79 protein-coding genes, 1 tRNA gene, 1 riboswitch and 1 other annotated feature (1 of these 82 running past the window's edge) are annotated in these 82,375 nt (G+C 38.3%); of the genes, 69 read left to right on the forward strand and 11 right to left on the reverse strand.

Annotated elements, in window-relative coordinates; all coding sequences use genetic code 11:
• On the reverse strand, positions 1-576 hold the 5' portion of the coding sequence (locus GH754_RS10765; RefSeq protein ID WP_153728714.1) for a pyridoxal-phosphate-dependent aminotransferase family protein. It extends 573 nt beyond the left edge of the window; only the first 576 of its 1,149 coding nucleotides appear in the window; it begins with the start codon at positions 574-576; its stop codon lies beyond the left edge, outside the window.
• 70 nt (positions 577-646) lie between these two features.
• Positions 647-877, reverse strand: a binding site (T-box leader).
• Between the two features lie 177 nt (positions 878-1,054).
• Between GH754_RS10765 and GH754_RS10770 the strand changes: the two genes are divergently transcribed.
• Positions 1,055-3,058, forward strand: a complete 2,004-nt coding sequence (locus GH754_RS10770; RefSeq protein ID WP_153728715.1) for a putative bifunctional diguanylate cyclase/phosphodiesterase — start codon at positions 1,055-1,057, stop codon at positions 3,056-3,058.
• Between the two features lie 42 nt (positions 3,059-3,100).
• On the opposite strand, the gene GH754_RS10775 is transcribed toward GH754_RS10770, so the two are convergent.
• Both GH754_RS10775 and GH754_RS10780 read right to left on the reverse strand, forming a co-directional pair.
• Positions 3,101-3,775, reverse strand: coding sequence for a DUF1129 family protein (locus GH754_RS10775; protein WP_153728716.1), 675 nt, complete (start codon positions 3,773-3,775; stop codon positions 3,101-3,103).
• On the reverse strand, positions 3,757-4,104 hold the full coding sequence (locus GH754_RS10780; RefSeq protein ID WP_153728717.1) for a PadR family transcriptional regulator: 348 nt from the start codon (positions 4,102-4,104) through the stop codon (positions 3,757-3,759). The genes GH754_RS10775 and GH754_RS10780 overlap by 19 nt, the downstream gene beginning before the upstream one ends.
• 192 nt (positions 4,105-4,296) lie before the next feature.
• Here GH754_RS10780 and GH754_RS10785 point away from each other — a divergent pair, with 192 nt between their 5' ends.
• The 4 genes from GH754_RS10785 to GH754_RS10800 all read left to right on the forward strand — a co-directional run bounded on the left by GH754_RS10785 (position 4,297) and on the right by GH754_RS10800 (position 7,969).
• Positions 4,297-4,800: a sigma-70 family RNA polymerase sigma factor gene (locus GH754_RS10785; protein WP_153728718.1), complete on the forward strand. Its 504-nt coding sequence runs from the start codon at positions 4,297-4,299 to the stop codon at positions 4,798-4,800.
• Entirely contained in the window at positions 4,797-5,972 is a 1,176-nt protein-coding gene (locus GH754_RS10790) for an anti-sigma factor (protein WP_153728719.1), read from the forward strand. Before GH754_RS10785 ends, GH754_RS10790 begins: the two co-directional genes overlap by 4 nt.
• A 117-nt stretch (positions 5,973-6,089) precedes the next feature.
• On the forward strand, positions 6,090-6,998 hold the full coding sequence (locus GH754_RS10795) for an ABC transporter ATP-binding protein (RefSeq protein WP_153728720.1): 909 nt from the start codon (positions 6,090-6,092) through the stop codon (positions 6,996-6,998).
• Entirely contained in the window at positions 6,998-7,969 is a 972-nt protein-coding gene (locus tag GH754_RS10800) for an ABC transporter permease (RefSeq protein ID WP_153728721.1), read from the forward strand. Before GH754_RS10795 ends, GH754_RS10800 begins: the two co-directional genes overlap by 1 nt.
• Before the next feature lie 52 nt (positions 7,970-8,021).
• On the opposite strand, the gene GH754_RS10805 is transcribed toward GH754_RS10800, so the two are convergent.
• Positions 8,022-8,177 (reverse strand): DUF1540 domain-containing protein, encoded by a 156-nt coding sequence (locus GH754_RS10805; protein WP_153728722.1) that lies wholly within the window; start codon positions 8,175-8,177, stop codon positions 8,022-8,024.
• A 224-nt stretch (positions 8,178-8,401) separates the two neighbouring features.
• Here GH754_RS10805 and GH754_RS10810 point away from each other — a divergent pair.
• The 19 genes from GH754_RS10810 to GH754_RS10900 all read left to right on the forward strand — a co-directional run bounded on the left by GH754_RS10810 (position 8,402) and on the right by GH754_RS10900 (position 29,436).
• Positions 8,402-8,475: transfer RNA gene (locus GH754_RS10810), tRNA-Gly, on the forward strand.
• Between the two features lie 155 nt (positions 8,476-8,630).
• Complete coding sequence (locus GH754_RS10815) at positions 8,631-10,334, forward strand: ABC-ATPase domain-containing protein (RefSeq protein ID WP_153728723.1); 1,704 nt, start codon at positions 8,631-8,633, stop codon at positions 10,332-10,334.
• Positions 10,335-10,443: 109 nt separating this feature from the next.
• Positions 10,444-11,589, forward strand: coding sequence for a tRNA epoxyqueuosine(34) reductase QueG (gene queG / locus GH754_RS10820; RefSeq protein ID WP_323741980.1), 1,146 nt, complete (start codon positions 10,444-10,446; stop codon positions 11,587-11,589).
• Between the two features lie 172 nt (positions 11,590-11,761).
• The gene (locus GH754_RS10825) at positions 11,762-12,289 is read left to right on the forward strand and encodes a methylated-DNA--[protein]-cysteine S-methyltransferase (RefSeq protein ID WP_153728725.1); all 528 of its coding nucleotides are present in this window, start codon (positions 11,762-11,764) and stop codon (positions 12,287-12,289) included.
• A 65-nt stretch (positions 12,290-12,354) separates the two neighbouring features.
• Complete coding sequence (locus tag GH754_RS10830) at positions 12,355-13,212, forward strand: amidase domain-containing protein (RefSeq protein WP_153728726.1); 858 nt, start codon at positions 12,355-12,357, stop codon at positions 13,210-13,212.
• Between the two features lie 47 nt (positions 13,213-13,259).
• Positions 13,260-13,733 carry a tRNA (uridine(34)/cytosine(34)/5-carboxymethylaminomethyluridine(34)-2'-O)-methyltransferase TrmL gene (trmL, locus tag GH754_RS10835; protein WP_153728727.1) on the forward strand — a complete coding sequence of 158 codons (474 nt, stop codon included), beginning with the start codon at positions 13,260-13,262 and terminating at the stop codon, positions 13,731-13,733.
• A gap of 370 nt (positions 13,734-14,103) precedes the next feature.
• On the forward strand, positions 14,104-15,018 hold the full coding sequence (locus GH754_RS10840; protein ID WP_153728728.1) for a ketopantoate reductase family protein: 915 nt from the start codon (positions 14,104-14,106) through the stop codon (positions 15,016-15,018).
• A gap of 380 nt (positions 15,019-15,398) precedes the next feature.
• Entirely contained in the window at positions 15,399-16,007 is a 609-nt protein-coding gene (locus GH754_RS10845) for an alpha/beta hydrolase (protein ID WP_323741971.1), read from the forward strand.
• A gap of 125 nt (positions 16,008-16,132) precedes the next feature.
• On the forward strand, positions 16,133-16,744 hold the full coding sequence (wrbA, locus tag GH754_RS10850; protein ID WP_153728729.1) for an NAD(P)H:quinone oxidoreductase: 612 nt from the start codon (positions 16,133-16,135) through the stop codon (positions 16,742-16,744).
• A gap of 178 nt (positions 16,745-16,922) precedes the next feature.
• Positions 16,923-18,818: a PrkA family serine protein kinase gene (locus GH754_RS10855; protein WP_153728730.1), complete on the forward strand. Its 1,896-nt coding sequence runs from the start codon at positions 16,923-16,925 to the stop codon at positions 18,816-18,818.
• A gap of 292 nt (positions 18,819-19,110) precedes the next feature.
• Positions 19,111-19,980 carry a transporter substrate-binding domain-containing protein gene (locus tag GH754_RS10860; RefSeq protein WP_228550230.1) on the forward strand — a complete coding sequence of 290 codons (870 nt, stop codon included), beginning with the start codon at positions 19,111-19,113 and terminating at the stop codon, positions 19,978-19,980.
• Positions 19,981-20,174: 194 nt separating this feature from the next.
• Positions 20,175-20,837 (forward strand): amino acid ABC transporter permease, encoded by a 663-nt coding sequence (locus tag GH754_RS10865; RefSeq protein WP_153728731.1) that lies wholly within the window; start codon positions 20,175-20,177, stop codon positions 20,835-20,837.
• Between the two features lies 1 nt (position 20,838).
• Positions 20,839-21,561: an amino acid ABC transporter ATP-binding protein gene (locus GH754_RS10870; protein ID WP_153728732.1), complete on the forward strand. Its 723-nt coding sequence runs from the start codon at positions 20,839-20,841 to the stop codon at positions 21,559-21,561.
• Between the two features lie 115 nt (positions 21,562-21,676).
• Positions 21,677-22,591, forward strand: coding sequence for a cation diffusion facilitator family transporter (locus tag GH754_RS10875; RefSeq protein WP_153728733.1), 915 nt, complete (start codon positions 21,677-21,679; stop codon positions 22,589-22,591).
• Positions 22,591-22,920: an ArsR/SmtB family transcription factor gene (locus GH754_RS10880; RefSeq protein ID WP_153728734.1), complete on the forward strand. Its 330-nt coding sequence runs from the start codon at positions 22,591-22,593 to the stop codon at positions 22,918-22,920. The genes GH754_RS10875 and GH754_RS10880 overlap by 1 nt, the downstream gene beginning before the upstream one ends.
• A gap of 315 nt (positions 22,921-23,235) precedes the next feature.
• Complete coding sequence (locus GH754_RS10885; protein ID WP_153728786.1) at positions 23,236-26,022, forward strand: 2-oxoglutarate dehydrogenase E1 component; 2,787 nt, start codon at positions 23,236-23,238, stop codon at positions 26,020-26,022.
• Positions 26,019-27,296 carry a 2-oxoglutarate dehydrogenase complex dihydrolipoyllysine-residue succinyltransferase gene (gene odhB, locus GH754_RS10890; protein ID WP_323741973.1) on the forward strand — a complete coding sequence of 426 codons (1,278 nt, stop codon included), beginning with the start codon at positions 26,019-26,021 and terminating at the stop codon, positions 27,294-27,296. The genes GH754_RS10885 and odhB overlap by 4 nt, the downstream gene beginning before the upstream one ends.
• A 449-nt stretch (positions 27,297-27,745) precedes the next feature.
• On the forward strand, positions 27,746-28,903 hold the full coding sequence (gene yhbH / locus GH754_RS10895) for a sporulation protein YhbH (protein ID WP_153728735.1): 1,158 nt from the start codon (positions 27,746-27,748) through the stop codon (positions 28,901-28,903).
• A 98-nt stretch (positions 28,904-29,001) separates the two neighbouring features.
• Positions 29,002-29,436 carry a DUF6376 family protein gene (locus GH754_RS10900; protein WP_153728736.1) on the forward strand — a complete coding sequence of 145 codons (435 nt, stop codon included), beginning with the start codon at positions 29,002-29,004 and terminating at the stop codon, positions 29,434-29,436.
• 42 nt (positions 29,437-29,478) lie between these two features.
• Here GH754_RS10900 and GH754_RS10905 read toward each other — a convergent pair whose 3' ends face one another.
• Positions 29,479-31,281 carry a M3 family oligoendopeptidase gene (locus GH754_RS10905; protein WP_153728737.1) on the reverse strand — a complete coding sequence of 601 codons (1,803 nt, stop codon included), beginning with the start codon at positions 31,279-31,281 and terminating at the stop codon, positions 29,479-29,481.
• A 190-nt stretch (positions 31,282-31,471) separates the two neighbouring features.
• Here GH754_RS10905 and safA point away from each other — a divergent pair, with 190 nt between their 5' ends.
• The 5 genes from safA (at position 31,472) to GH754_RS10930 (ending at position 36,624) form a co-directional block, all read left to right on the forward strand.
• A complete protein-coding gene (safA, locus tag GH754_RS10910) occupies positions 31,472-32,059 on the forward strand; it encodes a SafA/ExsA family spore coat assembly protein (RefSeq protein WP_153728787.1) in 588 nt (195 codons plus the stop codon).
• A 170-nt stretch (positions 32,060-32,229) separates the two neighbouring features.
• A complete protein-coding gene (locus tag GH754_RS10915) occupies positions 32,230-33,180 on the forward strand; it encodes an ABC transporter substrate-binding protein (protein WP_153728738.1) in 951 nt (316 codons plus the stop codon).
• Positions 33,181-33,335: 155 nt separating this feature from the next.
• On the forward strand, positions 33,336-34,313 hold the full coding sequence (locus GH754_RS10920; protein ID WP_153728788.1) for a FecCD family ABC transporter permease: 978 nt from the start codon (positions 33,336-33,338) through the stop codon (positions 34,311-34,313).
• Position 34,314: 1 nt separating this feature from the next.
• Positions 34,315-35,304, forward strand: a complete 990-nt coding sequence (locus GH754_RS10925; protein WP_153728739.1) for a FecCD family ABC transporter permease — start codon at positions 34,315-34,317, stop codon at positions 35,302-35,304.
• A gap of 123 nt (positions 35,305-35,427) precedes the next feature.
• Complete coding sequence (locus GH754_RS10930; RefSeq protein WP_323741976.1) at positions 35,428-36,624, forward strand: NupC/NupG family nucleoside CNT transporter; 1,197 nt, start codon at positions 35,428-35,430, stop codon at positions 36,622-36,624.
• Positions 36,625-36,654: 30 nt separating this feature from the next.
• On the opposite strand, the gene GH754_RS10935 is transcribed toward GH754_RS10930, so the two are convergent.
• Positions 36,655-38,016 carry an MATE family efflux transporter gene (locus GH754_RS10935; protein ID WP_153728740.1) on the reverse strand — a complete coding sequence of 454 codons (1,362 nt, stop codon included), beginning with the start codon at positions 38,014-38,016 and terminating at the stop codon, positions 36,655-36,657.
• A 123-nt stretch (positions 38,017-38,139) separates the two neighbouring features.
• Here GH754_RS10935 and GH754_RS10940 point away from each other — a divergent pair, with 123 nt between their 5' ends.
• The 19 genes from GH754_RS10940 to GH754_RS11030 all read left to right on the forward strand — a co-directional run bounded on the left by GH754_RS10940 (position 38,140) and on the right by GH754_RS11030 (position 62,582).
• On the forward strand, positions 38,140-39,207 hold the full coding sequence (locus tag GH754_RS10940; RefSeq protein ID WP_153728741.1) for an undecaprenyldiphospho-muramoylpentapeptide beta-N-acetylglucosaminyltransferase: 1,068 nt from the start codon (positions 38,140-38,142) through the stop codon (positions 39,205-39,207).
• A gap of 448 nt (positions 39,208-39,655) precedes the next feature.
• Positions 39,656-40,018 (forward strand): hypothetical protein, encoded by a 363-nt coding sequence (locus GH754_RS10945; RefSeq protein WP_153728742.1) that lies wholly within the window; start codon positions 39,656-39,658, stop codon positions 40,016-40,018.
• Between the two features lie 104 nt (positions 40,019-40,122).
• On the forward strand, positions 40,123-40,941 hold the full coding sequence (locus tag GH754_RS10950) for an aldo/keto reductase (RefSeq protein WP_153728743.1): 819 nt from the start codon (positions 40,123-40,125) through the stop codon (positions 40,939-40,941).
• Between the two features lie 484 nt (positions 40,942-41,425).
• Positions 41,426-41,800 (forward strand): DUF2294 domain-containing protein, encoded by a 375-nt coding sequence (locus tag GH754_RS10955; protein WP_153728744.1) that lies wholly within the window; start codon positions 41,426-41,428, stop codon positions 41,798-41,800.
• 329 nt (positions 41,801-42,129) lie between these two features.
• Entirely contained in the window at positions 42,130-43,659 is a 1,530-nt protein-coding gene (locus GH754_RS10960; RefSeq protein WP_153728745.1) for an NADH dehydrogenase subunit 5, read from the forward strand.
• A gap of 6 nt (positions 43,660-43,665) precedes the next feature.
• Positions 43,666-46,290 carry a DUF2309 domain-containing protein gene (locus GH754_RS10965; protein ID WP_153728746.1) on the forward strand — a complete coding sequence of 875 codons (2,625 nt, stop codon included), beginning with the start codon at positions 43,666-43,668 and terminating at the stop codon, positions 46,288-46,290.
• Positions 46,291-46,658: 368 nt separating this feature from the next.
• Positions 46,659-47,678, forward strand: a complete 1,020-nt coding sequence (locus GH754_RS10970) for a TIGR00341 family protein (RefSeq protein WP_153728747.1) — start codon at positions 46,659-46,661, stop codon at positions 47,676-47,678.
• A gap of 594 nt (positions 47,679-48,272) precedes the next feature.
• Entirely contained in the window at positions 48,273-50,015 is a 1,743-nt protein-coding gene (locus GH754_RS10975; protein ID WP_153728748.1) for an ABC transporter ATP-binding protein, read from the forward strand.
• Positions 50,015-51,772 (forward strand): ABC transporter ATP-binding protein, encoded by a 1,758-nt coding sequence (locus GH754_RS10980; protein WP_153728749.1) that lies wholly within the window; start codon positions 50,015-50,017, stop codon positions 51,770-51,772. The genes GH754_RS10975 and GH754_RS10980 overlap by 1 nt, the downstream gene beginning before the upstream one ends.
• A gap of 25 nt (positions 51,773-51,797) precedes the next feature.
• Complete coding sequence (locus tag GH754_RS10985; RefSeq protein ID WP_153728750.1) at positions 51,798-52,625, forward strand: S1C family serine protease; 828 nt, start codon at positions 51,798-51,800, stop codon at positions 52,623-52,625.
• 83 nt (positions 52,626-52,708) lie between these two features.
• A complete protein-coding gene (gene sigI / locus GH754_RS10990; RefSeq protein WP_153728751.1) occupies positions 52,709-53,455 on the forward strand; it encodes an RNA polymerase sigma factor SigI in 747 nt (248 codons plus the stop codon).
• Entirely contained in the window at positions 53,452-54,501 is a 1,050-nt protein-coding gene (locus GH754_RS10995; RefSeq protein WP_153728752.1) for an anti-sigma factor domain-containing protein, read from the forward strand. The genes sigI and GH754_RS10995 overlap by 4 nt, the downstream gene beginning before the upstream one ends.
• A gap of 132 nt (positions 54,502-54,633) precedes the next feature.
• The gene (locus GH754_RS11000; RefSeq protein WP_153728753.1) at positions 54,634-56,193 is read left to right on the forward strand and encodes a DUF6583 family protein; all 1,560 of its coding nucleotides are present in this window, start codon (positions 54,634-54,636) and stop codon (positions 56,191-56,193) included.
• 121 nt (positions 56,194-56,314) lie between these two features.
• Entirely contained in the window at positions 56,315-57,469 is a 1,155-nt protein-coding gene (locus GH754_RS11005; RefSeq protein WP_228550241.1) for an ABC transporter permease, read from the forward strand.
• On the forward strand, positions 57,441-58,490 hold the full coding sequence (locus tag GH754_RS11010) for an ABC transporter permease (RefSeq protein WP_153728755.1): 1,050 nt from the start codon (positions 57,441-57,443) through the stop codon (positions 58,488-58,490). Before GH754_RS11005 ends, GH754_RS11010 begins: the two co-directional genes overlap by 29 nt.
• Before the next feature lie 17 nt (positions 58,491-58,507).
• Positions 58,508-59,236, forward strand: coding sequence for an ABC transporter ATP-binding protein (locus GH754_RS11015; protein WP_153728756.1), 729 nt, complete (start codon positions 58,508-58,510; stop codon positions 59,234-59,236).
• Between the two features lie 124 nt (positions 59,237-59,360).
• A complete protein-coding gene (locus GH754_RS11020; RefSeq protein ID WP_153728757.1) occupies positions 59,361-60,083 on the forward strand; it encodes an SDR family oxidoreductase in 723 nt (240 codons plus the stop codon).
• Between the two features lie 376 nt (positions 60,084-60,459).
• Positions 60,460-61,920: a GAF domain-containing sensor histidine kinase gene (locus GH754_RS11025; protein WP_153728758.1), complete on the forward strand. Its 1,461-nt coding sequence runs from the start codon at positions 60,460-60,462 to the stop codon at positions 61,918-61,920.
• Between the two features lie 17 nt (positions 61,921-61,937).
• Positions 61,938-62,582, forward strand: coding sequence for a response regulator transcription factor (locus GH754_RS11030; RefSeq protein WP_153728759.1), 645 nt, complete (start codon positions 61,938-61,940; stop codon positions 62,580-62,582).
• 29 nt (positions 62,583-62,611) lie between these two features.
• On the opposite strand, the gene GH754_RS11035 is transcribed toward GH754_RS11030, so the two are convergent.
• A complete protein-coding gene (locus tag GH754_RS11035) occupies positions 62,612-62,845 on the reverse strand; it encodes a YhdB family protein (protein ID WP_323741977.1) in 234 nt (77 codons plus the stop codon).
• A 187-nt stretch (positions 62,846-63,032) separates the two neighbouring features.
• Between GH754_RS11035 and GH754_RS11040 the strand changes: the two genes are divergently transcribed.
• From GH754_RS11040 to GH754_RS11050, 3 genes are all read left to right on the forward strand, one after another.
• Positions 63,033-63,752: a YhcN/YlaJ family sporulation lipoprotein gene (locus GH754_RS11040; RefSeq protein ID WP_153728760.1), complete on the forward strand. Its 720-nt coding sequence runs from the start codon at positions 63,033-63,035 to the stop codon at positions 63,750-63,752.
• Between the two features lie 137 nt (positions 63,753-63,889).
• Entirely contained in the window at positions 63,890-64,177 is a 288-nt protein-coding gene (locus GH754_RS11045; RefSeq protein WP_323741978.1) for an MscL family protein, read from the forward strand.
• Between the two features lie 258 nt (positions 64,178-64,435).
• Positions 64,436-65,851, forward strand: coding sequence for a SpoVR family protein (locus tag GH754_RS11050; RefSeq protein WP_153728761.1), 1,416 nt, complete (start codon positions 64,436-64,438; stop codon positions 65,849-65,851).
• Between the two features lie 184 nt (positions 65,852-66,035).
• Here the strand turns inward: GH754_RS11050 and GH754_RS11055 are convergent, their stop codons facing one another.
• Positions 66,036-66,626, reverse strand: coding sequence for a guanylate kinase (locus GH754_RS11055; protein WP_153728762.1), 591 nt, complete (start codon positions 66,624-66,626; stop codon positions 66,036-66,038).
• A gap of 194 nt (positions 66,627-66,820) precedes the next feature.
• Here GH754_RS11055 and GH754_RS11060 point away from each other — a divergent pair, with 194 nt between their 5' ends.
• From GH754_RS11060 to GH754_RS11080, 6 genes are all read left to right on the forward strand, one after another.
• Complete coding sequence (locus GH754_RS11060) at positions 66,821-67,381, forward strand: nucleotidyltransferase domain-containing protein (protein WP_228550233.1); 561 nt, start codon at positions 66,821-66,823, stop codon at positions 67,379-67,381.
• On the forward strand, positions 67,339-67,599 hold the full coding sequence (locus GH754_RS19685) for a hypothetical protein (protein ID WP_228550234.1): 261 nt from the start codon (positions 67,339-67,341) through the stop codon (positions 67,597-67,599). Before GH754_RS11060 ends, GH754_RS19685 begins: the two co-directional genes overlap by 43 nt.
• Positions 67,600-67,649: 50 nt before the next feature.
• The gene (locus tag GH754_RS11065; protein WP_153728763.1) at positions 67,650-68,159 is read left to right on the forward strand and encodes a spore coat protein; all 510 of its coding nucleotides are present in this window, start codon (positions 67,650-67,652) and stop codon (positions 68,157-68,159) included.
• 200 nt (positions 68,160-68,359) lie between these two features.
• Positions 68,360-69,547 carry a D-alanyl-D-alanine carboxypeptidase family protein gene (locus GH754_RS11070; RefSeq protein WP_153728764.1) on the forward strand — a complete coding sequence of 396 codons (1,188 nt, stop codon included), beginning with the start codon at positions 68,360-68,362 and terminating at the stop codon, positions 69,545-69,547.
• 82 nt (positions 69,548-69,629) lie between these two features.
• A riboswitch (PreQ1 riboswitch) is annotated at positions 69,630-69,676 on the forward strand.
• A gap of 69 nt (positions 69,677-69,745) precedes the next feature.
• On the forward strand, positions 69,746-70,243 hold the full coding sequence (queF, locus tag GH754_RS11075; protein WP_153728765.1) for a preQ(1) synthase: 498 nt from the start codon (positions 69,746-69,748) through the stop codon (positions 70,241-70,243).
• Between the two features lie 46 nt (positions 70,244-70,289).
• Positions 70,290-70,919, forward strand: coding sequence for a queuosine precursor transporter (locus tag GH754_RS11080; protein WP_153728766.1), 630 nt, complete (start codon positions 70,290-70,292; stop codon positions 70,917-70,919).
• A gap of 189 nt (positions 70,920-71,108) precedes the next feature.
• Here GH754_RS11080 and GH754_RS11085 read toward each other — a convergent pair whose 3' ends face one another.
• Both GH754_RS11085 and GH754_RS11090 read right to left on the reverse strand, forming a co-directional pair.
• Positions 71,109-71,567 (reverse strand): hypothetical protein, encoded by a 459-nt coding sequence (locus GH754_RS11085; protein ID WP_153728767.1) that lies wholly within the window; start codon positions 71,565-71,567, stop codon positions 71,109-71,111.
• Positions 71,568-71,648: 81 nt separating this feature from the next.
• Positions 71,649-72,407: a hypothetical protein gene (locus tag GH754_RS11090; RefSeq protein WP_153728768.1), complete on the reverse strand. Its 759-nt coding sequence runs from the start codon at positions 72,405-72,407 to the stop codon at positions 71,649-71,651.
• Positions 72,408-72,550: 143 nt separating this feature from the next.
• On the opposite strand from GH754_RS11090, the gene GH754_RS11095 reads away from it, so the two are divergent.
• From GH754_RS11095 to GH754_RS11150, 12 genes are all read left to right on the forward strand, one after another.
• Complete coding sequence (locus GH754_RS11095) at positions 72,551-73,639, forward strand: NAD(P)-binding protein (protein WP_153728769.1); 1,089 nt, start codon at positions 72,551-72,553, stop codon at positions 73,637-73,639.
• Positions 73,640-73,728: 89 nt separating this feature from the next.
• Complete coding sequence (locus GH754_RS11100; protein WP_153728770.1) at positions 73,729-74,514, forward strand: CAP domain-containing protein; 786 nt, start codon at positions 73,729-73,731, stop codon at positions 74,512-74,514.
• 148 nt (positions 74,515-74,662) lie between these two features.
• Complete coding sequence (locus tag GH754_RS11105) at positions 74,663-74,857, forward strand: hypothetical protein (RefSeq protein ID WP_153728771.1); 195 nt, start codon at positions 74,663-74,665, stop codon at positions 74,855-74,857.
• 100 nt (positions 74,858-74,957) lie between these two features.
• Positions 74,958-76,187 (forward strand): hemolysin family protein, encoded by a 1,230-nt coding sequence (locus tag GH754_RS11110; RefSeq protein WP_153728772.1) that lies wholly within the window; start codon positions 74,958-74,960, stop codon positions 76,185-76,187.
• Positions 76,188-76,300: 113 nt separating this feature from the next.
• Positions 76,301-76,594: a GIY-YIG nuclease family protein gene (locus tag GH754_RS11115; RefSeq protein ID WP_153728773.1), complete on the forward strand. Its 294-nt coding sequence runs from the start codon at positions 76,301-76,303 to the stop codon at positions 76,592-76,594.
• Between the two features lie 30 nt (positions 76,595-76,624).
• Entirely contained in the window at positions 76,625-76,960 is a 336-nt protein-coding gene (locus tag GH754_RS11120; RefSeq protein WP_153728774.1) for a DMT family transporter, read from the forward strand.
• Positions 76,960-77,274 carry a DMT family transporter gene (locus tag GH754_RS11125; RefSeq protein ID WP_153728775.1) on the forward strand — a complete coding sequence of 105 codons (315 nt, stop codon included), beginning with the start codon at positions 76,960-76,962 and terminating at the stop codon, positions 77,272-77,274. The genes GH754_RS11120 and GH754_RS11125 overlap by 1 nt, the downstream gene beginning before the upstream one ends.
• Before the next feature lie 400 nt (positions 77,275-77,674).
• Complete coding sequence (locus tag GH754_RS11130) at positions 77,675-78,184, forward strand: DUF3231 family protein (protein ID WP_153728776.1); 510 nt, start codon at positions 77,675-77,677, stop codon at positions 78,182-78,184.
• Positions 78,185-78,333: 149 nt separating this feature from the next.
• Positions 78,334-78,606 (forward strand): YggT family protein, encoded by a 273-nt coding sequence (locus GH754_RS11135; protein ID WP_194841333.1) that lies wholly within the window; start codon positions 78,334-78,336, stop codon positions 78,604-78,606.
• Positions 78,607-78,736: 130 nt separating this feature from the next.
• A complete protein-coding gene (locus GH754_RS11140) occupies positions 78,737-79,549 on the forward strand; it encodes a bifunctional hydroxymethylpyrimidine kinase/phosphomethylpyrimidine kinase (protein ID WP_153728778.1) in 813 nt (270 codons plus the stop codon).
• Positions 79,550-79,680: 131 nt separating this feature from the next.
• Positions 79,681-80,004 carry a winged helix-turn-helix transcriptional regulator gene (locus tag GH754_RS11145; RefSeq protein WP_153728779.1) on the forward strand — a complete coding sequence of 108 codons (324 nt, stop codon included), beginning with the start codon at positions 79,681-79,683 and terminating at the stop codon, positions 80,002-80,004.
• Between the two features lie 145 nt (positions 80,005-80,149).
• Entirely contained in the window at positions 80,150-82,210 is a 2,061-nt protein-coding gene (locus GH754_RS11150) for a peptidoglycan D,D-transpeptidase FtsI family protein (RefSeq protein ID WP_228550235.1), read from the forward strand.
• 54 nt (positions 82,211-82,264) lie between these two features.
• Here the strand turns inward: GH754_RS11150 and GH754_RS11155 are convergent.
• The coding region (locus GH754_RS11155; protein WP_153728781.1) for an IS3 family transposase at positions 82,265-82,375 on the reverse strand (111 nt) is incomplete at its 5' end.

An 82,375-nucleotide genomic window follows, 5' to 3' on the forward strand; every position in this document is an offset into this window, starting at 1 on the left:
TTGTGATCCGGTGATCAGAACATCGACACCCCACTCATCCATTCGGCTTTCCACGCCGCCAATGCAGGAAACCCCATCGACAACAAGAAGGGCTTCAGATAATTGATGGACCACGCTTGCAATCTCTTTAATTGGATTCAGCACGCCTGTTGATGTTTCGCAAAATGTAGTGAAAACGACCTTAATGGATGGATGTTGTTTAAGGTATGCCTCGATTTGTTCGGGCTGCACGGCTTCTCCCCACGGGACATTGATGATATGTGTTTGAAGCTGATAGGCCTCGCAAATTTTGGTGAAACGATCGCCGAATGAGCCAGTTACTACTACAAGTACTTCGTCATTTGGCTGAGCGACATTTACAACAGCGGTCTCAAGTCCTGCTGTTCCACTTCCTGCAATGACCATTACATCTTGACCCGTTCCAAAAATCGGTTTTAGTCTGGGACGAATATTTTGAATTAAATCCTTCGCCTCTTGCCCCCGATGTCCGATCATCGTTTGGTTCATCGCACGCTGAACACTTGGTGGGATAGGGGTAGGACCGGGAATTCTTAAAAATTGTTGATCAGCTAACATGTACATTCACTCCTTTAATTGGTTGCTGGGAATTTTAGATTAAATATAAAAAAACCTCTCACCCCTTGGTAAAAGGGGCGAAAGGTTTACTTACGCGGTACCACCCTTGTTTGCTGCTTGCTAAGCTGCAAGAAGCCTTCATTGGTCTGTCATGCATAACGGGCATGTGCCGAACAGATCTACTTTAAATTCAACCTGTTACTCCGAAGTGCTATCCATTACAACCACCACTGGTTCGCACCAACCACCAGCTCTCTTAAAGTATGATTCGTAATAGACATATCTTCTTCAACGCGTTTATGTATTAACGTATTGAATAATTTTATCTTATGATATCAGACTTTAATTGAAAGTCAACCGTTTTTTAAAATAATTCTGTCAATAATTTATAACAAAATGGAGCGTTCTCCATAGTCACATGAAATGTTAGCTTTGCTGCATACTAACTGATATCAATTTTAAGATTAGGTGAATTCCGATGAAATATTTAAAGCAATGTTTGCGAGAAATGCCCACACATGCATGGTTTATAAGTGGTTTTATTTTATTTGCTATTCTTTGGCAGGACTTTATGGTGTACGGTTCTAAGGCTGAAGTGGTATGGATATTGGCGCTGCTTATTGTTATGGTATTTACCTACTATTCAGGTCTGCCAGGCCTTATTTTCTCATTTTTAAAGATTATTCTATTTTATGTGTTATGTGAAATAATTGAGTCATTTATGTTTCGTGAACAAAATAACTATTTAGACTTCTTATCTGTACCCATTATGATCCCCATCCTTATTTCTGTTGGATTTGGTTTGCTAACGTATTATTTAAAAGTTAATCAACGTCTGTTAAGGGATATTTTTGAAAGTGTAAATGTCTCTATTTGGTCGAAAAGTATGACGACAGGTAAGGTGATGATATCCGAAGGTCACTCCAAGGTGTTTGGCCGCTTGACAAAGGAATTTTTACAGAATAAAGGGATGTGGGAGAAATATATTCATCCTGAAGATTTACCAAAGTATCTTCATGAAAGGAAAGAGCTGGAGCAAGGAAAAGAAATGGCTCTAGAATACCGTGTTTTTAAACCGAATGGCGAACTCATTTGGATTGAGGAAAAGGCGAATCCCATTTGGAACGACCGGGGCGAGGTTGTGAAAATGAATGGAATTGTAACAGACATTACCAAAAGAAAGGAAGCAGAGGAGAAGCTAAATGAGCTGGCATATCAAGATGCTGTAACCGGATTGCCGAATCGCAAATGGTTTGGTCAGTATTTGGGGGGAGCTGTAGAACGATCGATAGAAAGAGGTACCAATATTGCTATTTTAATGATTGATTTTGATAATTTTAAAAATGTGAATGATACGCTCGGCCATAAGGTGGGGGATGAATTTTTAAAGGAAGCATCAGTACGAATTGTTCAGTGTCTTGCAGATAACCAAGTTCTTTCACGGCAGGGTGGAGATGAGTTCTTAGTTTTATTAGAGGACGTTTCAGAAGCAGAGGTTATAGAGGTTGCAAGTAAAATTACGCAAGCAATGAACGAGCCACTTCATTTGTCAGGAAACGAACTATTTGCAACGGTTAGTATTGGGATTAGTACAACATCAAGATGTGTTCAGAATCCGGATGTTTTACTGAGAAATGCAGATATAGCGATGTATCTTGCTAAGGAAAAGGGAAAAAATAATTTTCAGTTTTATAACGAGGAAATCAATCAAAAAATGTTGCGCAAAACCCAAATTCGAAATGGTCTATTTAAAGCAATGAACAATCATGAATATAGGCTAGTTTATCAACCCAAAGTGGATATTACTTCGGGTAAGGCTGTTGGGGTGGAGGCATTATTAAGGTGGAATCCTTCTTTTGGTTCGGTATCTCCAGGTGAGTTTATTCCGGTGCTCGAGGAAACCGGTATGATTGTCGAAGTAGGGGAGTGGGTATTGAGAGAGGCGTGTATCCAGTGCCGAAATTGGGAGGATAAAGGAATGCGTATTTCAGTAGCAGTAAATGTATCTGGTCGTCAACTAGTTGAAGAGGGATTTGTGGAGCTTGTTCAGAAGGCCCTAGAAGATTCGGGAATTGAACCTGAATTATTGGAAATTGAAATTACCGAAAGCATTATTTTTGATGTGACGGAAACAACAGAAATTGTAAATCAATTAAAAAGCCTAGGAGTGCGAATTGCGATTGATGACTTTGGCGTAGGATTTTCCTCTCTTAACGTCGTGAAGAACTTTAATTTTGATAACTTAAAAATTGATCAATCCTTTCTCAATGATGTGATGAAAAATGACAAAGCAGCCATTATTTTAACCTCGCTCATTGATATTGGAAAAAAGCTAGGAACACCAGTCGTGGTTGAAGGCGTTGAAACTGAGGAACAATATGAGTTTCTTAAGCCCCTAGGTGTCGTTGGGCAAGGATATTATTTCAGTAAACCTCAACCGCCAGAAAGAATAATGGAATTTAGTGCTGTGAGGGGTTCGTGACGCAACTCACATGAGTAAAGCAAGTGGCCTCCCCCACTTGCTTTATGAGATGATTCGGTATTTGTTGTTAATCCATTTGAGGAGAAGGATAATAAAGCCCCCTCCGATTAGAAATAAGTAATTTCCTTTTTCAATCTCATATCCAAAGTCAGGAATAAACTTAATACTAAAAATACTTAGAAAAAAGATTAAACCTATGCCTACGCCGATAAATACATTTTTTACTTTCGTGTATTTTTTATATACCGAACGTTTAAGCCATACAAAAAAACAAAAAATCATCAGCGCTGTGCTTAGCAAAAAGACCAACACCATAACAACACCTGTGCCAATATAGAAAGACGGATTAAAATCAGTGAACATTTCCAAAATGAAACTTGTTCCACCATATCCGAGTCCACTCCAACCAATGAGTTGGAGGATTAAAAAGCCAATAAAAATTGCCGCATTTTTGAAACCTTCCTTAGGTAATTGCTTCACCATTTCATCACAATAAGACTTTGAATCAGTTCCGAAAATTTCAACGGCGGTTTTGCCTTGTTTCTGGGCTTCTAGCAGATGGTCGAGTAGTTCCATTAACAATTCCTCTGTTTGTTGCTCGGAGAGTGAAATGTGGGTACGTAAATACAGCAGCATATCATCGTAATAAGTTTCATTCTCCTTAGTTAATTGCTTTCGCTTTTGATTATTTAACTCAATTAATTTTTTGGCGTCCATGACGGCTTCCCCCCTTGCAAAATTTCTTCAACAGGACCTTGAATATTTTTCCACTCATGTAAAAATTCCTCTAACGCTTCCTGCCCTTTGCTAGTCAAATAGTAATATTTTCGTTTAGGACCAGCTGGGGAAGGGCGCATTTCCCCTCTTATCAATTTTTCCTTTTGTAATCTTAATAGAATGGGGTAAATAGATCCCTCACTAACATCTTTGAGTCCAAATTGTTGTAATTTCATCGAAAGTTCATATCCATAAACTGTTTCACGAGCAATGATGGAAAGGATACACCCTTCTAAAATGCCTTTTAATAATTGACTTCTTAGCGACATGTTTTCAACCCCATGGCTATTTGGTATAACAAGATACCTAATTAAAATAGAACTATCTTGCCTGACAAGATAGATAATATTTAGTTTAAAGTAATTGTTAAAATTATGCAATATAAACATCGAAAAAACTCAAGATTTTCTGTAACAAAATGAAACCCCGAAACGTAGATAGGTGAGGAGAGGGGGGCGCAAATGTCAGCAGGCCAAAGTTTAGATGAAATCTATCAGTCTTATGTGCACGACGTTTATCGCTATTTGCTCTCCCTTTCTAGAGATACCTATTTAGCGGAGGACCTAGTGCAGGAAACATTTTTTAGGGCTTACTTGCACATTGAAGAGCTTCACGAAGAAAATCTGAAGCCTTGGTTATTTCGCGTGGCACACAACACATTTATCGACCATCATCGAAAAAACAAACGAAATATTGTTAAAGATAAACAATTTTTTCAGCAGATAAAAGGGAAAGCTTCGACTGAACATGAGGCCTTACAAAATCTTGAAATATGGGAGATCACCAACTTGCTAAACAATTTGTCAGAAAAACAACGGCATGCAGTATTATTAACAGATTTTCATGATCTGTCATATCAGGATGCAGCAACGATCATGAAAATCTCTATCTCTCATTTTAAAGTAGTACTTTTCAGAGGCAGGCAAGCACTCCGGGGATTAAAGGAAAGGAAGGATCAAACATGAGTGAGGATTTTAAGGGAAAACTTAAGGCATATATGGAAGGTACCCTGTCTGAGGAGGAGCACAAGGAAGTAGAAAAAGAGCTTGAAAAGATGGAAATTTATCAATCATACCTTGATGAACAGCTTGGAGAAAATAAGGAGCAACAGAATGAATTAAAAGATAAACAGAAGAAAAAGATTATTAGAAAAGGGAAATGGAAGGCTCGAATTAGCAATGCCTTGACAGCTCTTGGGATTCTAATTATTGTGGCTGTCTTGAGTAGTATAATCAATATGATTATTTATACCTGGGGAGAACCAGATAGAATGAGAGTATACAATGATGTGATCCAATCAACAATTGCGGTAACTCAACCAAATATACAGGCTAAGAGTGGTGGGTCTAACTCGGGTTTTTTCTTTCTTACCAATGAAAGAGAGTTGAGAAAAAGAATTGGTGATAAATATGAAAATGTTGGGCATTTTGAAATGAAATTTTTATATGGCCTCCCCTTCGCTCCAATCGTTGAACGAGAAAACTATAATCAGGGAATGTTTTTCTATCCGCCAACCGGTGAGAGTGTCGGGGATGACCCAGATTGGAACCGTTTAGAACATTTATCTGAGGGGACAGTGACTGAAGCATATTTATCACTGGATCAACTTTACTCAACTGGGGATCTTTTAGCTAAATTTAAAGACAAAAATCTTGAGCCAGTATGGATGGCGGCAGATACAGGTGTTGAGAAGCGAGAAATAGAAGAAATGGGAGCTGCGCCAACAGATCCGATTGGCTTTCCAACTATGCCGATGTGGCACCCAGAGGATATGGAAGTCACCTCAAGGACGGAAAAAGAAGGACCTTTCGGGGTCAAGGTGGGATCTGAAACAGGTACTTACCCTGAATTTGATATGTATGGGAGTGAGGATTTACGTAACGAAAACTTTATCCAAACGCTTGAAATTATGGCGGAACATGAGAGACTTGCTAACCAAGTGTACCGCTATTCTGATTTGGAGCTAGAAAAACGAATTGAGTATCTCAAGGAAAATGGGGTTCAACTATATGGTGTTGTCGTCACCGGGCCAACGAAGGAAATTTTGAAGCTAAAAGAAGAAGATTGGATAGCCAGTATGTCAATAGGTGAGGTCAGGTTGTGGGATTGGTTTAATGTAAAGGAACAACAAGAATAGTAGTAATCAACAAAATTTGACCAGATTTGTAAAGATTTAACTTAACACGACAATTTAGAAAATGGTTGTGTTAAGATGGTTTAAAGTTTAGAACTTTTATGAAATGCGGAGGTAACCATGGAACCAGTTTTAGAGCTAAAAAATTTAACGAAAAGACTTGGCAATAATAATGCGGTTGATGATTTATCTTTTACGGTCAACCCTGGTGAAGTATTTGGATTACTTGGTCCAAATGGAGCTGGTAAAACCACTACCATTCGTATGATTGTGGGGTTGATTTCCAAAACAAAAGGGGACGTCCTTATTAATGGCACAAACATGTATGAAGACTTTAAAAAAGCGATGTCTGATGTTGGAGCCATTGTAGAAAATCCTGAAATGTATAAGTTTTTATCAGGGTATCAAAACTTGCTTCATTTCGCTCGTATGTCCCAAACAGAGATTTCTAAAGAACGTATAAATGAGGTTGTTAAACAGGTTGAATTAGAAGAGAGCATCCATAAAAAAGTGAAAACCTATTCACTTGGGATGAGACAGCGTTTAGGGGTGGCTCAGGCCATTTTACACCGTCCATCTTTACTTATTTTAGACGAGCCGACAAACGGTCTTGATCCTCAAGGTATCCGTGACTTCCGTGATTACTTAAGAAATCTCACTAAAGAAGGTATTGCGGTTATGGTTTCTAGTCACCTTTTATCAGAAATGCAGCAAATGTGTGACCGAGTCGCAATCATTCAAGAAGGTAAGCTCATTAATATAAGCACAATTGATGAATTCTCGAATGAACCTAATGAGGGTACACTCGTTCATTTTGAAGTGGATGACGCTGAAAAGGCTCAAAATCTGCTTGCAGAACAGGGTAGTAAAATTGTAAAAGGTCAACTTCAAGTAATGACGAAAAAGGAAAACATACCTGCAATGAATGAAACGCTTGTTCAGGGAGGGGTCAAAATATACGGTATTACAAGTAAAAATCAATCGCTGGAAGATAAATTCCTGCAAATTACGAAGGCAGGTGAGAAATAATGCTATCCCTAATTAAAAATGAAAATATGAAAATATTTAGACGTATACGTACATGGATTATGATGGCAATCATGCTGGGGGCAGTTATTTTAGTCGCTGCGATTACCAATGGAGTTGCCAATCATGAAGAGGATTGGGAAACAAAGGTCGAAAATGAGATTCGGAATTATGAAGATATTATCCAAGAGGAACAAAAAATAGCAGAAGCAGAACCTAGAAACTCTATAGATTCAACTCGGGTCATTAATGATTTGGAGGGGGAAATTGATCGACTACAACGTTATTTAGATGAGGGCGTTAACCCATATGAAAATAATGTGTGGACCTTTGTAAATGAATCCACATTTTTAATTTCACTTATTTCCTTATTTGTGGTCATTGTGGCTGCTGACATGGTAGCAAGTGAATTTTCGTGGGGTACAATTAAGATGCTTATGATTCGCCCCTTTACTAGAGGTCAAATTTTACTTTCTAAATTCATGGCGATTATTATCTATCAAACCGTATTGCTAGCTCTGTTATTCATCCTTTCATGGATCATTGGCGGATTTGTGTTTGGTTTTGCTGGCTTTGATTATAAAACGATTGAGTTTACTACTAATGGTGATGCTGAATCTACAATTGAGAGCCTTGCAGCACTAAAAATCTACGGTCTAAGATTCTTGAGTCTTATGGTTGTGGCCTCCTTGGCCTTTATGATTTCAGCAGCCTTTCGTAGTAATACGATTGCGATTGGTGTGGGAGTATTTGTCCTACTATCTGGGAACATTTTCACCATGCTCCTCAGCCAATATGACTGGGGCAAATTTATCCTATTCCCGAATTTAAATTTGGCTCAGTATGTGGATGGAACCCAAATGTTAATGGAAGGATTATCTCTGTCCTTTTCACTGATCGTTGATGCGGTTTATTTTGTGATTTTTATGGTACTTGCTTGGTGGATTTTCAAGAAAAGAGATATTGCAGCCTAATTTTTAAAAACCTGAGCCCAAACGGACTCAGGTTTTTCTAACAGAGAGTTCTTTAATGCTCAGGCTCGAAGGTTTTACAATCGGTTTCCTGCTGATCAGATGCTTCTTGCCCATGATGACTGACTACATAGATGGCATCGGCTGTACATTTGTTGCCTTCTGCCCAATAGACGCAGTTTTTCACTTCACATAAAACATCTTGAGCCATGCTTAGCACCCCCTGTGGTTATAGATATTCCACTTTGGATTCAATAAAATTCCTAATCAGAGTGAATAATTTTAATGTGAATGGCGATAATGCAATTTTCCCGAACATTTCTTGGCATAAAATCATATTTTATGAATAAAATTTTTAAAAACTGTTGAACAGTTGTCCGTTAGTTGTTATAATTCTTTATATCAATTGAAAACAGTAATTTTTCGACAAAAAACGCGGGTGTAGTTTAGTGGTAAAACCTCAGCCTTCCAAGCTGATGTCGTGGGTTCGATTCCCATCACCCGCTCCATTTATAATTGTTACCAACGCAGTGTTTCGTCTGGCTTGCCACGAAGCATTGCGTTTTTTAATGTTGTTCATAAACCCACAACTCCATTTCTTGAAATTCATACCTGAGCCTAGTATTGTAAACATTGACAATACAATGATGAGGTGTTTTTTCGAATGCAGAAACTTCAGGCTCAGTTACGGGATATCGATGGAAAAGGATATAAAGGCTACAAATCCTTACAAGGTACGTATCAATTTCAAAGTTTTAAATTAGCGATTGATTACGTCCAGGGAGACCCCTTTGCATCTCCATCTAAAATAAGAATCATCGTTCCTGAACGACAATTTTCGATAAAAAAAGATTGGTACAAGAGCAAAATGAGAAAAATCTATACGGAGGACGTTATTGCCCGTCATGTGGGTCGTGCTATCCGTAAAAACAATGAATCCATAAGGGGATCAGGTAAAAGTGGATTATTAACAATTGACGCACCTGGGCAGGAAATTTTAGAACGTACGGCTGTCACAATCGATGGAGAACAGACTACCATATGTCTGTCGGTTGGTTTGCCAGCAAATGGGCGGAGAATTAACGGAAAAGAAGCAGAAAAGCTGTTCTTTAAAGTGTTACCGAATATCCTTACACAATCGCTTTTTGCGATGAAGGAAAAGGATATCGAGAGTTTTGTTCAGTTAGCTGATCAACAAGAAGTGATTCGAGAAAAAATGCGGGAGAACAATTGGGTTGCATTTGTTGCAGATGGAGCCATTTTGCCACGAGAAAGTGGAATCAGTAACCGCCCACTAAAGAAAGCAGTTCCTTTTAAAAGCCCGGAGGAAAACCGAGTATCGATTGACATTCCATACCGAGATGAGCCATTAACTGGTATGGCCTTATCAAAAGGCATCACCGTTATCGTTGGTGGTGGATATCACGGGAAAAGTACTCTGTTAAACGCGATAGAACGAGGCGTTTACCATCATGTGCAAGGAGATGGACGTGAGTATGTCCTCACAGATCCGGATGCTGTGAAGGTTAGAGCTGAGGATGGCCGGAAAGTTAGCCATGTAAATATTTCGCCCTTTATTAATAATCTTCCACATGGTGAAGATACCAACGAATTTAGTACGGAAAATGCCAGTGGAAGTACTTCACAGGCAACAAATGTAATGGAAGCATTAGAGGTAGGTGCGTCGACTCTTCTTATCGATGAGGATACAAGTGCAACCAACTTTATGATACGGGATCAACGTATGCAGGAGCTAGTTGTGAAGGAGAAAGAACCGATAACACCGTTTATTGATAAGATTACACGGCTTCGAGTCGAACACGATGTTTCAACGATTTTGGTTATGGGTGGCTCTGGGGACTATTTTGATGCCGCCGACCAAGTTATCATGCTGGATGAATATATTCCATTCAACGTAACAACAAAGGCAAAGGATATCGCTAGTCAGTTCCCGAGTCAGCGTAAGGATCTGAGTGAATCCTTTGGCGCGATTTCCAATCGTCGCTTTTTACCGTACAGCTTAGATACACGAAAAGGGAAAAAATCTAAGGTTCAAGCAAAGGGTTTATCTAAGATTATTATGGGAACAACGGATATAGATCTGCAGCAAGTAGAACAGCTTGTGGATACCTCCCAAACACGGATGATAGCCCAAATTATTCATTATTTGGAGCAAAAAGGCTGGTTGAAGTCAGAAACCTCTTTGACTGAGTTACTAAATCAGATTGAAAAACAAATTGATTCAAGAGGGCTTGCTTCATTCACTTCTAGACCGAATGAGCATCCAGGCGAGATCGCACGCCCAAGAAGATTCGAAATCGCCGCCACCCTCAACCGACTCAGAACCGCCCAAGTCCAAATCCTTTAACACTCTAAAGCAACGGGGGTCAGTCCCCAGTTGCTTTAAAGCAGTAAAGTGGGGGTTGTCTCAGCATGAATGATATAGGTGTTGTAAATTGTTATGGAAAGGAGGGGTTGTGATGTTTGCTGACCTTAAGCAACAGGTGATCGACCATAGTAAAGAAATTGGTATTGATAAAATTGGATTTGCGTCTGTAGATGTGTTTTCGACTTTGAAGGAGCGGCTAAAAACACAGCAGGCGTTAAATTACCAGTCTGGATTCGAAAAGGGTACAAATGAGGAACGTACAACCCCAACCAAGCTTATGCCAGAGGCGCAATCGATTATTTCCATTGCATTGGCCTATCCAACTAAGATTAAGGATGCCCCACGGAATACAAAGGAAGAGCGTCGTGGACAATTTTGTCGCGCCTCATGGGGAACAGACTATCACCACATTCTTCGTGATCGCCTTGAGAAACTGGGTGAATTTCTACAGGATCAGCATCCAGATGTGAAATACAAAATCATGGTGGATACTGGCGAGCTCGCCGATAAAGAGGTTGCAGCTCGTGCTGGACTCGGATACACAGGAAAAAATACAGTGTTAATCACACCAGAGTATGGCTCTTATGTCTATTTAGGCGAAATGATTACGAACATTCCGTTTGCGCCAGACCAACCTGTTGAAGAGGATTGTGGCGACTGTACACTTTGTCTCGACGTATGTCCAACTGGTGCTCTCGTTCAAGGCGGACAATTAAATGCCCAAAAATGTATTGCTTTTCTAACCCAAACGAAGGATTTCCTTCCTGATGAATTTCGAGAAAAAATCGGAAATCGTCTTTATGGTTGCGATACCTGTCAGGCAGTTTGTCCGAAAAACAAGGGCAAAAATTTTCATTTTCATACGGAGATGGAGCCAGATCCAGATGTTGTGAAGCCGAAATTAAAGCCAATCCTCAAAATCTCAAACCGAGAATTTAAAGAGAAGTTTGGTTTTATTGCTGGCTCTTGGCGTGGAAAAAAGCCGATTCAACGTAATGCAATTATTGCGCTTGCCAACTATAAGGATCAAACGGCAGTACAGGATTTAATTGAATTAATGAAAAAAGACCCACGTCCTGTGATTCGCGGAACTTCTGCATGGGCGCTAGGCAAAATTGGAGCGGATGAAGGTCGAAATGCGATTCTAGCCGCCCGAGAACACGAATCCGATGAATCTGTACTAGCAGAGATGGAAAAAGGGCTCTCTTTTTTTGATGAGCCGGTTCATAGTTAATGAAAATCAGCTGCTTAAGAAGGAAATAAGCAGCTGATTTTCATTTTAATCAAATTCACTCCCCTCAAATGATCACTCAGACTGAACTCAACTAAAAACACAACCCCATAGCCATTTCCCATCAATCTTTAGTAAAATAAAACCATAAATCAATAAGAGGGAGACTTATTAAATGATTGAAACCTTATACCAAAAGCAAATCCAAACCCCAGTCGGTCCAATGACTATCATTGGCAATCAAGACCACATTTACCGGATCGATTACGGAACCATCGATGACCTTCAGGCTGCCTATGAAACATGGACAAATAAGCATTTCACAACGGTAACCATACACCAAGCTTCCCCAACAGAATTAAATCACGTAGAGCATCAGCTTAACGAGTACTTTAATGGCGAACGTACGCTTTTTGATTTGTCCTTTCAACCACTAGGCACACCATTCCAAGCTAAAGTGTGGAAAGAGCTCTATGAAATTCCCTTTGGAGAAACACGCACCTATAAAGACCTTGCCATTCAAATCGACAAGCCAAAGGCGGTTAGAGCAATCGGGGGAGCGGTAAACAAAAATCCGTTATCCATTATCCTGCCGTGTCATCGTGTGATTGGTAGTAACGGAAAACTCGTTGGGTACAACGGGGGACTAGATAAAAAGCAATTTTTATTACAACACGAAAACATCGCAACACCGGCTCTATAGCCCAACTATTTTTTCATGCCATTCCCTCCCCCTTCATACAAATGAAAGGAAGGGAGGATGACATCATGAAAAGGCATCTTTTAGAAGAGGAATGGGAGAAAATCATACACGAATCAGAACGGGATTTTGATTGGTGGAATCGCAAAAAAGAATCCTATGAAAAGCGGGGCGTACAGCTGTTACGAGTGACTGGTGATGGGCAGCCCTATCAACGAATTAGAGCCAGACGTAACGAGGACGAATTGGACTATACCCTCCATTTACAATATTTATTAAAGCAAGATGACCATACGTATATGGAGGAAGAGATTATTCCTGGAAGGTTCACGCTAAAACATAACCATTTGATTCAACATGATATTACTAACCCACCAAAAGAAAATCAGCGTTATGAATTGAATTTGACTAAAGACCCATCAGACCAAAGTAATGACAGAGCCTTTAACTACGATCGCCGTAAAGCCGTGCAATATGCCGAACGTTGGTGGAATGGTTACAACCCAGCATATCGAAAATTTGAGGATGATTGTACGAGTTTTATTTCTCAATGTCTCCGTGCTGGTGGAGCACCGATGTGGGGGGGGCCGAATCGGTCAAAGGGCTGGTGGTACCAAGGCAACAATTGGAGTTATAGCTGGTCTGTGGCCCATGCTTTACGCTGGTATTTAAGTGGATCGAAACAAGGATTAACAGCCAAGGAAGTGGACCATGCAGAAAATCTGCTACCGGGCGATGTCATTTGCTATGATTTTGAAGGAGACGGCAGATGGAACCACAACACAATTGTGGTTGCTAAAGACGGAAGGGGAGAGCCACTTGTCAATGCCCATACGGTGAATAGCCGCCACCGCTATTGGCGCTATGAGGATTCTACTGCCTGGACGCCGAATTGCCAGTATAAGTTTTTCCGTATTGGCGAATAACATATGGTATAATAACCGGAGGAATAGCAACATACGAGGTGATACAGATGGGAATACATGTCGTTTTATACCAACCAGAAATCCCAGCAAATACAGGTAATATTGCACGTACTTGCTTAGGAACCGATGCATCCTTACATTTAATCCGACCTTTAGGCTTTTCTACCGATGATAAAATGCTGCGTCGGGCTGGACTTGACTACTGGCATGATGTGAATATCAATTATTATGATTCCATAGAAGAACTATATGAGACATATCCAAAGGGTTCTTTTTACTATATCGAAAACTTTGGTACTAAATTTTACACAGATTATGACTATAGTAATCCTGATGAAGATATTTTCTTCGTATTTGGTCGTGAAACCAATGGGATTCCTAAAGAGCTGCTTAAAGGAAAGAAAGACCGTTGTCTGCGAATTCATATGACCGATAAAATTCGTTCGTTAAATCTTTCTAACACTGCTGCTATTATTGTTTATGAAGCACTTAGACAGCAGGGGTTTCCAAACGTCCATTAAACTAAAAAAACGCCAACACTATGGTATTTAGTGACGGCGTTTTTTCTTCATTTTATTTCGGCTTACCTGGCTTTGCATCGTATCCAGCAGTAAAAATAGATACAAGAAATGCTATGCTTACACCAATAATTAATAGTAACTTCATGGTAAATATCCTCCTTTGAAAATACAGAAACTTACCGTATGTAATCGATGCTAATTCGTATTATACCAAAAACTACTAGGTTTTGAACATGATTTCATAAAGTTCAGAGATAATTCATGAATTTTTCACAAATGAATTCCTCGTATTACCATTCGCATTATTATATACTGTTTACAAACTACCTAGAGATATACATACGAAAATTTATTGGGGAGGTAGGTACATATGAATATTGTTGTTCTTGGCGCTGGTGCAGTTGGCGGCTATTTTGGCGGAAAAATTTCTGCAGCAGGTCACCCAGTGCAATTTTTAGTTCGAAAACGAAGGTATGAACAGTTAAAAAATAGAGGGTTAAAGGTTGAAAGCGTTCATGGTGATTTTTCTATTGAACCGAATTTGATCATAGACCCAAGCGAGGCGGAAAATCCTGATCTCGTTATCCTAGGCTTAAAAAATTATCACATCGAAGGGGCTATTCCGCAGCTAAAACAGCTAGTGGAAAAAGGGGCAAAAATTTTACCGTTGCTCAATGGCATTGAACATTTAGATTTATTAACTGAAGAATTAGGCCAAGAGAATGTTCTTGGCGGCTTGTGCTATATCGAATCCACCCTGAATACAGAAGGGGACATTATTCAAACAAGCTCCATGCATGATGTGATTTTTGGTCCACTAACGTCAGTAGATCAAGCTTTTCTACAAGAAGTAGAGTCTATTATGAAGCAGGCGGAGTTTAATGTAACTTTGACAGATTCTATTTTAGAGGAAATCTGGAAAAAGTTTGTCTTTATCACCTCATTTAGTGGCATCACATCAGCTGTTCGTGCTCCTATTGGAGTAGTAATACAGGATCAAGTAGCATCTGAATTTTTACGTGATTTAATTACTGAGGTTTATGAAATTTCAAAAGCACGGAAGATAGCGCTACCTGAAGACACTGTTGAGTCCGTTATGCAAAAACTCCAAGGAGCTTCACCAAAGTTTACCTCTTCTATGCATCGAGATCTACAAAAAGGATTGCCTTTGGAGTTAGATAGCCTTCATGGTTATTTACTTAAGCTAGGCAAACAGCATCAAATTGAAACACCAACGTTAAAAGCCATCTATGCATTGTTACATCCATTTAAAGAAGGAGAATAATGAACAGTGAGCTGCCATTGTGGTAGCTCACTTTTTTTAAAGTGGAAGGGCAATTACGAATCTACAAGAGCAATACTCAATTTTTTGGATTAATTAGCTGTTTTCTGTTTTTAAAAGTACTTCAGAGTTTCCATTCATCCTTAAGAATATCCTTACCGTGGTTTAAAGCTCACCCCTTAGTTTGAACATCCAAACTTATCCGTTGACAAAATTCTATAAGGCTTTTATAATTGATTTGAATTCGAGATAAATTAATTCATAAAATCTAAAATGAAACTAATTGAACCAAATGGACTACACCGAACACCAAAGTATGAACACACCAAACATAGAGAAAGATTTAGACATAGAGCACATCCTATTATAAGGAGGACAAACAAGTGAAGCATATTTTCCAAAAAGGTTCTAATCCAGATAAACCAACCCTCTTATTACTTCATGGAACTGGGGGAAATGAACAAGATTTACTTCCACTTGCTACCATGATTGATCAGGAAGCATCTGTGTTAAGTGTACGAGGAAATGTGTCTGAAAATGGTATGCCCAGATTTTTCCGTCGTCTAGCGGAAGGGGTTTTTGATGAAGAGGATTTAATCAATCGAACCAAGGAATTACATGAATTTCTTGATGAAGCTTCGCAAGAACATGGCTTTGACCGCAACAACGTGGTTGCAGTTGGATATTCAAATGGGGCCAATATTGCGGGGAGTCTTTTATTCCACTATAAACAGTCGTTAAGAGGAGCGATTCTTCATCATCCAATGGTGCCAAGGCGTGGTGTTGAACTACCAAACCTTAAAGGTACCCCGGTCTTTATTGCAGCCGGTAGCAATGATCCAATTTGTTCCCCACAGGAATCAAATGATCTTGAGGAGCTGCTCAAAAATGCGGGTGCTGAGGTAGAACTCCATTGGGAGAACTTTGGTCATCAGTTAACAAAGGGAGAAGTTGAAGCTGCAACGATTTGGTACAACAAACACTTTGGCTGAGAATGATTGATCTCATTCAAGGGGGTGGTCGTCCGTTTAGGAGCAATAAGATACGAACATAAGGAGTAATGATAATGGGCTTATTTAGTAAATTATTCAAAAACACGCAAAAGGAGACGATGAATATGTCAAACGTAAAATTAGCTGTCATTTATTATAGTTCTACAGGTACAAACTACGAGTTAGCTAAGTGGGCTGAAGAAGGTGCAAAGGAAAATGGTGCAGAGGTAAAGGTTCTTAAGGTGCCAGAACTTGCTCCAGATGCAGCCATTGATTCTAACCCAGCTTGGAGAGCACATGTGGATGCTACAAAGGATGTTCCAGAAGCGACTTCTGATGATATAGAATGGGCAGATGCCATTATCTTTAGTGTTCCTACACGTTTCGGTAACATGGCTGCTCAAATGAAGCAATTCTTAGACCAACAAGGTGGACTATGGGCAAATGGTGCAACAGTAAACAAGGTTGTTAGTGCGATGTCATCTGCATCTAACCCACATGGTGGTCAAGAGGCAACTATTCTTTCCCTTTATACATCTATGATGCACTGGGGAGCTGTGATTGCAGCACCAGGTTACTCTGATCCTGTTATCTTTGGTGCTGGTGGAAATCCATATGGCACAAGTGTAACCCAAGGACAAGATGGTGGCATGGTTGAAGACGTTGAAGCTGCAGTTAAGCATCAAGCAAAACGTACTGTAGACGTTGCGACTTGGGTAAAAAACGGTAATCAATAAACATAACAAGTGAAAGGGAGTTGCTTCCATAGGAGGCAGCTCCTTTTTTGCCATTGGTTAAGCCTCTTTCCTCACGACTTTTCTATATAATAATTCATCATTAGCTCGTCCTCGACATATATTGTACAAATCGTACAAATCATCGTAAATCTAATATACAAAAATGGGAGGGCGATGAATGAGTATTTTAGGTAAGATCGAGGACCACCGCAAAGAAGAAGAGTCTCTACGGTGGGAAGGTACATTTAAGGAGTACTTAGAGCTTTTAAAAGAGAAGCCGTATTTGGCACAATCGGCACATTCAAGAATTTATCAAATGATTAAAAATGAAGGCGTTGAAGAAAAAGATGGCCATAAAGAGTATAAGTTTTTCAGTCATGAACTTTTCGGCTTAGAGGAGGCGCTTGAAAGACTTGTTGAGGAATACTTTCATCCAGCAGCTGAACGCTTAGATGTTCGAAAACGAATTTTGCTTCTCATGGGACCTGTTAGTGGGGGGAAATCGACCATTGTTTCATTACTCAAGCAAGGGTTAGAGCGTTTCTCCTATACGGATTACGGAGCTGTATATGCGATTAAAGGCTGCCCGATGCACGAGGATCCACTTCATTTAATCCCACAACATTTACGGGAGGACTTTTACGAGGAATACGGTGTTCGAATCGAGGGGAATCTCTCACCGCTGAACATGATGCGTCTTGAAAGGGAGTATGGTGGAAGAATAGAGGATGTCATGGTTGAGCGGGTCTTCATATCAGAAAATAAACGTAAGGGTATTGGTACCTTTAGTCCGTCTGATCCAAAATCACAGGATATTGCAGATTTAACAGGATCCATTGATTTCTCCACAATTGCCGAATACGGTTCAGAGTCTGATCCACGAGCTTATCGTTTTGATGGGGAATTAAATGTGGCAAACCGCGGATTGATGGAATTTCAGGAAATTTTAAAGTGTGACGAAAAGTTCCTATGGCATTTGCTATCCCTAACTCAGGAAGGAAATTTCAAGGCAGGGCGTTTTGCGTTAATTAGTGCTGATGAGTTGATTATTGCTCACACAAACGAATCTGAGTATCGTTCCTTTATTGCCAATAAAAAGAACGAAGCACTCCACTCCCGAATGATTGTTATGCCAGTACCTTACAACTTAAAGGTGAGCGATGAAGAACGAATTTATCAAAAAATGATCCGAGAAAGTAATATGAAGGATGTTCATATTGCCCCACATACTTTAAAAATCACTGCTATTTTTTCCATTTTAACAAGATTGAAAGATTCAAAGCGTCAGGATATAGATTTACTGAAAAAGCTGCATTTATACGATGGGCAAAATGTAGAGGGCTTTAGTGAGGTTGATGTAGAGGAGTTTAAGAAGGAATTCCCTGAGGAAGGTATGGATGGAATTGACCCGCGTTTTATTATGAACCGAATTTCATCAGCTATTATTAAAAAAGAAACCAATTCTATTAACGCTTTAGACGTTCTTCGTGCCTTAAAGGAAGGCCTGGACCATCATCCTTCCATTACCAAGGAAGACCGTGAACGTTATCTATCCTTTATCTCTGTTGCACGAAAAGAATATGACGTGATTGCGAAAAACGAGGTTCAAAAAGCCTTTGTTTATTCCTATGAAGAATCGGCAAAAACCCTGATGGATAACTACCTGGATAATGTGGAGGCTTATTGTAATAAAACAAAATTACGTGACCCACTTACAGGTGATGAAATGTCTCCGGATGAAAAGCTAATGAGATCCATAGAGGAGCAGATTGGGGTATCAGAAAATGCGAAAAAGGCCTTCCGTGAAGAAATTTTAATTCGTATTTCAGCCTATGCTAGAAAGGGTAAGCGTTTTGATTACCAATCTCATGAAAGATTACGAGAAGCCATACAGAAAAAGCTATTTGCTGATTTAAAGGATGTAGTGAAAATTACGACTTCTACTAAAACACCTGATGAGCAGCAATTGAAGAAAATCAATGAAGTCATAGCCACATTGATTGATGAATATGGCTATGATACAACATCAGCTAATGAATTATTGCGTTATGTTGGTAGTTTATTAAATCGATAGAATGATACCCAATGAGAAGAGCAGGGATTAGAAGCCTGCTTTTCTTATTGGCTAGTTATAGACAAGCAAAGTTCATAGTCTTATACTCCTGGTACTTTTTAGTATATTCAGATAATATGGTAGGAATATAGACTTTCGTAGAGTTATTCTAGCTATGGGTGAGATAATACATCTATAACGAACTATATAAGCTATTATAAATAAATACAGAGTTTTTTGAAAATTTAACTTTTTTGCAAGTTTTGGGATAATTAGAGTTGTCTACAAAAAAATTAGGGGGTTAGACAGTTATATGAAAAAGAAATTATTACTTATGTTTGTGTTATTCGTATCGATTGCCATGTTAGTCGCTTGTGGAACGAGTGAAACAGATTCCTCATCAAGTGATAGTGGTAATGAAACTGAAGACACTACTGAAGAAACAAGTGGTAGTGAAGGCGCTGAAGAATCCGAAGAAGCTTCAGAAGAGGCATCCTCTGTTGCAGGTAATACATATACAGTTGCAACAGACTCGAACTTCCAGCCTTTTGAATACATGAATCCTGATACACAAGAGCTTGAAGGATTTGATATTGATCTTATTTCAGCTGTTGCAGAAGAAGCTGGATTTGAAATTGAATTTGAAACGATGAACTTTGATGGTTTATTAGGTTCCATGAGAACGGGTAAGCATGATATTGGTATTGCTGGGATTTCGATTACTGATGAACGTAAAGAAACCATTGACTTCTCAGATAAATATTATGATTCAGGTCTAATTTTAGCTGTACCTAAAGATTCAGACATCGAATCGATTGAAGATATCGATGGTCATAAAGTAGGGGCGCGTCAAGGTTCCACTAGTGAGCAATACCTTCAAAACAATACGAATGCTGAAGTATCTGCATTCCCTGAAATTGTAACAGCTTATATGGATTTAGAAGCAGGCCGTTTGGATGCCGTTCTTTATGACCTACCAAACGTACAATACTATATTAAAGAAAATGCTTCTGACACATTGAAAACAGTTGGGGACGTTTTAGAAGGTCAACCTTATGGTATCGCCTTCCCGAAAGATTCTGAATTAGTAGAGCCAGTTAACGAAGCACTAGCCACTATTAAAGAGAGTGGTAAATATGCAGAAATCTATAAAAAGTGGTTTGGTACTGAGCCACCACAATAAAAATATAATCACCTAATGTTGTTTACTAGAAATCAAGCGTAACAAGTACTTAGCTTGTTACGCTATTTTTTAATCGGATGGGTGAGAAAATAAAAAAACAGTTCTAATCAACACAGTAAAAATAATAGTAATAAAGAAAAACTGTCTAATGAGTAATAAAGTGGCAAGTTTTAAAATCAAGGAGAGGTTAATGAATGTTAGATGCATTAATGGATTCAGCATATATAAAATCCTTACCATTTTTGTGGGATGGGTTAAAAGTTACCGTTGGAATTACCGCAGTTGGGTTATTTTTTGGTATAATCATAGGAGCAATTGCGGGTCTTGGTAAGCTGTCTAAAAGTCGTATTATCCGAGCAATATGGACGGTTTATGTAGAAGTGGTAAGAGGTACGCCGATCCTGGCTCAAGCCTTATTCTTATATTTCGGTATTTCAGAAGACTTAATCGGATTGAATTTGGACTCATTTACTGCAGGTGTTATTGCTATTGCCGTTAATGCTGGTGCCTATATTGCGGAAATTGTCCGTGGGGCCGTTTACTCTATTGATAAAGGACAGCATGAGGCTGGCCGTTCATTAGGTCTTTCACAAAAACAAACGATGCGTTATATTATTTGGCCTCAAGCATTTAAACGAATGATTCCACCTCTTGGTAACCAATTCGTCATTAGTTTAAAGGACACTTCTGTATTCTCCGTAATTGCCGTACACGATTTAGTTTATAAGGCAAAACAGTACTACAATATTACCTTTGAGGTTTTCGAAACATTAGTTATGGTATGTTTACTTTATCTATGTATTACCATTCCAACCGCTCTATACTTGAGAAGATTAGAAAGGAAGCTGGACGTATAATATGATTTCCGTAAAAAATTTGCATAAATATTTTGGTGACTTAGAAGTTTTAAAGGGAATTGATGCAGAAATTAAAGAACAAGAAGTGGTTTGTGTAATTGGTCCATCTGGGTCTGGTAAAAGTACATTCCTTCGTTGTTTAAACCTTCTTGAGGAAGTTACTTCAGGACAGGTGACCATAGATGGAGAGGATTTAACAGATCCATCAACCGATATTAATAAACTAAGAACTAAGGTAGGGATGGTTTTTCAGCATTTTAATTTATTTCCACATAAATCGGTACTGGAAAACATTACTTTAGCTCCTATTAAAGTTAAAGGCTTATCCCAGCAGGAAGCTAAAGATGCAGCATTGTCCTTACTAGACAAAGTCGGACTTGCAGACAAAGCTGATGTGTATCCGGATAGTCTATCTGGTGGACAAAAACAGCGTGTGGCTATTGCGCGTGCACTCGCTATGAATCCTAAAGTGATGTTATTTGATGAGCCAACCTCTGCATTAGACCCTGAATTAGTAGGGGATGTTCTTCAGGTTATGAAGGATCTTGCAAAGGAAGGAATGACCATGGTCGTCGTTACCCACGAAATGGGATTTGCGAAAGAAGTGGGGGATCGAGTCATTTTTATGGACGAAGGGATTATTCAAGAGGAAGGGGATCCTGAGCAGGTCTTCGATAACCCTCAAAATCCAAGAACTCAATCATTCTTAAGTAAAATTTTATAATCACACCTCTGGGCATACTCATATAATAAAAAGCGAAGGATATATATATCCTTCGCTTTTTATCGTTTATATGTTAGTGTATGAATATATAAACATATATAGGTAGGTGTTGGAATTGGGACATTCACATGGGCATAATCATGACCACGGTCATAGCCATGGTGCAAATAAAAAAGCTTTATTGATTAGCTTTGTATTAATCGGAACATTTATGGTGGTGGAAGTAATTGGAGGAATTATCACCAATAGTTTAGCGCTGATTTCGGATGCCGGTCATATGTTAAGTGATGCAGCTGCTCTGGGGTTGAGCTTACTGGCCTTTAAAATGGGGGAAAAGGCAGCAAATGCAAGCAAAACCTATGGATATAAACGATTCGAAATATTAGCCGCCTTTATCAATGGAATTACCTTACTGGCCATTTCGATATACATTTTTTGGGAAGCGTATCATCGATTTCTTGAACCACCACAGGTCGGTTCAGGAATGATGATTGTAGCAACTATTGGTTTGATTGTGAATTTGGTTGTCGCTTGGATTTTGATGAAAGGTGACACAAGTGGAAATATTAATATGCGTAGTGCTTTTCTCCATGTTATGGGTGACTTATTAGGATCTATCGGTGCCATAGTTGCAGGATTGCTTATTCTTATTTTTGACTGGAATATTGCAGATCCAATCGCAAGTGTTCTAGTTTCCTTCTTAATATTGGTAAGTGGTTGGCGTGTAACAAAGGACTCTGTACATGTATTAATGGAAGGAAAACCAAGTCATATTGATCTTAAACAGGTAGAGACAAAGCTGAAGAGCTTACCAGGAGTAATTGGAGTCCATGACTTACATGTTTGGACGATTACATCTGACTTTCCCACCCTGACTTGTCATGTGATTGTAGAACAACAATCCGATCGAGATGATTTATTACAAACAGCATCAAAGCTTATGCACGAAGAATTTGAGCTAAAGCACACAACCATTCAAATAGAAGGTGAAGGTTCTAAATTTCATGAGACAGAAGAAAATTGTAATTAATGGGGGAACAACTGATGAATGAAGAGAAAAAACAATACGAAGAACTAGACGAAGAAACACTTTTTGTGGTCTCACAAACCTTTAAAGCTTTATCAGATCCAACCCGGTTACGAATCCTTTCTTTATTATCGAACCGGGAGTATTCCGTTAGTCAAATCGCAGAAATACTACAACTGAAGCAATCTAATGTTTCCCATCAACTTCGCTATTTAAAAAACTTACGATTGGTCAAGTTTCGGAGGGAAGGGACGACAATCTATTATTCTCAGGATGACGAGCATGTAATACGCATGCTACAGCAAACTATATACCATGCTTTACACCGATAAATCTTGCTTTAAACATGTATCTGCTAAATTAAGACATAATAATTAAAAAAACTTGAAATTTCTTGACTCACAGACTTTTCTGTTATGCTTTTTTTTTATATACTGATTAGGTATGGTAAAGATGTAAGCAGAAACACCCACTTTTACCTATTGTTTTAAAAACAACAAATTATTAGGTAAAATAAGTTGAGACCTTAGGGGTGTAGTTTTATAATAGTAGCTATGTATACGTTTACGAATTTCTAATGGGGGTAGTGTACAGTGACAAACAAAGGGTCAAATGAAAGTATATGGGATCAGTTTCACGGCCCAAACATGGGTTACATTGAAGAACAATACGAATTGTTTTTGGAAGACCCTGAATCGGTTGATCCGTCATTACGAAGTATTTTTGATGAACATGGTGCACCTGAATGGATGTCTACAGGTACTGCACCACAAGTAGGTTCACAAGGAATATCTGACCAGGATGTTACCAAGGTAAGCACGGCAATGAAACTAGTTGAAGCCATTCGACGTCATGGTCATTTAGAGGCAGATATTTATCCAGTCGGGCGAAAAAAGAATCGTTACTCGGCTCTAGTGGATCCAAAAACGTATGGTTTAACAGAGGCAGATTTGAGAACGATTCCAGCAAAATGGTTATGGAAAAACGCACCAAGCAATGTGAAGAACGGCTTGGATGTTGTCCATAGCTTAAAAGAAATATACTCAGGGAAAATTTCCTATGAGTTTTACCATGTTCATGATGATGAAGAACGTGAATGGTTGCAGCAAAATGTTGAAGCAGAGAAATTCAAGGCTTCTCCAAGTGCTGAACAAAAGAAAGAGCTTTTAAAGAGCCTGGCTGAGGTAGAAGGCTTTGAACAATTTTTAGGTAAAACCTTTGTTGGTCAAAAACGTTTTTCAATTGAAGGTTTAGATATTATGGTGCCCATGATTAATCAAATGATTAATGAAGCCAACAATGATGCTGTTGAGCATGTCATGATGGGCATGGCTCACCGTGGGCGGTTAAACGTACTGGCTAATGTGTTAGGTAAGCCTTATGATAAGATTTTTTCCGAATTTCATCATTCACCAGATAAGGAGCTTATTCCATCAGAAGGTTCAACAGGAATTAACTATGGTTGGACTGGAGATGTAAAATATCACTTTGGTGCTGATCGTGATGTGAAGGGAAATAATGAGAAAAGTACTCGTGTAACACTTGCTCATAACCCATCACACTTAGAATTTGTGAATCCAGTTGTGGAGGGTTATACTCGTGCGGCACAGGATGATCGTTCAAATAAAGGATATTCCAAGCACAATCCTGATAATGGGTTCAGTATTTTAATTCATGGTGACGCAGCGTTTATTGGTGAGGGTGTTGTAGCTGAGACGTTAAACCTATCACGTCTAAAAGGCTATCAAACTGGTGGAACCATTCATATTATTGGGAACAACCTAGTTGGTTTTACAACAAATAACATGGATGGGCGTTCAACTACGTATGCTAGTGACCTGGCGAAAGGATTTGAGATTCCCGTTATTCACGTCAATGCGGATGACCCTGAAGCCTGTTTAACAGCAGTTCGTTTCGTTTATGAGTACCGAAAGAAGTTTCATAAAGATATTTTAATTGATTTAGTGGGTTACCGTCGTTATGGACATAACGAAATGGATGAGCCACGCTCAACACAACCATATTTATACCAGGACATTGACCAGCACGAATCCGTACTTCATGTTTATGCCGAGCAATTGAAACAAGAAGGTGTCCTTACTGATGAGGAATTTGCGCAGGTAAAAGAAGATGCTAGCAATCATTATAAGTCCGTATATGATAGCATGAGGGAAGAAGACGATGAGCCTGAAGAGGTTGTCGTTCCAGAGGCAGTAACTAATGGATTAGACAAAATCGAAACAGCTGTCCCATTAGATACATTAAAATCCTTAAACGAAGATATGTTGAAACGACCTGAAGGCTTTGCTGTATTTAAAAAACTAGAGCGTATCTTGAAAAAACGTGGCAAGGGTCTTGATGATGGCAACAAAGTAGACTGGGCATTAGGTGAGGCACTAGCATTCGCCTCCATATTAAAGGATGGTACACCAATCCGAATCACTGGTCAGGATTCAGAGCGTGGTACGTTTGCACATCGTCATGCCGTTTTACATGATGTAGAAACAGAAGAAACCTATAGTCCACTGCACGGATTAGAGGGTGTGGAAGCATCCTTCGATATATACAATAGTCCACTTTCTGAAGCTGGTGTATTAGGCTTTGAATATGGTTATAGTGTGCAGTCCCCTGAAACATTAGTTTTCTGGGAAGCGCAGTTTGGAGATTTTGCCAATACCGGTCAAGTCATTTTAGATCAATTTATTGCTGCAGGTCGTGCAAAATGGGGTCAGAAATCAAACATGGTCTTACTCCTTCCACACGGCTATGAGGGGCAAGGACCTGAACATTCAAGTGCTCGCTTAGAGCGTTACCTTCAGCTTTCGGCGGAAAATAACTGGACAGTTGCGAACGTAACATCATCTGCTCAGTATTTCCATTTACTCCGCAGACAAGCTGCAATTGGCGGAAAAGATTCGGCTCGCCCACTTGTGGTGATGACACCAAAGAGTCTATTGCGTAACCAGCGTGTAGCGGCAGAACATAAAGAATTTACGGAAGGCAAGTTTAAACCGGTTCTTGAACAGCCTGGTCTAGGTAGCAAGAAGACAAAAGTAAAACGTGTCGTACTCGGTAGCGGAAAGGTTATGGTAGAGCTTGCAGATGCCATTGAAGCTGCTGATGATAATCTAGATTGGTTACACGTACTTCGGGTAGAGCAAATTTATCCGTTCCCGGCGAAAGAGGTTGCAGAAATCTTGGCTAGTTATAAAAATGTAGAAGAGATTGTTTGGCTACAAGAAGAGCCGAAAAATGCAGGAAGCTGGGATTATGTAAAAGAGGAACTTTATGAGATTGCGAAGGATAAGGAGTCCATTCATTATATTGGTCGTCCAAGACGTTCTTCACCTGCAGTTGGTGAACCTAATGTTCATAAATCAGAGCAAAGTCGCATCATAAATGAGACACTCTCTAAAGGAGGAGATTCCAAGTGAAAGAAATAAAAATTCCTGAACTAGCTGAATCCATCACAGAAGGTACCATAGCCGAGTGGCTGGTTAAAAAAGGTGATAAAGTCGAAAAAGGCGATGCTGTCGTTGAACTTGAAACAGACAAAGTGAATGTTGAAGTGAACTCTGATTATGCAGGTGTAATCGTTGAGGTTGTTGCTGGCGAAGGGGAAGATGTTGAAGTTGGCGACGTGATTGCAAAGGTAGATGAAAATGGTACGGCAGGTGGCGGAGCTAGTGCTGATAGCGGAGAAGCTAAAGCAGAGGAAGCTCCTGCATCAAAAGAGGAAAAGGCGGCTGAACCAGCTCCTGAACCTAAGCAAGAAGAACAAGAAGAGCAAGACGAAACGCAAGCACCTGTTGCATCTCCAGCAACTAGAAAACGTGCTCGTGAGCTAGGCATTGATTTAAATGAGCTTTATCCAAAAGATCCACTAGGACGCATTCGTGTTGAGGATGTAGAGCAAGCAGCACGTGAGAAGGCAGAAAGCGATAAGAAGGCTGCTAAGAGTGCTGGTAAAGCTGAGGCGAAAAGCTCTGAAAAGACTGAGTTTGATAAGCCTGTAGAGCGAATTAAAATGTCTCGTCGTCGCCAAACCATTGCAAAACGTTTAGTTGAAGCCCAACAAACAGCTGCAATGTTGACTACATTTAATGAAGTAGATTTAACAAATGTTATGAAATTACGTTCAGAGCGTAAAGAAGAATTTCTACAAAAGCATGGCGTAAAGCTTGGATTTATGTCCTTCTTTACGAAGGCAGTAGTTGGAGCTCTTAAAGAATTCCCACTTGTAAATGCTGAAATTCAAGGCGACGAAATCGTCATGAAGAAATTCTATGATGTAGGTGTAGCCGTTTCAACAGAAGAAGGTCTTGTGGTACCAGTTGTCCGTGATGCAGATCGCTTAAGCTTTGCTGAGATTGAAAAAGAAATTGGCAACCTAGCGAAAAAAGCTCGTGACAATAAACTAGGCCTAAAAGATCTACAAGGTGGTTCCTTCACCATTACAAATGGCGGAACATTTGGTTCCATGCTATCTACACCAATCTTGAATTCACCTCAGGTTGGTATCCTAGGTATGCACAACATTCAAAAACGTGCTATGGTGATGCCAGATGATTCCATCGAGGTTCGCCCAATGATGTATTTGGCCATGTCCTATGACCACCGTATCATTGACGGACGTGAAGCTGTACAATTCCTAGTACGTATCAAGCAATTGCTTGAAGATCCATATAGCTTGTTACTTGAAGGTTAATATAGGATTAAGAAGAGCACCACTATGCTGCGGCATGGTGGTTTTTTTTTATGTTTGCTGTTTTGTAAGTTATAAGAGAGGGGGAGGGAGACATGATTAGTGCTTGAAGCGACGTGATTACAAGCTTTGCAGACGTAATTTTTATTGATTCTGCGTGATAAATGGATGTTGACATAATTAATGTGAAAACGACGTAATCGGGATAGCTTTTGAAACGATTCTATTAGCAACAGACTTGATTATCAATGAGTTTGACGTGAATTTTACCGTAACCGACGCAATTACTGACCTTACAGCTTCCCCCACCTCCAGACCCTCAAGCACTAATCCTAATTTACCTTATCAAAGACCATGAATCCTGCACTAAATTTGCATAAATTTCATTTTTTTGTGAAGAGAAGTCCAACTCCTGCATAAGATAGAGTAATAAATTCTTAGGGGGGAGATTAATGGATGATAAGAAGAGTTTTGTGATATCGGAAGAAGATTGGTCTCTCCATAAAAAAGGCTATGACGATCAAAAACGTCACCAGGAAAAGGTAAAAGATGCCATTAAAAAAAGATTGCCAGATTTAATTACAGAAGAAAATGTAATTATGTCGAAAGGGAAAGACGTCATCAAAATTCCTGTTCGTTCCTTAAATGAGTATAAAATTAGGTATAATTTCGATAAAAATAAGCATGCTGGCCAAGGGCAGGGAGACAGCAAAGTGGGCGACGTTGTAGCGAAGGATGGGAAACCAGATCAGCAAGCTCAGGGTCAAGATCAGCAGGCTGGAGACCAACCAGGTCAAGATTACTATGAAACTGAGGTTTCCTTTGCTGAATTGGAGGAGGAGTTTTTTCAGCATTTAGAGCTGCCGAATTTAGAGGAAAAAGAGAAGGACGAAATTGTTAACACGGATACGGAATTTAGAGACTTGCGTAAAACAGGTTTAACAGGAAATATTGATAAGAAGAGGACGCTTAAAGAAACGTTAAAGCGAAATGCTCAAGAAGGAGAGGCATCGTTTTCACCAATCTATCCGGATGACCTTCGTTTTAAAACATGGGAGGATATTGAAAAACCAGATTCTAAGGCTGTTATATTAGCCCTGATGGATACATCTGGTTCGATGGGAATGTGGGAAAAGTACATGGCTCGCAGCTTTTTCTTTTGGACGACAAGGTTTTTACGAAAGAATTATGATACGGTCGATATTGAATTTATTGCTCATCATACAGAAGCGAAAATAGTAACGGAGGATGAATTCTTCTCAAAAGGTGAAAGTGGAGGAACCATTTGTTCTTCAGCCTACCGAAAAGCCTTAGGGGTCATTGAAGGAAAATACAGTCCATCCCGTTACAACATTTACCCGATCCACTTTTCAGATGGAGATAATTTAACTTCTGATAATCGTAATTGTGTAAGATTAGTAGAGGATTTAATGGAAAAATCAAGTATGTTCTGCTATGGAGAAGTTAATCAATATAATCGCCATTCTACCTTAATGTCAGCGTACAACAAATTTGATGATCCGAAATTTCGATATTATGTGCTGAAACGGAGAGCAGATGTATTTCATGCGATGAAGGAATTTTTCAAAAAAGAGGCAGAGGAAGTATAGGTTATGATTCATCCTTTCACTTAGTGAGGTATCTACCTCACTATTTTTTTGGTAAATATGGTAATCTAAAGATATATAGGAAAAAAGGAGAGTTTGATATGAAAAAGATAGCTGGTTTATTTATCTTGCTCACAATATTACTAACAGGCTGTTCATTATTTAATGAAGTCAATGAATCACTTGATTATGTGAATGAAACGAAGGATTATATTCAGACATTGAGTGACTTTGGAGCAGAGGCTCCTCAGTTAATTGAAGAGGCGAATAGCAATCCAGAAGTAGAACAAGAATTACAGCAGCAGCTGGAAGGATTACAAGGTGAGGTGGATCAATTTCTGCAAATGGAGCCACCAGCCGTAGCAGAGGATTTACATCAACAATTAGTCAATCATAGCGAAAATTTAGAAACCACCATTAATCAAGTTATGGAAAACGGAAACATTGCTATTGAACAGCTAGAAAACTCTCAACTAATACGGACAATCAATGAGATTAACAATTTATTAAACCAATTGGAAAATTTACAATTATAATCTAAGAGAGCGGAGCCTTTTAAAAGGTGTCTCCGCTCATGTTCATTTTTTTATCAATTTCTCTGACAGCTCTTTATATTTCTGTATGGCATCAACAGTTGGTTGAAGAGATGTTTCCCAAAACGCCTTCGTTTGAATATCCACACCTAAGTATGTTTCTGCAAGCTGCTCCACAGACATTCTCCCGGAATTTTGCAGCAGTTCATCATATTGTTTTTGAAATGAACTACCTTCCTCTTTTGCCCGTGCATAAACTCCATTACTAAACATGAAGCCCACTGTATAGGGAATATTATAAAAAGCCTTTTCCATGTCATAAAAATGACCAGTAGTAATCCATTGAAAGCTGTCCATTTCCTCAACAATTCCATCATAAAAACTGTTCGCGGCTGCTTTTTTCATTAAATCAGAAATTTCTTCACCTGAAAGTAGCCCATCCTTTCGTTTTTGATAGAGATTCCATTCAAAGTCAAACATAATAGGAATTAAGCCTAAATAAATTAAGCTACTCATAATTTTCATTTCTAGTAGAGCTAGTTTTTCTTCATCGTTGTCTGCTTGGTTTATGGCAGCATCCAGGACTAAGTTCTCCGCAAACGTCGAGGCTGTTTCAGCTACACTCGTACCTTTCTGCTGGGAGAAAAAGGGCTCTTCATGCAATATTGCATTATGATAGCCATGACCAAGTTCATGGGCCATCGTCACCACATCCTGCTTATGACCAGCAAACGTTAGAAAAACACGACTCTCCTTAGCTACTGGCATGGAGGCGCAAAATGCCCCAGGTGCCTTGTCTCCCCGATTTTCAGCCTCCACCCAACCATTTTGAAAGGCCCTCTCTGCAAAATTCCCGAGTTTTTCACTAAAACGATGGAATTGCTGAATGACTGTATTCATAGCCTCTTGATATGTTAATTTTTGGTTTGATGTAAAGCTTGGAGATAGAATATCATACCACCCTATTGAATCTACTCGTAAAACTTTAGCTTTTCGTTTTAAAAATGATTTTAGGATCCCTTGATTTTCTTTAATGGTTGTCAACATCATCTGCAATGTTTGTTCTTGAATACGATTTTGTTCTAGTGACTCTTTTAATAGATGATCCCATCCTCTTAGTCGATACACGTCTAAACGAAATCCGGCAATACGATTCAGAATCGAAGCAAAGGTCTCAGCATTTTGATTACAAATATGATGTAGAGATTGGGCAATTTGTTGGCGTTCTTCACGGTCGCTAGAAAACATGGCCTCATTAAACGCCTGGGCTATAGAAAGCATCTTTTGATTTCCATCTTTCCTAACAGGAATTTCTAACTCGGATATGAATTGATCGTAATGATTTTCCCAGCCTTTAAATCCATTTACGGATAATTGACTAATAACTTTTTCTAATTCGACTGGAAGCTGATCCCTCGCTTTTTGTCTTCGCTCCTCTAAATAAAATTGATTCAGTTTGATTTCTGGGAATTGGAGCAGGTGATTCCACTCCAGGTCTGTGAGGCTTCCTAGTAATTGATTTATTTCAACATTGATGGAGTCAAGATTTGCTTTAAGGTGGGCACTTTCTTCTAGTAACTTAGAGACATCTTTATTCTTTACATCAGCAGAGGAGGCACAAATCAGAAAATCATCAATCTCAAAGGCTTGCTTCATTGATGCTTGTACCTTTTTAATAATACTGACAAGGATGGATTGCTCACTCAAATTTTTATATCTAGCTAATTCTTCCTTTAGTTTTCGAATGTCTTGCTTAAGGTTATGTATACAATCTTTCAATCTAGTAGATTCGCTCACTCCCTCATAAAGCGAATCTAGATTCCAATTTTCACTTCCAATTTCCCCCATTAATAACCCTCCTGATCAAATCGATATATAAATTATAAAACAACACGGACACGAATGACTCCTGCTCAAGAAGGATTTTTACAAAAATTTCATTTCATTTACATGATTAACAACTATTTACACATACTAATGGTGATTTTCAAAGAAAGGAGAGATTAAGGTGAAGAAATGGTTAACTACATTAGGCATCATGCTGCTTTTATTAACAGTTCAAAGTATGGATGTTGCTGCTCAAACGGATACATATACAGTAAAGCGCGGCGATACACTTTGGAAAATTTCTGTTAGGTATGAGGTTGGGCTATCCGAAATTATTAATGCCAATCCCCAATTTAGTAATCCTGATTTAATTTATCCAGGTGATAAAGTCACCATTCCGTTGGCAAAGGGTACCCAGTCAGTGGAGCAGCAGGTTGCGAAAATTACCAACGATTATCGTGCTCAAAATGGTTTAGGCCCTTTAACCTTTGATTGGCAATTAGCTAGAGTAGCCCGTTATAAATCGAAGGATATGCGTGATCAAGGCTACTTCTCGCATACTTCACCAACCTATGGATCACCTTTTACAATGATGAAGAATTTTAATATTTCCTATCGAAAGGCTGCTGAAAATATTGCAGCGGGTCAAAGAACACCACAAGAGGTAGTTCGTTCCTGGATGAATAGTCCCGGGCATCGCAAAAATATTCTAGACCCAGACATGACTCATATTGGTGTAGGCTATGCACAAGGAGGAAGCTACGGACATTATTGGACGCAGATGTTTATTAAGAAATAGGAGGAAAAGCCCTTGTTATTTATACAAGGGCTTTTCTTCTTCAAAAAACTTTCGCAATTATACAAATAAAGATATGAAAACCACTAGACAAATTAATTGAAAATGATTATCATTAAAGCGTACTATTTGAGAATTATTTTCACTTATAGCAATGAAAGGGGAATTACATAATGAAGAAAAGCTTTTTTGTTCTAATTGGTATACTTATCTTTTTCTTGGCAGCCTGTGGAACAGAGAATGAAGGAACGAATGATAATGAAAATCAAGGAAGCGCAGAAAACAGTGATGATGCACGTGTAATTGAACATGAAATGGGTAGCACGAAAATTAAAGGACAGCCAGAAAATATTGTCGCCCTTGAATTCTCTTATGTGGACGCACTAGCTTCCCTTGGCATCTCTCCTGTAGGCATAGCTGATGACGATGACGAAAATCGAATTATTGCTCCTATAAAAGAAAAGATTGGCGATTATACATCAGTGGGAACACGTAAACAGCCTAGCTTAGAGGTGATTAGCTCCTTACAACCAGACTTAATCATTGCTGACCTACAGCGACACAAAGATATATATGACCAGTTAAGCGACATTGCACCTACAATTGTCCTTTCTTCACTGTCTGCAGATTATGAAGAAATTTTATCAAGCTTTGAAACTGTTTCCGAAGCAGTTGGGAAAAAAGAAGAAGGGCAAGAAATATTAAAGGAACATAAAAAACGAATGGAAGAACTCAGAGCTCAAGTTCCAGAAGATGAGACAAGGACGGTTATGCCTGCAGTGGTAACTGCTGATGCTGTTTATGCTCATAATTTTGAATCTTACACAGGATCTTTACTAGAATCTATTGGATTAAAGAATGCCATCCAAGATGGTGATGATCGTTATAATAAAATCAACCTTGAGCAAGTAGTTCAATTTAATCCTGATGTTATGTTTTTAATGGAATCCGGTGAACAGACTATTATTGACGATTGGGAAGATAAACCTCTTTGGCAAGAGGTTAATGCTAATCAAAACGATGCCCTTTATTCTGTCGATCGGAATATGTGGTCAAGATTTAGAGGATTAATTTCTTCTGAAAAAATACTAGAAAGTGCAATCAATCATCTATATAATCAATAGTGGTGAGGAGGTGGAGGATATTCTCCACCTTTTTTCACTTTAAGGATTCCGGGTTAAGTGTATTTTCGCCCTTTTAGGCGATTAGTTGCGTTTTCTAATTAAGGTGTGGTGGTATGAATAAGGATGGGATTCATCAACAAAAAAAGGATATAGGAATGTATCGGATATTCCTCACTTATTTTGTAGGTCTAATTTTATTGTTTTTTAGTTTCCTATTTAGTTTAAGTGTGGGGGCATATCAAATTGACTTTGTAACGGTTTTAGCTTCCTTATTCTCAAATCAAGAGACGAAAGAAGTTCTCATTATCCAAGATGTACGATTACCAAGAGCTATCATTGGAATCTTGATTGGGGCAAGTTTAGCGATAGCAGGAGCTTTAATGCAGGGCATTACAAGAAATCCACTGGCATCCCCGCAAATCTTTGGAGTGAATGCTGGGGCTTCATTAGTGTTAGTGATTATAGTAATTCTCTTTCCAATATTTTCACAAACAACAATGGTTTATTTTGCCTTTTTGGGTGCAGCTATCGGCGGATTGACGGTATATGCATTGGCATCACCAGGTGGTATGAACCCTGTAAAGTTGGCTTTAGCTGGGATCACTATGCATCTATTTTTAACATCGATTATAGAAGGTTTGATTATCTTTCATGAGGAATCTACGGAAGATGTTCTATTCTGGTTGGCAGGTGCCATTGACGGGACAGATTGGGGACATGTTGAGACCATTCTTCCCTGGTTAATCGCCGGTATGATATTAGCTCTCTTAATAGCCAAACCGTTAACCTTACTGTCACTTGGTGATGATGTAGCAAAGGGATTAGGTCAAAAGATTGGTTGGATACGTATTGCATCTGCAATGTTGGTCATTTTATTAGCTGGAGCATCTGTTGCAGTTGCTGGACCAATTGGATTTGTTGGATTAATCATCCCTCATATAGCTAGAAAGCTGGTAGGAGTGGATTATATACATGTCATTCCATGCTCTGCCTTATTAGGTGCAGTTCTCTTAGTTAGTGCAGATGTATTGTCCCGTTTCATCTCATTTCCATCTGAATCACCAGTCGGGATAGTGACAGCCTTAATTGGAGGACCATACTTCCTCTATCTTGCACGTAAGGGGGGGAAGTAAGATGAAAACAAGTGGGCCAAAATTTTGGTTGCCGTTATTAGGGATTATAACGATTCTTGTGGCAATCGTTGCATCTGGTATTGGAGCGGTATTTGTTTCCCCGATTCGAGTCATGTCAACTGTTTTGGGTTTGGATTCAGGAAATCATGTTTTTATTTTGGAAAATTATCGTTTTCCAAGAGTTGTGCTCGCATTGCTAGTAGGTGCAGGACTTGGGGTCTCAGGAGCTATTTTGCAAGGGGTGATTCGAAATCCTCTAGCCTCTCCTGATGTTATCGGGATTACAAAGGGAGCGGGTTTAGCTGCTGCAATGATCATTATTTTAATCCCAAACTCGCCTGTATTTGCTCTACCATTAGCGGCTTTTGTTGGGGCGGGAATGGTTACTTTGTTTCTGTATATATTTGCGTACAAGCAAGGTGTGAACCCATCAACATTGGCTTTGGTAGGGATTGCAATTGGTGCTGTTTGTCAGGCCGGTATTCAATTTTTAATGGTCAAGTTCCCTGTAGAGATTAATGCCGCTTTAGTTTGGCTAACAGGAAGCATATGGGGAAATGACTGGAATGATGTAGCTCTCTTGGCGCCATTCATAGTCATACTGGTTCCATTGAGCATAATGGTAGCGATAAAGCTTGATGTCTTATCTCTAGGGGATGAGGTAGCACAAGGTTTAGGGGAAAGCGTAAAACGGACCCGAATATTATTGTTATGTCTATCGGTTGCCTTAGCAGGTGCCAGTGTAGCAGTGGTTGGATCTTTAGGTTTTATCGGATTAATCGCTCCTCATATTGCACGTCAACTGGTCGGTAATCGAAGCAAAATTTTACTTCCGGCATCCGCATTAACTGGTATGATTATCGTCTTATTGGCTGATGCTTTAGGACGAGGTGTAGCACCACCTGTAGAAGTTCCAGCAGGGATTTTCACAGCCGTTATAGGTGCGCCTTATTTTCTATATTTACTAAGACGAATTAAAGTAAAAGGTTAAAAAACGAGGAGACAACACCCCTCGTTTTTGTGTTGGTAAAGAAAAAAATTTCATTATATGTTGGATGAAAGCTCAAAAAACCACAAACAATAACAACAGTATGTTTAAGGAGGCATGTGAAAGGTGGATATTTTATTAGGACTTTTAGCCATTGTTATAGTACTAGCTATTGCTTATTTAATGTCAAACGACAGGAATATAATTAATTATAAGGGCATTATTATTATGTTAATCGCCCAGTTTTTAATAACACTATTTTTATTTAGCACGGAAATTGGACGAATTATTATTGACAAAATTTCTGCAGGCTTTAATAAACTTATTGAGTTTGGAATGGATGGAGTAGAATTTATTTTAGGTGGGGTTGAAGGTTGGTCAGGTACATTCTTCTTTAATGTACTGTTAATTATTATCTTTTTCTCCACATTATTGGCCGTTCTAACACATTTGAAAATTTTACCTTTTATTATTAAATATATTGGATGGGTTTTATCGAAGGTTACGGGACTACCGAGAGTCGAGTCCTTTAACGCGGTAAACAGTATCTTTTTTGGTCAGTCAGAAGCGCTTTTGGCTATTAAATCACAGTTTCACTACTTAGATCGAAACCGTCTATATATTGTAAGTGCGTCTGCAATGGGATCTGTATCTGCATCAATTGTTGGGGCATATATGCAAATGATTCCTCCAGAATATGTACTGGTTGCACTACCATTGAATATGTTTAGTGCGCTGATAATCGCATCTATTATAGCTCCTGTAAAAGTGGAGAAGGATGAGGATATCGTTGATGTAAAAAACGTTTCTGAAGCCAAAAGCTTTTTTGAAGCCATGGGTAATGGAGCCTTAGATGGTGGAAGAATTGCATTAATTGTTGCGGCTATGCTAGTAGCGTTTATTGCCGCATTGAACTTTGTAAACTGGTTGATCCAGTTCGTGTTTGCCGGAATTACGCTACAAGAGATTTTAGGTTATATTATTGCTCCAATCGGGATGCTAATGGGAATTGCACCTGGTGAAGTAATTGATGCGGGTAGTATTATGGGAACGAAAATTGTGACAAACGAATTTGTTGCTATGCTTGAATTTGAACCTATGATGGAGCATATGAGTGAGAAAACGGTCGGAATTGTTTCTGTATTTTTAACTAGCTTTGCGAACTTCTCCTCAATTGGGATTATTGCTGGTACAGTTCAAGGTATCGATGCTAAAAAAGCTGGAGATGTATCAAAGTTCGGTATGAAATTATTAATCGGTGCTACATTAGCATCTATTCTATCAGCTACGATTACTGGTTTGGTAATTGAAATAATGCCATAATGCTTTATAGTCATAAAAAAGTCTGGTCCTCTAACTTGAGGTAACCAGACTTTTATGTTTTTTCTGGATAAATATAAGTCGTAATCCCAACGTCAGGGCGCCTGCTGAAAGTCCGGCGATTAAACCAATCCAATAACCAAATGGGCCAAAATCAGTGTAGTTAGCCAGAACAATTCCTAGAGGGAGTCCGATGACCCAATAGGAGATAAACGCCATTATGGACGTTACATTGACATCCTTATAGCCCCTTAAGATGCCCTGTATTGGTGCTTGAATTGCATCTGATAGCTGAAAAAAGACAGCATATAACAGAAAATGTGGGATTAATTGTATCACTTCTGTTTCTTCAGAATATAACCTGGCAATTCCACCATCAAATACCACCATAATTGCTCCACCTATAACGGCTAGACTGATTGCTGTTACAATTCCAATCACACTATATTGCTTTGCATCTTGATAACGCCCGCCACCAATCTCAAAGGCTACCGCTATGGTTAATGCCATGGCAATGCTTAATGGGGCCATATATAAGAGAGATTGAAAATTCATCGCGGCCTGGTGTGCAGCGATTGTAGCCGTGTCATATTTACTCAAAAATAGTGTTACAGCTGCAAAAATACTGGTTTCAAAAAAGATGGCAAAACCAATGGGGATTCCAATCCTTAATTGTTCCCACCAGGAATGAATGGATGGCCGTTTCCACTTCTTAAAAATATGAAATGTTGTAAATGGTGTCATTTTTAATAACACGATGATTGATACGAGTAAACAAACAAAATAGGTCAAGGCTGACGCTACACCAGCACCAATTCCACCTAATGCTGGCATGCCAAACTTCCCAAAGATAAATAGATAATTTAAAATGGCATTAATAGGTAAGGATAGCAAAATAATAAACATGGAAATCCTAGTTTGACCTAAAGCATCAATAAAAGAGCGGATTAAATTAAAAACAAATAACGGAACAATCCCTAAGCCTAACGCTACTAAATAATACCTAGCAACATGCTCCACTTCCTTTGATAAATTCATAAGACCTAATATGGGATCTAGCACAAAAGCACCAACGATAAATACAAATACGGCCAGTGCAATAGCTAAATAAATCCCTTGCTTTACAGATTCTGACACATGACCACGTTGATTTGCCCCCATATGTTGGGCAACAATGGGTGAAATAGCTAATAATATACCATTAAGCCCTGTGAAAACAGGTAGCCATATGCTTGAACCTATTGCAACTCCGGCTAAATCTTTAGCCCCTGCCCGACCGGACATGACAGTATCAAAGAAGTTCATGGCATACATACCGATTTGGGTTACTAAAATAGGGAATAGAATGGTTAAAAATAAGCGGCTTTTTTCTGTTAATGTGTTTGTTGGATACATAAAGTACTTCCTTTTCTAAGTAATTTCTTTTACGATATAATGAGTTGTTATTTCAAAGGAATCAGTGATTATTTATATACTTTACTTTCATCATAGAAAGATTAGAAAGGACGACCAAAATACATGAGAAAGAAAACAATAGTATTTACTGGCGGAGGTACAGCAGGGCATGTAGTTGTAAACCTAGCCTTAATACCAGAGTTTATCAAAGAAAATTGGGAGATTCACTATATTGGTTCACATAAAGGGATTGAGCGTGAATTAATCGAGCCTCTTGAAAATGTCACCTATCATAGTATTTCAACAGGTAAACTCCGCCGTTACTTCGATAAAGAAAATTTTAAGGACCCATTTCGTGTCCTAAAAGGAACTTGGCAATCCCTAAGGTTGCTATCTAAAATCAAGCCACGTGTTATATTTTCAAAAGGGGGCTTTGTAGCTGTACCTGTTGTGACGGCAGCGAAGCTTAAGGGCATTCCGGCCATCGTTCATGAATCTGATTATACACCAGGTCTTGCTAATAAACTTGCTTTTCCTTTTGCACGTAAAGTGCTAGCTACTTTTCCGGAAACCATGAACTACCTCCCTGAAAAGAAAGCAGAATGGATTGGCGCTATAATTCGAGATGAGCTTTTCCAGGGCAGTAAACAAGCAGGACTAAATCGCTGTGATTTTGTGAGCGATAAGCCCACTATTTTGATTATGGGTGGAAGTTCTGGTTCCCAAAAATTGAATGAGATCATCCGCGGGAATTTAAATCGATTATTAGAAAAATACCAAATCATTCATATTTGCGGAAAAGGAAAAGTTGATCCCTCTATTCATAAGTATGGTTATAAACAATTTGAATATGTTCAGGATGAATTAAAGGACCTACTTGCAGCAACTGATTTTGTTGTCTCACGGGCGGGATCCAATTCCATTTATGAATTTTTAGCCTTACACAAGCCTATGCTTCTCATTCCATTGTCCAGACAGGCAAGTAGGGGAGATCAAATTCTGAATGCCAACTCTTTTGAAAAACAGGGCTTTGCTCATGTGATTGAAGAAGAGGAACTAAACGAAGAGCGTTTCCTTAATGAGCTGAATAAGCTGTGGAATGAAAGAGATCAGATATTAGATCGTATGAAATCCTACAAGAGTGAAACTGCAAAGGATGATGTGGTTCAAATGCTTAAGGAAATTAAATGACGCTTTTCCTCACCACGCTTCCTCCCATAGGAGTCTCCGTATTCTGCCTCCACTATAGGAGTGTTCTGATGAATGCGTGGCTAAAGCTTTTGATTGCCAATAGTTTACCTCTAAATCGACGAATGAGGCGCCGTTTTTTAGCGGAGGAAATACACGGAGACTCCTGTGGGAGCAAAGAGATAGGTGAGCCCCCGCAGCGTTAGAGAGGAGGCTCACCGATCGCCCGCGGCAAAGAAGACACTATGAAAACGACCAAAGGGAGTTTGAGTAGATGTCGCACTTGTGCCCTTGGGTGAAAGCGAAGTGTATTTCCAGAGCGATGGTTGTGCACTCATCTTATCGATCATTGGAAAATACGCTAGAGTTACGTCGCATCTTACATCTACTGCGAAGTTAACAATACAACAATTTTTCCAATAACAGCTTTAAATAAAAAGGGGGAGTCTACTTGAGTCATAAAGTCTGCAATATTTGTGGGAAGGCGATACGGGATCGTGATGAGCTTTTAACTGCATCGAAATGGTTTCGAATTAAATCCTTTCATGTCGAGTGTTTTGAGGAAATGGAAAAGGAAGAAACAGTAGCACGAAATATGTGGATTCCAGTAAACGGTACGTCCGGAAATATATCTTTCATCCTGATGCTGGCCCTTGCAACATGGATGTTATTCACCGAAACGCTTGGGTATCTAGGAGATTTAATTGGTATCATAGCATTATATCCAATTATATTACGAGTGATTTCCTTCCTGTTTATTGAATACAAGCTACCTAAGTTCATAGCCGATAAAAAACCTTTGAATCGAGAATAGCTAGCAAGACTCTTCAGAACATCGCTGGAGAGTCTTCTTATTTGCCATTCATAAATTAAAATATTATCATCAAAATATACTCAAGTTGAAAGGAGTCGTTTTAATTGAGTCTTACTACAACCTTAACCTTACATAATGGTGTCAAAATTCCAAAAGTAGGCTTAGGAGTCTACAAAGTAGAAAAGGGGACCGAAGCAGTAGACACAGTCAAGTCAGCCCTTGATATAGGCTACAGAAGTATTGATACGGCAGCTTTTTATGATAACGAAAAAGAAGTAGGCCAAGCCATTCGTGAAAGTGGTGTTAAACGCGAGGATATTTTTGTAACTACAAAGGTCTGGAATACAGACCAAGGATATGAAAATACATTGAATGCCTTTGAGGAAAGCTTTCAAAAACTAGGATTAGATTACATTGATCTCTATTTGGTGCATTGGCCTGTAACCGGTAAATATAAGGATACATGGCGTGCTCTTGAAGAATTATATGATCAAGGAAAGGTTCGCGCTATTGGCGTGAGTAATTTCCATATTCACCATTTAGAAGAACTCATGAAGGATGCTAAAATTAAGCCGATGGTGAACCAGGTTGAATTTCATCCCCAGCTTTTCCAAAAGGAACTTCTTGACTATTGTAAGTCCAATGATATTCGATTAGAGGCTTGGGGGCCACTAGGGAGAAGCCGTTATTTAGATGATCCCGTTTTAGAAGAATTGGCGAAAAAGTACAATAAGACACCAGCTCAAATTATTATCCGTTGGGATTATCAGCATGACATTATCACCATTCCAAAATCGACAAAGTCTCACCGCCAAAAGGAAAACGCAGATATCTTTGATTTTGAGTTAACAGAAAAGGATATGAATAAAATCGATGAACTAAACCGAGATTATCGTACAGGACCACATCCGGATGATTTTTAATCGTAGTAAAAAGACAACATTCACATAGGGAACGATGTCTTTTCTTCATTTTTAATGTAATTTATTAATAAGGTTATCGATTCATGTAGAAATTTCCCGGGAAATTTCTACATGAATCCCGCTAATAATCGTTTACAAATAAGGTATCTGACCTAATACAATTCCATGAATTTTATATTTGTAATTGGCAATAAAATTAAATGTTATTACCGTTGAGATATATTTTTGTCTATTCTATTGATTATTGATCTGGATTCACATTGACATATATATCTTTTCAATTTAAAATTAAATAAAGATGAGTCCGAAAATATATAATATTAACCATTTCATTAGGAACTTTAGTGTACAGTGAATTGAAAGGTTGACTGTACAAAAAAGTCCCTTTAGATGTTTTGGTTAAGATTATGATATGTCGGATATACTTTATCTCCTTGTCAAAAGATAAAGTATATCCTTGTTTTATTTAGGGGGAGAAGGTTATATGGATTTTTCTAAAAAGACAAAAGGGGCATTGGAAGCGGAAATAAGCCAAAAGTTAACACAATGGGAAAAAGACTTTCTTGGACGTGGATCTGTCTCTGTTAAAACTGATATTCTTAGAGATATGATTATAGTTACTTTACAAGGTATTTTAACCCCAGCTGAATATAGGGTTTGTAAGACAAGTGATGGAGCAATCTCTATCAAAAATACTCGTTCAAATTTAGTTGAATCAGGTCGAACAGATCTTGGCCAATTAATAAGGGAACTAACTGGGGAAGAAGTGATAACCTTCCACACAGATATAAGTACAAAAACGGGTGAACGTCTTATGGTGTTTAAATTGTCAAGTAATCTGCAAAAAAAGATGAAATAGAAAAATTTAGTTGATATAATATAAGCGGGAGACCTTTCCAACCATAAAAATGAGTGGGAGGTAAAACGGTATATTTATTGGATTTGATTAAAAGGAATAGGATTTTTTCTTTAGAATGCTAAATATAATAAACCTAAAAAAGGGAGCTCTTCAAAAAACTTTGCTGAGTTAGTTGAAGTGAAACCGACAATTTTCAAGGTTCAATGAATTGAAATCATCATTGAACCTTGAAGTTGTCGGTTTTTTTATTGTATAAACATAATTCTATTTTAAAAGATATAGAAAATCATTCCCAATAATTTTTTTATACTATGAGGGGAGAATATTTTATGTTAGTTTCGCTGAGTTCAACAATGTTGTTAACATTATTCTTTATTATGCTAATTGCTTCAGGGCTAAGTGGAATATTACTGTTACATCCAAGAGTACCGTTGAGTTTTGTTCGTATCCATATAGGGATTAATGCTATACCGCCCTTGATTTCCTTATTAGCTCTTGTTAATACCAATGTGAATTATGATACTATTGGTCCTTGGTTTTTAGATTCATTAGCTTGGTTAGTAGTCTTCTTTGTTCTTACTATTGGTTTAATCATTCAACGTTTTTCTATACGTTATTTTATGGGGGACTACTCTTATCGAAAGTATTTTGCATATTTTACTTTCACTACAGGTGCTGCTTCAATTACATGGTTATGTGGTGATCTCCGCTTTTTGGTTTTATTTTGGGGAGTGACTTTAGTCGGATTGACCATCCTTATAGGGTTAAACCGAAGATGGCAAGTGGTTAGTGAAGCGGCAAGAGTTTCTAAGCGTTTTTTTATGCTAAGTTGGCTTTCATTGTTATTCGCAGCTATTTGGCTTTTTCAAGCTACAGGCCAATGGCAATTTTCATTAGCTTTAACAAATGAAAATTTAGCACAGCTTGGAACATGGGAGAGAACTGGTATTAGTTTATTGATTGTATTAACAGTAATTATACCTGCAGCTCAATGGCCTTTTCAAAGATGGTTAATTGAATCTGTAGCTGCTCCAACTCCTGTTTCTGCTATTATGCACGCAGGTCTAGTGAATGCTGGTGGAATAATACTAACTCGATTTTCGCCTTTGTTTAACGGTGATATAGCTTCAATTATTTTAATTATTCTTGCAAGTATTTCCGTTTTGTTAGGATCTGGAATTAATTTAGTACAGGTAGACTATAAACGACAGCTAGTAGGCTCCACGATGGGACAAATGGGATTTATGCTTATTCAATGTGCATTAGGTGCGTATGTAGCAGCTGTTATTCATCTTGTATTACATGGTTTGTTTAAGGCTACGCTGTTTTTACAGGCTGGCTCTGCAGTACGTCATATTGAATTATCCACTCACGTTAATGAAAGTTCATCCTATTTATGGATTATGGTAGGGCGAGCTTTAGGGTTAATTGTAGGTGTTTCTTTCTGGCTCATGGCTCCTGTTGCGGGATATCCATTGATTAGTGCATTAATCTTAGGATGGTCATTGTCCGTTTCTTGGACACAGCTCGTAGCTTTGGGAGAGGGGAGAATTGGTCGGATTGTTGGTTTATCAATTATAGGAGTTTTTGCTATCGTTTATTTTATTATTCATAACCTCTTTTATGAGTGGTTGCATATAAGCGTTAATCAAAGTGTTCAACTTCCAATATCAGTTGTCATCATTGTCGTAGGTCTCTTATTACTCGGTAGTGCTATTGGTACGTGGGGTGCTCGTAATCATTCATCCTCTATTTTCCCAGCACTTTATCTTTGGTTAGTACGATTAGGTGAAGCAAAACTAAAGTCAGTAGATAGCCATCCAAACTACCTTAAACACTTAATAAACACAAGGAGGTAATCAGTGATGAGCGGAACATCTGTATTAACGAAACAAAAAATAAATAAGAAAGATTCAGATATAAATCATAAGGAAATAGATATTGAAGTATTAACTAAATCAGCTAGCCGAGTAATTGCGCCACTTTGGTCTATTTCTACATTTGCTGCACGTAATCCTTGGATGGGACTCGAAAAGCATTCCTTTGACAGGGTAGCAGCTTGGTTGAAAAATAGTCGTAATGTTGATATATACCCTAGTGCATCTATGATCATTTCTGCAAAGAGCAATGGTGAGATAGATGAAACTTATATAAAAATGGGTCTGCAGCGTTGGATTGATTCACATTCCTTTAAAATACCGCGGGAAACATTAGAGCAATATTGTCATTCTGCACTAAAATTAGATTCATTACCTTCTTACCTATTATCATCACAAAAGCTTAAGGTATTGGCAGAAGAATTTAGTGGATTGAATACGGATAGTATCGATCATTCAATGCAACCAATAAGTTCTCGTATAGACATTGAAGGAGGTAAACGTTTAGTCGACCTTCTCGATTATCATATGATTATGTGGTGTAAATTGTATCTTGATGATTCACAGGCAGGCTGGAAAATGCCCAATCGTGAGGAAGGTTTTTATCGTGCATGGCAGCGTCTTATTCAATATGATCCAGCACTAAGTAAAAAACAGCGTAAACATCTAATAGGTTTTCCAAAAGAGGCAAAATTGGCTTTGAAAAAGGCTATATTCGCTCTAGAAATTCCTGAATCACAAATACAGGGTTACCTTGAAGGTCATTTGTTATCCTTACCAGGGTGGGCAGGGATGATGCTTTGGCGCTCCCGACAGTCTAGCCAAGAACAAGAACTCCTAACAGAATATTTAGCAGTACGAGTTTCCATGGAATATGCTCTCATTAAGCCGTACTTACCTTTACACAATCAACAATCTGAGAGTGAAGTTTCTGTTGTTCCTCTAATAGCATCATGGCTCCATTGGGGAGGGCTTTCCATTGAGGATTGGTCAAAGTTGTCTGTTGCTGAGCAAAACGAATATTTAACTTTTGCCTATCAATTTAATGATATGGTTCGTAGGAAAATTTGTCTAGAAGCATGGGAACAAACATATTCTGAACAATTATGTCAGAAAATAGGCGCTAAACAACGTGAGGCTGATGATAAAAAGTCTAAATTAGCACAATTTGTCTTCTGTATTGATGTACGATCAGAACCTTTTCGTCGCCAACTTGAAAAAGAAGGTCCGTTTGAAACGATTGGAATTGCCGGTTTCTTTGGGGTACCCATTGCAACTAGTGAACTTGGGAGTAATCACAGTCATCCTTCCTTGCCGGTTATATCAAAGCCTCAGCATATAATAAAAGAGTCCGTAAATGACTATGAACTCAAATCATACCAACAACGTAAGTCGGCAGTGAACTCCTTAACTTACACATTTAAAATGATGAAACAGAATGTACTTTCAAGCTTACTTTTACCTGAACTAAGTGGACCATGGCTTAGTCTACAAATGGTAGCACGTAGCTTTGTACCGAAAAAAGCAAATCGTTTTATACGTAACCTTCGTGAGACCTGGTTACGTAAACCTAATACAGCGCTCACCCTTAATCATGATAAAAACATAGAAGCAGAGTTACCTGTTGGTTTTTCTGCAGAAGAAAAAGTGAAATATGTACGTGAAGCTCTAAAGCTAATGGGATTAACAGAGAATTTTGCATCGTTAGTCGTTATATGCGGTCATGGAAGTCAAAGTACAAACAACCCTTATGCTTCAGCACTTGAATGTGGTGCCTGCGGTGGAGCATCAGGTGGTTTCAATGCAAGGGTTTTGGCTACTTTATGTAACCTTCCAGAGGTAAGGGCAGAACTGTCTTCTGAAGGGATTGAAATTCCCGAGAAAACCGTTTTCGTGGCCGCTGAGCATAAAACAACGGTAGATGAATTAGACTGGATTTATGTTCCAGAACTTTCGGAAACAGCTCAAGAAGCATTTAATTATATCCAAGCCATACTACCGAAAGTAAGTCAACGTGCAAATTCAAAGCGTCTAGCCCTATTACCTAATTTTAAATCGGTTTTTAAAGATCCCAATGCTGAGGCACACCGTTTTGCGGAAGATTGGAGTGAAATACGTCCTGAGTGGGGCTTAGCACGTAATGCTGCTTTTATAATCGGACAACGTGAACTAACTAAGGATTGTGACTTGGAAGGTAGGGTATTCCTTCATAATTATGATTGGAAGCAGGATGAAAGTGGAGAACTCCTAGCAAATATCATTGCAGGACCAGGTACAGTTAGTCAATGGATTAACCTGCAATATTACGCTTCAACGGTAGCGCCTCATTATTATGGTAGTGGGAATAAAGCAATGCAAACTGTTACTTCAGGCATCGGTGTAATGCAGGGGAATGCGAGTGACTTATTGACTGGATTACCTTGGCAATCCGTCATGGAATCAGACCATGAGGCTTTTCATTCTCCTCTTCGTTTGCTGATTGTCATCCAAGCACCTAGCAAATATGTAGAGCGGTTATTAAATAACGATTCCTCATTACGAGAAAAAGTTCAAAATAATTGGGTTCGTTTTGCAAGTGTTGAACCAGACGGACACTGGATAAACTGGAACTAAAATAAAAACTCCCAAAAACATTTTCATGAAAGAAAATATTCTATTTTCTTTCCTCATCAGGGGAATGTAATGTGAACTGTGTTAGTAAGAAATGCCTATTGATTCTTACTAACACAGTTTTTTTATGGTTTAGGACATTATAAAATTATGACAAGTTTGGTCTGATATTAAGCGAAGTCCTGGTTACTTCGTCATCTGTGAAAGTAGGTTTCTTCTACAAAATAATATCTGCGGTTAAATTCAAGTCTTTTGTGTCAAAGCATAAATGGCACCCCCAATTACGAATACTAATCATAAACAATCTCCTAAGCATGGGGATATAAGAAGGTCAAATCAGAATATAATAGTCAGAAAAGGAAGCCATTAATATGAAAATGCAGTTAATCGAAATATTTATTCCTATGAAGCATTTTGAAAAAACGAAAACAAAGCTTCAAGAATTCCCCCATCTTTCCTTTTCCACCTTTAAGGAAAGAGAGGACCTATATCTTGTGCGAATGGTCGTAGAGAGCAAAGATGTAGAAGATATACTAAATTATCTTGAGAGTGTATCAGCTGTGGCTGAAGGGTTTGAGACGATATTAATCCCAGTCCAGACATATATGTCCAGAGAAACCTTGCAGGAGAAGAACGAATCCAAAGAGGAGAAGGAGGAAGAAGAGCAATCAACTCTGATGAGGGCGAGTCGACAGGAGTTGATTCAAACCATTGACAAAAACAGTCATATTACCACTAATTATACACTTCTCATTATTTTGTCAGCGATTGTCGCCACTGTTGGATTCCTGAAGAATAGTGAGGCAGTCGTCATTGGAGCAATGGTTATTGCCCCGATGATTGGACCAATTATATCGATTGCCTTTTCGGCTATATTAGGAGACTATAAAAAGGTGGGACAATCCACACTCACTTTTTTATTTGGTTTTGTCATCGTTGTCGCTATTTCAATCCTGTTTAGCTACTTTTTTCGAATGGGGACTGAAAATGATCAGTTTATTGCCCGAACAGAGGTTACCATATCGGACTTTTTCTTAGCTTTAGCCTCTGGTGCAGCGGGTGCGCTTGCTACGTTGAATCGATTATCCGGGAATCTGGTAGGTGTAATGGTTGCAGTAGCCCTGCTTCCTCCAACCATTGCTGTTGGATTATCTATTGGACAAGCATTGTGGATTGACGCTTATGGATCCGCCCTGTTAATTACGGTGAACACTACTTGTATCCTGCTGTCCGCAATCACTATTTTTTCCATCAGCGGCATACGCCCTGTTCGTTGGCGTGAGGTTCAAAAAGCCAATGTGTCGAGAACCTTTTCGTTTATTTTTGTTGGAACCATTGTGGGCATTCTTGTTCTAGTTATTTTGATTGGACAGGGAGTTAAGTTCGAGTAAAAAATAATCATTAGGAAAAATTTTCTTAAAAACTATTGACGTAACTTTTTGAAAAATATATAATTTATGAGCATTGAAAAAATCGTAAATGAAAAGGAGGTCACGAACAATGATTAAAAATCGAGGAATTGATCAACAGCAACAACAGCAATATTCAGTATTATTAGTAAACAACTTCACATTTTTATCCGTGACCTCTTTGTCTCGTCATCGGTAAGGAACTCTTATGGTTTCATACTGTTGTCAGCAACATTTTTACCCAAATTAGTTTGTAAAGGTCACGGAACATATTCGTGACCTTTTTTTAATCCTTAAATAGCTTTAAGGATTAGTAGTATAAGAGAATTTTGTGTAGCAGCATTCACAAAACACAATTCTCCGTACGCATACGTCACGAACGTATGCGTTTTTTGTTTTTTTAGGGAAGGGAAGGTGTAGGTATGTTTAATTTTCGAGTTCATTTATTAATGAAACATGAAGGAGGAAGGTTTATGCTACAGCTATCAATTCAATGGTTAGGTAAAGAAAAGGATCGGATAGATGGTGGATAGCGAACGTTCAAACAGCAGCTAAAGAAATGGGAGGGGAAAAATAATGTTTAGTGTATTTAGGAAACTATCTTGGTATTTCAAAGAACAATGGCTAAGATATTTATTAGCTATTTTAGCCTTAACAATAGTCAATGTCATTGAACTATTTCCACCCAAGTTGGTGGGGATGGCCATTGATGAAATTCAATATCAAACCTTGACATCTGGTAGACTTACTGAGCTTTTGTTAATTTTTATTGGTCTTATTATATTAAGCTATGGATTGTCGTTTTTTTGGGATTATACCTTATTTGGGCGAGCTATTTTATTAGAGCGCAAGATGAGATCGATGTTAATGAGTCATTTTTTGAAAATGACTCCGCGCTTTTTTGGTCAATATCGCACAGGGGACCTAATGGCCCGCTCTACTAATGATTTAAAAGCCATTATGATGACATCAGGATTTGGAATTTTAACCTTAGTGGATGCGACGATTTTTATGGGATTTATCATCCTGATGATGATATTTACGATTAATGCGAAGCTAACTTTGGCGGCTTTAATTCCGCTGCCATTTATGGCCTATATCATTCATAAGTATGGAAAAAAGATTCATAACCGCTTTATGAGTGCACAGAATTCATTTAGTGAGTTAAATAACTATACGTTAGAATCCATACGTGGTGTTCGAGTGACAAGATCATTTGGACAGGAAAGACGGGATGAACAGCAGTTTGGAGATATGACGGAGGATGTTTATCAGAAAAATCTTGAGGTAGCAAAGGTAGATGCGTTTTTTGAGCCTACGATAAACGTTTTAGTTGGATTCTCCTATACGATTGGAATTGGTTATGGAGCACTGATGGTTTTTGATAATCAGATTTCCTTCGGGGACCTTGTCACCTTTAACGTGTACTTAGGGATGTTGATTTGGCCAATGATTGCCGTTGGAGAACTAATCAATGTCATGCAAAGAGGAAATGCATCCATTGACCGAGTAGAAGATATCTTTGCCAAAAAGCCTGATGTTAAGGATCCAGAGAATCCGAAGACAGTAGCTTTACCAGAGCTGATTCAATTCAAGCAGGTTTCCTTTCGTTATCCAGAAACAGAGGGACTGCAATTAAATCATATCAACTTGACCATCACTCGTGGAGAAACGATTGGCATTGTTGGTAAGACTGGAGCAGGAAAAACGACCTTACTCAAGCAATTATTGCGTCAATATGAGCCTCCTACAGGGGATGTCCTAATCAATGGAATTCCAATACAACAATTCACATTGGATCAGACAAGACAGTGGATGGGCTATGTACCACAGGATCATATTTTATTTTCTAAAACAGTAAGGGAAAACCTGTTGTACGGTTGTGGTCCGAAAGATGATGATGAGATTGAGAGTATACTAGAATCTGTTTCCTTAAAAGAGGATATCGACAATCTGCCAAATGGACTTGAAACCCTTGTTGGTGAAAGTGGAGTAACACTTTCTGGAGGACAAAAACAACGTGTTTCCTTAGCAAGAGCTTTACTGATGAATCCAGAAATTTTAATGCTTGATGACTCTTTATCAGCCGTAGATGGGAAAACAGAAGCCAACATTATTTCACATTTAAAGCGTGAGCGAAACGAGAAGACCACCTTCATTTCTGCTCACCGATTATCGGCTGTTAAGCATGCGGATCAAATTATCGTCTTAGAGAATGGCAGGATTGTGGAAAGAGGTACCCATGATGAATTAATCAGTCATGGTGGTTGGTATAAAACCCAATATACGATTCAACAAATGGAGGAGGTGGATAGCTAATGAAAGGGTCTACCGAAAAACGTTTATTTCAATATGCCATGAGTAGCAAAAAAACGATCTGGATTGGTATTGTGTGCTTAATTATATCTGTAGGGCTAGAGTTAACCGGACCGTTTATTGCCAAACTGGTTATCGACAACCACATTGTAGGAGTCACCAATCCGGATATGGAGCCGATTGCAAAGCTGTTAGGATTATATTTAGGATTACTATTCTTTGCGGCCTTCTTCCAATATTATAAGACATATTTGCTACAGTTATCTGCCAATCGAATCATCCAAAAAATGAGGAATGATGTGTTTGGACATATTCAAGAACTTCCCATGCAGCATTTTGTCGACAGGCCTGCAGGTAAAATCGTAGCGAGAGTCACCAATGATACAGAGGCCATTAAAGAATTATATATGAAGGTCCTTGAAACCTTCGTCGATGGATTTGTTTATATGGCTGGTATTTTTATTGCCCTATTTTTATTGGATGTAAGACTGGCGATGATTTGTTTAGTCTTATTGCCTATTATGTATATTTGGATGCGACTTTTTAAAAACTATGCTGGAAAATATAACCGTGTCATTCGCTCAACCGTGAGTGAAATTAACGCCAATATCAATGAATCCATTCAAGGTATGCCTATTATTCAAGCCTTCCGTCGTACTAAGATGGCTAAGGATGAATTTGAAACTTTAAATGAGCGTCATTATGACTATCAGATCAGAATGAACACCTTAACCGCTCTCACGTCATTTAACCTTGTAAAAATTTTGAGAGGGCTAGCATTTTTAAGTGTTATCTGGTATTTCGGCAGTCAATCCATTTCAGGGACTACCATCGTCACTGCTGGTGTATTATATGCCTTTGTGGATTATTTAACGAGGTTATTTGAGCCTGTCAATCAGATTGTGAGCCAATTTCCACAGCTTGAGCAGGCGCGAGTTGCTGGAGCGAGGGTTTTTGAATTGCTTGATGTCCCAGGTGAGGCGGTCAACGATCAACTGATGGAACGCTATCAAGGAGATGTGCGGTTTAAAAATGTTTCCTTCGCTTATGACGATAAGGAATACGTAATTCGTAATGTTAGCTTTCATGTGAGACCAGGGGAAACAGCGGCCTTCGTAGGGCACACTGGTTCAGGAAAGAGTTCCATAATGAATTTATTGTTTCGGTTTTATGATCCACAAAAAGGGCGGATGGAGATTGACGGCATGAATACCATGGAATTATCCAGACAGCAAGTTCGTAGCTCAATTGGTATTGTTCTGCAGGATCCCTTTATTTTTACAGGAACCATTTTATCTAACATTACGCTCAATGATCCATCTATTAGTCGGGAAAAGGCGATTGATTCGCTCAAGGCAGTAGGTGCTGATCAGTTTATTGAAAAATTACCAAATGGTTATGATGAACCCGTGAAGGAAAGCGGAAGTGAATTTTCAACAGGCCAACGACAGCTTATTTCCTTTGCTCGAGCCCTTGCCTTTGATCCGGCCATATTGATTTTAGATGAGGCAACAGCTAATATAGATACAGAAACAGAAGGATTAATACAAGAGGCGATGAATGTGGTGAAGAAAGGACGTACTACTTTAATCATTGCCCATCGTTTATCAACAATCCAGCAGGCTGACCAAATTTTTGTGCTAGAACGTGGTAAAATAATAGAAAGAGGTTCCCATGAGGAACTAATTAACCACGAGGGCAAATACTATCAAATGTATAGAATGCAGCAGGGGAAAATGCAATTGACATCCATATCGTAAGGCCGTGATAAAAAGGGGTAATCATATGAATGACGAAAAACAAAAGCCAGAAACAATAGATGAAGAGGATTTATATGAAGATCTTGAAGTTGAAGAGGTCTATGAAATATTACAGGAAGAAAGAAACAAGACTCGAATAAAGGAAAACCAAAAACAACAGCCAAAGCGTCCCTACCCTAAGTGGGCGTTTTGGCTTATTGCCATTTTTATGGTCATTAGTGTTATGCAGTTTTTACCAAAAACTTTTTCCCTCCCTATCATTGACTTTCTACAAACTTCTGCTAAATTATCTACATTAGATGAAATAGATTATTATCAGGAATCCGTTGTTGTTGTAGAAACTGGGGAAGGCAAAGGAACAGGCTTTGCCATTTCATCTGATGGCTACATTTTAACGAATCATCATGTCATCGATGAAGGTCCTCATTTAAACGTAGGATTTCCTAATGGTGAACTATTTGAAGCCGAAATTGTCGGCGCATACCCCGAAATCGATCTCGCTCTTTTAAAGGTTGAGGGTGAGAATCTCCCGTATTTGACATTATCCTCTACAGCATCATTTGAGGAGAACGAACATATCTATTTTATTGGCAATCCATTAAACTTTAATGGTATTGCGAATGAAGGTGAAGTCATTGGACTAACGGAGACAAGTAGTATTGAAGGTTCAGCCATGATGCTACAAGCCCCTATTTATAAAGGAAATAGTGGGAGTCCAGTGATTAATATGGATGGTGAAGTGATTGGAATCGTGTTTGCCACGACGAACCGTGATGAACATGGAAAGATTGGACTGGCCATTCCCATTTCGAGCTTTTATGACAAAAATGGGTCAAGCCTGTTACCTAAATGAAATAAAAATGAAAAAAACCGTAATATGACACTCAGTAAAATGAGATTAAGTACGAATACTATAATGTTTGGAGGTGGAAAAGGTTGATTGGACGCCTACTTAAACGAAACAAGGGGGACTCAAACTCCTTGGAGGATCAGGTTCTTTCCGCCCAAAACGGTGATGAAAGAACAAGAAATGATCTACTGAAAAAGTATCAACCTTTTATCGCCAAAAATGTATCTGAAGTTTGTAAAAAATATATAGATCCCAAAACAGACGATGAGTTTAGTATTGGACTTATCGCGTTTGATCAGGCGATTAAGCAATATTCAGTTGATAAGGGGAACTCCTTTCTATCTTTTGCAAAGCTTGTAGTGAAGAGAAAGGTCATTGACTATTTACGTAGTGAACAAAGAAAGCAAGTGGATTTGTCCATTGATCAAGATCATGAAGATGAAGAGCAAATGGAAAATCTCTTAGAGGTGCAAGTAGCTAAAGATAAATTTCAGCAAGAAACCGAAACGTGGCAGAGAAGAGAAGAAATTTTGGAGTTTCAACGGCAATTGCAGGAATATCAAATTTCCTTTGAAGAATTGACCAAAATATCGCCTAAACATGTGGATGCAAGACAATCTGCCATACAGGTCGCCAAAATAATTTATCATGAAGAGCCATTGCGTAACTACGTAAAAGAGAAAAAGCGCTTGCCGATGAAGGATTTAGTAGATTACGTATCTGTTAGTCGCAAAACCTTAGAGCGTAATCGAAAATTTATTTTAGCCTTATTTGTGATTTTGTGTGGTGATTATATTTATTTGAAGGATTATTTGAGGGAGGTGGATCTGTGAAAAAAGGGATCGTGATGGAAAAGAACCGACAGCATGTGATTGTAATGGCGGCTGATGGGACCTTCCATAAAACAAGGTATAAAAATGATTGTCAAATTGGTGAAGAGATTGAATTTAAGGTGGCACGAATCAACTTTTTTGAGCAGATTTCCTCTTTATGGAATACCCGTGTTGTAACGTCGATTGCCCTTGTCCTATTACTCGTATTCACACCCATGTTGTTTTGGAACCAATCGAATGAAGCATATGCTTTTGTAAATGTTGATATCAATCCAAGTATTGAGCTTGCCATTAACGAAAAGCTCAATGTAACTGAGCTAACCCCTTTTAATGATGAAGCCCAGCAGGTGGTTGGGCAGCTCGGTGATTGGAAGAATAAATCGGTTGAAATTGTAACGATGATGATTGTACAACAAACAAAAGCATTTGGCTATATGGAATCAGATCAAGATGTCTTGATTGGGGTAAGTTATCTACAGAGTCTTGAAAAAAAGGAAGATATTTCAGAAAAAATTCTATCCTATATGAATCAGGAAAAGGATGACTCTGTTGAGGTAGTGACGTTCGAGGTACCTAAAGAGATCCATGACCAAGCGGAAAAAGAAAAAGTGTCTATGAATTATTTATACGCTCAAGAGGTAGCTAAAAAACAGGAAAACATTTCTTCAAACACAACGAACGTGAATGATAAAAGTAAAAATGATAAGGTACATCAAAAATTAATAGAGAAGTTTATCGAAAAGGATAAACCAGTTCCTCCCGGGATTAAGAAAAAAGTGAACGATGAGGAAAAGGAGGACGAAAGCATTCCTCCTGGTTTACAAAAAAAGGATGAATTGCCCTCTGGGTCATTTAAGGGTGCTAATGACACACCTCCAGGCCTTGAGGACAAAAAAACACCCCCGGGTCACCAAAAGAACGATAAGAAAACACCTCCTGGCTTAGAAAAGAAGAAAAATGGTAATGGCAACGGTAACCAGAAGGGGAATCATAAAGGCAATGGTGAAGAATTTACTCCACCTGGCCTGCAGAAAAAACTCCAATAGGGCAAAAGTCCTATCATATAGCTAAAACATCCCTATTATGATGTAAAGGGATGTTTTTTTTATTTTTTCCATTAACGAAAAGGGGAATGAGGTATATAATGGAAATTAGATTATAAAAAAGGGGAGTGCGAGATGAACCAGAAGTCAAACAAGAAAGGGTTAATCACCATAATTTCTATCATTCTAGTCATAGGAATTGGAGCGATAGGAGTATATGGATATAACCAATTAGTCAATAAAAACCCATTGGTTCAATATGTAACCGCAGAGAAAAATACATTTGAAGAAACATGGGCTTATTATGAGGATTATTATGGGGATTCAAAAACTATAAATGAAAAACTAATGAGCGATCCCTATGAAGCAACTTCAACGTTTTCGGTTAACACCGATTTACCCATGCAGCTGGCGCAAGCCGATCCAATGATAGGAATGATTCAAGGGGTCATTTCATCACTAGAAATAACAACGGATACGAAGGTAAACCCTTCTACAAAAGAAACGTATATTGGTGCAGATGTAGCCATGCAGGGAAATAGTTTATTAGATGGAAACATATATCAAAATGAAGAGAACACGGCTTTACAAGTCCCTGTTCTTTATGATGAGTACTTCGTTGTCAATAATAAAACATTTGGTGAGGACCTACGTCAAAAAGGAGCAACTGAGGTTCCTTTTGAAGAATTGCCTAATTTTGTAGACCAACAGCTATCTCCTGAGCAGCTTGAGGAAATGGCAAAGGATTATTTAAAAATCATTTCAGATCACCTAAGTGAGGATAAGGTAGAAGTGTCCGAAGGCGAAGAATATCAGGGCTCAACCTATACGAAGCTTTCAGTCCACTATACAGAAGAAGAGGTCCGGGATATTTTTAAAGAGATTTTAACAGAAATGAAAAATGATGAGCGTTTTACTGCGCAATTTGGAAGTGCAGAAATTCAAAAGGAAGAAATGGATGTATTGATTAATAATCTTGATCAACTCAATCTACCGAATGGCTTGGATTATGAGGCTTATATGACAAAGGACTACGTTGAACATCGTATTCTGAGCTTTGATGTAATGGATACTGCTTCCCAGGAAGAGGTTGCTATCACATTTAATATGGATACGGTTAACAAAGGTGATGACCAATATGAATTTAATTTCCAAGTTAAAGCTGTGCCTTCCTCAGAGGATGGGCAATTATTGGTTCAATATTCAGAGGATGGTTCACCAGATGGTGAGCAATACAAAGTCAATCATAACTTAAATGTTGCCTTTTCAGATAATCAAACGGAAGTGGACTTTGGAGTAGAGGCTGAAACAGTCCTCAAAGAAAATAACTCTGAGACTCACTTTAACCTTGTTGTTAACAAGCCTGAAGTTCAAGAAATTCCTGATGTTAGTGGCTCTTTAATCATGAATGTTTCTGATGAAGATGATAAAGCCCAAAGAGACTTTGAATTTGGCTTAGATGTAGCTATGGAAGACCCTAACATGGGGCCAATCACAGCTGGTGTTACCCTTACAGGTGAAACGGAATACACCTTTACAGATAATCCAGAATTCCCTACGATTGGGGAGAATGCTGTACATGTATTTGAGAAGTCTGATCAAGAATTACAGCAAATTCTGAAGGAAATTGAACAAAATGCAATGAATTATTATCAGTCCATGTTCGGTGCCCTAGGTGGAATGGGCGGATTCTAGAATTTTGGTAAAATAGATAAATAGACGTTTAAATATAAGGGAGCGGGTTGGGATGATCTGGACATTGTTGCGATATAAATGGAAAAGGATCATGAAACAACCTGCTCTTTTTTTGATACTCATGTGTTTTCCATTTGTTCTACTAGGTAGCTTTATTTACGTGTTTTCGCAAGCGACAACAAACCAAACAGAAAAGGTTCATGTTGCTTTAGTCGATCATGATCAAACATTTGAAACTCAAACTCTAGCCAATCAATTACAAAATGAAGAAGCGTTACAAGATGCCATTGAAATTACGCCTTACTCAGAACCAAAAGCAAATAAAGCCTTTCAATCCAATCAGGTCGTAGCGTTAATTGAGATACCTGAAGGCTTTACGAGTGATTTACGTTCGGGGGTAAACACCCCCATAACGGTTACCACAAATGAGGACAACCCTTTATCAGCAAATATGGTCAAATTGCTTCTAGATAGTGGGGCTCAATATATATCAGCTGCTCAAAGCGCCATCAACACGGTGTATGATTTGTATATTCAAGACTTAGTGGAACAGGACAATCCCAATGAATTATTACAGCAATTCATTGTCCAATACACTCTTTTTGCCTTAGATCGAAATGAGCTGTTTGAGACGGAAATGATTGAATCCGGCTCGGCACTAGGGTGGAAACAGCATGGAATGATTGCCTTTATTTTAACTAGCTGTATGCTATCCGCAATTTTCTTTCAGATGTTTACTCAAAAAGACGAGGACCAAGGGATTCGTCATCGCCTACGCACCTTTCACTGTACCTCCTTTACATGGTTTTGGAGTCAGTTTTTGCTATATGTTATTCTTTTGTTTCTAAATCTTGTATCCATAAGTTTACTACTATATGGCTTGATGAAAATGGACTGGTTGTTGGAGTTCAAAACCTTTGGGACATGGCTTGCCATTAGTCTCCTATTTGCAATTATTCTTAGCCTATTGGATTGGTTTATTGCCAATCAAACCAGTCGTACAGGACTCTTTATTATAGTCATATCCCTTTTGTATTTCATGAGTGGTATTTGGTTGCCATTGGTTTATCTTCCCGCATGGGTTGAGAGTTTAAGTGTCTTTTCACCCTTTTATCAAATTTATGAAGGTATTGAGATATCTATATTGTCAGAAGAAATACCATTCCAAAATTGGATTACTCTTGGTTTCATGATCGGCATTTTAATGTTGTTCACCTTGTTCAAGGTTTGGAGAAAGGAGAGGAAGGATGGGTACCTATCTCTTACTTCTTCATAAATTAATCCATCAAAATAAATGGAGACTTGTTTTTATCATTCTCCTTCCCTTCTTTTTGTTATTAGCGATTGTTCCATTTGTAGCCAACACAGTGGAACAAAGTGAGGTTCCCATTGCATGGGTAGCAGATGAAGAAACAGACATGATTCAAACACTTGCCAAGCGAATAGATGAGCATCCTCGAATTTTGCTTTTTCACTTGAATGAGGAGGAGGCCTATCGAGCGGTATCAACTCAGGAGGTTGAAGCTGCTTTTATGCTCAATCCAAATTTTCAGGATGATATTACCGCCGGAAAAATTCGTGACCAAATAATCTGGATTCGGACCGAAAACTCAGTCTTAGATACTTTTGTTAAAGAGAAAGTAGCAGCCGAAGTGATGCGTTTTACATTAAACAGTAAAGCTGCCAATGACTTAGCAGAGTTAACCAGAAATTCCTCAGAAGAACAATGGCAAACTGCATTTGAACACTCCGACAGTTATTGGGAGCCGGAGCCTTTATTTCAGATGGAATTTGTCAGCTCAAGGAATGAAGCTGAACAACCTTTGAGGGAAAATGCCATTGATGATCAACTCGCTGCAGGTTTGTTTGGCTTTTGGATATGGTATGCATGGATTATTTTTGCTATACAGTTACTGGTTCTAGATCAGTGGAAACAAAAGGGTTTATTCATAAGACTTCAAGTGACAAGCGGTAGCTTAAAGGGCTTTTACGGACGCTTTTATTTATTAAATATTATATTTTCCGTCCTGATTTTAGTAGCAATTTGTATGTTGACGACCTTGAAACTTCCGATATCTGAGGGTCCTTGGATTGTAAACTCTTTTTGGATACTATTGGCAGCCTGTTTACTAACTATTCTTTTAAGACAAGTTTTATGGAAACGAAATGTGTTTTTAATGGTGGGCATCGTGTATTCGTTATCCTCGTATCTGATAGGAGTTTTGACAATGGTATCTGATTCAGAGCACTGGTGGCAGCAATTTTTGCCCCATGTCTGGTTTTATCAACTGTTTTAATAAAGTGAGGGATCTACATGATTTTGTTAGATCAAGTCGGTAAAGAAATAAAGAAGAAACACATCTTAAAGAGTGTCTCGACACAAATTAATCAGGGAGAATCCATTGGTATTGTGGGGCCGAATGGGGCAGGCAAATCAACGTTTATAAAGCTTATTGCTACAATTATCAAACCTGATACAGGGAGGATTCTATATAAAGGCAATCCAATTGAAAAAAGTGTGAAAGCCTTTCGTAAACAGGTCGGTTACATCCCTCAAGATATCGCATTGTTTGAGGATTTTACCGTAAAAGAGCAGCTATCCTTTTGGAAAAGTGCAGTCCAGCTAAGTGTTTCGGATGACTATGTACAAAACATGATGGCATCCTTGGACCTACATTCTGTTGAGCACCAAAAAGTAAAGGAATTATCTGGTGGCTGGAAGCGAAAAGTAAATGTATGTGTGGGCATGCTACATAATCCCGATATTTTGTTACTTGATGAGCCTACTGCTGGAGTTGATTTAGCTGCTAAGGATGATTTGATTCAATGGTTAACATCGTTACACCATGCCGGAAAGACGCTCTTAATCATCAGTCATGACTGGGATGTTATCAATCGTCTTTGTGAGAAGGCGATGGTTTTTCAGCAGGGAGAGCTGATCTTTCATGATCAGCTGGACCGGTTAAATGATATTGAGCAAAATCTTCGTTTAGATCATAATCATCAAGAGCTAGTGAAAATTTTAAAACAGCGGATGAACTGATCCAGGCCGAAATGAGATAATAAGTTCAGCTAGCAATCATACAGTTTCGTGAACAAAAGTTTTATCCATTACAATTTTAGCTAATAATTAAACCAACAAAGCATTTTACAAGGAGTGGTTTTGAATGCTAACAGGTCAGTCAGCCATTATTACAGGTGCTTCTAGAGGAATTGGAAAGGAAATAGCCAAACAATTAGCCAACGAAGGTGTTAAGCTTTCCATATTGGGAAGCTCAGATCAAATTCATAAAACGAAGGAAGAGTTGCACGCAGAAGGATATGAGGATGTGCTCTCCTTTCAGGTGGATGTGGCAAAGGAAAAAGCCGTCGAGGAAGTCGTCCAAGCCACCAATAACGCCTACGGAAGTGTCGACATCTTAGTAAACAATGCTGGAATTGGCTTATTTAAGCCTGTGGAAGATGTAACGGTGGAAGAGTGGAGAAAAACCTTTGACGTCAATGTACAGGGCGTATTTTTATTTACTAAAGCCGTCGTACCAATAATGAAGAAAGCTAAATTTGGAACAATCATTACCATTTCATCTGATGTGGCTAGGTATACCATTCCAAATGGGGCTCTCTACACAGCAACTAAGTATGCAGTACAAGGCTTTATGGGAGCGATTAGCCAAGAAGTACGTGAACACGGGATTCGAGTAGGAACAGTCAATCCGGGTATGGTGGATACCTATTTTGCGGATAGTAAGCAGGGTGATCCTTCTAAAAAGGATTGGTTGAAGGTAAAGGACATCGCTAATGCTGTTACATATATGGCTCGTGCGCCAAAGCATATGATGATTGATGAGTTACACCTGCATCCATTTGCGCAGGATTATCCAAGAACTTAACAGAGAGGCTGTCCCGTTGGTGGGGCAGCTTTTTTTATTGCATAAATAGATGGCGATGTGACATGATTGGGTGTGGATTTGACCGAATTTTACGGATGAGTGACGTGAATATTGATGAAAATGTCTGGATCATGGGCATGAGACAGAAATAATAACAAAGCTGACGTGTTCACAGTGGCTGACGACGTGATTAACTGCCGCGTTGAAATGAATCCATAAGGAACTGACCGAATTACACTATCATTAAACTGAATAGTTTTTTGGCATTATTTCATCCCAACATCACTTCTCAGCCCTTTTTCATCACAACAAGCAGGAAATCCCCCCTTTAAAGTATAATATTTAGGTTAAGAAACTTTCAGAAAGTTGTGGTTGTATGCTTGATGAACAGTTTAAACTGGAGACGTTAAAAACAATTGCCGAAACGCTAAATGAGTCGGTCAATCAACAGGAAATGCTACAGTCTGTTTTAAAGCAGTTTATTCAAATTACTCATTTTGAAGCAGGTTGGATTTTTATTCGTAAAAATGGTGTGCTGAAGCTAGCAGCTGATGAGGGACTACCAGAAGCACTGTCCGTTAACGAAAAGGCGCCTATGTGTAGTCAGGATTGCTATTGTATGTCTAGGTATTTTGCGGGTTCTTTAACGAAGGCGACGAATATTATTGAGTGCAAGCGCCTGAATGCGGCTATTCAGGAAGGGCAATACGATACAAACCGCCTTACCCATCATGCTACAGTTCCCCTTGATACCCCAGAAAAGAGCTACGGAATTTTTAATGTCGCTGCTCCAGAGCGGACAGAATATGAGCCAGACGAATTAAAACTGCTAGAATCAGTGGCATATCAAATCGGAACGGCCTTACGTAGAATTGAGCAGTATGAGCGTGAAGAGTTACGTGTTAGGCTCTTAGAAGAGTTGAATCAGTTTGTTCAACAATTACGACAAATAAGAGGCATTCATTCCTTTTTAAAAATGATTGTCCAGGAGCTTATGAACATGTATCCCTTTAAGGCTGTGCAGATCCACATCGGTGAATATGAATATCAATTTGGAGAACCTGACGTGGAACAACAAACTGTAGTGAACATTCCCAAAATTGACGGGAAATTACTCTATACACCACAACATCCACTAACAGATATCGAGCATGAGGTGTTACAACTGGTTGTAAGCCACATTGCGATTACATATCGAGATTTTTTGGTGAGAGAAAAAGAAACGATGATGGCTAGAATGCAGGAAAGAGCGAGCCTAGCACAGGATTTGCATGATTCTGTTAGTCAGTTGCTTTATTCCATTGTTCTAACCGCACAGGCGGCTAGATATACACGGTCAGCTGAGGAAAATGAGGAGCCAATAAAGGATATTTATAACCTTTCCTCTCAGGCGTTACAGGAAATGAGGTCCCTTATAGCTGGGCAAAAACCTACCGGACTGGAAAAAGGCTTACTCACAGGTCTTGTTGAATATGCCGAGAAGGTGCACCTGGACCCTCACATTCATGCAGAGGGGAGTAATTCCATTCCTTATTCCATTGAGGAAACGTTGTACCGGATTGGTCAAGAAGCCATTCACAATGTAAAGAAGCATGCAGGAGTACAGGATATTTATTTGACTTTAAAAAGAAATGAGCAAGGGTTTACACTAATTATTGGAGATCATGGCATTGGCTTTGATCAAGAAAGATGGAGAGACTTTCATACCTACGGGTTAAATGGTATGCAGGAGAGAGCCACTTTGTATGACGGGAGAGTTAAAATCAAAAGCGTACCTCAAAAAGGTACCACGATTGATGTTTTTATACCATCACCTAAAAGATGTGAAGGGCACTAGGACAGGGGGAGGAGAAGTTGAGCATAAGAGTGTTAATTGCAGATGATCACCAGGTCGTCCGGAAAGGGTTAATTTATTTTTTTCAAACCCAGTCAGATATTGAGATTGTCGGAGAGGCTGGAAATGGTGAGGAGGTCTTATCTTTTTTAACGGATAAAAAAGCTGTAGATATCGTTCTCATGGATGTACAGATGCCTAGAATGGATGGGATTGAGGCAACGCAAAAAATTCATGAAAAATTTCCAAATGTAAAAGTATTAATGCTAACGAGTTTTTCTGATTATAATTCCGTAATTCCCGCTATAAAAGCAGGTGCAAGTGGCTATCAATTAAAGGATGCCGATCCTGAAAATTTAGCAGAGGCGATTCGAAAAGTGAAAAATGGGGAAAATATGGTTGACGAAAAGGCCGCATCACATCTTTTTCGTCATGTTTCCAGAAGTGAGGAAGAAGAGGAAAAAGCAAAGCTTAGGGAGTTAACGAAACGCGAATTAGATGTGTTAAAGGAAATGGTTAATGGAAAAAATAATAAGCTAATTGCAGAGGATTTATACATTACCGAAAAAACGGTAAAAACCCATGTTTCCAATATTTTATCGAAGCTTGAGGTTCAAGATCGAACTCAAGCGGCTTTATTTGCAGTTAAGTACCTAGAAAAATAAATGAAGAGGGGAAAAGCCCCCTCTTCCAGTTAAACATAATAAACAGGTGTGTCCTGTGTAATCGCATGCTCTAAATAATGAATCAAATTGTGATGGGATCCTACAACGGTTTGTTCATCGTATCCATAATGGTAAGCGTGTAAAAATGTTTCAATCTTTTTGGATAAAATGTCGTCCTCAGTTCGAACCATTAAGACGAGCAAATCATCCCATTGCCCCCATAATGTAAAGTACATCGCTTTATCATAATCCACCATATTCACTTCAAATGCCCCCTTGATCTTAAGGGTTCACCTTTAGTATGACTCAAAGTATCACGACACTTACATGGCCTTTTTTGGTTATGAATCCAATGAATAATGCCTCCTTTGATTGGTAAATTCCTGGCTGAATAAACGACGAATAGCATCAAATAATAATAAGGAACCACCTACAAAGGAGGCATTGCCAATGAACAAAGTAAGGTTAATTGGTGCATCTTTAATCACAGCCGTAACACTTGTTGGTTGTCAAGGTGGAAATGAGGAAGGTTTAATGAATGGGGATAATAATGGCCTTGAACCCGTCAGGTACAACAATACAACCGATATAGCCCCTAACCGTGAACGAAATGACCGTAATGATATGGGTCCTCGTTACAACAATGCCGAGAATTTAGGTGTTGATAACGGGAATCAAGATAATATTAATGGGCGCTTTAACACCAACGATGGTAACAACAATGGTGCAACAAATGTCCGTGATGAAAATAACAACAGAGGGTTAAATGGTCATAACAATGATGGTTTAACTAGAAATACCAATGATGGCAACAATAATCATAACCAATACGACGTAGCCGAAAAAGCAGCAGATCGTATTACCGATGAAGTTAATGAAGTTGATGAAGCGTATGTTTTTGCTGGAAACGAGAATGCGTATGTGGCTGTAACATTAAATGAAAATAACAACAATGAAGATTTAACCAATGACCTTAAGCAACGCATTTCTAGAGCTGTAAAAGCAACGGATGAGGATATAGACGATGTGTTTGTATCTGCAAACCCTAACTTCTTTAACCAAGCTGGAGATTATGCAGATCAGCTCGAAAACGGTGAACCTATGGAAGGATTATTTGAAGAAATGGGAGACGTGTTTAATCGTATCTTCCCAACCAATACAGACCGTTAATAAATATTAACGAAGGGCAAATTGCCCTTCGTTTTTTTATAACAGGCTTTGGCTATATATTATGGGAATAGCCTAGCACTTTCTACATATGTTTGTATTAGACGAAAGGGTGTTTTCGATACGATATGGGGGCGGGTGTGCTGCTTGGGACAGCATTTGGTAATATTGTGGATTCCTTAGTAACAGATATCATTCTCCCTCCAATTGGAAAGATGCTTGGCAACGTAGATATTTCAAATATGTACATTAACCTTTCCAACAAAGAATTTGATTCACTACAGCAGGCAAAGGAAGCAGGGGCCGTCACCATTAATTATGGGGAGTTTGCCAATAACATTCTTCACTTTACCGTGATTGCTTTTGCTGCATTTGTAACCATAAAACAAATCATAAACTACGGAACCTTCCATCTGACTCCATCTTAAAGAAATCCTGTCCATATTGTACAACTGATATCCCCAACCGAGCTACCCGATGTCCTCAATGTACAGCCATTTTAGAGGAAGATAGCGATCTCGAACGTACCCATTCTCCCAAAATAAACATTAAGGCAAGTTGAATTTTTTTGAAATCCTCAGGTGTTTTCCACATATAATATATAATACCAAAAAATCGGTGTATTACACTTGTGTGTTGTAAATGCGGGTTTGTAACACCGAAATTAAGGGGAGAGATTTAAGCTTATGGCAAATAGCATACAGGGGAATTTGGAACGGGCAATTGATGAGATTACCGAAATTGCGGAAGGGTTTGGGCTCGATTTTTATCCAATGCGCTACGAAATCTGTCCATCCGATATCATTTATACATTTGGTGCCTATGGAATGCCAACTCGCTTTTCACATTGGAGTTTCGGTAAACAATTTCATAAAATGAAGCTTCAAGAAGAGCTTGGTCTGAGTAAGATTTATGAATTAGTCATTAATTCCAATCCATGTTATGCATTTTTACTAAATTCCAATAGCCTCATTCAAAATAAGCTTATCGTGGCGCACGTTCTCGCTCATAGTGATTTTTTTAAGAATAACCTACGATTCCGTAATACAGGCGGAGATATGGTAGAAAGCATGGCAGCAACAGCTGACAGAATTCAAGAATATGAGAAGCATTATGGAAAAAATGAAGTTGAAAAATTTTTAGATGCCATCTTAGCCATTCAGGAACACATTGATCCATCCCTAATGAAATGGGAAGAAAAAGAGGAAGAAGTAATCGAGCCAATTGTAAAACCGAGACGATCTGTAACAAGTGAATATGATGATTTATTAAACTTAGATGATGAAGAAAAAGACAATGCTTCACAACCTCAATCGAAGAAAAAATTTCCTGCCCAACCTGAGAAGGACCTCCTCCTATTTATTCAAAACCATAGCCGCGAACTAGAAGACTGGCAGCGCGATATTATGACCATGATGCGCGAGGAGATGCTTTATTTCTGGCCACAATTGGAAACGAAAATCATGAATGAAGGCTGGGCTTCGTATTGGCACTCCCGTATTTTACGCGAGATGGATTTAACCACTGAGGATACCATTGAATTCGCTAAACTACATTCTGGTGTCATCGCCCCGTCAAGCACATCAATCAACCCTTATAGATTAGGCATCACCATTTTTGAAGATATAGAGGAGCGTTACAACAACCCTACAGAAGAAATGAAAGAACGGGGTGTTGAACCCGGATCCGGAAGAGAAAAGCTTTTTGAAGTACGAGAAATCGAATCGGATATTTCCTTTATTCGCAATTATTTAACTCTAGATATTGTAAAAGAAGAAGACTTATATTTATTTCAAAAGCAAGGTCGAGACTACAAGGTTGTGGAAAAGGACTGGACAGAAGTTCGAGATCAACTTATTACAATGCGTGTAAATGGAGGGTTCCCATATCTTACTGTAGAAAATGGAGATTATTTACGGAATGGGGAGCTTTATTTGAAGCATCAGTATGAAGGGGTAGAGTTAGATCTTAATTATTTGGAAAGAACCCTTCCATATATTCATCAGCTATGGGGTCGTACAGTTCATATGGAGACGATTGTGGAAGGCAGAGGAACCGTGTTTACCTGTGAAGGAGAGAAAGTCAAGAAGCGATATATTTAATTCGGGGACTGTTTATGCAGTTCTCTTTTTTTATGAAAAAATAAAAGAAAGTCCGTACTTAAGGTGAGGTCATTAGGAAAATGGAGGATTAATTGGAGTCAAAATAAATAAGTGGGATAGTACTTCTAACTATAACTATGGATTAGTAAGTACGGATTACATAACACAAAGCATTGATTACTTTTTAGTAATCAGTAATAATAATATCTCTATCTAATATTGATTCAATAACCTCACTGATTTGAAAGGAAACCTGTGGTACATCATAATTTTCAAAGGTATGTTCACATTGATCTTTGTAACACATCGTATCATCATAATGAGCAAGATGCCGTTTAATATCCTCTTCACTATCCTGTCGTTCTTTTTGCCTGTAAAGAACAGTTTCCCGATCAGCATAGATAAAGAAACGAATAACATTATCTCCATACATTTGTTTTAATTTCTCGGTGCCTTCAGGGTTTAAGGCCAAATATACGAGATTGTTGGACGTAAATGCCTTGGAGATATCCTCTTCTCGAATTCCATAATAAAAACCGTCAATCTCTACACTTTCTAAAAACTCTTGATTTTTCTCCATCTTTTTAAAGGTTTGTTCGTTCACAAAGTGATAATCTTCCCCATCTGTTTCATAATGACGAGGTGGACGAGTGGTGTACGATAAAACCGTCACCATTTCAAACATCGTGGCGACCATTTGCGCAATCGTCTTTCTCCCTGATCCATCAGGTCCAGTGTAAATGAAAAGTTTTTGCTTTTCCTTAAATTGATACATAGGAAGCCTCCTTTATAAAATTTTCCCGCTAAAAAGTCATTTCCAGTGTTAGGCTTTCAAAAGATGACGATATGTTAAGTATACCATATTTTTGCATTAATTTTAGATTATTCTGATAATTATTTTTTTATTGTCTAGATGATTCCAATTGTTATACACTTTAATAATATCTTTTTGGAAGAGGTGGGAAGCAAATGATACAAGATGAGGCCGTCAACGAAATTGTTTCAAGTTTGAAAACGGATCCACTCGTGAAGGCGATATTTCTAAAAGGTTCCATGGGGCGTGGAGAGGACGATGAGTACTCAGATATTGACCTTTATTGTTTGGTTGAAAAACAAGATGAAGAACACTTTTTGCAAAACCGATTAACGCATTTACGTGCATATAAGGATTTATTGTTCTATGATGACATTTTCATTATTGCCCCACAAATCATCGCAGTCTATGAGAATATGCTTCATGTTGATTTATTTACGGTTACGGAGAAGACCTTCAAAGAAAAGGATTATTTTAAAGTATTGTATGATCCACAAAATCGCCTTGAGAAGTTTCACAAAACCCAAAACTTGATGCTTTCCTCTGATGAATTTCGAGACGATGTGATGGATGTCGTATGGTTTCTTTTTCAGTATAAAAAGTCAGCAGATCGAGGGAATGACATATGGTCAGTATCCATGCTGAGGCACGTTATGATCCACTTAGGGAGGGTTTGGTTTTATTACACCATTATCAACCGAACAGGGCACAGTTAGGTTTAAAAACACTAGAATCCTCATTACCTGAAGCATTAGTTGGAGAAGTCATGGATGTTTTTCAATATATCACCCCAACGGATCATCCAATAGCGGCTCAACTGATTATAAAAAGGGTTAATGCTGAAAAGGAATGGATGCTATCTCTTCTGAACAAAGAAGATTATGCAAATATACAGCCATTCTTAGAGAAAATAGTAACAAGATTTAGGTCATGAACCTTATTAGATCTCTATACATACAGTAATATGTAAGGAGGTTGATTTCAATGCGTTTGCCAGCAACGGATTTAGGAATTATGGCCGAACATCTTACCACTCATGAAGGTATGATTAATAAGTTCAAGCTCTATTATACAAAAGCAAGGAATATGGAATTAAGAAATTTGCTATCGACTCATATCCAAGTTTTGCGAAATCACGTTCGAGTTATGCTTATGCTAATCGACCCAGCTCAAAAGGAACCTGTTCAGCTTCATCGTTTTGATGATATCCAGTTAAGCTTGGGTTACCATCAGTTTTCAAAGCAGGAGAAAGACATTATACTGGAGGCAAAAGCATCTGCAAAACTGATGGCTAGTAATAATTTTATGTCTGCCTTAATGATGAAGGACCCAAATGTCAAGCAAGTTCATATTGAAATGGCAATACAGGAAGTCCAGTTGCAAGCTCTATACGATCAAATTATTGAACATATGAATTGGATTTTCACTCCAAAAGTCACAGAACAGATGCAACTTACTACCTTACAAGAGTATTATCACCTATTAAATGAATGAAAACACACCTCTATATGGTGTGTTTTTTTATTACAAATTCAAAAAAATCCTCCACTTTATACCAAAATGTTTTATAATAGAAATCGTCACAATTCGACAATACCTTCAATGTTACGATTGTCACTTTTTTTGTAGGGTGAGCGAATGTTTATAACTATTCAGTTTTATATTCTTTAACTAAAAAATAAGCGGGTGTCAAAATGAAGAATTTTTTAATTTATATACTAACTATTACACTTATGTTTATATTGTTCGTTCCAAGAGCTTTTGCTTCCACAGAAGATAGTCCTCCAACTATTACAAGCCAAGCAGCTATTGTTATGGATGCGAAAACAGGCGCTGTAATCTATGAAAAGAATGCAGAAAATCAATTGTATCCGGCCAGTCTAACTAAAATTGCAACTGCTATTTTTGCTATTGAAACGGGTAATTTAAATGATGTAGTAACGGTGAGTGAAGAGGCTGTTGATGTAGAAGGAACGCTCGTATATTTAGATGAAGGAGAACAAGTGACACTAAAAAAGCTTGTACAGGGATTACTCATAAATTCCGGTAATGATGCAGGAGCGGCCATTGCTGAGCATCTTAGCGGAAGTGTAGAACAATTTGCTATCGATATTAACCAGTATCTTCAGAACAAAGTTGGGGTTAAAAATACTCATTTTGAAAACCCCCACGGTCTTTTTAATCCTGAGCATGTGACCACAGCTAAAGACTTAGCAGTGATTACGCAATATGCGATGAAAAATGAAACGTTTCGTGAAATTTTTGGAACAGAGGTATTACCATGGAAAGGTGAAACTTGGGATACAACCTTATATACACATCATAAATTGATGCGTGAAAATCCTTATGAAGGTATTACTGGAGGAAAAACAGGTTTCGTAAATGAATCAGGACATACATTAGCTACAACGGCGACACGAGACAACTTAAGCTTAATCGTTGTAACATTAAAAAACCAAAACAAAATGAATGCCTACAAAGACACTGAAAATCTATTAGACTATGGATTTGATAACTTTGAGACCTCCAGTCTTGAGGGAGGAACCGTTATTCAAGTAAATAATCACGGTTATAGACTCCCAGATAAAGTATACTACACACATTCAAGTAATGAAGATCATGTGGAAAAGCAATTAGCGAAGAACGGAACATTAAAGCTTGTTGCACAGGATGGTGAGTTGACATCTTCAGTTGAATTAAAGCCTGTCGAGAAAAAATCAAGCCAGACTCAAAAAATCAACTCTAGTGGTGGGGTAGCATCGAATTTGGACTATATATCTTTGAGTTTCGTATTCGGCTCTCTACTAATTGTTTTAGGATTGGCCGTCATGATTTATAAGAAACGTAAAAACAGGAAGAACCCATATTATTTAGGGTTTTGAGAGAAGAGGATCTCAAAAGCTAATTGACAGACTTCAGCTAGCACTTTATACTTATCAAGGAAAAAGAAATATCCGTCAATACACGGGAGAGGTTCTTAGCTTAAACCCTCTATAAAAAACTAAGGACATATGACGTGATACAAGCCATATCCCCTTAGGATATGGCTTTTTTAATGACGAGAAAAGGGAGGTTACAACATGACGGGAAGAAAAGACGAAAGTTTAACAGACCTATCTTTACTTGGGAATCAAGATACGAAATATTCGTTTGATTATACACCAGAAGTGCTAGAAACATTTGATAACCAACATCCAAACCGGGATTATTATGTGAAATTTAATTGTCCTGAGTTTACAACACTCTGTCCCAAAACACACCAGCCTGATTTTGGTACGGTTTACATTAGCTATATTCCAGATGAAAAAATGGTGGAGAGTAAGTCACTGAAGCTCTATTTGTTCAGTTTTCGTAATCATGGCGACTTTCATGAAGATAGTATGAACATTATCATGAACGACCTAATTGACTTAATGAATCCTCGTTATATTGAGGTATGGGGTAAGTTCACGCCACGAGGTGGGATTTCCATTGACCCTTATTGTAATTATGGGAGACCAGGTACAAAATTTGAGAAAATGGCAGAACACCGGATGATGAATCACGATATGTATCCTGAAAAAATTGACAATCGTTAAAAGAGGGTAAGTTAGAATCCTCCCCAGATAAAGGAGAGGAATAAGTTTGTTTGTTTATTTAAATGCTTTATTTGTTGGATTGCTCGTACTATCCAACATTATTGGGGTTAAGTTATTTAGTGTAGGTGATTTTGTATTACCAGCTGCTGTTGTTGTTTATGTTATTACCTATTTAATCACAGATGTCATTGGAGAGGTGTATGGAAAAGAGGCTGCAAGGAAAACCGTTCAGGCGGGCTTTTTTACTCAATTAATAGCGCTTATTTTTATTTTCATTGCTATTCAATTACCTGCTGCACCCCTATTTGGGAGCCAGAATGAATTTGAAATGATATTAAGCGGGAGCTTCAGAGTAATTCTAGCTAGTTTGTTATCCTATTTAGTTAGCCAGAATTTCGATGTCGCCATTTTCCATCGATTAAAAGAAAAGCATGGGGTACAAAAACTATGGCTTCGAAATAACGTATCTACAATGACGAGTCAGCTTATTGATACATGCATCTTTATTACAATTGCATTTGCAGGCACTGTACCGACCTCTGCACTATTAGGTATGATTATGACGCAGTATCTATTTAAATTAATCATCGCTATTATTGATACTCCAATTGCTTACGTGTTAGTTAAAATAGCTAGGAGAGAAAAAAGCAGTTCAACCATCAAAGCTAGTGCATAAATAACTGAAGCCAGCAGATGGATTGCTGGCTTTAGCTTTATTTACTACTGCTTTAGCGAGAATGGCCTACTTTTTAGCATTTTTACTCTAAGTTCAACAGTAATACATAAAACTTTAGCAAAAACACAGTTTTTCAGCATTTAAATAAATTCTTCAGCAAAATCAGCTAAATTTTCAGCATTCCAATCGTCATTTCTGTAATTCTCCAAGTCCAATCGCTCGATGATTGATCAGAATTTGATTAATCATAGGGATCTGTTGCTCCGAACAACGAATAATAAGGATCACTTCCGTTTTCTGCTCTTTTGGAAGATACAGCTTGTTCTTTCTTTTGATGTAAAGATAACGGATAATAAAGCCAAGAGATATGCCTGAAATAAGACCAATTAATCCCCAAATAATGGGCCCCCATGTTAAAACGAAGCCGTAAATGGCACCGAGTAACATAAAAATGGTCCCTAAAATAAACCCAAGATCCAATGTTCCATGGCCATCAGATTGATATAAGGTATCGAGAATATGGTCACCGTTTTTAATGGACTTTAATGGAATCGCTACAATATTATTTTTTAGAACGCCGTTTTCCTCCAACTTTTTTAAAGCAAGTTCTACATTTGTTGAAAATGGGAATGAAGCAATCACGTGCATAGCATTACGTTCTCCTTATTATTTAAGAAAGTATAAGAATCCCCCGTTTAACGATAGACATGGGCGGTAAATCGTTTTTTGCTAAAATAATCCATCCAAGTTCATGTGTTGATAATTGGCTTTTAAATATTGAGTCTGCTTTAAATTAAACAACCGATTGTTATCATTAATGGTCGTATAGGCACAAAATAATGAAAAGCCATATATAGAAGGTAAATACAAGGTCCATTGAGGGTCTAAAATATCAATGGCTCCTGTAAAATTTCCCTCCGCTGATAAGTGAACACCCATTAAAAGGTTGGAATTATAAAGAATAACCACCCACCATATAGCATTAAATATGAAGGACCAAAACTTTTGGAGGTAGACATATGCAACGCTTGGTAATAAAATGGTCCAAACCAACCCTACCCACGGCACTTTCTTATCTAAAAGATTAGCCTCAATGGTGGATAGTTTAAATGCAGGTATATAAGAAACGTCATAAAGTGCGAGTTGATTTACTTTGTTTAGTTCGACTGTTCTGCGATAGCTATCCCATACTGCGAAAATATAAATCACAATATAGAGAAGGAGCCAATGCTTATCTAGTACCTGCTTCGCTAACTGGAATTCCCCAATCATGGAATAATATATTGACAGGTTGAGATGGGTGAATGTATTTAAAGCATACTCAAAGCTCATGAAAATGAATCCCCATAAATAGCTATTCACTAAATAATGACCAAAGCCCGGGAATGCGATGGACCACCAAGCTACCATAAGTGGACTTTGATAATGTATATGATTTCTTGTAAGGGAGTTACTCTTATGTAAAGTGTAGCTCGTGTTGTTTTGCACCTAATCGCTCCCCTTCATGTAAATAACTTACATTTACAATTATTTACTAATTGAACCATCCCCATTCAAATAGTTATATTTATATAAAAATTTATCCAGGGTAGTTTATGCTTATAAACCTTTATTTTGAAAAGAGGGATAATATGAAGGTTGCAATCATGGGTGCGGGTTTATCTGGACTTACATGTGCAATTGTACTTGAACGAAATGGTTTAAAACCGACGATTTATGAAAAGATGGGGCAGGTAGGAGACCGATTTATCAATGCCGAGGCCTTTATGTCAATATTAAATAGGCCAATACATGATGTCATTCGTTATATCACGGAGGAATTTCATATCGATTTAAAGCCGGTCAGCCATATCGCTAAGCTAAATATACATACAGAAAATTCACATGCAAAAATTGAGGAACATATTGGATTTATTAATATTCGTGGACGTCACCAATTTTCATTTGAAATGCAACTGCTTGAACAACTCAAGTCAGACATTCACTTTAATTCATCTCCACCATACGATGAGATTTCAAAAGAATTTTCTCATGTCGTTTTAGCTACTGGTGATTCGGCTGATGCCTTGCAATTACATAATTATAGAAAGAATTTATCTGTGTCGTTAAAAGGTGCCACTGTAAGGGGAGAATTTGATCGTTATACAGCCACGGTATGGTTAAACCATAATTATGCGCCAAAGGGTTACGGCTATATTTTGCCATTTTCAGAGCATGAGGCAAACCTTGTTACAGCCCATCCTAATTTATCTACAGTAACAGAAGAAGATCAGCAGAAATATTGGGATGCTTTATATCAAACTGTTCAAACACAAACCAACCAATCCCTGCCTGTAACTGATCAATTTCAAATTACTAATTTTGTCATAGGGTCCTGTATACATCCACGAATTGGAAATACCTTTTTTACGGGGAATAATTTCGGAGCAATTATGCCGTTTATTGGATTTGGACAATTTGTCTCCATTTTAACCGGTATTTATGCGGCCTATGATATTTTAGGCTACGGATCTTATGAGGAATTGACCAAACCCTTACGTAAAAGCTATGAAAGGTCATTGGTGCTTAGGCAAGTAATGGAAAGCTTGTCCAATAACCAGTATGATCATATTGTTAGCATGCTGAATGGTAAACTGGGTAAACGGATATTTAAACCAAGTAATCAGGACCCGTTAAAATATTTAAGTTATTTTTTAAGGTTTTTTGTGCGTCGTTCATAAACCTTTTCTCCTTTTGTAAAACATACCAACTATACTTTTTTCAATAAGTGTAAAAATAATAAAAAAATAAACAAAAGGAGCAAAACAACATGATGAAAAAACGTTTATTAGTAAGTGTCATAAGCTTACTTTTACTCATATTAGCAGCATGTAACACCGAAGAAGGCGCAAGAGAACAGCAAAATCAAGATGATAATATCTCAAGTATTAATACTAGCGAAAACAGTAAGAGTTACCCACACACTCAGCCAATCAAAATCCAGGATGCAAAGTATAAGTTCATTCGTGTAGAGCGTGAACAACAGCATAGACAACAGCAGCAAACGGATATGCAACAGAATTGGCAAGCTCCGCAACAAAATCAACAGCAGCAACAACAGATCCAACAGCAGCAGGATCAAAACCAACAAGCTCAACAACAGCAACAACAGCAAAACCAACAACAAGATCAAAATCAGACTAATCAACAGCAAGAACAAGCCAATCAAACTCAAGGGCTGAGCGAGTTTGAATCAAAAGTGGTTGAATTAACAAATGCAGAAAGAAGTAAGGAAGGATTACCAAAACTTAAAGCTGATACTTCCCTAAGCAACGTAGCACGAAAAAAATCTCAAGATATGCAGGCTAAAGGGTACTTTTCCCATACAAGTCCAACTTACGGCTCTCCATTTGATATGATGAGGGACTTCGGTATTGATTACCAATCAGCAGCAGAAAATATTGCGAAGGGTCAACGAACTCCGGAAGAGGTTGTGAATTCCTGGATGAACAGTTCAGGTCACCGCAAAAATATAATGAATTCAGAATTCACCCATATTGGTGTGGGACTTGAAAAAAATGGTTATTACTGGACGCAAATGTTTATCAAAAAATAATGTGTTGAGTAAAAGGCACTTCATGGCGAAGTGCCTTTTGCATTTACCAAATTATGTTCAAAAATATTTCAATGGAATATGCAACCTATAAATGTTAAAATCATACTATGAAGTTAAACATAAACTTTTGAGAGGAGTAAGGCCTTAGATGGACGTGGAAGATAAACGGGTTTCGAGGATGTATCGAAGAATCTTGACTTCCAATGAAACAAAAGGGTTGATTACTTTCCAACGCATGGACAAATCCATGCAAGAAAAAGTGAAGCAAAAAATGGTGCAGAATGGCTCAGATTCAGCACATAAAATACTTAAAAGGATTGAATACATGCAAGAGATTGACTAAGGTCAATCTCTTTTTATTGTCTGTGGCCATTATCATAAATCTCTTTTTAACACGGTATACTAAAAGGTAGTGGTTAAGCTCTTTTTAGGAGGACAATCTCATGTGGATTGCCATTGTCTTACTCATTTTCACTTCATTTTTTTTATCAGGCAGTGAAACCGCTCTAACAGCGGTAAACAAGATGAAGGTTAAAGCTGGAGCCGAAAATCATGAACGGAAATCGGTAAAGCTGTGGAATTTAATTTCAAAACCAGATGAATTACTGACTGCGATTTTGATTGGAAATAACATTTCAAATATATTACTCCCTACTTTGGTCACGATAGTAGCCATTGAACACGGGATTAATGTGGGACTAGCCACAGGGATTTTAACCGTCGTGTTAATCATCTTTGCCGAGGTTTTACCAAAATCGATTGCAGCTACTTTTTCTAATCGTTTAGCCTACTTGGTCGCTCCCGTGATTGGAGTATTACTTGTCATCCTAAAGCCTTTTACTTATTTGCTGTCAAAATTCACTGGATGGGTAATTAAGTGGCTCTCCAAAGGGGAGAAGGGGCAAGCTTCATTTTCTAAAGAAGAATTCAAGACAATGATGGACATAGCTTCAAATGAGGGGACGTTTAAGAATGAAGAGTCCTATCGTATAAAAGGTGTTATTGATTTTTATAGTAAAGATGTAAGAGATGCGTTAACAACACCGCGAATCGATATTGTTGGGATTCCATCAAATAGTAGCTTTTCGGAAACACAGGATATTATTTTGAATAATAATTATACGCGGTATCCTGTTTACAAGGATTCCATGGATAACATTGTTGGGGTTTTCCATTCCAAACAGTTGCTTAAGTGGTCATTTTCAAAAGAAGAGCCACTGGAGCACTTCACCGACAATGAACCACTCTTCGTCGTGGAAACCACCTCAATTGAAAAAGTGTTTAAAATGATGCTTAAAGAAAAAAAGCATTTATCCGTTGTGATTGATGAATACGGTGGAACTACTGGTATTCTTACTCATGAAGATATTATTGAAGCTATGATTGGTCAAGAAATAGAGGATGAGACCGATGATGATGAGGAAGTCTTAATTGATGAATTAACTGATTCACACATTATATGTCATGGCAAATTGGTCATTCGCCGTTTAAATGAAGTTTTTCATACGAAAGTGCCTGAGGATGAAGATATTATTGCTGGCTTTTTATATAAGGAGTTTGGACATATTCCATCCGAGGGCGATACATTAGAGTTTCAACATTTGCATTTTGAAATTATTGAGATGGAAGAAAATCGGATCCATAAAGTTAAAATTACAAAGAATATTATTTAAAATTTATAACCTCAAAAGGTGGAGTACGAATATATACTTTTGGGGTTATTTACGTTAGGGACAAATATTCAAATCAATGGTAATTCATATTAAATTTCGAGATAATAGAAGATATGTATTATGTTAGGAGTGTCCCTTTTGTGTATTATACATATATTTTGAGGTGTAAAGATGGAACGCTGTATACGGGTTATACAAATAGACTAAAACATCGCTTGAAATTGCACAGAGAAGGTAAAGGTGCTAAGTATACGAGAGGACGTGGACCTCTAAAGCTTGAGTATGTTGAGGGCCATCTAACAAAGTCTGATGCATTAAAGCGGGAATATGAAATTAAGCAGCTATCTAAAAAGGAAAAATTAGGGTTAGTTCAGCAGCTGTGTGTTTTACCTTTTCTCAACGAATAGGAATTGACGTTTATTTAGGAGGCAGTTTAGATGGCTTGGTTAAAGGTATGGATCGGGGCTATATTTGAAGTCATGTGGGTAATAGGACTAAAACATGCTGATGACATGTGGTCATGGGCAGGAACGGCTGTGGCTATTTTTGTTAGTTTTTATTTACTTATTATGGCGGGAAAAGAATTACCTGTTGGCACTTCTTATGCTGTTTTTGTTGGTTTAGGGACGACAGGGACTATTCTTTCTGAAATTATTCTTTTCGGGGAACCGATTCAATGGATGAAAATTTTACTTATCGGAATCCTTTTAGTTGGTGTTATAGGTCTGAAAATGGTCACCAAAGAAAGTGAGAGGAAAGGGGCAGAGCAATAATGGCGTGGTTTTGGTTAATCTTAGCAGGACTCTTTGAAATGATTGGCGTTACAATGATTAATGTTCTGCACAAACAACAAAATTGGCTTTCCCTTGTTTTGTTGATAGGAGGCTTTGGTTCAAGCTTTTTATTTTTAACCTTGGCGATGGAAACTTTATCTATGAGTACAGCGTATGCCATTTGGACAGGAATTGGCGCAACAGGCGCTGCAGTCGTAGGAATGGTTTTTTATGAGGAGCCTGCTGAGTGGAAACGGTTAGGGTTTATAATCTTGGTGATTGGGTCAACGGTTGGATTAAAATTAGTTGCATAAATTAGAAAAAGGTGTAGAAATGTTATTCCTACACCTTTTGTGTTAATCAACTATACTAGTGTTTCAATTTTTTTGCCGCGGTAAAATCACTGCGCATCAATCTTTTGACTTATTCAATCAAATCTTTTCAAAATCTTAAATAATGAAAGCCCTACCTCTCTTTCATCCATACGATTCCTAGATCGCGCCTGTACAATTAAGATCATTCCTGGCACAGGACGCCATAATTTATTATTTGTAAGCAAAATTGAAATTGCTGATTAATCATGTTCATCTTTTAAATAATACATGTTCATTATTGATTTGTCAACCTTTTGTTAGAATTCCCTTCCAAAATTTCTGAATAATTTACTTCAGTGGAGAGATTCTAAGCTTGTAGCCAATTGGAAGGAGGGTGGAAATGGGTATTTTAAGTGGAAATTCAAAGGAGGAGCCACTACATTATGGTGAGGTTCATGGAGTTTGGTCAGCAGTTTATACAACTCAGGGTATGGTTGCTGCCTACCAAACCATGATGAATCATGTAGGGGACAAGGATCTGAAAAAAGTATTAGATGAGGCGCTTCAACTATGTCTGCAGGATTTGAAACAGCTAGAGCCTTTATTAAAGGAACATGGGGTTGGGTTACCTCCAGCACCACCTGAAAGGCCAGATGCAAATCTTGAAGACATACCTACTGGTGCGCGTATAAACGATCCTGAAGTTGCAGCAACCCTTTCTGCTGATGTAGCAGCAGGTTTAGTGGCGTGTAGTACAATGATAGGTCAGGCTATACGGGAGGATATAGCGACCTTATTTGGACAAATGCACACTCAAAAGGCGCAGCTAGGAGGAAAGCTACTTCGTTTAAATAAAGAAAAAGGTTGGCTTGTTCCTCCTCCATTGCATAAAGGTAAAACGGAAGAGTAATGTATAAGATCTTACCTTAGGGTAGGATCTTTTTTTATCTAAGGTAGTTTTTCGGTGCATGAAAAGATTCATGAATATGTGCTTTATACATATGTTATAGGGACAGAAAATTTATACGAGATGGGGGTAGTATGAGAGGACAGAGGTTTATGTCTATTGTAGTTCATGCCTTACTTGGTACGATGCAATTTTTGCTCGGGGCGAGGATAGTTTGTAAGCTATTTAGTGCCTCAGATGCTAATTTCGTTCAATGGGTTTATCGTGTAACGGACCCATTAGTGAGTCCGTTTAATTCTTATTTTCCTGAAACCTTAGTAGGTGGCATTTTTGTACTCGAGCTTGGAGCAATTTTTGCCATCATCCTTTATACAGTATTAGGATTAGTATTATTGCGGCTAGTCTCACGGCCAGAAACTGACTGACTCTATATTGAGAGTCAGTTTGTTATTTTTTCTTCTGAAACTTTACCATTATTAATGTAAATAAAAATAATGTATAATGTTTTTAATCATAATAAATATAGAAGTTTTAATAATAATGGGGGTTATGGATATGACATTACCAAAGGCTTTAACCATCGCGGGTTCTGATAGTAGTGGAGGTGCAGGTATTCAGGCAGATTTAAAGACATTTCAAGAGCATGAAGTATATGGAATGTCTGCATTAACAGTAATTGTGGCCATGAATCCACATAACAACTGGTCACATGATACATTTCCGATAGATATAGATGCGGTTCGTGCCCAACTAACGACGATTACAGAGGGTATTGGTGTAGATGCCATGAAAACGGGTATGCTGCCAACAGTAGACATAATCGAAATCGCAGCTAAAACCATCAAAAATAATGGAATGAAGAATGTAGTCATCGACCCTGTTATGGTTTGTAAGGGAGCGGATGAGGTTCTTTATCCTGAACTAGCTGAAGCCCTTCGTGATGTATTAACACCAAATGCCAAAATTGTTACACCAAATTTATATGAAGCTGGCCAACTAAGTGGTATGGGGGCTCTAAAGACCGTTGAGGATATAAAAGAAGCGGCAGCAAAAATTCACGATTTAGGAGCGGAAAATGTTTTAATTAAAGGTGGAGGAAAGCTTGAGCACGAGCATGCCGTAGATGTTTTATTTGATGGGAACGATTATGATGTTTTAGAGGGAGAACGAATTGATACACCATATACCCATGGAGCCGGATGCTCTTATTCCGCAGCCATTACAGCTCAATTAGCTTACGGTGCCACTGTAAAAGAGGCTGTGTATGGAGCGAAAAAATTCATCACAGCTGCGATACGTCATTCCTTTAAGTTAAACCAGTTTGTTGGACCTGTACACCACGGAGCCTCACGTTTTCATAAAGAGTAAATTCATACAACCTTATCCATTAATGGATAAGGTTGTTTATGCTTCATCAGGTTGAAAAAGTGGAATTAAGTACATAAGGTTTCCAACCGAAGGATTTGAGGGTATAATGGGTAAAAAGGGGTGAATGTAAAATGAATCAACAACTCTGCCCTAAATTCGAAAAAGCTATGAATTTGTTAAATAAAAGGTGGACAGGATTAATTATTTATCAGCTCCTGTTCGGTTCGCAGCGATTTACAGAAATTGAATCTGCTTTACCTGTAAGTGGACGCCTTCTTTCTGAACGGTTAAAGGAATTGGAGGAGGAGGGAATTGTCACGCGCCAGGTATTTGCTGAGGTTCCTGTCCGAGTAGAATATTCACTAACGGAAAAAGGACGTCAGCTTGAACCCGTTATTAATGCCATTGAAAATTGGTCCGATCAGTGGATAGAGCTAGTTGAATTAAATAATTAATGAGAAAAGAATCCTTTATTTTTTAGGGTTCTTTTTTTTTGGTGGTTAAATTGCTGGAGGATCTAAATTTAACCTCATAATCTAGTGATAGAAAACTGATAGAATGTTACAATGATGTTAAATAATGGTTTTGGGGGGTGAGAGGTTGAAGGGGAAAGCGAAAGAGAAATCACATTTACCATTACGTCTTAATATTTTATTCTTTGTTATATTTATTCTGTTTTCATTACTTGTCATACAATTAGGTGTTGTGCAAATACTTACGGGTGAAGAGGCACAAGAGGTGCTAAATGAAACCGAGGATACGGTGACCAATATACCAGTTCCAAGGGGGAAGATGTATGATCGATATGGCAATTTAGTCGTTGATAATATTCCTCGATATGCTATCACCTATACACCTCCTAAAAATGTTCAACCTGATCAAAACTTAGAAGTTGCACAAGTGCTGGCTCAGTATATAGAAAAATCTGATGAGGACATTACGGAGCGAGATATGAAGGATTATTGGATCCTCACTAATCAGGAAGAAGCTTTTGGTAGACTTACAGATAAAGAGAAAGCAGCTCTAGATGATGATGAGGAATATAAAGAAGTGTTGGATCGAATAACTGATGTAGATTTAAATAACCTAACAGATGCGGATAAAGAAATCGTAGCAATTAAACGAGAGTTAGATCAAGCTATTGAGCTTACTCCTCACATGGTAAAAAATGAAGGTGTAACCAAGGAGGAGTATGCTACGGTTGCAGAGCATTTAAGTGAGATGCAAGGCATCAATGTTACGACCGATTGGGAGCGTGATTTGGTTAAAGGTGATACCTTTGCTAACTTCATTGGTGGGATTACAGATCATGAAGAAGGCATATTAGGCGAAAAAGTTGACTTTTATTTAACTCGTAATTACAACCGTAATGAACGGGTGGGAAGAAGCTTCTTAGAGGAGCAATATGAAACGATTCTTTCAGGTCAAAAGGAACGAATTCGACACGTAACCGATAATCAAAATAATGTGATTCGTACAGAGCTATTACAAGAAGGTAAACAGGGAAAGGATTTGGTCTTAACCATTGATATGGAGCTTCAAAAAAAGGTGGATCAGATCGCCCAGGAAGAATTAGAAAAAATCATTAGGAAATATCCAGGCCGAAATCAGTACCTTGAAGATGCACTTGTTGTGATGATGAAACCAAAAACAGGAGAGGTCTTAGCTTTAACAGGTGTTCGTTATCATCGAGCAACAGAGGAAAAACCGGCCTACTTTGCTGATGAATCTTATCGAACGATTTATGATGCGCACTTGCCAGGTTCTACTATTAAGGGGGCTACCGTATTAGCTGGATTTCAATCTGGCGTAATCACGAAGAATACAGTTTTCAATGATCGTCCGATTAAAATTGCTCAAACAGACTGGAAGAGTTCCTATAGCACACTGGGACCTGTGAATTATTTAAGTGCTCTTGAAAAGTCATCAAACGTCTTTATGTTTTTTGTGGCTATGCGTATGGGGGGAGATTACACCTATGTGGAGGATGCTAGCTTAGATTTTAACCCAGATGCTTTTAGACAAATGAGAAATTACTTTAAACAATTTGGTTTAGGTGTGAAAACAGGAATTGACCTGCCATACGAGGCTACAGGACTTGAGGGGGAAGGCGGATCACCTGGGTTGCTCATGGACTATGCCATTGGACAATATGAGCCCTTTACTGCGTTACAGCTGGCTCAATATGTATCCACGATTGCCAATGATGGCTATCGAATTAAGCCACGCTTAGTGAAAGAAATTCGGTACCCGAGTGAGGATGGTGAACTAGGTCCCGTATACAAAGCATTAAAGCCAGAAATCATTAATCACCTAGAAATGGATGATGAGTACATTAATGCTGTGCAAAATGGCTTTTATCGCGTATTCAATGGTTCAGATGGAACGGCATCTGGAACATTTAACAGTTTAGATTATGTTGCGGCTGGAAAAACAGGTACAGCTCAGCACATGATTTATAAGGAAGGACGCATAGAGGCAGAAACAGAGAATCTAACCTTAGTAGGATATGCTCCCTATGATGACCCGGAGGTAGCTTTTTCAGTTATTGTTCCAAAAGTAGGATTAAAGTCAGGAGATACCATTAACTATAAAATCGGAAAAAGAATATTGAATACTTACTTTGAAATGGAAGAGGAAAATGAAGAAGAAGAAAGCTAAAGAAAAGGTGCCTACAAATACATTGGTGGTTACCCCCAAAAGTTAGAGTTTTTATTATGTAGCTGATTGGATGGATTGAGTTCGATATTCTACTGGACTCATTCCATTCAATTTTTCTTTTGAACGTTCATGATTGTACCATTGGATGTATTCTTCAATCTGTCT

Origin of the sequence: Salinibacillus xinjiangensis (assembly GCF_009649735.1) — a bacterium.
Lineage (GTDB): Bacteria > Bacillota > Bacilli > Bacillales > Alkalibacillaceae > Salinibacillus > Salinibacillus xinjiangensis.

Excerpts from the sequence above, each read along its gene's own strand:
- safA (WP_153728787.1), top strand. The coding sequence starts at position 31,472 with ATGCTGCTTTTATTAACAGTTCAAAGTATGGATGTTGCTGCTCAAACG.
- GH754_RS10915 (WP_153728738.1), top strand. The coding sequence starts at position 32,230 with ATGAAGAAAAGCTTTTTTGTTCTAATTGGTATACTTATCTTTTTCTTG.
- GH754_RS11000 (WP_153728753.1), top strand. The coding sequence starts at position 54,634 with ATGAACCAGAAGTCAAACAAGAAAGGGTTAATCACCATAATTTCTATC.
- GH754_RS10785 (WP_153728718.1), top strand. The coding sequence starts at position 4,297 with ATGTCAGCAGGCCAAAGTTTAGATGAAATCTATCAGTCTTATGTGCAC.
- GH754_RS11010 (WP_153728755.1), top strand. The coding sequence starts at position 57,441 with ATGGGTACCTATCTCTTACTTCTTCATAAATTAATCCATCAAAATAAA.
- GH754_RS10885 (WP_153728786.1), top strand. The coding sequence starts at position 23,236 with ATGGGTTACATTGAAGAACAATACGAATTGTTTTTGGAAGACCCTGAA.
- yhbH (WP_153728735.1), top strand. The coding sequence starts at position 27,746 with ATGGATGATAAGAAGAGTTTTGTGATATCGGAAGAAGATTGGTCTCTC.
- GH754_RS11110 (WP_153728772.1), top strand. The coding sequence starts at position 74,958 with ATGTGGATTGCCATTGTCTTACTCATTTTCACTTCATTTTTTTTATCA.
- GH754_RS10960 (WP_153728745.1), top strand. The coding sequence starts at position 42,130 with ATGTTAGTTTCGCTGAGTTCAACAATGTTGTTAACATTATTCTTTATT.
- GH754_RS10840 (WP_153728728.1), top strand. The coding sequence starts at position 14,104 with ATGAATATTGTTGTTCTTGGCGCTGGTGCAGTTGGCGGCTATTTTGGC.
- GH754_RS10965 (WP_153728746.1), top strand. The coding sequence starts at position 43,666 with ATGAGCGGAACATCTGTATTAACGAAACAAAAAATAAATAAGAAAGAT.
- GH754_RS11115 (WP_153728773.1), top strand. The coding sequence starts at position 76,301 with ATGTATTATGTTAGGAGTGTCCCTTTTGTGTATTATACATATATTTTG.
- GH754_RS10780 (WP_153728717.1), bottom strand. The coding sequence starts at position 4,104 with ATGTCGCTAAGAAGTCAATTATTAAAAGGCATTTTAGAAGGGTGTATC.
- GH754_RS10980 (WP_153728749.1), top strand. The coding sequence starts at position 50,015 with ATGAAAGGGTCTACCGAAAAACGTTTATTTCAATATGCCATGAGTAGC.
- GH754_RS10900 (WP_153728736.1), top strand. The coding sequence starts at position 29,002 with ATGAAAAAGATAGCTGGTTTATTTATCTTGCTCACAATATTACTAACA.
- GH754_RS11005 (WP_228550241.1), top strand. The coding sequence starts at position 56,315 with ATGTGTTTTCCATTTGTTCTACTAGGTAGCTTTATTTACGTGTTTTCG.
- GH754_RS10905 (WP_153728737.1), bottom strand. The coding sequence starts at position 31,281 with ATGGGGGAAATTGGAAGTGAAAATTGGAATCTAGATTCGCTTTATGAG.
- GH754_RS10935 (WP_153728740.1), bottom strand. The coding sequence starts at position 38,016 with ATGTATCCAACAAACACATTAACAGAAAAAAGCCGCTTATTTTTAACC.
- GH754_RS10865 (WP_153728731.1), top strand. The coding sequence starts at position 20,175 with ATGTTAGATGCATTAATGGATTCAGCATATATAAAATCCTTACCATTT.
- GH754_RS11055 (WP_153728762.1), bottom strand. The coding sequence starts at position 66,626 with ATGTATCAATTTAAGGAAAAGCAAAAACTTTTCATTTACACTGGACCT.
- GH754_RS11105 (WP_153728771.1), top strand. The coding sequence starts at position 74,663 with ATGGACGTGGAAGATAAACGGGTTTCGAGGATGTATCGAAGAATCTTG.
- GH754_RS10805 (WP_153728722.1), bottom strand. The coding sequence starts at position 8,177 with ATGGCTCAAGATGTTTTATGTGAAGTGAAAAACTGCGTCTATTGGGCA.
- GH754_RS11125 (WP_153728775.1), top strand. The coding sequence starts at position 76,960 with ATGGCGTGGTTTTGGTTAATCTTAGCAGGACTCTTTGAAATGATTGGC.
- GH754_RS10800 (WP_153728721.1), top strand. The coding sequence starts at position 6,998 with ATGCTATCCCTAATTAAAAATGAAAATATGAAAATATTTAGACGTATA.
- GH754_RS11120 (WP_153728774.1), top strand. The coding sequence starts at position 76,625 with ATGGCTTGGTTAAAGGTATGGATCGGGGCTATATTTGAAGTCATGTGG.
- GH754_RS11100 (WP_153728770.1), top strand. The coding sequence starts at position 73,729 with ATGATGAAAAAACGTTTATTAGTAAGTGTCATAAGCTTACTTTTACTC.
- GH754_RS11085 (WP_153728767.1), bottom strand. The coding sequence starts at position 71,567 with ATGCACGTGATTGCTTCATTCCCATTTTCAACAAATGTAGAACTTGCT.
- GH754_RS11070 (WP_153728764.1), top strand. The coding sequence starts at position 68,360 with ATGAAGAATTTTTTAATTTATATACTAACTATTACACTTATGTTTATA.
- GH754_RS11015 (WP_153728756.1), top strand. The coding sequence starts at position 58,508 with ATGATTTTGTTAGATCAAGTCGGTAAAGAAATAAAGAAGAAACACATC.
- GH754_RS10770 (WP_153728715.1), top strand. The coding sequence starts at position 1,055 with ATGAAATATTTAAAGCAATGTTTGCGAGAAATGCCCACACATGCATGG.
- GH754_RS10940 (WP_153728741.1), top strand. The coding sequence starts at position 38,140 with ATGAGAAAGAAAACAATAGTATTTACTGGCGGAGGTACAGCAGGGCAT.
- wrbA (WP_153728729.1), top strand. The coding sequence starts at position 16,133 with ATGTCAAACGTAAAATTAGCTGTCATTTATTATAGTTCTACAGGTACA.
- GH754_RS10870 (WP_153728732.1), top strand. The coding sequence starts at position 20,839 with ATGATTTCCGTAAAAAATTTGCATAAATATTTTGGTGACTTAGAAGTT.
- trmL (WP_153728727.1), top strand. The coding sequence starts at position 13,260 with ATGGGAATACATGTCGTTTTATACCAACCAGAAATCCCAGCAAATACA.
- GH754_RS10830 (WP_153728726.1), top strand. The coding sequence starts at position 12,355 with ATGAAAAGGCATCTTTTAGAAGAGGAATGGGAGAAAATCATACACGAA.
- GH754_RS10815 (WP_153728723.1), top strand. The coding sequence starts at position 8,631 with ATGCAGAAACTTCAGGCTCAGTTACGGGATATCGATGGAAAAGGATAT.
- GH754_RS10920 (WP_153728788.1), top strand. The coding sequence starts at position 33,336 with ATGTATCGGATATTCCTCACTTATTTTGTAGGTCTAATTTTATTGTTT.
- GH754_RS10985 (WP_153728750.1), top strand. The coding sequence starts at position 51,798 with ATGAATGACGAAAAACAAAAGCCAGAAACAATAGATGAAGAGGATTTA.
- queF (WP_153728765.1), top strand. The coding sequence starts at position 69,746 with ATGACGGGAAGAAAAGACGAAAGTTTAACAGACCTATCTTTACTTGGG.
- GH754_RS10790 (WP_153728719.1), top strand. The coding sequence starts at position 4,797 with ATGAGTGAGGATTTTAAGGGAAAACTTAAGGCATATATGGAAGGTACC.
- GH754_RS10970 (WP_153728747.1), top strand. The coding sequence starts at position 46,659 with ATGAAAATGCAGTTAATCGAAATATTTATTCCTATGAAGCATTTTGAA.
- GH754_RS11060 (WP_228550233.1), top strand. The coding sequence starts at position 66,821 with ATGATACAAGATGAGGCCGTCAACGAAATTGTTTCAAGTTTGAAAACG.
- GH754_RS11130 (WP_153728776.1), top strand. The coding sequence starts at position 77,675 with ATGGGTATTTTAAGTGGAAATTCAAAGGAGGAGCCACTACATTATGGT.
- GH754_RS11025 (WP_153728758.1), top strand. The coding sequence starts at position 60,460 with ATGCTTGATGAACAGTTTAAACTGGAGACGTTAAAAACAATTGCCGAA.
- GH754_RS10775 (WP_153728716.1), bottom strand. The coding sequence starts at position 3,775 with ATGGACGCCAAAAAATTAATTGAGTTAAATAATCAAAAGCGAAAGCAA.
- GH754_RS10975 (WP_153728748.1), top strand. The coding sequence starts at position 48,273 with ATGTTTAGTGTATTTAGGAAACTATCTTGGTATTTCAAAGAACAATGG.
- GH754_RS10880 (WP_153728734.1), top strand. The coding sequence starts at position 22,591 with ATGGGGGAACAACTGATGAATGAAGAGAAAAAACAATACGAAGAACTA.
- GH754_RS11135 (WP_194841333.1), top strand. The coding sequence starts at position 78,334 with ATGTCTATTGTAGTTCATGCCTTACTTGGTACGATGCAATTTTTGCTC.
- GH754_RS10860 (WP_228550230.1), top strand. The coding sequence starts at position 19,111 with ATGAAAAAGAAATTATTACTTATGTTTGTGTTATTCGTATCGATTGCC.
- GH754_RS11145 (WP_153728779.1), top strand. The coding sequence starts at position 79,681 with ATGAATCAACAACTCTGCCCTAAATTCGAAAAAGCTATGAATTTGTTA.
- GH754_RS11065 (WP_153728763.1), top strand. The coding sequence starts at position 67,650 with ATGCGTTTGCCAGCAACGGATTTAGGAATTATGGCCGAACATCTTACC.
- GH754_RS10955 (WP_153728744.1), top strand. The coding sequence starts at position 41,426 with ATGGATTTTTCTAAAAAGACAAAAGGGGCATTGGAAGCGGAAATAAGC.
- GH754_RS11020 (WP_153728757.1), top strand. The coding sequence starts at position 59,361 with ATGCTAACAGGTCAGTCAGCCATTATTACAGGTGCTTCTAGAGGAATT.
- GH754_RS10825 (WP_153728725.1), top strand. The coding sequence starts at position 11,762 with ATGATTGAAACCTTATACCAAAAGCAAATCCAAACCCCAGTCGGTCCA.
- GH754_RS11040 (WP_153728760.1), top strand. The coding sequence starts at position 63,033 with ATGAACAAAGTAAGGTTAATTGGTGCATCTTTAATCACAGCCGTAACA.
- GH754_RS10925 (WP_153728739.1), top strand. The coding sequence starts at position 34,315 with ATGAAAACAAGTGGGCCAAAATTTTGGTTGCCGTTATTAGGGATTATA.
- GH754_RS10855 (WP_153728730.1), top strand. The coding sequence starts at position 16,923 with ATGAGTATTTTAGGTAAGATCGAGGACCACCGCAAAGAAGAAGAGTCT.
- GH754_RS11140 (WP_153728778.1), top strand. The coding sequence starts at position 78,737 with ATGACATTACCAAAGGCTTTAACCATCGCGGGTTCTGATAGTAGTGGA.
- GH754_RS10795 (WP_153728720.1), top strand. The coding sequence starts at position 6,090 with ATGGAACCAGTTTTAGAGCTAAAAAATTTAACGAAAAGACTTGGCAAT.
- GH754_RS11095 (WP_153728769.1), top strand. The coding sequence starts at position 72,551 with ATGAAGGTTGCAATCATGGGTGCGGGTTTATCTGGACTTACATGTGCA.
- GH754_RS11050 (WP_153728761.1), top strand. The coding sequence starts at position 64,436 with ATGGCAAATAGCATACAGGGGAATTTGGAACGGGCAATTGATGAGATT.